This is a genomic window from Sporosarcina ureae (assembly GCF_029267015.1).
In the GTDB taxonomy this organism is placed as follows: Bacteria; Bacillota; Bacilli; order Bacillales_A; family Planococcaceae; genus Sporosarcina; species Sporosarcina ureae_D.
The window spans coordinates 1-95,210 of record NZ_JARIEA010000086.1 but is presented as its reverse complement, the minus strand read 5'-3'; the positions used below and the strand labels follow the sequence as shown (position 1 = coordinate 95,210).

Sequence of the window (95,210 nt, the reverse complement as noted above, 5' to 3'; positions counted from 1 at the left end):
TGAGTGGTTCGGGATGGAAGCTCCAGTTGGGGGACGCTTTCCCATGGGCCCGCGGTGAGCCAACCAAGTCGCTGTGCTCCTTTTTGGTTGTCTCACCTGATCGGGCTGATCCATCGGGAGTCGCCCCCAACTTCCGCTTCCATCCTACGTTGATAGTGCGAGTACCGGGATCACTTTCTGTAGAAAGTGTGTGAATTATTGTTTTGTCTTCACTTATTAAGATTCAAGTATTGAAGTTCAAAATCTATTACAACACTTACTTTAATGCGCAACAAAAAGTATTATCCACTCATATTGCAAGGGATTGGAGCGGCAGGCGGCGACTCTTGGAGGATCAGGACGACAGGTGAGACGACTAAGAGAGCGTAGCGAACAGTCGGCTCACCGCGTCCCCTCCAGAACGCGTCCGCCTAGAGCGCAAATCCCCCTACCCTCCCCCATCGCCAGCCTATCAATAGCACCTTTCCCTACCAATTCCCAACGTAAAAAAGCTGTCCTAAGAAGTCAGTAAAGCCCTGACATCTTGGACAGCACGTGCAACCCTTATTATTCCGAAAGCTCTTCCCCGACGATCTTCACTTCCATCTCCAGATCAATCCCGAAATTCTTCTTCACTTCCGCTTTCACCATCTCAATCGTCCGAATATAATCCGACGCCGTAGCGTCTTTCTTATTCACGATGAATCCCGCATGCTTAGTAGACACTTCCGCTCCACCAAACCCTTTACCTTGCAATCCACTATCCTGGATCAACTTCCCAGCGAAGTAGCCCGGTGGTCGTTTGAACACACTACCCGCTGAAGGATATTCGAGAGGTTGTTTCGACTCACGCTGGAACGTTAAGTCCGCCACCACAGAATCGATATCTTTTTGCTCACCTTGAGCGAGTACGAACTCTGCTGATAAAACATAATAACCTTCTGTAGTAATGATACTTTTGCGATACCCTAGTTCCAACTCGTCTTTTGAAAGCACAAAAATCTTTCCTGTGCTGTCCATTACGGTTGCTTGAAGAATAATGTCTTTGATTTCTCCACCGTATGCACCTGCGTTCATTGCCATGGCACCACCGATTGACCCCGGTATTCCACACGCAAACTCTAGACCCGTTAAGCAGGCTTTTGCCGCTTCCCTAGAGGCTTCAATAATGTCAGCACCAGCTTCCGCTATCATTCTATTACCTTCAATATTTATATGATTGAAGTTCGCCATATACATGACAATTCCTCGTACACCGCCGTCACGAACGACCATATTCGAACCGTTCCCTAGCAATAAAATCGGTATATTGTGATCGTAAGCATAGCTAACAACCGCTTGCACTTCTTCTATTGTGCCAGGCGCGGCAACGACATCCGCTTTACCGCCTAGGCGTGTTTTCGTATATTTGTTTAGTGGTTCATCAAGTAACAACCAACCGCTTTGTATTTTCTTTTGAAGTTCTTCAAACCATCGATGTTTTGACACCTACATCAAGTCCTTTCAGTATACGTGTCTCCAATTTTACGGAAACAATCTTATCCATCTATTAGTATGCTTGCAATCGGCCTTTTTGACAAGGTATTTCATTTTGACTTTCAAAGTTATTTCAATTACAGTTTAGCTAACTAAATATCCATAAGGAGGAGTGAAAGTGAATAGATGGAAAGTAGATCGCATAGCGTCCACTGTCGGCTTTTCAGTTCCACATATGATGGTATCCACTGTAACGGGAACGTTTGAAGAGTTTTCAGGTGAATTACAAGGGAATATAGCGGATCTAACAAAGAGCAAGATTAATTTTCAAGTAATTGTCCCTTCAATCCAGACGAAGAATAGAGACCGTGATCTACATTTATGCTCGAAAGACTTTTTTGATGCACAAATCTTTCCACAAATGACTTTCACTTCTCGTTCCATTTACAACGACACAGACGGCAAGTATCAAATGTCCGGTGACCTCACTGTTAAAAACACGACGAAGCGGGCAGTATTCTATATCACTCCCAAAGAAGTCACCATATTCGGCGCTACTTATCTTGTCGAGGGTGAAATCAAAAGAAAAGACTTCGGTTTAATGTGGAATCGCGCAATCGAAGCTGGTGGTGTCATGGTCGGCGATGTAATTGATATTCAAATGACGATTGTAGTTTCTAAAGATGAAGAAAATATAAAACAGCAGCAACCCGAATAGGTCACTGCTTTAAAAGCTTGAAGACAACTCGAGAACTTTTCTGAGTATATCTTCAAGCTTTTCTTTCATTATAGTGTGGACTCACTACCTTGGGATAAGGTGCTAGTTAATCGTAAATGAAATACATCCTCCACGAATGTAAACTATACCCTTTTAGATTATCTACTTTTCAAGAAAGTTAGATATCACAAGAATCGTCGTCACATTGACCGCCATGATCCGCGCCTAGTACTTGTAACGTTGGTTTCGTAATTCCTTCTTCTTCGGCAATCTTTTCTAACGCTTCGACAAATGCTTCTGTGGGCTGTGCGCCGCTTATAGCATACTTCCTATTAATAACAAAGAACGGTACGCCTTTAACTCCAACTTCCTGCGCTTCTTCAATATCGCGTTTCACTTCGTTAGAGAAGTCATTACTATGAAGCATCGCCTTGGTTTTCTCTACATCCAATCCAGCCTCTGTGGCGATCGCTACGAGTACTGGCTCCGTATCGATGCTCTCCCCTTCTACGAAGTAGCTATGCATTAGCCGCTCTGTTACTTCCTTCTCGAGTCCGTGCTTTTCTGCGAATTTCGCAAGGCGATGTGCATCGAATGTATTGGATGTTTTCATTTTATCCACTTGATAATGAAGATCCACTGTTTTTGCTTGCTCTTCTATATTCTTCATCATGTTTTCTGCTTCTTGTTTACTGACATTAAATTTAACGGCTAATCCATCCACTATCGATTGGCCAGAATCGATAGGTGTACTTGGATCCAATTGATATGCCTTGAATATAACCTCCGCTTTTTCGTCAAGTCCCGACTGTTTTAAGGCATACTCCAAACGTCTTTTACCAATATAACAAAATGGACAAACATAATCCGACCATACTTCAATTTTCATTTTTTGCCCCACCTTTCTATCTTCTATTTTAGATTCAAGTAAAGTTGGCAACAATGTTAATGCTTACGTTATGTAAATTTAAAGAATGAGGTGTCTAAATGAATGAATCATTATGGCTTGCTACTGCTTATCCGAATTCTAGTTATCCAACAGTAGAAGATGATTTAACATGTGAAGTGTTGATCATCGGAGGTGGTTTAAGTGGAATAGCGAATGCTTACTTTTTAGCTAAACAAGGAAAAGACGTGGTGTTGCTAGAGAAGAACAACTTGCTGCACGGCGCAACAGGAAACTCTACAGGCAAATTAACCGCCCAACACGATTTGGTGTATGCGGATATGATTGAACAATTTGATGTGGATAGTGCTAAACGATATTTCAATGTGAATGAACAAGCTCTTGATTTCGCACGCTCCATTTCTGAAGCAGACCAATTGCAAGCTGCCCATTCAGCACTTTATTCTCAATCGGCTGAGGGCACAGAACGATTACTTGCGGAAAAAAAAGCTTACGAAGCGATTGGAATTCCATTTGTTCTTGCAGGAAATGCATCCTACTTGCCATTCGAAACTGCTCACACATTACTAGTCGAAGACGAAGCGCAAATACATCCCGTTCGTTTCGGTCAACAACTAGCGGAACTTGCTGTGAAAGAAGGAGCACGAATATTTGAACATGCACAAGTCGCTGCTTTGGATACCGATCGTCATTTCGTCAAGCTCTCTTCATCTAAAATAGTCGGTTACCGTCAGCTCGTCATCTGCTCTCATTACCCTATTGAAGCTCTAGAAGGCATGCAAATTCTCAAACTGGACGTGGAGCGATCCTATATCGCTGCAGCAAAAACCGAAACGCCATTTGACCATCAATATATAGCAGTGGACGAGCCGAAACGCTCCATACGAACCGCTACGATTGATGATCAATCGTATTTGTTGCTATGTGCGCAATCGCATCCTGCCGGTTCAGAAAAAGAAACGCAATTACATTATGATAGCTTGACCGAGGATATAAAAACGACTTTGGGACATCCTGATATTGTCTACAAATGGTCGGCACAGGATCCATCTACCCCCGATTTAATACCTTATGCAGGAGCCATTTCAACGTCTTCTCCAGACGTTTATATTAGTACGGGCTATCGGAAATGGGGACTATCCAACTCTTTGGCCTGTGCAGAAATCATTTCGGATGCAATTGTCGGACGATCGAATGCCGCAAGTGAATTGTTTTCTCCAGGCAGAAGCGATTTTGGTTCATTGTTCAATCGTGGCTTATTATTAGGCGGCCGTACTGTAAAAGAATTTGCTGGTGGACATATCGCCCGAACCGACTCTCCGATCTGTACGCATATGGGTTGCCGCACCCGATGGAATAAAGGAGATCAAACATGGGACTGTCCTTGTCACGGTTCACGGTTCCGTGCAGATGGAACCGTCTTGGAAGGGCCTGCCACCCAACCATTAGATTTAGGATAAAAAAACTGTCACAGAAATCGAGTTACCGATTCTCTGTGACAGTCTACTGATTATGAAAGTGCTTCAGTCAATACAGGAACAATTTGTTTCTTGCGTGAAACGATTCCTCTTAATAATGCAGAATTATTGTTGAAATCTACATTAAACGCAGACCCTGCACGTTCCGCTTCTTTTCCAAGCGCAATGATAACCGAGTCACTATTAATGATGTCAGTCACAACAAACAGGAATAAATCCAATCCCTTTTGTTCGATCACTTCATTTAATACAACTTCTAGTTCATCTTGACGTCCAAGGATATCTTGCAAGTCCACTGCGTTTACTTGTGCGATTTCCATTTTCACATCGCCGAAAACAAATTCTTTTGCATCTAAGTTAGCCAAATCTCTTACTGGCACTGAACTCAAGTCCGCCCCTGCTTTTAACATGTCTAAACCATATACAGCCGCATCTACTTCTGCAATAGCGGCAAGTTCTTCAGCTGCTGCCTGATCTTGAGCTGTAAACGTTGGTGATTTGAACAGCAATGAATCCGACACAATAGCGGAAAGCATTAAACCAGCAATATTTTTCGGTATTTCAACGCCATGTTCTTTGAATAATTTATTCAAAATCGTTGCTGTACAGCCTACTGGTTCGGCACGGTAATAGAGCGGATCATTTGTCTGGAAATTCGCAATGCGGTGATGATCGATCACTTCCAACACTTGTACATCATCCAAGTCATCCACACTTTGCTGCTTTTCATTGTGGTCGACTAAGATGACTTGGGATGTTTCAGTTGCCGCTTTTTCAATTAGACGTGGGGCTTCAAAACCGAAAGTCTCAAGAGCGTACGCTGTTTCTTTCGTGATATTCCCTAGACGTACAGCTTCTGCATCCACACCAATTTGTTGTTTGAGATATGCATACGTAATCGCAGATGCGATAGAATCCGTATCCGGGTTTTTATGTCCAATAACCAAAACTTTTGACATTTTTTAATTCCTCCTATTTCACTATGTTTACTAACTATATTCTATCACACTAATTCTGATTGACTAGTGGGAAATAGTAAAGATTGTATTTCGTCTTTATTATGAAGGAAGTCTGCAATCGTGTAGCGATCGAGTACGGCAAAATAAGCTTGGAGTGCTTCATATAATACACCCCTTAGCCGGCAGGCCTGGGACAATACGCACATGTTTTTATTTGGATCAAAACATTCGACTAAATGAAAGTCGTCTTCTGTTTTACGAACCAATTCTCCTACATTGATACTAATCGGTTCTACACTGAGACGGATTCCGCCACCACGACCGCGAATAGTTTCGATCAATTCCAGCTTCCCTAATTCATGGACTATTTTGGTGAGGTGATTTTTCGAGATCTGATAAGCATCCGATATTTCTTGAACAGTGGATAATTCACCCGGTTTCTTAGTAGCTAAAAAAATCAGAACACGCAGCGAATAATCTGTATACATTGTCAAACGCATAATATCACCACTTTCTGCTCTTCCTTCATTATAGCATTTCCGATTGAAAAATCATCGATTTACGCTGAAGGTTATAAGTGGAAGCATGGTTACTTTTTGAATAGAATGTGACAACCTTCACACTTTCTTTTTAAACATGTATTTAATATATAGCTTTTAAAACGTAAATGATTTATGATAGAGATATCAAATACGGAGAGGTTGTGCTTTATCAATGTTAGATCAAAAAACTATCGACGTTATCAAATCCACAGTACCAGTACTAGAGGAACACGGAACAGCTATTACTACAGTGTTTTACAAAAATATGTTTGTAGCTCATCCAGAATTACTAGATATATTCAACCACGCTAATCAGTCTCAAGGACGTCAGCAGACTGCTCTTGCAAACACAGTATACGCAGCAGCGCAACATATCGATAACCTAGAAGCAATTCTACCGGTTGTTGTACAAATCGCTCACAAGCACGTATCACTTGGAATCTTGCCAGAACATTATCCAATTGTCGGAGAGTATCTATTAAAAGCCATTAAAGAAGTACTTGGCGATGCAGCGACTCCTGAAATTATGGATGCATGGGAAGCCGCTTACGGTGTAATCGCTGGCGCATTCATCGGTGTAGAAAAAGATATGTACGAGAATACAGAAAAAGCTGACGGCGGATGGGCATTATTTAAAGACTTCGAAATCGTCGACAAAGTAGAAGAAAGTGATGTCATTACTTCATTTTACTTAAAGCCTGTTGATGGCAAAAAATTACCATACTATTTACCAGGACAATACATTACAATCCGCATGGAAATCCCAGGCGCGAAAAATATTGTTAATCGTCAATATAGTTTGTCTCAAAAATCAAACGATGAGACATTCCGTATCTCGGTTAAACGCGAAGATACATTATCACCAAACGGCGTAGTATCTTGCTACTTGCATGATCATGCAAGCGTTGGCGACATTGTTGAAGTCAGTGCACCAGCAGGTGATTTCTTCTTGGATCCAACAGGTACAGCTCCAGTTACATTAATCAGCGGTGGTGTAGGTATTACACCTATGAAAGCTATGTATTCAACGATTGCAGACTTGTCTCCTGAACGTGAAGTGGCATTCTTGCATTCTGCACGTACACGCAGCCAACAAGCATTTGCGAATAAACTAGAGCAATTAAATGCAAAATTGCCAAACTCTACGTACAAAGCTCTTTATTCAGAAGAGGGGGACGGCATGTTCACTCGTGAGTTCCTTGAAGAAAACGTCATTGCGGGCAGTGATGTTTACGTATGTGGACCTACTGGCTTCATGGAGTTCGTTCTTCAGCAGCTTCACGCAATGGGTGTACCAGAAGAGAAAATTCACTTCGAGTTCTTCGGTCCAGCTGTAGCACTTCAATTACAATCAGTATAAGCGCAAAACACCCTCGTGAATCAATTCACGAGGGTGTTTTTATATTTTATTTGGCATACGGAACGAAGCCGTGATGAGTGCTGCTACTAAAAACAAACCTAAATAGCCAACGACCGGATATAGCGTACTGACCAATTTAGTAAATCCAAAAAAGCTAAGTACATAGCCAACTACTAGGGATAATGCTACAAACACTTTAAACTTTAGCGTGCCGCTTTTGATGAATCGAGCACCAAATGCATAGAACATACTAACTGCTGTATTGAAGATCATGCCGTACAAAATACACGCCATGAAAACAGCAAAGATCGGTGAAATATTATTAATAACCGCAAGCATCGGCAATTCTGCCCCTGCTACGTTTTCTATTTGCGAGAAGATCGCCAAGTGACTTAACAGAATTAAAATACCCAATCCTAAGCCACCTGCAAATCCTCCCCACGCTGCTGTTTTTTCATTTTTCTCCGCACTTCCCATGACAATCGCCATCGGTGCTCCTAGCGCAATATTAAACGATACATAATTAATTGCAGATATAAACCAGTTAGGCAATGTCGTCGGCAAGGCTTTTGCAATAGGGTCAAGAACAGCGAACGTTGTATCCATCGTGACGATACTATAAACAGATACAGCGACTACTGCAATAATTAAAAGCGGTGTGACACTACCGATTATTGCAACTACCTTATCTACGTTTAATAATACCGTCAAGAACACTAATACTATCATTAGTAAACTACCTACATACGTCGGCAAGCCGAATTGCTGGTGTAAATTGGCGCCAGCACCTGCAAGCATCACCACTCCGACGCCAAATAGCGTGAAGATAATAATGCCATCCACGATGACGCCTAAATAACGTCCGCTGATTTTGTAGATTGCGTCTTTATGCGATGGTGTCTGCATTCTACTTCCAAGGCGTGTTAATGTCATTCCTAAATACGCGAACAGTGCCGTACAAATTACTGCGCCAATCATGCCTAAATAGCCGAAGCTCGTAAAATACGTCATGATTTCATTGCCAGAAGCAAATCCTGCTCCTACAACAATTCCAATAAAAGCACTGCCCATTTTTAATAATTTCTTCATGATTTCCCCTATTCTTCTCTGTAGCTAGATACATGTAAAATGTTCGTTAGCCTATTTTCTATATTTCGAGACGAACGGATTGTCTTTTTCGTAAAAACGCCAAGGATAATGTACAGCTTCTCCTGTATTCCCAATCCCTACTCGTGGCCCAGCTTCTATCTCACTTTGAGGTAAGCCCTCTGCGATATAGAGAGGCTTCTGCGTCCAATGATGCCCATAGTATGACATCGTCACTCCAAGCGCTTTGGAAAGCTTGCCTGGCCCATTTGTAAGATCCGTCACTTTCTTAATGTGTATGCCGCGCCTTGCCTGCATATGACTTACTCCCTCTATCGGCTCACCTGCACGTAATAAGACCGCATGAGGTGTGCCTTCTTTTGCGCTCACGACATTCATCAGTACATGGGTATGCATCTGATATGTATAGACGGATCCCGGCTCACCGAACATGACTTCCGTACGTTTCGTTCTACGGTTACCGTAACTATGCGCAGCACGGTCTTCGGCCCCATGATACGCTTCTGTTTCCACAATCCTGACTACTGATAGTCCTTCGGGTTGTTCATGGACAATATATTGGCCGACTAAATTGCGAGCAAGCTCTAATACGGGAGCATCAAAGAACGATGAATCTATCGGTTCATACATACTATCTTCTCCTTTCACTTCCTATGCCAAGCCTTGTCCTGTTGCAAATTCACGATAGAGATCATGTGTGTGTAATAGTTCTGTATGATTTCCTCTACCGGTGATCTGGCCATTCTCTAAAAACAATATTTGATCTGCATGCAGCACCGTTGCTAACCGATGCGCAATAAGGAGAGTTGTCCTACCGTACATTAAGTGACGTAACGCTTCTTGAACATGCGTTTCCGAACCACTATCTAAATTGGATGTAGCTTCATCCAATAATAAAATCTTAGGATTATGCAGTAACGCACGTGCAATCGCAATTCGCTGGCGCTGCCCCCCAGAGAGCTTCATGCCACGCTCCCCTACCATGGTATCGAATTGATCAGGCATATCTTTTATGAAAGTATAAGCATTGGCTGCTTTTGCAGCTTCAATAACTTGTTCGACAGGTGGTCTTTCTTCAAGACCATATGCAATATTATCGAGAATGGTTCCGCTGAGTAACGGGCTTTCTTGTGAGACGTAGCCTATGCGTTTTCGCCAATCGGATAAAGGAATAGTATCGATCGAATTTTCTCCAACTCGTATTTCCCCAGATGTAGGTTGATAAAATCTTTCTACCAGTGAAAAGATCGTCGTCTTCCCGCCACCACTTGGTCCGACAAATGCCGTTACAGTGCCTGGCTCAGCATTGAATGAAATTCCGTTCACTACGTTCTTTCCCTCTTCATATGAAAAATGAACATTTGAAAACGTAATGGCTTCTTCTGTTTTCGTTATACTGTCACCTTCTGCAGACTCTGAATCCATTCGCAAAATCCCTTGAATTCGCTCCGTTGCACCTACTGCTTTTTGGAATGAAGTGAAAAACTGGGCCATTTGTGCAAATGGTACGATAATCTGAAATAACAAGAATATAATCGCGACGAGCGTTCCAGCCGATAATGCGCCTTTTGCGACTTGGGCTCCGCCATATCCAAGAATCACTACTAGGATACCCATCATAGTCAACATCATAATAGGCGAAATTACTGCTTGGATTTTTGCTTCTTTCAGCCCATATCGAAACAAAGACTGAATGGCAATTTTTCCTTTTTCACCTTCAGCAGGTTCTGCGCGATACGCTTTTACTAAACGTATATCTCCAAGCACACGTCCGAGATGGCCGGAAAACTTCGCCATTTCAGCTTGTGTCGCTTTTGCAACTTTATGCATTAACCGCCCAAGCGGATACAGAATAGCCATACTGATTGGTATACTGACTAACATAATAACTGTCATTTTCCAGTCTAGTACCAATAGAATAACGATCGCTCCGATAATGGAGATCATACCCGAGATAAACGATACTAGATGCTCTGAGACAAGGGATTTTAATACAGTGGTATCTTGTGTGATACGACTCATTGTTTCTCCCGTTTCATTTTGATCAAAGTACGGTACAGGCAACCGGAGCACTTTTTGCCATAATTGATTACGCAAGTCCGCAACTACCGTCTCACCTATATAGGCAAGCATATAGTAGGAAAATCCTCCGGCGATTGCTTGCACTACAAATAAGACGAGTAAGAAGATACCCGTTTTCCAATTTAGTAATTCACTTGTGAAAGAGTCCACTAAATCTTTAGTAATTAACGGAACAGCCAGTCCTGCAGCCGTTTCAACTAGAGACAGTATCAAAGCGAAAACCGTCACGGCTATTGGCCAATGTAACATTTTAACTAAACTCATAAAGTTTTTAATGGATCCTTTTGGTTTTGCTTGAGCACGCATGATGCACCCTCTTTTCTACCTTATTCAAATGGATGTTGCGTAAGCCCTTGAAGATACTCACCGATACGCTGCCAATCGGCTTCAAGTTCGGGTCTAAGAGATGGGCGATAAAATACGGAGGCTGGATGGAATGTCGGTAATATCGTGTAGGACTCCTCCGTTAAACTATATTGTTTATCTTCTAATGTCGCCAAATATTGAACAGGTTGCGTAAGAACTTGTCCATGCAAGGCTGTGACCTTCGCATGTTTTCCAAGCATTCGCTGCAAACCGATATTACCAAGTGTCACAATGAGCTTAGGCTGAAGGTTCTCTACTTCAAAATCAAGTACAAGCGCATGGGCCAATTGCTCTTTTTGTGTCGGTGGACGATTATATTTACGTTCCGTTAACGTCCCATCCCGTTCTTTCTTCGTCCCCCATTTATATGGTCTGCTTCGAAATGAGCTAGTCATATAAACGTCTTCACGTGTTAAACCAATGGATGAAAGTGACTTCATCAGCTCATCGCCTGCACGTCCAACGAACGGAACACCGTGTATTGCTTCCTGTTCTCCTGGCGCCTCTCCGATCAATAAGAGTGTAGGTGATTTCGGACCTTCTCCACGGACAAAGCCTTCTACCGGAAATCCTTCGCTACGTTCTAAAGCTATACGCACCATTTCATCTGGTATGCGAAACATCGTATCCACTCCTTTATGTAATTATAAAGGTTTCTGTGTGGAATCAAAAATGTTAACCATTGAAAAAACCGCTCCCATTTATGTTAAATGGAAACGGCTTACTTTATACTATGTCAATTCGGTTTGTTTCGTTTCTGTTCCAAGGAATATCACAGCTAGCACTCCTACCATAATGGCTGCACAGAAAATGCCAAAGATGATTCCGAACCCATAGCCTGCTGCTAACAACGAGCCGACAAGAAGCGGTCCGAAAATGCCTCCTACGCGTCCAATAGCCGCAGCGACTCCAGACCCCGTAGCTCGAATGGCTGTAGGGTATTGTTCCGGAGAATAAGCATAGAGTGCTCCCCACGCACCTAAGTTGAAGAAGGATAGAAAAGCACCAGCTAGCATCAATGTAGTCAATGTCTCCGCATTGCCGAAAGCAAGCGCACTGATTGCCGTTCCAAATAAATACGTAGCCAGAACAAACTTACGTCCCATACGCTCGATTAGCCATGCGGCACTGAAATAACCAGGAAGCTGTGCCAATGTCATGAGTAGTACATAGCCAAAGCTTTTGATCAGACTAAAACCTTTGATCACCATGACACTCGGTAACCATAGGAACATACCGTAATATGAGAAGACAACAGCAAACCAAACGATCCACAACATAATCGTTCGTTTCCTGAATGCCGGAGCAAGTAATTGTTTAAGTTTATGACCTGTCGTTTCTGTCGTTTTACCTTCTTCTTCAAACTTTTTGGAATCCGGTAAATTTCGGCGTAGATAAATTGCATAAAAAGCAGGCAAAGCCGTGATGATCAATGCGACACGCCAACCGAATGCAGGGATTACAAAATATGCGATCAACGCAGCAATAAGCCAACCAGCTGCCCAAAAACTTTCCAACAGAACGACTACTCGTCCACGCTCTTTCGCCGAAACACTCTCTGACACAAGCGTCGATGCGACTGGAAGTTCCCCGCCTAATCCTGCTCCGACTAAGAAACGTAATGCCAAGAACGCCCATAGAGTCGTCGTCAGCGCGGATAAGCCACTCGCTACGGAAAACAACACCAGCGTCAGCATGAATACATGTTTTCGTCCAATCCGATCGGCTAATAAACCGAAGCCAAATGCCCCGATGGCCATACCGATTGAGTTCACACTGCCAATCCATCCCATCTCCGTTGACGTTAAATTCCATTCTACAGCGAGCGCAGCAATGATGAAGGATAAAATTCCAACATCCATCGCATCGAACATCCACCCTGTACCGGCGATGCCTAATAATTTATTTCTTGAAATCTCTTTCTTCTTCACCTGTCTTCTACCTTTCCATTATGTAATCTTTGGGTGTCTTTACATGTGTCATTATAGCATTTCATCTTTGTATTTGACTAGTTTTTTCGAGAAGCCGATTGGGGAGATTGGGGCTATGAGCATTTATGTGGGCTTATACAGCGGTTGCGAAGGCCAATAGAGCACTCGCAGCGTCGCTATGAGCGCTTACGAAGCCTAATAGAGCAGTCACGAGGTCCGATAGAGCGTTCAAGCCAGTTCATTGAGCATGCTACATCTATTTGCAACACAAAAATGAAAAAACCCGAAAGACTAAGTCTCCCGGGATTTCCTTCATTCTTATAGTCCAGCTTCTACTTCTTTGATCATTTCTTTGATTGATTGAAGTCCGCCACCAGATAGGTACCAGTATTCACCATTCAAATAAACCATTTTGTCGTTCTTGAATGCGTTTGTTTTCTTCACTAGATCATTTTCAACAGAGTCTTTTGCTGTTGCACCGTTACCAATTGCTGCGTCACGGTCAATCACAAAGAGAATATCTGGGTTTGTTTCTAAGATATATTCAAATGTAATATTTTGTCCATGTGTAGAAACTTCAATTTTCTCATCAGCCGGTTCAAAACCGAATACGTCGTGAACTAGTCCGAAACGTGAGCTTGGACCGTATGCACTTACTTTTCCTTCAGTCGCCAAGACGATCAACGCTTTGCTGTCTACGCCTTCAGTTTTAGACTTGATTTCTTCAATACTTGCGTCTACGTCTGCTAATTCAGTGTTCATTTCATCTTCTTTGTCGAAGATTTCAGCAATTTTGCCCATGTTTTCTTTGAATGATTCCATGTAGTTAGATGTGTCAACACCCATATAGATAGTTGGTGCGATTTCAGACAACTGATCGTACAAGTCTGTTTGACGACCAGAGATGAAAATTACATCTGGCTTCATTGCATTAATTGCTTCAAAGTCAGGCTCTTTCAAACTACCAAGGTTTTCATACTTTTCATCTTCATACTTAGATAGGTATCCAGGTACGTTTGATTGTGGAAGACCTGCTACTTCAACTCCAAGCTCATCTAATGTATCCAAAGTTCCAAAGTCGAATACTACCACTTTTTCAGGGTTTTTCTCAAGTGTTGTTTCGCCAAGTTCATGCTCAATTGTTACTTCCGTGCTTTCTTCAGCCGGCTTATCTTCTGGTGTTGCGTTGTCTGCAGGTTTTTCTTCTTCTTTGGCACCGCCACAAGCAGCTAGTGCAAGCATTAAGATTAGTGCAAATAGAGAGAGTGTAAGTTTTTTCATGTTAAATGTAGTCCTCACTTTTCGATTTAATTTTACGAGTTAAAGTAGACGCAAATACGGCAATTCTTCATTTGTTGAATCGGAATATCCATATCGTAGATCTCACGTAATGATTCTGATGTAATAATATCGTTGGTTAAACCGTCCTTGACGACTTTACCATTCTTTAATGCAACGATACGGTCTGAATAGACGGACGCAAAGTTGATGTCATGCAAGACGATGACTACTGTTTTCCCTAAATCATCAACGAGCTGACGCAAGATTTTCATAATCTGTACAGAATGTTTCATATCCAAGTTATTTAGTGGCTCATCCAATAAAATATAATCCGTATCTTGTGCAATTGTCATTGCAATGAAAGCTCGTTGACGCTGTCCACCGGATAATTCATCCAAATAAGCTTCTTGCATGTCAATCAAGCCCATATATTCAAGTGCCTGATCGACCATCCGCTCATCTTCATCTTGCAAACGGCCCTTACAGTGCGGGAAACGACCGAATGCGACGAGTTCACGGATTGTCAACTTAACATTCATGAAGTTGGATTGCTTTAATATCGCAACGCGCTTAGCAAAGTCATTGGATTTCATTTCTTTTACCTTATGTTTATCAAGCAATACTTCGCCCGTGTCAGCATCCATTAATCGACTTACCATTGAAAGAAGAGTAGATTTACCAGCCCCGTTTGGTCCAATGAATGATGTAATTTTCCCACGATGTATATTTACACTGACCTTTTCGACGACTGCTTTTTTGCCATAAAATTTCGTTAGCTCACGAACTTGAATCATGAGGATCGACTCTCCTTTAATAATAAGTAAATAAAGTACATGCCACCGACAAAGTTAATGATTACACTCAGTGTGGTCGAGAAAGAGAAGATGCGCTCGACGATCCACTGACCACCGACTAATGCAATGATACTCATCAATGCAGCACCCGCGATTAAGGTCGAATGCTTAAATGTTTTGAAGAATTGATACGACAAGTTGGCGACGATTAATCCGAAGAATGTAATCGGTCCTACGAGTGCTGTGGATACCGCGATTAACACGGCCGACAGTATCAGCATTAGTTTGACGACTTTCTGATACGGCACACCGAGGTTTATCGCGGTATCGCGACCCAATGATAAGACATCAAGTTCATTAATATAGCGCCAACCGATAATCAACGTTATAACCAGTATGGCAAATGCCCACCAGACGAGATCCCCGTTAATATTGTTAAAACTCGCAAACATCTTATCTTGCACGCGCAAGAATTCATTCGGGTCAATCATCACTTGCAGGAATGTAGAAATACTTCCAAAGAATGTACCGACTATAATACCGACCAACAACAAGAAGTAGATTGGACGGTTTCCTCTGCCGAATAAAAAGTGATAGAGCAGCAAAGCGAACAATACCATCGCTCCAACCGATAGCATGAAGTTGAATTGCTGATTAATCAGTACGAATGACGTTGATCCAAAAAAGAATATTAGAACGGTTTGCAGAAGGATATACAATGAATCCAATCCCATAATACTCGGTGTCAGGATACGGTTATGCGTAATCGTCTGAAAAATAACGGTGGAATATGCCACTGCGACGCCTGTCAAAACCATCGCGACTACTTTAATTGCTCTTCTAGGAAGCGCGTAGTCATAGCTGCCGTTCAAGTCATGGAATAAATATAATCCACAAAACACCAATGAAAATGCTAGTAAAATTAGTAACTTCGTTCTGTTACGCATAAGCTTTCCCCCTAAACAACAAGAACAGGAAGATTGCACTTCCAATGACACCGACCATTAAACTGATCGAGATCTCATACGGGAATATAATAACCCTGCCCAGAATGTCACAGATAAGAAGGAAAACCGCGCCTAGTAATGCGGTATGTGGCAACGTCTTTTGTAGATGATCTCCTTTAAAGATGGAGACGATGTTCGGGATGATTAATCCTAAGAACGGAATCAGTCCTACTGTCAATACTACAGTTGTCGTAATCAATGCAACTAGAACTAAGCCAATATTGACTATACTCTTGTAAGCCAGTCCTAAGTTCTTGGCAAAATCTTCCCCCATTCCCGCCACTGTAAATCGATTCGCATATAAATATGTAATGATTAACACAGGAACACTGATGTATAAAAGCTCATAACGACCTTTCATGATCATGGAAAAGTCTCCTTGAAGCCAAGCAGACATATTCTGAATCACGTTAGCCTTAAATGCAAAGAATGTGGTAATGGAAGATAAGATGTTACCGAACATCAATCCAACAAGCGGAATGAATATCGCATCTTTAAATTTAATACGGTCCAGAATTTGCATGAACAAGAATGTACCAAGTAAGGCGAATGTGAATGAGACCGCCATTTTTTCTAGTAATGTTGCGTTAGTAAATATCAACATGGATACTAATATTCCAAGCTTGGTCGCGTCTAATGTGCCTGCCGTAGTTGGGGAAACGAATTTATTTCGGCTGAGTTGTTGCATGATCAAACCGGCGATACTCATTCCGGCACCTGCAAGCAATATCGCGACTAATCGTGGAACTCGGCTAATTAAGAAAATCTCTGTTTCTTCTGAGCGCCAGTCTAATAAGTCCGCTGGGGTAATTCGGCTTGCGCCAACAAACAGCGAAACGAATGATAGAAGTATAACCGCTGTAATTAAGTAACGTTTCTTCATGAAGAACCTCGATATCGAATATTTGAGCTTTTATCACTTAAATGAAAATGATTATCATTCGCTCATGATCAACATTAACGTGTTTAGCATATGATGTCAACCGCCAACTGAAAATCATTATCATTACTTTTTATAGAATCCAAACAATGAGTCTTCAACACTATATTTTGTTTCATGCATTGCTTTAAGCAGTAAAAAATCGTTTTCCGTATAATACGGAAAACGATTTTTTTACTGCTGATTCATCATGTCACTCATATCTACTGCACTATCAAGTATTTCCTTAGGTACTTTGATTTCTTCAATTTCATTGATTTTTGTCATAGTCCCTTTAATATTCTGTGTGATTTTAGCCTGTTCCCCTTGCTGTTCAAATACCATGATCATATCCATATCGAAGTCTTTTGTGAAGAATGTCTTTTTATCGAGTGTGATTTTCATATCAACTTTTTCCACTTTCATATCTGATTCTTCCAATAAGGATTCCTCTGCTCCTGCTGGCATGTTTTGTTTCATCATATCATTCATAAGCGATGTGAATTTTTCACCGGAGCCTTTCAATGTTAATACATATTCATCATTCGTCTGTTCAAATGTAAAATCATCTGCATATTCTTCATACATAGAGAAATCGACAGGTGATTCTTGAGCACCCGCAATTTGTCCCATGATTTGTTCGTACATATCATCTTCGAACTTCATCCAACTCCCCGATTGAGGGTCTTTCATGAAGAAACCGTCTTCTGTAATGAACTGTTCTACAGCTACTTCTTCACCCGCTAATTGCGTATTGACCGTTTGATGCATAGCCAACGGTTCTAAGATCATGTCCATACTAAGTGTTGAGTCAACATCATGCGTACCTTCTCCCATTTGAATCTTCTGCTTAATTTCCATGTCGGAATGCAGACTATGTTGAGTTTCTGAAGCGGCATTTGCCTTTTCAATTACTTCACCAGCTGTTAGTTCGCTTTTTACAACTACTTCTTCTTTTTCACCTGTCATTGGATCTTCTTTCGGCTCAGCAGTTTGACCACAAGCACTCAATACAAACGCTAGCGTTCCTGCTGTTAGAATCGTTGTCCATTTTTTCATAGAATTTATCGCTCCTTTGATATGCTGTTCTTAAGTAGTTGTACGGTTGATTAAAGAAAAGGGTTCATAGTTCAACCAATTTTTACCGATTTGTATCCTTTCTCCCAAATGGACCATGTTAAATTCTTGGGCCATATAAACGAGTATTCTAAGTATTTCATCACATTTTTCATCGCAAGGTTTAGATTTTTGGCAATCGGGCAAACTAGAAGCATCCCACCCCCTTTCTCTTCTTATAAAGATAAAAGGTTTTAGCTGCACGCATTGCGCGTGCAGCTCTTTTTTGCCTTTCTTCAATTACATTTACTTCAGAACGAATTCTTTCAGTCGTTCACATTCACTTTGTGGCATCTCTACTGTCATAACAGTTCCTTCTTCTTCGTATGCAGTATCTTTAATCGAGGCATTTTCATTAAGATGTGCGACGATTTCGCCACGATCATATGGAATCATTAGCTTGCATGTGACATATTGACGGAATAAATTTTGCTGAATCAATGTCAACAATTCAGGGATGCCTTTATTTTCGCCTGCAGACATCCAAATACTTTGATCTTTTATGCGTGGATAGGAAATTTCCGCCAAGTCCGATTTATTATAGATATTGATGGTAGGAATACTTTTCACGCCTATATCTTCTAAGGTTTCATTGGTTACATCCATCATATGGCCATGTTCTTCATCGGAAACATCCACGACATGCAATAATAAGTCTGCATTCTTAGCTTCTTCTAGCGTCGAACGGAACGCTTGGACGAGATGGTGTGGGAGTTTGGAAACGAATCCTACTGTATCCGTCAAAATGAATTCCTTTTTATCAGAGAGCTTGATCTTTCTAACTGCGGTTTCAAGCGTTGCGAACAACATATCCCTTTCACTAACTTCTTTGGATTCATCGACATCCGTATATTGCAATAAGCGATTCATCAACGTCGATTTCCCTGCATTTGTATAACCCACGATAGATACGACAGGTATGCCACTTCTTACTCGTTGTTTTCGTTGCGTTTCACGTTGGTCACTTACATGCTCAAGTTCCCGTCGAAGTTTAGCAATCTGATCTTCAATCTTCCGGCGATCGAGCTCAAGCTTTGTTTCACCGGCCCCTTTATTCTGCAAGCCACCTCCCGTACCGCCACCTTGTCTACTGAGTGATGCACGAAGTCCAACAAGTCGGGGCAAGGTATATTGTAGTTGTGCCAATTCAACTTGCATTTGTGCTTCTCGATTACGTGCGCGTCTCGCAAAAATATCCAATATAAGCATCGTACGGTCGATGATTTTACATTCTAGTTCTCTTTCGAGATTTCGCAACTGGGAAGGAGATAATTCATCATTGAATATGAGTAAATTCGCTTCTGCTTCTTCATAAGTGTCACGGATTTCATCAATCTTTCCTTTTCCAATATAAGTGGATGGATTTTTTCGTTCCAGATTTTGTGACACTTCGCCTACGACTTCTACTTCTATTGCTTCAGCTAAGTTCTTCAACTCTTCCATTGCATATTCAAAATGCAAGTCCTTTTGTTCGTGCACGCCGACAATTACGGCTTTTTCTATTAACACATCCATGCTAGCATCCCTCCGACGTCTTTACATATAGTTTACCCTTCGTTCTGTTGCCTAATCGTTCGATAAGAAACGAATACCCGCCAAGCGTTGTACCGTGTCTTGTTTTTCTACAAAGCGCAATAAAACATCTCCGAATTGAATGTCATGTGTATCTCCAACTTTCTTTGACAATAACACTGCCCACTCCGCTGTCTCGCGCAATGGATCTTCTACATGGAAAATACATTCTGAAATTCTCTGTTGAGTATGAGTCGCTGTACGTGCACCTGTTTTTTCAAGGCGGGTCTGTCGTTGTGTTTCTGATTCTTTCCATTCAATAAAGAATGGGTAGGGTAATTCATTTGATACACTTTGTTCTATAAAGAGCATCTTCCAATGAAGCACTGTTCCCTCTTCTGTTTTTCGAGAAGCATGAAGAATCTTAGTTGTTGTGAAACCTTTGTTGTCTAGTTCCTTCTTCCATTGTTCCATATCTTCAACTGAGAAGCATACAGTCGCCCAGCCGTCTCCTTGTTGCTGATCATGAAAGTATTGTGCAATAAGTGGTTGGTCGGCTGCTGCTACTTGCGCTTTTTCCGCATCTTCTACTGTAAGCCATTCAATATATACATTTTCGGTATACAATAATGCATTGGCGGTTCCCCAGTTCTCATGCTGTCCGCCCACTATTGCCTGATTGCCTTTTTCATGTTGTTCTATGACTACGTTTTTAACGTCATCACGAGTAAAATAGACAATATGGTCAAGTTTCATACTGAACATACCCTCCTTGGTAGATGATTTCCTTCTATCTTAACAAACCTTTCGCCCCAACCGGGATTGTCTGACTTTTACATAACTAAAGTTTTTATTAGAACGTGGAAATTTCATACTAGGAATCACCATATAAGACAGTCAAATTAAGCTTCAGTGTTTCCCGAAAGATCAGAATGGTGTAGGATAAAAGAAGAGTTTCAGGAAGTTTTGACCTGATAAAAACGAATGCGGAGGGATTGTATGGTAATCGATTTATTAAAGTCTCACTCATCAGTTCGACGTTACAAAGATGAACCGATCTCAAGAGAAACAGTAATGGAACTAATTAAGGCAGGTCAGCACGCGGCAAGTTCTCACTTTGTGCAAGCTTGTACCGTCATGTATGTAACCGACACTGAAAAGCGTGGTCAACTAGCGGAGCTTTCTAAGAACCGCCGCCAATTCTATACAGCAGGTGCCGTATTGGTCTTTTGCATGGACTATAACCGATTGTCTCACGCAGCTCGCTTACATGGTCAGGAGATTGACTATACCGTAGCAGAGAATGTATTGGTAGGCGCAATTGACGTGGGTCTATTCTCGCAAAACGTCGTCATCGCAGCTGAATCAAAAGGATATGGTATTTGCTATATCGGCGGTGTGCGTAACGCTATGGAAGAAATTTCGGAAGTACTGGAACTACCTAAAGGTGTTGTACCGTTATTTGGCTTGTCGATTGGTGTTCCAAACGAATCCAATGGTGTCAAACCACGGTTGCCTGTAGAAGCGGTCTTACATGAAAATACGTATAATGAGGAAAAATACAACGATCTATTACCAGCATATGATGAAATCATGAAAGAATACTATGCTACCCGTGACTCCAATCAACGTGAAACTACATGGACAAAGGAAATGGCAGACTTCCTTGAAGCACCGAGAAGAGCCGAACTGCAAGCATTCTTGCAAAAGCAAGGATTCCTATTGAACTGAACCCAGACAGGAGTGTCAAACAATGTCAGTAGATGACGTGCTGGAATTACTCCAGCGACGCATGACAGATGGAACATTCATCCGCGCGACCATTAGTCGACCACGAATGAAATCCAATGATGTAAAGAGAATTAAGTTAAAACCACTTGAATTAAAAGGTGCATTTTATATTCAATTTGAATATCAACATGAACGTGTTCTAAAACACGAAAATATAGCACTTGAAGATGTGGCAAAGCCGCTTCAAGATGCGTTGGAAAACTTCAAACAGTTTCATATTGATCTATCCGATGAAACGATGCAGATTCAGATTTCTAAAAAAATGAAAGTATCCATCAAACGCATTTTCCTAAACACGGAAAAGACCGTTGATTATGCACATAATCGGACAAAGAATTATGCTTTACATGAAGGAACTCCATACCCATTCCTTATCCGCCTTGGTGTCCAAACGCCAGAAGGTAAAGTCAAAAATCAAAAACACGATAAGTTTCGTCAAATCAATCGTTTTGTTGAACTGATTGACGATACCCTATCGCATTTACCAAAGGACCGCCCTATTCGTATCTTAGACTTCGGATCAGGTAAATCTTATTTGACGTTCGCATTGTATCACTACTTGCGAATTGAAAAAGGACTTGATATTCAGGTCACGGGATTGGACTTAAAAAAAGAAGTCATTGAAGAGTGTCAGGAAATTGCACGTGATCTGCACTATGATCAGCTCGAATTCTTAGTAGGCGACATCAATGAATACGATGGGGATACGGCAGTCGACATGGTCGTGACACTCCACGCATGTGATGTAGCAACTGATATGGCATTGGCAAAAGCCGTTAACTGGGGCGCTTCGGTTATTCTATCCGTTCCTTGTTGTCAACATGAGCTATTTTCACAAGTCCAAGCTCCTGCACTGGATGTCATGTTGCAACACGGTCTAGTGAAAGAACGTTTTGCTGCACTTGCAACTGATTCGATTCGTGCCGAACTGTTAACTTTAGTCGGTTATGAAGCCCAGCTTGTTGAATTCATCGATATGGAACATACACCAAAAAACATATTGATTCGCGCCTATCGAAACGACAAGCAACCGAGTTCTGAGCAAATCACACGCTATAAGTCGTTTAGAAATATGCTACAGGCAAAGCCATTTCTTGAGAAAGAATTAAAACCACTGCTCGGATTTCTACCTTCAGAAATCTAAGAAAAAAAGGATCGCCACAACGTCTCACTGACGATGTAGCGACCCTTTTTATATTCTTATAGCTGTGGTAAATGCTCGATAATAGTGTCGACAGCCTTCTCGATATAGTGCGGTTCTGTACCAAGATTCAAACGGATAAATCCTTTGGAGTTTTCTCCGAACCACTCTCCGTAATCGATCGCCAATCTACATGTATCTTGGACGAATTCTTTCACACCATCCGGCTCGATATATGCGCGCAAATCAATCCATAGTAAGTACGTACCTTCAAGTGGAGTAATTACTAATTTAGGCGCATGTGCAGTAAATTGTTCCACTGCATAGCGTGCATTCGCCTGGACAACTTCGCGCAAACCTTCTAGCCAGTCTGCGCCATGATTATATGCTGCCTCTGCAGCGGTCATGCCAAGCATATTTACTTCAGTCTGATTTACGGATTTCACGAACGTATCGAATTGCTTCAATAACACTTCGTTTTCAATAATAATCTGGGATGTCAATAAACCTGCCAAGTTGAATGTTTTCGACGCAGCCGTAACAGTTATGACACGTTCAGAGAATTTACCGTCTGCGACAATGGCAGATGGTATATGTTTATGATCGTCAAACGTCATATCATGATGGATTTCATCCGATACAACTAGCACGTCATGCTTATCACAAATAGACAACAGTTGTTCCGCTTCCTCAGCCGTCCATACACGGCCAACAGGATTATGCGGTGTACAATGAATGAATAACTTCACTTCATGATCTACTATTTGCTTTTCAAAGTCTTCAAAGTCGATCGTATAGACACCATTTGAATTGACAAGTTCGCTACTGATCAGAGTACGACCAGTATCTTTCACTGCGTTCGCAAACGGGTAATAAACTGGCGACAGGATGATCACGGCATCTTCAGGTTTTGTAAATGCATTGACGAACCAGTATAACGCAGTAACGACACCAGTGGAGAAGCGCATCCATTCCTGCTTCACTTCATATCCGTGTTGCTCGCGCTCCCACTTAATAAATGCGTCATAATAAGAATCCGGCGCATATGTATAGCCAAATACTCCAAAGTCGACTTTTTCTTTCATCGCATCTATTACTTCTTCTGGTGCTTTAAATTCCATATCCGCTACCCATGCTGCAAGTAAATCCGCATCACCGAAACGTTCCTCAAGCTTGTCCCATTTCAAGGAGTTCGTACCTTTTCGATCAATTGCATAGCGTTGCAAAAATTCTTCTTTATTCATGTAGAAACCTCCGCTGTTTTCAATTTTCAAGCAGTCATTCTATTCAGATTGTATCATATGTAATCAATCGCTTCCCACGTTGTTGTTAAGATTTTATTTAGGGTATACTATATTATCGAACTGAAATGCAGCTGGAGGTAATGAAGGTGAGAAAATGGAATACCGCACTTGTTTTAACAGCACTACTACTCTTTTTTTCCATTCAGTCTGTCAGCGCACAAACGACAGATGTAAAATATATAGATGTTCCCAACCACCATTGGGCGAAAAATGAGATTATGCAACTAGATGAGATGAAAGTGATCACCGGGAATTTCGACATGCAATTCCATCCCGAAACGCCACTAACTAAGGGACAAGTCGCTGTTTCATTATCCAAAATATTCGGTTCAGAACTACTAGACAAGTCTTATGGTTTTTCAGACATTACGTGGGGTTCTGATAAAGGACGCTTTGCATTAACCGCTGTAAAGAATGGATGGATTCAACCTAGTAGTCCAGGCTATTTTGGATTTGATGAACCCGTGACGAAAACCGAGCTATGGGATGCATTAAACACTGCTTTTAAGCTGGAGAAAGACATAGGGAAAGTATTGTCTATTACTTGGCCCTCAAGTTCAGATCGAGCCACTTTGCACAATATTCCTGTATACACATTTCCTCAAATAGAGGAATTTCTTCATTACGGCGACTCGATTGTTTCGAGAGCGTATTTTTCAAAAGCATTGCACGGAATCCTAGTGGAAACAAACCGCATTAAGCAATCGAAGCACTACACACTTTCCGCTCCGGTAGAATCCGATACCTATACTACGAGCGTACCCGAAACCTATTTAGGTAATGTACCGTTTAGTACGCACCCTCTTTATTTGCGCTCTGAGGAGGCATTTGAATATAAAGACTTTACACAAACTAACTATGGTTTCTCGCGTGACAGCACGTATACGTACGCTGTTGGAAATGAAGGTGCAGAAATAAAATTAACCGTCCGTGAACTGCCTAATAAAGATGTATTTGTATTTTCGGAACTAAGCAATCCTACTGATACATCTATTACAGTAGAAGTACTTCAAAAAGAACTCGATATCGCACGTTTTGATTTATTCCGCTATGATCGCTACCCACTCATGCGGGAAAACACGGATTTAGCTGATGCAGATATGACAACGTATCCAACAGGCGTATTACGCTTCATTAAGACAGACGGCACGGTAGAAGAACGAATGATTGGGCAAGCGTATCAATCCAAACAACTATCACTTCTTTATGATAATGGAGAACAAAGTGTCTCACGTGAACTTCTGGACGAGAAAGAAAACTTTTCCTATGCGTTGGCTGGTAAAACACTGTTATCTTCTTATACACTTCAAGCCAATACAGGGGAAATTGCTGATCATTGGTATGTAGACTCTGATGAACAATTGTTTAATTCAAAAGATGATATATTCAAGTGGATGAGAGAAACTAGCCAGAACCACAAGAAGCGTAATAAATGGTACACGACAGATGGATCGTATAATAAGCTGGCGGACTCTACAGAACCGATGCCTGTTTCAGGGCAAAACTACGGTCGTACATTATTAATGCTGAAAGAAGACCGTGCACTGACCCTTTACCATGAAAATAAAGGACGGTACTTTGAAAATCTAGTGTATAACGCTTTCGTCAACTTGAAGAACTTTAAACAAGATAAAGATTATTGGGAAACAGAAGTAACAAGTACGTATTTGAAAAACTTATATGATATTCATGCACCGTTCATCGATACACGTTTCAATGAACAAATCGCGTTATTCTATTATAAAATTGGCGGAGAGTTCGGAATACCTTCTGCGAATGAACCGTTGCGTGATTATGCGGACCTGCTAGTTTCTCAACAACAAAAAGGGAATATTAATCGTGTAGCTAGTGATGCGTTTTACATTGCGGATTACTTCCCGATTAATCAGAATGTCACGACACACACATCCATGAACCATGCTCTAGGCGGAATGAATATCCTGCTCATGTCCTATCAAGAGTTCGGTGATTGGCGATATCTTCAAACCGCGCGTAATATACAGCGTGCAATTACTTATCAAAAGGATAAATGGATTCGAGATAATGGTGACATCTGGTACAAGATTTCCCCTGAATCTAGTTTTGAAGGTGATGATTATAAACATCTGACCTTAGAAGATTTGATTGAATCGTATCAACTTTGGCAGCGAATTGATCCTAGTCAATTGCCAACATTGAAGCAACTAATCATTTCTAAGGCTACCTTCTTATCGAATGAAAAACTTGGCTACACGACAAAGATTAAAAAAGGCTTGAAGAAAATTGGATTATACGAATACCTTCCTGAAGGCGACGAAGTGACCGACGCGTTATAAATGCAGTAAATCCTACACTTTGAACGAATGAACTTACTGCGTTACACTACGAGTACAGTAAAGTTCAACTTAGGAAGGAGATTCACATGACACAATCATTTAACGCTCTCGTAGTAGACAAGCACGAAGAAGATTTTTCAGTACAGGTTAAACAACTCACATTAAACGAACTACCTGAAGGTGATGTATTGATTCGCGTTCACTATTCGGGCATCAACTACAAAGACAGTTTAGCATCTATTCCAAATGGCAATATCGTACAGAGTTACCCAATGATACCCGGTATCGACTTAGCTGGGGTAGTGGAATCTTCAACAGATGATCGATTTAAACCGGGTGATGAAGTCATCGCAACTAGTTATGAAATTGGCGTTTCGCACTTTGGCGGATACAGTGAATATGCTAGCGTGAAGTCAGAGTGGATAGTTCCACTTCCGGAAGGTCTTTCATTAAAAGAGGCTATGATTATTGGAACAGCAGGCTTCACAGCTGCATTATCCGTTCAACGTTTAGAGGAAAATCATTTATCTTCTGAAAAAGGTAAGGTGCTAGTAACTGGAGCAACAGGCGGTGTTGGAAGTTTTGCGATTTCATTTTTATCGAAGCTCGGTTATGAAGTCGAAGCAAGTACAGGTAAAACTGAAGAGCATGCTTATTTGAAGTCTATTGGGGCAACTTCGATCGTTTCCCGCGAAGAGGTGTATGACGGAAAGATCCGAGCTCTTGGTAAACAAAAGTGGGCAGCAGCCGTCGATCCGGTTGGCGGAGAACCACTCGCTTCCTTGTTAAGCCAAATCGATTACGGTGGATCAGTGGCAGTAAGCGGATTAACCGCTGGAACAAAAATTCCGACGGCCGTCTTCCCATTTATCCTACGCGGAGTTAATTTGCTCGGTATTGATTCAGTCTATTGCCCGATGGAAACTCGCAAGAAAGTTTGGGACCGACTTGCAAATGACTTGAAGCTTTCTAATTTAGAGCAACTCGTTCAACAGGAAATCACTTTACATGAACTGTCCGATGCTCTTCCAACATTATTGAAAGGTCAAGCACGTGGCAGAACGATTGTGAAACTAGCTTAATACTATAAAAGCCATCCCCGCAATGCGAGGATGGCTTTTATAGTATTATTCTTCTTTTAGTAACTCCAACGTATCATCATATTCTTTTTGAATAACCGGATCATGTTTATACGTTATTTTACTTACGAGAACCGTAACAAGTAGACAAAGTGCAAACCCAGGAACAATTTCATACAATGCGTCGTGAAGGAAATCTATACTTCCCCAAACTCCTACTGTTATAGCACCAATAATCATACCGAATAATGCCCCTTTAGCCGTGAGCTTTCTCCAGTATAATGATAAGAGAATGATCGGGCCAAACGCTCCTCCAAAACCTGCCCATGCAAACGAAACAAGTTTTAGAACAGATTCTTTATTTGGCCAAGCAAGGACCATTGCAATAATCGCCACTACTAGTACTGCCATACGCCCTAAAAACACATAGCGACTCTCAGAAGCATCAGTTTTGATCACAGCTTTATACAAGTCTTCAATCAAAGCCGATGAAGTCACAATCAACTGTGAAGAGATCGTACTCATAATAGCCGCCAATACAGCTGCCAGCATGATGCCTGCGATGAGCGGATGGAATATGATCTGTCCGAGAACGATAAAGACTGTTTCAGGATCTGCCAATTCCACACTATTTTGCTGGAAGTATGCTATACCAATTAGTGCAGTCGCGATCGCACCGATCAAACTCAGCAACATCCAACCAATACCGATCCTTCTCGCACTCTTCGTCTCTTTCACTGATGTGATCGCCATGAAACGTACGATGATATGCGGCTGTCCAAAATAACCAAGACCCCATGCGACTGAGGAAATTATTGTGACAACACTGACGCCTGACACAATGTTAAACAGTGCCGGGTCGACTTCGCGTATACTTGCTGCTGTTTCAGAGAAACCACCTGTAACAAAGATTCCGAACGTTGGTACTAAAATCAGTGCCAAAAACATAATTAGACCTTGTACAAAATCTGTATAACTAACTGCTAAAAATCCACCGAACAATGTATAAGCCAGAACTACGACCGATACGATGATGAGACCTGTATGGTAGTCCAATCCAAACGAACTCTGGAAGAACTTCCCTCCCGCCACCATTCCCGAAGATACGTAGAATGTGAAGAATACCAAAATAATAATTCCTGAAGCCACTCTCAATAAACGGGATGTATCTTTCAATCTGTTATCTAAGAAACTCGGGATGGTGATGGAGTTATTCGATACTTGCGTATAAGCACGTAAACGTGGTGCAACAAATAACCAGTTCAGATAAGCGCCTACTGTCAAGCCTATTGCGATCCATGCTTCACCGAGTCCACTTAAATAGATAGCACCAGGCAAGCCCATCAATAGCCAACCCGACATATCAGAAGCACCTGCACTTAACGCGGTGACTGCTGGTCCAAGAGAACGCCCGCCTAGCATATAATCAGTTAGATTCGAGGTTCGCTTGAATGCATACCAACCGATTAGCAGCATAGCTACCATGTAGACAATAATAGAAATAAGTTGATACATTTGCTCAGTCATCTAATCAACTCCCCCCTTTCAATCAATATACCTATATTACCTTATGGATAGTACAATTTGCACCTTTATTTAATGATTCGTAGAATAGAACTACTTTTATCGACAGTATTTCCCGGGAAATCACACCCTTTGACATAGGAAATTCTAGTGATATTTTTGCATACCATGAAGTTATATTGAAACCTATTTTCACATCATAACGTATATATAAATTGAAGGAGGAGATTGGATGTTACACACGACAACGAATGTTTTACAGGGCAGAACGATTGAAACATATCATGGAATTGTATCCGGTGAAACCATTATGGGAGCCAATATCGTTCGGGATATTTTTGCATCTGTCACCGATATTGTAGGCGGCCGTAGTGCTGCATATGAAAGTAAGCTAACAGAAGCACGTCAAACCGCAATCGACGAAATGTCTCAGAAAGCGAGTGCTATGGGGGCAAACGCAGTAATTGGAGTAGACTTGGATTTCGAGATGGTCCGAGAAGGTATGATGATGTGTATCGCAACCGGTACAGCTGTTACGTATCGTGAGGGAGAGTAAAACAGCAGAAAACCTCATCTTTTCATAAGATGAGGTTTTCTTGTCTACATGAAGACTAATTATCACTTTTGATTTACTTTCTCTTGTTTGTACATTTTATAAGATGATTTACAAAGAAGTGTTTCTCTAACATCGCAAACCTGTAGTATTATGCTATCAATCGCTTAAGGTTCCATTTCGATTACTTTTTCAATTTCATTGAGGAATGACATTTGGTGTCCTGGAAAACCGTTCATCTTCCAATCTTCAATAGTGTGATTGCCAGTATAGATTGGATTCGAATAGACGCCTTCCAATGTAGCAGAACGCAATAAGCGGAAGAATAACGCTGAGTCTACACCTTCCATACTCACCCTATTGCTTTGGAAAGAAGCCAAAATACGATCCATTTGCTTCTCTTCCAATTCAACGAAACGTTTGCCGAATAAACTACTAGCTTCTTCCTCTAATTTCGCAATCCCCTGCCTAAATATTTCCGCACATGTTAGAGCGGTCTGATAGCCTTCCTTCGGTTCACCAGGATAGAAAGCCCCTTGCATATGCTCTTCTGTATTACTGCCATAGGTACCGGCTAATTGATTGTCAATGAAGAATGGTACGCCTAATTCAATCGCGCCAGAACCGATTTCGTCTTTAGAAAAGATTCGTTCAACCGCTGCGGTTAGTGTTTCGAACTCCTCTGGATTAGTGAAGAACATTCTACTGCGAGTATTCACTTCTGACTCAACATTTTTAAACTTGTCCTCTTTTATAACATTCTTGGATTTCTTGCTCTTATATCCAACTAGCCCGCCAATAAGACCTCCACCTAGCAGAGCCCCTGTAGCAATCCCAGTAGTTTTCAAAAAGCCGCGTTTAGTTATACTTGATTTCTTTCGTGTTTCGATAATTCATCCTCCTCCGATTTTTTCTTAGACAATGAGTTTTATTGTTTGTCCATATTCCATTCTATGAACGTTAAATAGTAAATAGAATGGAAAATAAAAAAACACATAGCATGATTGCTGTGTGTTCGATAATACTTATATATTCTGCACGAACTTATTAACCCAATATCTCTGCTACACGCCCAACTTGCCCATCTTCAAGCCGCACTTTAATACCATGGGGATGGAAACTTGAGTTTGTCAGTAAATCTTTAACAACGCCTTCTGTTTTTACCCCACTACGTTGATCCTTCTTCAAAATAACCGCAACGCGTAAACCTGGTTTAACATCTGATCGATTCTGTCCATTCATATACTTATCGCTCCTCTTTTTATTTAAGTGTACCATATTAATGACCTTCCCTTCTTCAAGTACTTCGGATGAAGGAAGATGTCATGCATGTTACAATAAAGACTATCAAACTAGGAGGGGTTTTTATGCGATTAACAGTATACCTAGCTGGGGAGATTCACACATCTTGGCGAGAAGAAGTCAAACAACAAGCAAAAGATCTTCAATTACCTGTCGACTTTGTCGGACCTATGGAAGATCATGACCGTTCGGACAACATCGGAGAAGAAATTCTAGGGGAACAGCCCGATAAAATCTTCAAAGATGTCGCTGCTTCTAGCCTCAATAACTTACGGACTGAAATATTACTGAAGAAATCAGATGTTGTCATCGCACTATTTGGCGAACAGTATAAGCAGTGGAACACCGCTATGGACGCAAGTGCAGCAGTATCTTTCGGGAAACCACTCATCCTAATTCGCCAGGAAAATCATCATCACCCATTAAAAGAACTATCCCGCAAAGCACACGTTACAGTGGAGTCGGTAGACCAAGCAGTCTTAGCACTGAAATATATTTTCGAATAAACTATATACGGAGGACAAGCCTATGAAATTTTAGCGCTTGTTCTCTGTTTTTTATTTGAAACTTCTTATTCTAAACTGAAAGTTCTATCAGCAAGTAGTGGAAAAAAATGATAGAATGGGAGTATGTGAGTAGGTAGGAAGGGGTAATCGGATGGCGCCAAAAAAAGGTATTCGCCAACAATATATACAAGTGTTTATTATTTCAATTGTCATTGCCGTCATAGGAATGACTAGCATGTACTTCTATGCTAGTAGCTCTTGGGATGATATGGAAGTCGAACAGCAAGACTCATACAAGAAGACACAATTAGTAGAAAATATATCAGACTCAGTCCAGGATCTCTTTTTCCGAATCCGTGGTTACTATGCATTTCAAATAGAAGAAGAACTAAACTTCGCTTACAAAGCAATTGAAGATATTCATTCCTATTCCCGTGAATTCAAATCGCTTCGTCTAAATGCAGAAGAACAGAAAATCATTAGTGAAATTGACAACTTCTTGATGGAATACGAGAGCGTAACACTTCCAACCGCTATTCAATTCGTTCAAGAAGACGATTATGATGGCTTACGAGAATTGGCAAAGAGTGGTGCGAACCTTTCCGTTAATAGTTTTATTACATACGCCAATAAATACGAAGACTCTTCAAAAGAAAAGCTTACACGATCATATGATCGAATAACACAACAAACTAAGATATTCTTTTTACTTATCACAATATTTGGCTTTATATTTTTACTCATTCCCATCTACATGGTGTGGAACGTTATCAACCGTGTAGTAAAGCCTGTTGAAGAAATCACACGTGCAGCAGATCAGTATGAAACAGAAGGTACCGTACTGTTTCAGCCTATACAAGCAGATAATGAAATTGGTGCACTTTCACAATCCATTCATAAAATGATGGAACGCATTCAAATGAATGAACAAGAACTACTCTCTCAAAATGAGGAGTTAATCACACAACAAGATGAATTGTTTCATCGTCAAACAAAGATGGAATTCGCCTTATCGGAAGCTAGATTTTCCCGTTTTCGTTTAGAACGTTACAATGGCTTGAATCATCTTTTGTCATTCTCGTTAGATAAACAAGAAGTATGTGATCAAACTTCTAATTATCTAAATCAAATTTATCAATCTGACTTAAGTTTTCTATGGTTCCCTAAAAGTGGAATTCATGCGCTAAAGGGAATTTCAGAAAAGCATTTTAATGAAATTAAACAAGAACGTCTTGAATATATGAAAGTCCGTCTTGAAACAGAGCCCTATTTCATTATTAAACGAGAAGCTGATTATGAAAAAGGTGTTGCTGACAACATCACATATGTCTATGATTTCGTGACAGGCATTTACAACATCTCTAACGAACTCAGCGTAGTCTCCATCATTTCGCGTATCGGTAAGCCATTTACAGAAGATGATCAAGACGATTTATACGGTTTACTTAAACGAATAGCAATTGGAGTAGACCGGATTGAGCAATACGAGCTCATAAGTCATGAACGTCAATTGAATCAAAGTATATTGGATAATATAAATGAAGGTATTCGTTTCGTTTCAAATACAAGTGAAAATGATAAGTACAATGCGGCATTGTTTCAGTTACTTGGCATGGAACCTGAAACAGAAAATGAACAGTGGTCACGTGAAAAATGGACAGAGTATTTCTTGGATCGTATCAATAATCCTATTGAATACAAAGCATTTCTTGAAAATGCACTCAAACCCGAAACGATTGAATCTATTACTAACAAATATATACTCTCATTACCTTCTGAAAGGTCATGTGTCATGGAAGTATATAGTGTTCCAATCATTATTCAAGAAGAAAAAGTCGGGACTATCTTCGTACACCGTGATATAACACATGAACATGAAGTCAATCAAATGAAGACCGAACTAGTGTCGACTGTCAGTCACGAATTACGAACACCATTATCCAGTATTCTAGGATTCTCTGAGCTTTTGCTGAATAAGGACATGGATGACACTCGAAAAAAACGTTATCTTGAAACCATACACAGCGAAGCAAACAGACTGACTTCACTCATAAATGATTTTTTAGATATTCAGCGAATGGAATCAGGTCGTCAATCCTATACTCTCGAAGATGTATCCATCAGCGAAGTAGCTGAAAGTGCTGTGTCTAATTTACTCATTCAATCACCTCTTCATGCTATAAACGTGCAGGATTTAACGTACTCTTCTATAGTGCGAGCTGATTATGATCGAATCCTTCAAGTATTCATGAATTTAATTGGCAATGCTATTAAATTTTCCCCTGATGGTGGAAAAGTAAATATCACTCTTTTAAATCAACAGGATACAGTGGTAGTTTCCATATCGGATGAAGGTATTGGAATTCCTTCAAATAAAACTGAGCATCTATTTGAGAAATTCTATAGATTCGATAATAGCTACAGTAGAAAAATAGGCGGTACAGGGCTTGGACTATCTATTTGTAAGGAGATTGTACAAGACCATAATGGACAAATTTGGGTAGACTCCGAGGAAAATGTAGGAACGACTATTTTCTTCTCACTTCCTTTAAAACAGCTATTACCTAAAGAACACATAGATACTGATAAACCTTTGGTCGTAATTGTGGAGGATGATGTAAATATCTCATTATTGCTAGGAGAAGAGCTGGCTAGTAATGGATTTTCAGTAATTCATCATTCCAAAGTAAGCAAAGCTCTTATATGTATAGAAAAAATGCAACCCGTAGCAGTTGTTGTTGATTTAATGTTAGACAAAGGTGAAAATGGCTGGGATTTAATTAAGCAAATGAAAGCGCACGCTAGAACTAAATCGATACCTATCGTCATTTCCTCTTCGATGGAAAAAGAGCCTTTACTGATGGAGAAATTCCATGTCAGCGAGTATTTGACAAAACCTTATCCACTTAGCGAGTTGTCCACTATTATCATACAAACTATAGATCAACCAGACGGAAGAATTTTGTACCCTGAGAACAACTAAAAAGAACGTCCTTTCCAATTTGGAAGGACGTTCTTTTTTGTATACATATGTAGTGAAATTAAAATAGCGATTTAACCAATTCAATCAGTTCATGCGGGCTAAACGGTTTGGGCATGAAGTAAGAGGCCCCTTTCGCTAAAGCGGCATCCTGATCTGCTTGTTGCGCTTTCGCAGTGAGCATAATAACAGGGGTTTCCAGTTTCAGCGGTTGTAGACGCTCCAATAGTTCCAAACCTGTCATACGTGGCATCATATAATCTAAAAGTATGACATCGTACTGATTGCTTTGAATCTTTTCAAAGGCTTCTTCTCCGTTTTCTGCTTCTTCTACTTGAAATCCTTCAAATTCTAAAGTATCCGTAAGTAGCATACGTAAAATTTCTTCATCATCTACAATTAACACATTTTTTCCTACATATGTCAAAGTGGGCACCTCCTTCTATTCTCTTTTGTCAAATAAACGATTAGCTAGCTTATCAATTCGTCCAAGCACTTCTTTCGGTTGGAAAGGCTTAATAATATAATCATCCGCACCAAGCCAAAGAGCTGCCTTAATATCATTTGCACTTTTTCTGGCAGTCATCATAGACACGGTGACATTTGTTTTGGCGTGATCACTCTTTAAGCGACTCAATACTTCCAATCCGTCCATTTTCGGCATAACCCCATCCAGTAGTACGATAAAGTAGGCATCCTGACTGTACCAGTCATCCTCTAAAAACGAAGGGCCGTCAGCATACGTCTTAACTGTAATATCGATCTCAGAGGATTTTAACTCTAGCAAAGTTTGTTGGAGAATTTGTCTGATGAACGAATCATCATCTACAATAATGACAATCAGCTTTCTTTTTACTACTCGTTTTCTCTGATCGTAGATGACAGTTTGGTTTCTCCCTGAACGTTTAGCTTCATACAGTGCTTGGTCAGAAGCAGATATCAGATTTGCAGTACTCCCTTCATACGTTGCACTACCTGCTGAGAAGGTTACTTGGAAGGTTTCGTCATCTGAAGTAAATATAGTTTCATTAAATTTATCTCGAATTCGTTCAACAGCATGTACTGTGTCTTCCGCTTTAATGTTATCAAACAACAAAGCGAACTCTTCACCGCCATAGCGAAATACATAATCGCCTTCACGTTTTTCATTTTTAATGATTTCTCCAAACTTTCGTAGTACTTCGTCCCCTGCTGGATGCCCATACAAATCATTTACTTGTTTAAAGTGATCTAAGTCCACTATGACAAGCGAGAAAATTGCTTCCGATTGATCTGCCTTTTTAGCCAACGTATTAATAGTTTCGTCGAAGTAGCGGCGATTACCTACATCTGTCAAACTGTCTGTAATCATACTACTGCTGATCGCATGTTGACGCATTTGCCGGTTGAACAAATAAGGGAAAAAGACGTCCATGTCAAATGGCTTAGATATCAAGTCCATAGCCCCCCGACGATAGGTCTCGATCAGAATTTCTTTCGTTGCTCCTTCACTAGATATAGCTAGCGTTGTATTTCTTTGTCGCGCTGTTTCTGCAATTTGATCCAGTACTTCAAAGCCCGTCATGTCAGGCAATTTTGCATCTATAATTACAATACTTGGCCTCATGGAGTAAAATTGTTCAATTCCACGCTTCCCGTTTAATGAAATTATTACTTGAGCCCCCAGCTTCTCAAGCAACTCTTTTAAATAGGAAACAAATTCTAAGTCGTCATCAATAATTAAAATAAAAGTTTCTTGATCTAGACGGTTGACGTAGCGATCGGGTAATTGAAATTCTTCTTTTTTCACAGCAACGGTATCATCGAAATATGCACGGATACGATTCTTCAGATTCTCCAATGAAGAAACAGGAATTTTCTGATCGTTGGAAGACGTCAGAATTTCTAATTGTGATGCACAAAAGAGAGACAACTGTTGCAAACCGATTGTCCCGGAAGTTCCCTTCAATTTATGAAGAAAATAATATAGCTCTCTCTCTGTTAAACTACCTCGAACTTTCCATTCTTCAAAGATATTCTCAGTACGTTCTGCAAGCATATTCTGATATTTCTTTTGACTCACTCTTTTCCCCTCCGTTCAGCGGAAGCATTCCCATTTAGCCTCTACCTCTAATTCTCTCGTATTCATCTTTATACAAAAGAAAGCTGGTAATATAGGAAGTACTACTACCAGCTTAAACGCATATTTACTCTAGACCCATTTCTTCTTTCACTACTTGTGAAATTCGGTCTGCATAAGTCGCACATTGTTCTTCTGTTTCTGATTCAACCATTACACGAACAAGAGGTTCTGTACCGGATGGGCGTACAAGTACTCTGCCCTGTCCATTCATCTCTTTTTCCACTTCGTTAATAACTCCAACAATACGCATATTATCCATAACAGCATATTTATCATTAACACGAATATTGATTAGTTTCTGTGGATACACAGTCATTTCAGATGCCAATTCAGATAATTTTTTACCTGTTTGTTGCATAATATTAACTAATTGCAATGCCGTCAGTAAACCATCACCCGTTGTATTATAATCCATGAAAATAATATGACCGGATTGTTCTCCCCCAAGATTATAAGAATTCTTGCGCATTTCTTCTACAACATATCGATCCCCGACAGCTGTTTGGACACTCTTCATACCGAATTCTTCTAAAGCTTTATAAAAGCCTAGATTACTCATTACTGTAGAGACAATTGTGTCTCCTTTTAATCTACCTTTGCTATGTAAATATCGGGCAACGATGAACATAATCTGATCACCATCGACTATATTTCCTTTTTCATCAACTGCAATGAGACGATCTCCATCGCCATCAAATGCCAGTCCGATATCTGCATTCTTTTCAACTACAAGTGACGCAAGCGTTTCAGGGTGTGTAGATCCAACTCCATCATTGATATTCAAGCCGTTTGGAGAAGCACCCATTGTAGTCAAATCTGCATCCAAATCCGCAAATACATGTGTCGCCAAAACTGAGGTCGCACCGTGCGCGCAATCCAATGCAACATGGATATTCTCAAAATCTTCATCCACGATTTGTTTCAGATATTGAATATATTTTTGACCGCCTTCAAAGTATTCCGTAATGGTCCCAACATTTCCTCCAACCGGACGAGGCAATGTATCTTCTTCTGCGTTTAATAGTTGTTCAAATTCCTCTTCTTGTGCATCTGTTAATTTAAAGCCACTTTCTCCGAAGAACTTAATTCCATTATCTTCAACAGGGTTGTGTGATGCTGAAATCATGACCCCTGCTTGTGCATTCATAACGCGTGTTAAGTAAGCAACACCTGGTGTACTGATGACGCCAAGTTTCATGACCTCCACACCAACAGATAATAGACCTGCTATTAAGGCATTCTCAAGCATTAAGCCAGAAATCCGTGTATCTCTACCTACTAATACTTCTGCTTTTTCTTCTACTTCTTTAGTGAATAAATATCCACCAATTCTGCCTAATTTGAATGCTAGCTCGGGTGTTAGCTCTTTGTTAGCTACACCTCTGACGCCGTCTGTTCCAAAATACTGTGTCATGTTCTATTCTTCCTTTCGATCTTATCTTAGTAGATCACGTTTGGTAAGATTTTATGATTCTTTACTATCGTCCGTCTTTTTTGATACATCCGAAGCTTCACCTGATACCTTGACCTGGACTTTTAATTTAGCAGGTACTATTCGAGTAATTCCCTCAGGTTTTTTTACGTCTGTTTCCACTTTTCCAGTTTTATTTATTTTCGTTAAATCCAACTCTACTGGAATTTCTTTAATGGCGTCGACTACACTCTTCGGACCGTATATACGAATTAATTTATTTTCTGGGACTGCACTTTCAATAGTTACTTCTTCTGGCGGCTGTCCTATATGCTGCAGTTTCAATGGAACTTCACGGCTGTACTCCTGAATATCCACTTTGACAGTGACTTCTTCCGGTTCCAATGAAACCGATAATTTATTCAAGTCTCGATCCAATACACGAACGCGAGATTTTTGTTCAAATGACTTATCCAAACTACCGTCACTTGTAATAGAAACTTTTACGAAATTAATTGCGTTCACAATACTTTTCGCCCCTGTTACATTAATCGTGGAAGGCTGGACATCCATACTTTTCACTTCATAACCTTCAGCTAATAATCTAGTGTTCATTTCTGGATCCACACGGAATGATTGAGTTACCTTTTCTTCAATATTGATACTAACCGTTGCAGGGTCGAGTCGAACATCCAGTTTATCGGATAAGTTTTCTGCTTGTATACGAACGTTATGTTCACCTAGCGTTAAATTCTGCAAATCCAACTTCAATGAGAAATCTTTTAATAACTTCGTAGTCTGTACAATTTGAGCAGGTCCTTCAATTGTCATATTGACCATATCAGGAACGCCAGTTACAACTAAGTTCTCGGTATCATAGTATACTTCTACGGGCACATCTTGTATAAGATCGAATACATCACCCATAGTATTTCGGCTGGATTGATCTTCAGCTTTTACTGATAAAAACAGCATAATTGCCAAAAACAGTGCGGTCAATCGCAGAAACCAGGGGCTGTCCATGAATTTATCCATTTTTTCTCTTCCCCCACTTCCATAGAGAAGTATCTGTTTGTCCTGTAGTGTTACCGAACCATGAAATACGTAATATTTTTTCGAATTCTTCTATATCTAGCTTGCGGTTGATTTCTCCATCTGCCGCCACACTAATTGCACCCGTTTCTTCTGAAACAATAATGGTTACCGAATCAGTTACTTCACTAATTCCAAGCGCTGCACGATGCCGTGTGCCGAGTTCTTTTGAAATAAACGGACTTTCTGATAAGGGTAAATAACAACCTGCAGCTGCAATACGGTTTTTCGTCACAATAACAGCTCCGTCATGCAGTGGCGTGTTTGGAATGAAAATATTAATAAGAAGTTCTGATGTAATATGTGAGTTCATAGGGATGCCTGTTTCAATGTATTCACTAAGACCTGTTTCCTTTTCAATTGTGATTAACGCACCAATACGCCGCTTAGCCATATAGCTAACGGATTTGACGAATGCTTCAATCAGACGGTCACGTTCTTCTTCTTCTTGCATTGCAGTCCGCGCAAAGAGTCTGCCTCGTCCTAATTGTTCCAGCGCTCTACGTAATTCGGGCTGGAATATGATGATTGCAGCCAAGAAACCGAAGCGAAGCACTTCTTCCATCATCCATTGAAGAGTTTTCAAACCAAGCCATTCTGTGATGTAACGGCCAATCAAAATCACAAAAATACCTTTCAGTAATTGGACGGCTTTTGTCCCTTTAATAATAGTAATTAATTTATAGAGTACGAACCAAACAAGAAGCACATCCACAATATTTTTCAGTATTCCTAATGGTTCTAATGTTGTTACTTGCTCCAAACCCGGCATGTGCTTCCCCTACCTTTAAAAAAGTTCTTATTTATCTAGTATAGCATAATTCCCAACTAACATGCCCAACTAAAAGGTGCTGTATAAACGAATGAAAATAAAAAAAGATGATGCGTAAGCCTGGTAGCCGCATCACCTTTTTAACTACTTCTTATTCTTTTTCGAGCTTTTGTTCTTTGGTGGCAGGGATAATATCTTTTGCGACAGATTTCATCTTATACCATAGCCAATCGAATATTTCATTGATCTCTTCACTTGATCCTGTAATGACGGCAGTGGACGCCATATACTTCGAACCGCGTATCACGGTGACATTGCCGTCAACTTCCCCTTCAATTCGAAGGTTTCCATTCTTTACGACAAGATCTCCGACAACCGTCTCACCCTCTGGCACAACTACAGTCTCCCCTTCAACCACTATATTAGGTTGTTTAGTGAATGAAAACTGTTGTTCATTTTCAAAGCTCGAGAAGAATGATGCGCTCATCAACAATAAAAACAACGCAGCCGCCACCATAAAGGGATGCTGACGGAACCACTTCTTCGGACCTTTCTTGATGGCCTGTCTGGGTAATCGCGCAGTCACGCTACTGACAAATCCAGCAGGCGCTTCCACTACATCGATATTTGTAAATAAGGTAACGGTTTGCTGTAAGTCTTCAAAGATATCTCTGCACTCTTCACAAGACTTTAAATGTTCGTTCAAAATCTGCTCTTCTTCATTGGTGATTTCACCATCTAAAAACGCATGCATATAATGGACAACATGTTTAGGACATTTTTCCATGAATCCAACCTCCTACATACTCCCCATTTGTTGTCGAAGTGCTTCACGTCCACGATGTACTCGTGTTTTCACTGTACCAAGTGGCATCTCTAAAATGTCAGCAATCTCCTGCAACTGTAGGTCTTCCATATATCTCAAAATAATTATCGTACGGTATTTATCGGGCAGCCTGTTTACTTCATATTGAACACGATCTTTCATTTCCATCTTCTCTACTTCTTCTTCAGGTAGCTGATGATCCGTTGCGATTTGCGAATACATATCTAAGCCTTCTGTTCCTGGCACCGTAGCATCTAAATAATAATCGGGTTTTTTCTTACGAATACGATCAATACATAGATTAGTCGCAATACGATACAGCCAAGTAGAAAACTTCCGCTTTTGATCATACGTTTCCAAATTTACATAGGCACGCACAAAAGCCTCTTGTGCAATATCTTCCGCTTCCGCTGCATTATTCAACATCCGATAGCACACTTGATACAGTCGGTGTTGAAAATGAATAACAATCTCTTCAAAAGCTTCCTGATTACCGTTTAATACTTCTTTTACTCGTTTATTAATCAATTCGTCCAATAGGCTTCACCTTCCGCTCTTATGCGGCTGTCCCTTTATATACGTTAGATACTTCATTTGGTTTCATTTTTTCTTCATTTATTTTGTCCATCCCTACTTTATCATTATTCACACTGAGAGTGATAGTCATTTCCACAAAGAAAAAAGTGATCAAAACCTATAGGCTTCAATCACTTCAACAAATTATAGTAGTTTTTCACCGAATAAAGATCCCATGAGTCCAACTGCCACATCGGCGGTCTTATTGTACTCATCTAGCACAGGGTTTACTTCAACGAATTCTGCGGATGTGATAACATTTGCATCTTCTAGCAATTCCATTGCTAAATGACTTTCACGATATGTGATTCCACCAGGCACTGGCGTTCCAACTCCGGGAGTATACAATGGATCCAAACCGTCCAAATCTAACGACAAATGAACGCCATCTACTTCTCTTGAAGCAAAATACTCCAATGTTTGCTGAATTACCGCTGACATGCCATAACGGTCAATTTCATGCATGGTGAATACTTTTACGCCTTTTTCTTGAATCAACTGTCTTTCACCTGGGTCAACTGACCGCGCACCGATAATTACTACATTCTCAGGATTTATTTTCGCCCCGTCACTATGTACATTTACTAGTTGCTCATGTCCTAATCCCATGCTGACAGCAAGCGGCATACCGTGTATATTGCCTGACGGAGAAGTGTCACTCGTATTCATATCGGCATGTGCATCATACCAAATAATCCCGAGGTTTTTATAGTGTTCGGCTAATCCTGCGAGTGTACCGATAGCGATACTATGATCGCCACCAAGTACTAGTGGGAATTTGTTATTTTTCACAATCTCGGAAACTTTTGCAGCGAGTTCTTCTGTTGCTGCAGTCACTTCTGACAAGTTCTTCAATCCATCCTCATTACGTGTTAAGTCATGTACTGGTGAAACAGAAATATTCCCTTGATCCGTAACGTCGTGACCTAGTGCTTGAAGACGCTCAACAGCTCCTGCATATCGGATGGCGCTTGGTCCCATATCTACTCCTCGTCGGCTTTGGCCAAGATCGACGGGTACTCCAATTAAAGAAATATCTAGTTTTCGCATAGTGTTCCTCCCACATGTTACTGTTTATTTTGAAATACTGAATGACGTTCTCTAATCTGTAGTGCATCTTCTAATGACATCGGGCGGCCATAATAATAGCCTTGTCCTTCACGGCATCCTAAATTATAGAGTGTTTTTGCCTGCTCAGGTAATTCAATTCCTTCTGCTACCACATTCAATCCCGCTGTATCAGCAAGTGTCACAATTGCTTTGACAATAGCCTGACTATTTTCATTCTCTAAAATATCGCGTACAAACGCCATATCAATTTTCAGTGTATCAGCTGGAAGTTCTTTAATATAACTAAATGTACTATACCCTGTACCGAAATCATCGATCGCAATAGTAATACCTTCACTTCGTAGCCTCTGAATGGAATCCTTCATCCCTTCCGTATCCATAAACGAGCTTTCTGTCAATTCCAACTCGAGCATTTCAGGTGGCACATGATATTCCTTAATAATATTCAAGACAGAGTCTACAAAACCCTCTTCTTTCATTTGGACAGTTGAGACATTTACAGCAAATCGGCACGTTTCACCAGCTGCTGCTTCAATCTGCGCGCGCTTGCACACTTCTCGTAAAATCCATTCTCCTAGCGGTACAATAATTTTCGTTTCTTCAGCTAATGGAATGAACTTCATAGGGGGGATAATGCCCAGATCTGGATGATTCCAACGTACAAGTGCTTCAACACCCGCTAACTTACCCGTATCCAGTAATACTTTTGGTTGGTATTCCAGATAAAAGTGTTGTTGTTGGACACTTTTACGTAATTCATTTTCAAGTAATATTCGCTCTAACGACATCTTTGAAGTACCCGGCTCATACATCTCACTATCGCCGCCACCTCGCAACTTGACTTTGCCCAATGCCAACGTGGCTTTAGTAATCAAATCGGAAGGTTGATTTGCATGTTCAGGATACATAGAAATACCGCCACTAATAGACAATGTGTAACTTTGCTTGCCTACTTGAATCGGTTGCTCCAAAAAGATGCGAATATCTTCCGCATGATTATAGAACTCCTCTTCATCCTTCAGTCCTGTAATAATGAATGCAAACTCGTCTCCTGCAATACGAGCCAACAAACTTTCAGGTCCCGTTTTCTTTTTTAATCGCTCTCCAACCATCGCCAATAAATAGTCTCCTGCTTCATGCCCAAGTAAATCATTTGCATAACGGAGTCGATCAATATTTATATGGACAAGCGCAAATACTTGTTTGCGGGTGCGCGCTCTCTCAAATGCCAGAGCCATCTGTTCTCTAAATGAATTTCGATTCATTAAAGAAGTCAGCTGATCGTTATAGACCAAATACTTAATTTTCTCTTCTGACTTCACACGTTCTGTGACATCTCGCATGACGACTAGTAGCTTATCTTCATATTCGAGTGTTTCATTTACTTCATCAATTTTCGCTTCCATAATATGCAAACCATTTTTACTATCTAAAAATGAGAACTCTAAGTTCATTGTTTGACGTTGATACCCTACAAACTGTGAAATCTTCTTTTCTACCTTTTGGCGATTCTTCTTATAGATGTAAGAAAAAAACGAATGAGAATATAGCTCGTTCTCTGTATGTCCAAGAAGCTTTTGGAAAGATGGAGATGCATAATAAAACTTGCCCTGCCGATCAATTATCGCAATGTAATCAGATGCATTAGCTGTAATAATTTCATAAAGCTCCGCACTTTTTTGTATTTGCAGTTCCATCTGCTTTCTCGCTGTAATATCATAGCGAATTGCAATATATTGATAAGGTTTACCTTGATCATTTAAAAACGGGACAATTGTGGTATCGACCCAATAAGTAGATCCATCTTTTGCACGGTTACATATATCACCGCGCCAGGTTTTGCCCGAGCCAATCGAAGACCACATGTCTTTAAAAAAAGCTGCGTCATGGTGGCCTGAATTTACTATATTCTGATTTGAGCCAATTAATTCTCCACTCGAATATTTCGAGAGTTTTTTAAAGTGTTCATTGGCATATTGAATCGTCCCGCGTGAGTCAGTTATTGCAACTATAGCTGCTTGTTCTAATGTAAACGCTATATCACTAAGCGTTTTTCGTAATTCTTTTTCACTATTCGACTCCACAAACTTCTTCATATTTTTTAAAGATTCTTCCATATCTATATCACAATCCCTATATTCAGTCATATTAATGGTAAAAACAAGAGAAACTACCTATACGTGTTATAGATTATTATACATGATTATTTGAATTGTTCTATATGAACTACTATTTTTCTACACAAAAAAACCCTTTATTATTTTATTAATAACAAGGATTCGACATATGTATTATGAAATTGTACGTATGTTAGGTAAATGGCTGGGGTAGCTGGATTCGAACCAACGAGTGACGGAGTCAAAGTCCGTTGCCTTACCGCTTGGCTATACCCCAACGTATAGATGGTTATATTTTGTTTTAAAAAAATGGTGGTGGGGGACGGATTCGAACCGCCGAACCCGGAGGGAGCGGATTTACAGTCCGCCGCGTTTAGCCACTTCGCTACCCCACCTTGTTAAAATTGCGATAAGCTTCGCATTGCTGCGTCAGGCTTCACTCGCTTAGTCAGTCACGTACCTGAGTACGCTCCTTCCTTCTCTCACTTGCTTCCTTGCACTACTCGCTTCTCCCAATTTTAACAGGATTATACGATAAGCTTCGCATTGCTACTTTACTATAAAAGTTAATTGGTGACCCCTACGGGATTCGAACCCGTGATACCGCCGTGAAAGGGCGGTGTCTTAACCGCTTGACCAAGGGGCCATGAAAGTGTTCATGGAGCTTCCAGCCGGACTCGAACCGGCGACTTCTTCCTTACCATGGAAGCACTCTACCTGCTGAGCTATGGAAGCATAAAAAAATGGCTCCGCAGGTAAGACTCGAACTTACGACCGATCGGTTAACAGCCGATTGCTCTACCACTGAGCTACTGCGGAATAATAATAAACATATTATGTTTGACGACAAAAATCATTATAGCATGCTTGCTAACTGTTTGCAACAAGTACTTTTAATCCCTCAAGCATTTTTAATTATAATAGGCTTAGTCATAGACGTCAAGAGGTTTTCATACAATAGTTTAGACTTCACATAATTAAGGAGATTGGCATGATAAAAAAACTTCTCTTCTCTTTCGTTTTGATTGCAGTGTTCTTAGCGTTTATCCCTCAATTGGCCAAGCCTACTTCTACTCTGAAGACGGTTTTCCGATTAACAGAACAACCGGCAGTGATAGTAAAAGGTACACAAGGTTCTGCGTTGACGATTAATATTTCTTTCGGTGAAAAAGAAGTAGAGGAGCTTCTTAAACATTTATCGCAACCGTATCCCCTTCTTTTTATCGATAGTGACTGGGCTTCACGCTTTCCCCACCTTACTGAACAAATTAACCAGCGCTCGTTACCTATCGCTTTACTCGGTACCGAAGGTCAGCACTATGAAAGCGATCCAAATCTTTTGAGTAAGCAACTGCAAACATTTGAAGAACTGTTCAACACACGTCCACTTTGGTTTCGTACGACAGATGAGGAATTCCCTTTAGCTCTATTGCAGCAGTTGAGCAAAGCAGAAATCAATGCACTCGGATCTACTGTACAATGGTCTGGTGGTACATTACCAAAAGCTTCTCAAGGTGAAATCATTACCGTTTCATATGACCGTCATGAGCAAGTGGCCTCTGCTGATATTCAGCGTTTAATGGCTAGTCGTACTTTTCAATCCGTAGAGGATCTCTTATTTCGATCCACTGTTAAAACGAAAAAAATCCCACAATAAAAACTGACAGGAGAAAAGTCTCCTGTCAGTTTTTTAGGATTTAACTGGTTTTTTCTTTGTCTTTTTTCTTTCATTTCTGCGTTTGTCCAACTTCTCTTTATCAATATCGGATTGTCTGTTGTATTTGGGCAATATTAATAATTGATATGCATTTACTGCGAGCAGTGGGAATAAAAGAATGGTTACCCATTCATCTTTATTACCGGAAGTAACCATAAGCGCTGGCAACCATTCAAGCGTCGTAATGACAATCATGAAAAATAACGCGGAAATCAACGCATGTTTTTTCGTCCATTGCGCTTTAAAGTACGCTGTCACTACTGATACACCAATCAAAGTAATAAGTAAGAAAATGTACAGAACCGTCCGACTTGTATCTGCTTTCGTTAATTGGAAACGGAAAAACACTAAATCAAACAGCACAACGACTATAATCAGCATTTGCACCCAGTTCCACAAAGTTAACGTACGGAACATATTGACGCCAAACTGATGAACGGTCAAATAGGCGAAGAAGCCCATCTGCGCAACTACACTCATCGTAAAGCCTAAAAAGATCATCCATAAAAAAGCACCAAGAAATTGCCATATCTCGCCTGCTTGTAAATATCCATAGAAAAAGTCCCAACGTACTATTAGACCAACAACCGCTGTAATTGCTCCACCAATTGCCATTGCGCGCAAGAAAAATTTAACCCAATTTCGTATTGTCACAGTACTGTTCCCCTTTTTATCATGTCCATCCTAGTGTATCAACGATCGACAAAAAAATCTATTTCATTGAACGAATCATGCATATTCCTTCTTATATTGTGAACAATAAATGAAAATACAAGTGGAAGGTTGAGTGGAATGAAAAAATTTGCAGGCATTTTTCTATTCCTTCTATTCCTTGCGGGTTGCAGCGGAGGAAGTCAGGCGTCACCAAGCTATGACGAGATGAAGAAGATGATGACAGATGCAATCCAGACGGAAGATGGAAAAAAAGCACTCCGGAAAATAATGACCGATCCTGAGTTCAGGGAGTTACTCGTACTCGAACAACCAGAAGTGAAGCAAAGTATTGAGAATGTCTTACTTTCTAAAGAGGGAGAGCGTTTTTGGACGACAGCTTTTGAAGATCCTAAGTTTACTGAAACCGTGGCTAAAAGCATGAAAAAGCAACAAGCCGATATTATGAAAGATTTGATGGCAGATGCTTCATTCCAAAAAGAAATGGAGAAGTTTTTCGGACAGCCAGACATGATGAAACAGATGGAGAAGATCGTTAATTCAGCGACACTTAAGAAAGAAATGGAGAAGGCTGTGGAAGATACAATTAATAGCCCGCTTATGCAAGCAAAGTGGCAAGAACTAATTATGAAAGCAGGTAAAGGGGCTGCTGAGGACAGTGGAAAAGATACGGGGAAAGATAAAAAAACAGACGAAGAAGGAAAATAACCTTTTTCGTCTGTCATTTATTACTTTTTAGTTTTTTTGATTACTGTATCAGCAACTTCTAAGTAGATCTTTCCAATCGGATGATCTTCTGCATAAACTGAAGGTGCGAATTCCGTTTCGTTCCAGTCAGGCTGACCAAGAGGGATTTGTCCTAATAGTTCCGTACGAAGCTCCTCAGAAAGACGGACACCTCCACCTTGACCGAAGACATACTCTTTCTCTCCTGTTGCTTTAGATGCGAACCAAGACATGTTTTCAACTACACCAAGCAGCTCGTGTTCAGTTTGTAACGCCATCGCTCCTGCACGCGCTGCTACAAATGCTGCAGTTGGGTGTGGAGTCGTAACGACGATTTCTTTAGAAGCTGGAATCATTTGGTGAATATCAAGTGCTACGTCACCTGTTCCTGGTGGCAAGTCGAGCAATAAGTAATCCAGCTCGCCCCATTCCACATCACGGAAGAATTGATCCAACACTTTTCCAAGCATAGGTCCACGCCAAACAACGGGTGCATTGTCTTCAACAAAGAAGCCCATTGAAATGACTTTTACGCCAAAACGTTCTACCGGCATGATGCGATCTTCACGTACTTCAGGCATAGCCGTAATACCCATCATATCTGGTACACTAAAGCCATAAATATCTGCATCGATCAATCCGACCTTTTTGCCGCGTCTTGCTAAAGCCACTGCCAAGTTCACAGAGACCGTAGATTTTCCGACGCCGCCTTTACCAGATGCAATCGAAATAAACTCAATGTTAGATAAAGGTGATAAGATATCCTGCGTTTCCGCTTCCGTCACCGTACCACGGAATTGCTCCAATACTTCTTTAGGCAATTCTTCAAAACGAATACCTACCGAGTCAGCTCCTGCTTCTTTCAATACTTCAACCACTTTTGATTGTAGCGTCAATTGCTCTCCGGTATTCACTTTCGCAATCGCGACTTTAACACTGACGTGTTCTTTCTCTGGTTTTATGGTTACATCCACAATCCCATTTGTTTCTGCCAATGTTTTATGTAAAAACGGATCTTTCAATGCGCCAATCAGTTCACGAACTTGTTGTTCATTAATCACATTCGACACTCCTAACTGAATTCATTCACTCCTTTTCAGTATATCATATTCACTATTCACTCAAACGTCATATGCTTCACTGTTCATCAGCAAGTTGATATTTCACGATTCCATCTACAATCGCAGCCGCCACTTTTTTCTGGTAAGATTTACTCGACAATAATTTCCTTTCCTCTGGATTGGACAGGAAACCTGTTTCAACCAACACAGCCGGCACTGGTACTTTTTTTAATAGGTAGACTCCCGTGATTTTCATAGCTTCCCGCTCGGTATTTTTCAATTGATCGCGCAATTCGTTTTGGATGGATGTCGCCAGTTGCTTACCTTCAGGATGGCCACCTGGATGATAGAATACTTGCGCCCCTCTCCAGCGTTCTTCTGGGATCGCGTTAACGTGAACGCTGATGAACATATCGGGCTTCGAATCGACCGCCATGCTTTCACGCAGTTTCAAGTCTGCGAACTTTCTGCTTCTCAACGAAGTAAACTTTTCCGATGGCGCATGTTCTGCTACTGCATCGCCACTTTTCTCCCTAGTCATTTCTACAGTTGCACCTTTTTTCTTTAAGAGTTTACTTACTTCATGGGAGATGTTTAACGTAATATCTTTTTCAATGAGTTCGCCTGCCGAAGCACCTCCGTCTTCCCCACCATGTCCAGGGTCAATGAGGATACTTACCCCACCAAGCTCTGAGGGCAGAAAGAAGCCACGATCAGATGCTTTGACACCGTATAACACTCCACCTAATGAGAAAATTATGAGCAACCCTGCTACAAGCCACTTTTTCATACAGACACCGCCTTTTTCTTTCACTATACGCTTGGACTTTTGAGGTTATGTCTACACGGTAGCGGATTAATGAATTAGAGGACGGGATGCATCGTTACACTGCGTTCCAACTTCTATCCCTTTTAATAAAAAAAGCTGTAGTAAGAAGTTTTCACTTCTTACTACAGCTTTGGTTTAGCTTATTACTTTGTTTCGCCTTCCCATGCAAGCATGCCGCCTACCATGTTCGTTACGTCAAAACCTTCGTCAGCCATAAGCTCTTGAGCTCGGCCACTTCTGCCACCTGAACGGCATACGAGGATGTAGGGTGTTTCTGCATTCAAGTCGTGCATCTCTACAGGTAGATTACCGAGGGCGATGTGTTCTGCGCCTGGAATCATGCCTTCTGCTACTTCGTCATCTTCGCGCACATCGATGATATTCAGTTTTTTACCGCTTTCCAATTGCTCTTGTACTTCTTTTGCAGTCAATTCTTTTAAAGTCATGGGTCATATCCTCCAAAATGTTTAATGTATCTTTATTCTATCTTGCTAGGTTGAGCATTGTCTAATTAAACGAACTAATTAGAGTTGCTGTAATTCTTTCATGGTATGCCCACGATTTTCCCATAATCTAGTGGTGTCAGCTACTTCGACAATCGCAGGAATATAACGCTCAGACTTTTTGATAGGCAGTTCTAGACCAGCTATAAATAAGGATAGTTCCATCATGAAATCGCCGCCACTTACTTGCAGATTATATACTAGTTCAGAAACTTCTTCTTCGACATCCAATTGATCACCGAAGTCTTCTTTCAACATATTCTTTACTAGTAACTGCTCCGGTGTTTCTTGAAAATACTCTTCGTCGATGTAACATAGCAGTTCTTCTTTTCCTGGTACATAATATGGCTTTTCAGCTGCACTTCGTTTTAAGTTTTCCTTTTCATCTTCTTCGCTTGTCGCTTCAGCTACAAATTCGTTTGAATGAATATAGACGAAACTCTCTTCAAGTTTTTGTTTTATTTGCGTAGATTGCAAAATACCTTCCACTTCATCCAATGAAATACTTTCTTCATTTTGATCATTGTAGATTTCAATAACTTTTTCAATAGGCACAATTCCGTATAGATTTGTACACGCTACGATATACTTCATTACCAATTCTTCATTCATTATATACACCTCTCCCTGATCCAGATAAATTCCCTATGTACTCTTTCTGTATTGTATCAAAACTATTGTCAATTGTTCAAAACGAAAACTATTTTGATCATTCGTAAGGACGTCATAATATACTATATCAACTAGAAAATTCAGGAGGCATGGTATGGGTGCTATAAATGGTAATGAGTATGTACGTAGAATGAATGCCCAGAACGCGGAAATTTGGATCGATGGGCAACAATTGCAAGGACCTATCTCTGAACATCCGGCTTTTAAAGGGCTTATAGAAACTAAGGCTTCTTTATATGATTTACAACTGTCTCCTTCACGTAGATCTTTTATGACATATGATTCGCCAGTCACAAATGAGCGAATTGGAATTTCTTACTTACAACCTAAAACCAAAACCGATTTGCAAAATCGCAGAATCATGACAGAAGAATGGGCAAGACTTTCTTGCGGCTTGCTTGGTAGAAGTCCCGATTACCTCAATACGGTAATCATGAGCTTTGCCTCATCTTCCCTTCACTTGCTCGGCAAGGAAAACTGCTTTCCAGAACATATTCAAGCGCTGTATGAACGAGCGCGAGAAGAGGACCTATCTTTTACTCACACCTTCATTACACCACAGGTCAATCGATCTCAGAGTGCTTTTAATATGTCAGATGAACCCATCTCAGCAAGGATTATTGATAAGACGTCTGAAGGACTCATCATTAAAGGAGCTAAGCTACTTGCAACACAGGGTGGCGTGACGGATGAAGTACTGGTATTCAGCACACCTTCTTTTCTTGGAGATCCTGATGAAGCTTTCGCCTTTTCCATTCCTTCCGGTACAAAAGGTTTGCGTTTTCTTTGCAGGGAATCATTTGTCGGTGGGGATTCTACATTTAATTACCCACTAAGTTCGCGTTTTGAAGAGATGGATTCTGTAGTCATTTTCGATAATGTTCTGGTCCCATGGGAGCGTGTTTTCTTTCATCACAACGCCGAAGTAGCTTCAGAATTCTTTTCAAAGAGTTCATTCCATCCGTTTGCCACGCATCAAGTCATTACGAGACAGATCGTCAAAACGGAGTTCATGCTGAATTTGGCAGAGCAGCTCGTCCAAACCATTAATATAGCAGAATATCTCCACATTCAAGAAAAGCTATCTGAAATAATTATTGGGCTCGAAACGATGAAAGCATTGCGAGATAAATCGGAAGCCGATGCAACACTCGATCAATGGGGATATATGTGTCCAAGTGCAATAGCGCTTCAAGTAGCAAGCAATATTTTCCCGAAAGTCTATCCGCGTTTCAGTGAGATCATTCAGCTAATCGGAGCAAGTGGGATGATTGCGTTACCTACCGATAAGGATTTCCATTCGGCTATTCAGCCTGATCTCGAAAAGTATCTTCAAGGAGCTACAAAAACTGCGGTAGAACGTGTACAACTGTTTCGTCTAGCTTGGGATTTGACGATGAGTTCGTTCGGCACACGACAAACACAATACGAACGGTATTTCTTTGGTGATCCCGTTCGCTTATCAGGTCATCTATATCGATCCTATCCGAAAGATGCGGGGCAGGAAATGATACGTCGTTTACTTTCAGATTAAATGAAAAGTCAATAATTTGCCGAAATTATTCCGGCTTATCTCATTTTCTCCATGCTACACTCTGTATATGGAGTTGATGATTATGGTACTATCTGTAAATCGAATTGAGCTTTTTCAAGAAGCAACGCGGTTTATTCATAGTTGTTATGAAGAACTAGGTTTTCCTCAAGAAGAACAAATTAGACGCGTGAAGGAAATTGAAGAGGATATTATCCAAACAGGAACATACACTCATACAAAATCTGAACTGATACATGGCGCGAAAATGGCTTGGCGAAACAGTAATCACTGTATCGGACGCTTGTTGTGGGAAACTCTCGAAGTATTTGATGAACGTGATATTACTACTGCTGAAGATGCATTTGAAAAATTAAAACATCATGTGGAATACGCAACGAATGATGGAGATATTCGTTCGACGATTACAGTCTTCGCTCCACGAGCACAGGACAAAGACCCTCTAAGGATTTGGAATCATCAATTGATTCGTTATGCTGGATATGAGGATGGTTCTACAATCATTGGTGACTCAGCATCTATTGAGATGACAAAGTTATGTGAACGACTTGGTTGGCAAGGAACCAAAACACATTTTGATGTATTACCTCTTGTCATTCAAGAGTATGGGAAATTCCCACGGCTTTTCGAATTGCCGAAGACGTTAGTTAAGGAAGTACCTATCAGTCATCCTGAGATTAAAGGCATTTCAGAATTGAACACCAAATGGTACGCCGTTCCGATCATTTCTAATATGCGGCTGGATATCGGTGGAATAGAATATCCTATGGCACCATTTAACGGCTGGTACATGGGTACAGAAATTGGTGCACGTAATCTTGCAGATGCAGATCGTTATAATCTATTGCCGTCTATCGCCAAATTAATGGGACTTAACACGAAATCCAATCGTTCTCTTTGGATAGATAAAGCACTTGTAGAATTGAATATAGCAGTTCTACATTCCTATCAGCAGGAAGGTGTTACACTTGTAGATCACCATACAGCGGCTAAACAATTCAAATCGTTTGAAAAGAAAGAGCAGAGTATCGGAAGAAAAGTGACCGGTAACTGGGTATGGCTCATACCGCCGCTGTCACCAGCCGCCACGCATATCTATCACAAGCGATATGCCAACGATATCTTGACCCCGAATTTCTTTTATCAGAAAGATCCTGAATAAATCAACGCCCCTACGCCAGATTATATGGTATAGGGGCATTGATTTATTTAACAGGCATTTCTTGAAAGTCAATGCGAATAAATTTACCTGTTTCAGCTGAATAGGTGACCGTCACGATCACACCGAATTCCCGTTCGTCCTCTTTTAACCAAAGTTGAAACTTCTCCACACTTGTAACTTTCTTTGAGTCAGTAGCGATATGCAAATAATCCTTGATATCTGCCTGGGGATATCTGAGCATCGTTTGCTTAATAGCAAGCCTTGACCATTTCGCATATGCCGGCACTTCTACTTTACTTAGTGTAGCAATTGGCGCATCCCTAGTGCCCGACCCACTTGTCAATAAAACTCCAAGTGCCAAACCTATTTTTACAAAAATGGCGCACACCTCCTTCGAGAATAGCATGCGCTGTTTACAACCTTTCGATTCTAAATAAAAAACATCCAACCGAAATAGTTGGACGTTTTTTGTAGATTAATTTGTCATCGATTGCTCTTTTTTTACACCGGGCCACATTTGTTTCGTATAAGCCATGTCCCAGAACATATACTCATAACGAGTCGTATTAAGGAAGATCTCCTCTAGTCTCGCTAATTCTGATTCTGGCTTGCCTTCTGCAGTTTCGTTCATTAGTTCTAAGCACCAAGTAGCCAACTCGCCAAAGTCTTCCGATGAATACATGCGAACCCAGTCACCGTACAATGGATGATCTAACGCACCTGGCAACTCAGCAAGCTCTTTGCCGATCTCCCAGTAGCTCCATGCACACGGCAATAATGCAGCGACGACTTCCGCCAAAGAACCGTTTTGACTAACGTGCAGCATATAGTGAGTATACGCAAGGACAATTGGAGATGGCTCGGCATTCTCAAGCTCTTCTTCAGTAATACCAAAGCGGGCTGCATATTGACGATGAAGATCCATTTCCGTGTTTAGTGTACCGTTAAGTAACGCAGCAAATTTCCCCATCATCTCGACATCAGTAGCCTTCATCGTGCCTACGGCAAATACTTTTGCATAGTCAATTAAATACAAATAATCTTGCACCATATAAAATCGAAACTTCTCCTGATCCAACGTGCCATTTCCAATCTCTTGGACAAATGGATGACTATGATTCTGTCTCCAGATCGGTAATGTCTTCTCTAATAATCGCTCAGTGAACTTCATGTATATTCTCCCCTTTTTCGTAGTAAATGAAAAAACCACTTCTTGACCAGAAGTGGCGGAGAGACGTCATTGAGCCCAAAAAGAAGCTACGTAACATCTACACCACTTCCTTACGCCGGTATGAACCGGATCAAGTTAAAGGGTTAAAGCAATATGCTTCTCTCAGCTCAACAGAGCACCCCTAGTGGTAACGACTATTTCATTTGTATATCCATTGTAGGCATATCTTGTCAGAAAGGTCAAACAAATTGAGATTGCACTCTATCTCACGTACAAAACAGCCGCGCAGTTTCATTTCTTATTCTAGATGCTCTTTTAGCTTTTTCTGAACATCTTCTTCAATTTTCTTCACGCGCTCGTCTTTTAGTTTACGTCTTGGTTTAGGATGAAACCATTCGATTTCACCATTTATAAATGTCCCTTTAAACTCCTCGCCTTGAATCTTCAATTTAAATAACTGAAGTGGGCGGGTTTGATTTCTGCTAAGGGAACGTTCTATTTCTATATCATCGGCTTCATTTCTAATCCCTTGCTCAGACAACAGTTCTAACACTTTGTCCTCTATCGCAATAACTTCTTCTTCGCCGACATCTTGCTTAGGATGTGGATGAAGCCACTGGATTTCACCTTCATGATAGTCACCTTTATACTTACGTCCTTCTATTATGAGCTTAAACTGAATTCGCTCGTACGGTCTGTCTTCAAAAACTTTTTCCACTTCAAAGTCATCAACCATAAGAAACACCTCCAACATAGTATGAAGTCTCTTTTTACAGAATAGGCTATCTTACTTCATCCATCACTACTAATTCAAGTGATCTAGCCTGAAGTTTAATCTCTCCATCATTTCTGCTCACTTACATTTTTCTCTACTCATTACAAATGATATTCGAATATATCTCAGGAAGTAGTGATTGTCAAATCAACTAACGTTCTTACCTTTTATGTGTATTTAGGAAGTAATGTCAGGTTTCAACTCTATACTTTACAGTGCATACATATAATGATACCCCAAATTCCATATTTCAATCCTTTGAAATATGGAATTTAGTACTTTCACTATTTAATAAACTTCATCGCAACAACTATAAAAACAGTGTTACTTCAATCGATAAAAAACCCGACAACTCTTTTTGAATTGTCGGGTAGGTTCTAGTACTTCCGTAAAAAACTTGGTTTCGTTTGATACCATTCGTCGTTAATTATATGGTGACAGACTGAAATAATTCGCTCTATAACCTGCGTATAGTTTGCTACTATACGAATGGTAAAGCCAGGAACAGCAAGCTTGGATAATCCAAATGCAAACTCCCCATCCTCTTGTTGAATCGCCTCATACAATCGATCCAATAGAGCATCGCTCGTTTTTTCACCAACGACAATTAACGAACCTAAATGAGTGTATCCTTCCATAAAGCCTAACGCATTCATATCTTGCGATGCCGGATGGAGTTTAATATGGTCAAAAGCAACAAGCTGATCATCCATATAAATCTCCGTTTTCAGCCGAAGCATGTCGTAACTGAATTTTTCACCATCCGGCGACCAGCCGGGAGTCAATATATCGGAATACAGTAAGGTTGCCCCTTTTTCCATGTATATACTATTTTTCTGATAACAACTGGCATCTTTGTATGCAATCAGTGCATCCGGTAAGTACTCTAGATAACTATCTTTTTTCATACTGAAAATCGTCTCTTGGTACACTGGCTTGGTAGGCGTTCTGTATACTTTCGTCGACGACTGAGTCGTTAACGTCAGCATCGCTCCTTCACCAAGCGTAACTTTCATTTGATACCGATCTCCATCTAAATAGCCACCGCCAGGATTCAATAAATAATAGCATGGATAACTGTTCTTATTGAAATAGACCGGACGCATCACTTTAAATGCGCCTTGGAAGTAGACAGTTTTCGCCACGGAGCGGCCTAGCCGCTTTTCCATGACGAGGTCAAGAACGCCTGTCCATTCAGACATCTTGTCCTAGTCCTTTTAATAGAGCATGTCTCCTGACCCACTCTACCACTTCATCTAATCCTTGATCGTCTTTTAAATTGGTGAAAAAGAAAGGTTTTTCCCCTCTAAATACTTTCGTGTCAGACTCCATTACCTCAAGTCTTGCACCGACATACGGAGCTAAATCTGTTTTATTAATAATAAATAAGTCAGATTTAATCATTCCTTGTCCACCTTTACGCGGAATTTTTTCACCTTGCGCCACGTCAATTATATAAATGGAAAAGTCAACGAGTTCCGGACTGAATGTAGCTGCTAGGTTATCGCCGCCACTTTCTACAAAAATCAGTTCGAGGTCAGGATGTTTTTCCTGCAATTCATTAATTGCCGCGAAGTTCATCGATGCATCTTCACGAATAGCCGTATGTGGACAACCTCCTGTTTCCACTCCGACAATGCGATCTTCGGGAAGTATGCCATTCGCAACTAAAAACTTGGCATCTTCTTTCGTATATATATCATTAGTAATAACCGCCATACTTACTTCGCCCTCTAAAGCGCGTGTAATCTTTTCGACCAGCATAGTTTTTCCTGCTCCAACTGGTCCGCCAACACCTATTTTAATTGGTCTCATTCTAAGCACATCCTTAATATCAATTTCATTGCGTTCATTACGAACTAAAAATACGTATGCCAACACGTTCGTGCTGCATTTGAGAAAGCTCAAGTCCAGGCGATACGATACCAAACTCTTCTTGATCTAACTCCATTATTTTATCTGTTGTTTGCTGAAGTTGTTGTTGAAACGTGTATATAATCTTCTGTCCAGCAGTTTGTCCAAGCGGGATAGCCCGCACGGCATTTTGCACAAGACTAACAACCGTCGAGTATAAATAATATAGAATCGTTGTATTCTTTTCGACTTGAAGGTGATGTCCTATCATCGTAAATACAATAGCCGGATGGCCAAAAGCTTGCTTGTCCTGAATTTTTTGCGCGTAGATAGATAAAATCGGTATATTGTAAATGGATTTTGCAATGTCTAACATCCGATCTCCCATGCGCTGAGTACCATCACGTGATTCGCGGGCGAGATTCTGCACAGTCAATATGCGATCCAATTCCCAAATCTTATCAAGATCTTCCATATCCAGTGCATCATAAACAAGTCTTACAGCCAAGCCGTCCGCATAAGCAAGTTGTTCATGCACATAGACATGTAGCCATTCGGAAAACGTATTGGCGTCTGTGACCTTGTCCTTCTGAATATATGTCTCCAGTCCGAATGATTGGCTAAAAGAGCCGATCGGGAAACTGGAATCGCATAGCTGTAGCAAGGATAGTGCATGATTAGTCATGACTATGTCCGATATGACGGAAAGCCTTGGCAACTTTTCGTTCTTCTCGCTTAAATGGAATACCCATTTCTTTCAACAAGTCCTCAACTAAATAATCATATTGCACGAGCATATCTTCATCCTCAAACTGCGCAGGCAAATGTCGATTGCCTAGCTGATGAGCAATCGTCCCCATTTCAAGCATCGTACGTGGGCTAATAATAATTAAATCATCAGAAAGCACATCAATCAGAATGATATTCTTATCATCCATAAACAGAATATCTCCCGCTTCTAAATCACGTGGATTTTTTAATCGAATGCCCATTTCACGTCCATGATCAGTTTCCACTCGTTGAATTCTTTTCATTAAGTGCGCACTTTCTAAGTACACTTTCTCTTTATGACGGCTTTCATACTCACTTGGATCTAAATCCCTGATATTCATTAAGACTTCTTCTACAATCATTTTCTTCACCTCAGAATAAGAAATAGCGTTGTCCCATTGGCACTACGTCAATCGGATCGCATGTAATCAGTTTTCCATCAATTTTCACTTCATACGTTTGTGGATCTACATCAATATGTGGTGTCGCTGTATTTAACTTCATATCTTTTTTCGTCAGATTGCGTATATTACGGACAGGCAGCACTACTTTATCAAGTCCTAGCTTCTCTTTTATTCCTTGATCATAAGCGATTTGCGAAACAAATGTTATGGAACTTTGAGACAATGCCTTACCGAGCGTTGCATACATCGGACGATAAATCATTGGCTGCGGTGTCGGAATCGTTGCATTGGCATCACCCATTAAGCTATAGACTGCCATACCACTTTTCAAAATCATTTCTGGTTTAACCCCAAAGAATTTTGGATCCCATAATACGAGGTCGGCCATTTTCCCAACTTCAATTGAGCCAATATACTCCGATATACCATGCGCAATGGCAGGATTAATCGTATATTTAGCGACATAGCGCTTTACTCGATTATTATCCGAATGTTCACTATCGCCTTCCATAACTCCAAGCTGTTTTTTCATTTTGTGGGCTACTTGCCATGTACGAAGTGCAACTTCACCGATACGTCCCATTGCCTGAGAATCGGAGCTTGTCATACTAAAGACGCCTAAGTCTTGTAAGACATCTTCTGCTGCAATTGTTTCGTTGCGAATGCGCGAATCTGCAAATGCGATATCTTCAGGAACGGAAGGGTTTAAGTTATGAGCAACCATTACCATATCCAAATGTTCGTCAATTGTGTTAATCGTATACGGCAATGTCGGATTCGTAGAAGCCGGCAACACATTCATCATACCAGCAGATTTAATCAAATCTGGAGCGTGTCCGCCACCTGCACCTTCTGTATGGTACATATGGATACCTCGACCATCAATCGCCTTGATCGTATCTTCAAAAAATCCGGATTCATTTAATGTATCTGCGTGAAGAGCAACTTGCACATCATATTCATCCGCAATTCTTAATGCATGGTCGAGAACGGACGGTGTCGCACCCCAATCTTCATGGACTTTCAAACCAATTGCACCTGCAATTATTTGTTCTGCTAAAGGAGCTCCTGCTGCTGCATGCCCTTTACCTGTTAAACCGATATTGATCGGTTGTCCATCCAAAGCTTTCAGCATAGAATGAAGATGCCAAGCACCCGGTGTGGCTGTCGTAGCCCGAGAACCATCTCCTGGCCCAGCTCCACCGCCGATCAGCGTAGTTGTCCCTGCAGTGAGCGCAACGTCTACTTGTGCTGGGTTAATGAAATGCACGTGCGTATCAATTGCACCCGCAGTAATGATCTTACCTTCTCCCGAAATAACTTCAGTGGAAGTTCCAATAATAATGTCTACTTTGTCTTGTACAAGTGGGTTACCTGCTTTACCGATACCTGAAATTTTACCGTCTCGAATTGCTAGATCCGCTTTATATATCCCTGTGTAATCTAGCACAACCACATTTGTTATGACTGTATCCGGTACGCGTTCATCTTCTTCGCGCGTAATGTATGGATGTTGCCCCATTCCATCACGAATAACTTTACCGCCACCGAACACAACCTCTTCTCCATATTTCGTATAATCTTTTTCAATTTGGATGAACAAGTCTGTATCTGCTAGTCGGACAGAGTCTCCGGTTGTCGGTCCATACATTTGAGCATATTGCTCCCTATCCATTTTAAAACTCATTTTGCATTCCCGCCTTCCAATGCTCCGTCTACTTTATTATGGAATCCATAAACTTCTCTTTCTCCAGCATAGTCAATTAACTGCACTTCTTTTTCATCGCCCGGTTCAAAACGAACCGCAGCGCCTGCAGGTATATTGAGACGTTTACCGTATGTCACTTCCCGATCAAACTTCAACGCATTATTCACTTCGTAAAAATGGTAATGGGAACCGATTTGAATAGGTCTGTCGCCATGATTAATAACTTGTACATGTATACTTTCAGCACCTTCATTACAAATGATCGGTTCTTCTTTTAAAATATATTCGCCTGGTATCATCGTTACGTCCCCTTTCTTATTTATACATCATTTATCTGATTGGATTGTGCACTGTGACTAACTTTGTCCCATCAGGGAACGTGGCTTCTACTTGAATATCATCAATCATTTCCGGAATACCATCCATTACATCTTCACGAGATAAAATCGTCGCGCCATAAGCCATGAGTTCTGCAACTGTTTTTCCGTCCCTGGCGCCTTCCAATACCTCATATGTAATAAGAGCCATAGCTTCTGGGTGATTCAATTTTAGTCCCCGATCCTTTCGTCTTCTGGCAAGATCTGCCGCAACAACGATCATTAACTTATCAATTTCACGCGGTAGTAATCGCATTGTTCAACCTCCTAAAATAATATAATATACTGCAGCAATACTCTTTTCTTCACACGAATTAAATATAGTGAATATTCTATAAATTACTCAAATCGGTCTACTATAATCTTTTAATCGATTTTCAGATTTTTATTTTTCCATATCATTCGATTGAACTACAACACCTATAAATATATAAGTTCAACTTGTCACAGTTTACCCAAATGCTAGTTAGCATAAACGTTGACCGTGTAACACTTCACAGATAAAAAGCTATTATAAGCGACCGGATTTTTTCTGTTAAGTTGTCATTAATTTTGAACCCTATGATAAGGTAACGAGATTATTATTAAATGGTCTAATCGCAGTTGATTTGTTAAGGACTCATAACATCAGGGGTTGATCCGTGAGCTTCTCAAATAGCTAAAACAACTGGAAATGAAGGGTGGTCTATTTTCTTGTGTGAAATGTTTGGAAAGTAATTTGGAGTTACTGCTACTAATTTATTGTACAGTTTCTCAGTGAAGATTCAAGTGTTTCCGCTTACATAAGCGGCTGACAAGATATCTGCATATGAACACAATTCATGCTAAACATAAAAAAAGCCCTTCTCATAAAATAATGAGAAGAACTTTTGAAAATACAAATTAACGTTTTGAGAACTGAGGTGCACGACGAGCGCCGCGAAGACCTGGTTTCTTACGTTCCTTCATACGTGGATCACGTGTTAGGAATCCTGCTGATTTAAGTGCTGCACGGAAATCAGGATCTACAGTAAGCAATGCACGAGCAACGCCGTGACGGATTGCGCCTGCTTGACCAGTGTAACCTCCACCGTTAACGTTAACATGGATATCGTAGCTTCCAAGTGTTTCCGTTGTAACTAGTGGTTGTTTAATGATTTCACGAAGTGTTTCGAATGGTACGTAGTCCTCTACGTCACGATTATTGACGACAATTTTGCCTTCGCCAGGAATTAGACGTACACGAGCTACTGAGCTTTTACGACGGCCAGTGCCGATATATTGTACTTGTGCCAAGTGGGTTTCCTCCTCTTAATTAACCGCGAAGCTCATAAGCTTCTGGTTTTTGTGCTGCATGCTGATGTTCTGGACCAGCAAATACGTGTAATTTCTTGATTGTTTGACGACCTAGAGGACCGTTTGGAAGCATTCCTTTAATCGCAAGTTCAAGCATTTTTACAGGGTAGTTAGTACGCATTTCAAGAGCAGTACGTGACTTGATGCTACCTGTGTAACCAGAGTGACGGTAGTACATTTTATCTTTTAACTTATTACCAGTCAATTGGATTTTTTCAGCGTTGATGATGATCACGTGATCACCTGTATCAACATGTGGTGTAAACGTTGGTTTATGTTTACCGCGTAAAAGAGTTGCAACTTCTGAAGCAAGACGACCAAGCGTTTGTCCTTCAGCGTCGACAACTAGCCATTTACGTTCGACTTCGTGACCTTTAGCCATGAATGTTGTGCGCATATTGTGTATCCTCCTAAAATATCAAATCTGTTCCCTTGTTTTCTCTATCCCTAAACACAAATAAACTTCCGGGGCTTGTTTGTGGGGTTATTGAAATACCATTTATCATGTTATCCTTTATTGTCCATAAAGTCAAGCGTTTTTATGAATACGCCAGGATTAGTTGCCATGAGCTTAATAGGTGACCTCTAGTAAGTACAAACCGTGTGCTGCCGCTGTCTTCCCTGCCCTTTGACGATCTTTCGCCTCGAGAATTTTCTGGACATCTTCCGGCTCGTCCCAACCGATGCCTACCGCCAGCAAAGCGCCAGCAATTGTTCTCACCATATTGTATAGAAACCCATCACCTTCCACTTCAAGAATCAGCTCATCCTGTTGCCGTTCGATTGTCAGCTTTCGGATTGTGCGAACTTTATTCGAAGTAGCGGTCTTCGCCGAACAGAAACTGGTGAAGTCATGTGTACCGATTAAATAAGCAGCTCCTGCATTCATTCGTTCCACGTCTGGATTCCATCTACCTAAATGAACAGCGAAGTTGCGTTCAAACGGACTTTGCAATTCCCCATACGACCATTTGTAGCGATACGTCTTTCCTTTTGCACCATACCGTGCGTGGAAGTCTTCAGATGTCTGTTCAACAGCCGTAATACGTACATCTTTAGGCAACAGCACATTCAAAGCCATTAGCCAGCGATCGCCTAAATCAAGTGGCGTATCGAAATGGATGACCTGACCTAATGCATGCACGCCGGCATCGGTGCGTCCACTCGCTACAGCGTGTGAAGTTGGATTCTTATGCAATTTAACAAGTGCCTTATCGATCTCAGCTTGAACTGTCCGCATGCCTGGTTGGGATTGATAGCCAGCAAAATTCGTTCCATCATACGCAACAGTTGCTTTCATTCGTTTCAAATTATTCACTTCCTTACCCACAGCAATACACCTACCAAGAATACAAAAGTGATCAAGACAGCTGTATCTCTCATTTGCCAGGATAGCTGCCGGAATCTCGTACGCCCTTCCCCGCCACGGTAGCCGCGTACTTCCATTGCCACTGCTAAATCTTCTGCGCGTTTAAAGGCACTGACAAATAACGGCACGAGTAACGGAATGACGGCCTGTACTCGTTCTTTAATGGAACCGCTGCTTAAATCTGATCCTCTTGCAAGCTGGGCTTTTAAAATCTTATCCGTTTCATCCATAAGAGTTGGGATGAATCGGAGCGAAATGGACATCATCAACGCAAGTTCATGTACCGGTAACTTCAACTTTTTAAAAGGATTGAGCAATGTTTCCAATCCATCTGTGATCGAAATCGGTGAAGTAGTTAATGTTAATACTGTCGTGATCAACACAAGTACTAGGAATCGGATAGATATAAAAATACCCATTCGCAGTCCTTCTTCATAAATCTTGATAAACTTCCATTCAAATATGATGGGCCCTTCACGCGTAAAGAAGATATGTAAGAGGAGAGTGAAAACAATCAAAAAGATGACCGGTTTTAATCCATTGACCAAAAAGTAGGGTCTAATTCTTGCGAGCGCGATGACAAATGCTGTAAAGGCTAGCAATATTGCATAAGACACTACATTGTTGGCCAAGAACACCGCTACTACAAATAAAAAGACAAAAAGTAACTTCGAACGCGGATCCATTCGATGCACAATAGACGTCCCTGGAATAAAACGACCAATAATCATTTTCTCTAACATGGCCGTTCCTCTTTTCTTGCAATGACTTTCGCTAGTTCATGTGCCAATATGTCTTCCGTAAGTGCGATTTGGTCAAAACGTTGTCCACTCATCTTTTCCATCTCACGTTGAAAACGTATCGAACGCGGGACACTGAGTCGAAATGAATGAAGTTTCTCTTCTTGACTGAATATCTCTTCAGGTGTTCCTTCCATAACCGACGTTCCCTCATGCATCACAAGAATTCGATCACTGTATCGTGCGGCATCTTCCATACTATGAGTAACGAGAATGGTCGTCAGGTTTTCGGTCTCATGCAGGTGATAAAACAGCTCCATGATTTCTTTACGCCCTTTAGGATCAAGTCCCGCTGTCGGCTCGTCAAGGACTAGGACAGACGGTTTGAATGCTAGGACACCCGCAATCGCCACACGCCGCATTTGGCCGCCTGACAGCTCAAAAGGAGACTTCTGAAGCACATCATCCGGCAAACCTAAAAGTTTAACGAGTTCATGCGCGCGAGCTCTCGCTACCTCTTTCGGCACACCAAAGTTTATAGGACCGAACATAATGTCTTTCTCAACTGTTTCTTCAAATAACTGATGTTCAGGGAACTGAAACACAATTCCTACTTGATGCCGAACTTCTTTCATTTGTTTACCTTTTGTTTGAGCTGTAATTTCAGTATTGCCTATCATGACCGTTCCTTCAGATGGCTTTAATAATCCATTCAAATGAAGCAATAATGTAGATTTACCAGAGCCTGTATGACCAATGATCGACGTATATGAGCCTGAAGGGATTGTAGCTGTCACATCCTGCAACGCTCGTTTCTCAAACGGTGAATCTTTAGCATATAAGTAACCTACTTGCTGAAGTGAAATGTCCACAATTCATTCACCAACTCTTCTTCTGTCATATGATTACCTTGCAATTCTACACCAGCCGTTCTCAAAAGCTCTGAAACACGAAGAGCGAACGGTAAGTCAAGGCCGACCTTTTCAAGCTCAGTTCCTTGTTGAAAAATCTCTTGAGGTGTACCGATCATTAAGACTTGTCCTTCATTCATGACCAAGATTCGATCTGCCAATAAAACTTCTTCCAAGTCGTGGGTAATCGACAACACAGTCAAGCCTATTTCAGAACGTAGCTTCTTAACAATTTCAATTACTTCCTCCCGTCCATGGGGATCCAACATAGAAGTAGCTTCATCTAAAATGAGCAGCTCAGGTTGCAAAGCCAATGCACCTGCAATGGCCACACGTTGTTTCTGACCCCCTGAGAGGTGGTGGGGTTCATGATTGATGTAATCCGTCATCTTCACTTGCTCCAGGGCCTCGTGGACTCGTTTAACCATCACGTCATACGGCACGCCATTGTTCTCCAGCGCAAACGCCACATCATCCTGTACCGTTGAGCCGACGAATTGGTTATCTGGATTTTGAAAGACGATCCCCATGCGCGAACGGGTTTCCCAAAGATTGTTTTCAGAAAGTCGTTCTAAAAAGAGATTCACATCACCTGAAGAAGGAAACATCAAGCCGATCAACAGCTTCGCCAGCGTGGACTTGCCAGAACCATTATGTCCTACAACTGCCAACCATTCTCCTTCATACAAAGTGAAAGACACATCCTGTAATGCTTTACTTGGGGTATGCGAAGAATCCTCTTCTTCCATATCGTAAGTAAACTCTACGTGATGCATCGACGCAATTTCCTTCATTCAGGCTCCTCCTCTTACATGTTGTTTTGAATAAGTATATCGTATGTATGGAACTATTCTTATGTATAAAAAAAAAGCGCGTACCTCATCTAAGGAATGCGCCTTTGAAAACGAAAATGCCGGTTGCTCATGCCGACATCTCAGATGAGGTACGTAGAGCTAGACCAGTCGATTGCTCGCGGATCATAACACTCAGCTTTTATGTCGTATAAATCTCGTATTTGTAATAAGAGGGTGTGCTGTGCGTGACAGACACACCCTCGAAGTGTTGGAATTACACCAATTCGATAATAACTACTGGTGCGCCATCGCCACGGCGAGGTCCCATTTTCATTATACGTGTATAACCGCCTTGGCGATCTGCATAACGTGGTCCAATTGTATCGAAAAGTTTTTGAAGTGCAAACACTGTTGCTTCTTCGCCCTCTTCGTTTTCAACAACCACTGTTTCACGACGAATGTATTCAGCCGCTTGACGACGTGCATGAAGATCTCCACGTTTTCCAAGAGTGATCATCTTTTCAACTACTTTACGCAATTCTTTCGCACGCGTTTCAGTTGTCTGGATGCGCTCATGAATGATTAGATCAGTCGTTAGGTCGCGAAGCATTGCTTTACGTTGTGAACTTGTGCGTCCAAGTTTTCTGTATCCCATTTGAAGTTACCCTCCTTCAATATATGTCAGTTATTCTTCAGAGCGTAACTCAAGGTTTAGCTCATCCAATTTAGCCTTCACTTCTTCAAGTGATTTACGGCCTAAGTTTCGCACTTTCATCATTTCGTCTTCAGACTTGTTAGCAAGTTCTAAAACCGTATTGATGCCTGCACGCTTCAAGCAGTTATAAGATCGGACAGAAAGGTCAAGTTCTTCAATTGTCATTTCCAGAACCTTCTCTTTTTGGTCTTCTTCTTTTTCTACCATGATTTCTGCAGTCTGTGCTTCGTCAGTCATACCAACGAATATATTCAAATGCTCTGTAAGAATTTTAGCTCCAAGTGATACTGCCTCTTTAGGACCAATGCTTCCATCTGTCCATACATCGAGTGTCAACTTATCAAAGTTTGTACTTTGTCCGACGCGAGTGTTTTCTACTTGGAAGTTAACGCGTGATACAGGAGTGTAAATCGAGTCAATTGGAATCACACCAATTGCTAGATCCTCACGTTTGTTTTGATCGGAAGGAACATATCCGCGTCCACGTACAGCATACATACGCATACGTAAATGTCCATTTTTACCGAGAGTAGCAATCGGGAGATCTGGATTTAATACTTCAACATCACTATCATGTGTGATGTCTGCAGCCGTCACGACGCCTTCACCTTTCACATCGATCTCAATAACTTTCTCATCATCTGAGTAAATTTTGAGAGCTAGCTTCTTCACATTCAAAATAACTGTAGATACGTCTTCGACGACACCTTCAATTGTAGAGAATTCATGAAGCACACCATCGATTTGAATAGATGTCACAGCAGCTCCTGGTAATGAAGACAAGAGAATGCGGCGCAAGGAATTCCCTAAGGTATTTCCGTATCCACGCTCTAGTGGCTCGATAATAAACTTACCGAACTGTGAATCTTCACCGATCGTTACTGTTTCAATCTTTGGTTTCTCAATCTCGATCATTTAATTACCCTCCTCAAAACGTCTCTATATTGGTTTAACCTTATTGAATTCACTGATAATAGATATCCTATTTCAACAGTATTAACAAAAAATGTCTTTCTTAATCCAATAGATTCAAACCGATTATACGCGACGACGTTTTGGCGGGCGACAACCATTGTGCGGAACCGGAGTTACGTCTCTGATTGCAGTAACTTCAAGACCAGCAGCTTGTAGTGAACGGATAGCCGCTTCACGACCAGCACCAGGGCCTTTAACTGTTACTTCCAATGATTTCAAACCATGTTCCATTGCTGTTTTTGCTGCAGTTTCAGCAGCCATTTGTGCAGCAAATGGAGTGGACTTACGGGAACCTCTAAAGCCAAGTGCACCAGCGCTAGACCATGAAAGTGCATTACCGTGGCTATCCGTGATAGTTACGATAGTGTTATTGAACGTTGAACGGATATGTGCAATACCAGTCTCAATATTCTTTTTTACACGACGTTTACGAGTTTGTTGTTTACGTGCCATGTTGGAAAGAACCCTCCTTTACCTATTATTTTTTCTTGTTAGCCATTGTGCGTTTAGGACCTTTACGCGTACGTGCATTGTTTTTCGTGTTTTGTCCACGAACAGGCAATCCACGACGGTGACGGATTCCACGGTTACTACCGATTTCCATCAAACGCTTGATATTTAGAGAAGTTTCACGACGAAGATCTCCTTCTACTTTCAAGCCGTCAATTTGTTCACGAATCTTATCAAGTTCAGCGTCAGTTAAATCACGAACGCGAGTTTCTTGAGAAATGTCAGCTGCATTCAAAATTGATTGTGCAGTTGTTTTACCAATACCGAATATATATGTCAATGAAATGACAACGCGCTTATCGCGCGGAACGTCTACACCAGCAATACGTGCCATATAAGTTGTGCACCTCCTTGTGTTTTAGCCTTGTCTTTGTTTGTGCTTTGGATTTTCACAGATTACCATTACTCGGCCGCGTCTACGAATAACTTTACATTTTTCGCAGATCGGTTTTACAGATGGTCTTACTTTCATCCTACCCAACCTCCTTCAATATTTCGGGAGTGCAAAAGTTTATTTGAAACGGTATGTGATACGACCACGTGTTAAATCGTAAGGTGAAAGTTCCAATGTCACCTTGTCGCCTGGCAGAATACGAATAAAGTGCATACGAATTTTACCTGACACGTGTGCAAGCACAGTATGTCCGTTTTCTAACTCCACTTTAAACATCGCATTCGGCAACGTTTCAAGAACAGTTCCTTCTACCTCAATTACGTCGTCCTTCGCCATCAATCCTGTCTCCCTTCTATATCCAATAAAGGCTTTCACCATCGAGCGGCATCAGTCGCCTTCATAAGGCTTCCTTCAACATATGTCCAGTTAGCATGAGTGATGTTCGAAAGACGTCTGCCACATTTCGCTGTTTCGCATAATTTGCGAATGAGATCCTTTATTGTTCTCGTAGCAGTGCCAATTACATATTATACTGCCAATGACAATATAATGCATGCAGGGACTACTGAGCAATCAATGAAATGCTCTCATTTATCTTATAACAGGAACTTAACGCTTTTGCAGTTCGTTTTCATCCATTACTTTCCGAACAATGATGAAGATGTGCCCGAAAAGGATTGATTACTTTTGATCTTGTTGCAAAACTGCATCCAAGTCCTTGAATACAAGATTAATGTCTTGTTGACCATTAATTTTAGTCAATACACCTTTTTCGCCATAAAAGTCGAGTAAAGGAGCTGTCTGATTCATATTTACTTCCAGACGATTCATGACAGTGTCCGGATTATCGTCCGCGCGCTGGTAAAGTTCGCCACCATCTTTATCACATACGTCTTCTACCTTTGGTGGGTTGAAGATCAAATGATACGATGTGCCACACACTTTACAAATACGACGGCCAGATAATCTTGCAACTAATTCATCCGTATCGACTTCGATGTCCAATACGTACTCAATGCTTTTTCCTAGATCCTTAAGTAAAGCATCAAGTGCTTCAGCTTGAGGAACTGTTCTAGGGAAACCATCAAGTAAGAATCCTTTGTCACAATCCGGTTTGCTTAGTCGCTCACGTACGATACCAATAGTAACCTCATCAGGAACTAGTGCTCCTTGATCCATGAACGATTTTGCCTTAACTCCAAGTTCCGTGCCATCTTTGATGGCAGCACGGAACATATCGCCTGTAGAAATATGAGGGATTCCGTACTTCTCGACAATTTTGTCTGCTTGAGTACCTTTACCAGCACCAGGCAGACCCATTAATACGATATTCATACGTCCTTGCCCTCCGTTTGTTTACAATAGGTCAGGCTATTGCTTTTTATTTCATAAAGCCTCTGTAATGTCTCTTCACTAATTGTGATTCCAATTGCTTCATTGATTCGAGGGCAACCCCTACTACGATGAGCAAGCTCGTTCCGCCGATTTGAGCGGATTGAGGTAGATTCGCCAAGTTTATGAAGAAGATCGGCATAACCGCTACGACAGCTAGGAAAATCGAGCCGACGAACGTTAGTCTATACAGAGTACTTGTTAAGTACTTTTGAGTGTTTGCCCCTGGACGAATTCCCGGAATATATGCACCTTGTTTTTTTAGGTTGTCTGCCATATTCTCTGGATTCACTTGAATGAATGCATAGAAATACGTAAACGCGATAATTAGTGTTACATACAAAATCATACCGATCGGATTCGTATAATCGAAGATCCGAATAATAGTTTTGGTTACACTGTTCTCACCGAAAAACGGAGCGATTTGTTGTGGCGTGATGAAGAATGCCACCGCAAAGATAACTGGAATAACACCTGCAGCATTCAATTTCAAAGGTAAATGTGTTTGTTGACTTGCAACAGACTGATTACGTCCTGACACACGTTTCGCATATTGGATCGGAATTTTACGTAATGCTTCTTGGAAGTAAATAACTCCGACTACAATGGCTACGATTACGATCAATAGTAATACCATCGTTGCAATTCTAATAAATAGTGCATCTCCAGCGTCTTGAATTTGCGTTACATACAACTGATTAACAGCATTCGGAATGCCGGCAACAATCCCTGCAAAGATAATGATGGAAATACCATTCCCAACACCTTTTGCAGTAATTTGTTCACCAAGCCATAGAAGGAAAGCTGTACCGGCAGTCAATACAATCGCAATTGTGATATAAGTAGATATGCTATTGTCTTGAATCAGTGTGCCACCAAACGTTTGGTTGAAACCAAATGACATGGCAAGCGCCTGAATGAAGGCAAGAACAATCGTGAAATATCTTGTGAATTGTGCAAGTTTACGTCTTCCAACGTCCCCTTGTTTTGACCACTCAGTAAACTTTGGAACAACATCCATCTGCAAGAGCTGCACAATGATGGAAGCCGTAATGTACGGCATAATCCCCATTGCAAAGATCGAGAAGTTAGATAGTGCCCCTCCACCAAATGTGTTCAAGAATCCAATAAACTGGTTATCTGATTGTTGTAAAGCAGTTGCATCAACGTTTGGAACCGGAACAAATGTCCCTAGTCTAAACACGATGAGCACTAGGAGGGTGAAAATTATTTTAGACCGGATCTCCTTCACACGCATGAAATTAGAGATTGTCTGAAACATTATACCACCTCTGTTTGCCCGCCCGCTTTTTCAATTGCTTCTTTTGCAGAAGCGGAGAATTTGTTAGCACGTACTGTAATCTTTTTATCAAGTGTTCCGTTACCCAGAATTTTGATACCAGATTTAGCGTTACTTACAACTCCAGTTTCAATTAGCAGTTCCGGCGTTACTTCCGTGCCTTCTTCGAAACGATTTAATGTGTCAAGGTTAACGATGGCATAATCTTTACGATTGATGTTCGTAAACCCGCGCTTAGGAAGTCGTTGGAAAAGAGGAATTTGTCCACCTTCGAAACCAAGACGTACACCGCCGCCTGAACGAGAGTTTTGACCGTCATGACCTCTACCGGAAGTCTTACCAGTTCCAGATCCAATCCCACGACCAACACGTTTGCGGTTTCTGCGAGATCCCTCAGCTGGTTTTAGCTCATGTAATTTCATCTTATCGGCACCTCCTTATTGTAAAATAGTACTTAAATTTCTTTAACGTTTACCAAGTGGCTAACCTTTGTGATCATTCCACGGATAGCATCGTTGTTTTGATGCTCAACTGTTTGATTTAACTTTCGAAGGCCTAATGCTTCAATTGTTTTACGCTGTGTTGGTTTAGAACCAATAACACTTTTCGTAAGGGTGACTTCAAGTTTGTTCGTCATCGTATTTCCCCCCTTAACCTAACAGTTCTTCTACGGATTTACCACGCAATTTAGCAATATCTTCTGCGCGTTTCAAATTCTGCAACCCTTCGATTGTTGCACGTACCATGTTGATCGGTGTGCTTGATCCAAGAGATTTTGAAAGAATATCCGTGATGCCTGCGAGTTCAAGTACCGCACGGACAGGTCCACCTGCGATAACACCAGTACCCGGAGCAGCTGGTTTGATCAGGATTTGTCCTGCACCAAAGTGTCCGATTACTTCATGTGGAGTTGTACCTTTGACCATTGGCACTACAATCAAGTTTTTCTTCGCATCTTCAATTGCTTTACGGATTGCATCTGGAACTTCTTGTGCTTTACCAGTACCAAAACCGACACGACCGTTTTTATCTCCGACTACGACAAGTGCAGTAAAGCGGAAACGACGTCCACCTTTTACAACTTTCGCAACGCGGTTGATCGTTACTACGCGTTCTTCGAACTCACTTTTGTTCTGATCATTACGACGCATGAAATATGTCCCTCCCTCTTAATTAAAATTCCAGACCATTTTCGCGTGCAGCGTCAGCTAATGCTTTTACACGGCCGTGGAAAAGATATCCGCCGCGGTCGAAAACAACCGCTTTGACGTCTTTTTCAACAGCTTTCTTTGCAATAAGCTCGCCGACTTTAGCTGCTGATTCAGTGTTACCTGTAGATCCAGCCTCAACTTCTTTATCTCTTGTAGAAGCGCTAACGATTGTTAAACCATTCAAGTCATCAATCAATTGTGCATAGATATGCTTGTTTGAACGATAAACGTTTAGACGTGGACGCTCTGCAGTTCCGCTGATTTTCGTACGCACACGTGCGTGACGCTTTTTACGGACAGCGTTTTTATCTTGTTTTGTGATCATCGGAGTCACTCCTTCCAAATACCTCAAGCGGTATTATTTACCTGTTTTACCTTCTTTACGACGAACGATTTCGCCTTCATAACGAATACCTTTACCTTTATACGGCTCTGGTGGACGTACTTGACGGATGTTAGAAGCAAGAGCACCTACGTGTTCTTTGTTGTATCCGCGAACGATGATTTTTGTATTCGCTGGAACTTCAACTTCTACACCTTCTTCTGGTGTGAATTCAACTGGGTGTGAGAAACCTACGTTCAATACAAGTTTCTTCCCTTGCATAGAAGCACGGTATCCAACCCCAACCAAATCAAGCTTACGTTCAAATCCTTCAGATACTCCCACAACCATGTTATTAAGTACAGAGCGTGTAGTACCGTGGATTGAACGGTGATCTTTAGAATCAGAAGGGCGTGTCAATGTGATGACCTTGCCTTCCATGTTGATCGTAATATCTTTATCTAATTGTCTCGAAAGCTCACCTTTCGGACCTTTAACAGTTGCGAAGTTGTCATCTGAAATTGTTACAGTAACGTTTTCAGGAACTTCGATCTGACGATTACCAATACGGGACATTCTATTGCACCTCCATTCAATTGTAGCTAATTACCAAACGTAAGCGACTACTTCTCCGCCGACTTGTTTAGCGCGGGCTTCTTTGTCTGTTAATACACCATTTGATGTAGAAACTAGTGCAACACCTAAGCCGTTAAGTACTTTAGGAACTTCATTTGATTTCGCATATACACGAAGTCCTGGTTTAGAAATACGTTTCAAGCCATTGATAACGCGTTCGTTATCCTGACCGTATTTTAGGAAAATGCGGATGATGCCTTGTTTGTTATCTTCCACGTATTCCACATCACGAACGAAACCTTCTCGTTTTAAGATCTCGGCGATTTCTTTCTTTACGTTTGAAGCAGGTACCTCAAGCTTCTCGTGGCGAACCATGTTCGCATTACGGATGCGTGTAAGCATATCTGCAATCGGATCACTCATTGTCATTTGAATTAACCTCCTTCCCTAATTAGGGGTTTACCAGCTGGCTTTTTTAACGCCAGGAAGTTGTCCCTTGTATGCAAGTTCGCGGAAACAAATACGGCAAAGTTTAAATTTGCGATATACTGAATGTGGACGACCACAACGTTCGCAGCGTGTATATTCTTGTACTTTGTACTTTGGCGTACGTTTCTGTTTAGCGATCATAGATTTCTTAGCCACGTTTTCGCCTCCCTATTATTTTACTTTTGGAACGGCATGCCACACTGTGCAAGCAACTCACGTGCTTCTTCATCAGTGTTAGCTGTCGTCACGATGACGATATCCATCCCACGTACTTTTGATACTTTATCGAAGTCAATTTCAGGGAAAATAAGTTGCTCTTTCACTCCAAGAGTGTAGTTACCGCGACCGTCAAACGCTTTTTTAGAAACGCCACGGAAGTCACGTACACGTGGTAATGAGATTGTAACTAATTTATCGAGGAACTCATACATGCGCTCACCGCGAAGCGTTACTTTTGCTCCGATCGGCATTCCTTCACGTAAACGGAATCCTGCGATAGATTTTTTCGCTTTAGTAATGACTGGTTTTTGACCTGAAATAGTTGCAAGATCCTCAACAGCTGCATCAAGTGCTTTTGTATTTTGGACAGCATCACCAACACCCATGTTGATAACGATTTTATCTACTTTAGGAACCTGCATAACAGATGTATATTCAAACTTGCTCATTAGAGCAGGTGTGATTTCTTTAGAAAACTTCTCTTTCAAACGACTCATCAGTCGGACCTCCTTTCATGCAATACTTACTTATCCAATGATTCACCGGATTTTTTTGCAATACGTACTTTTTTACCGTCTTCCACTTTGTAACCTACACGAGTCGGCTCGCCTGTTTTAGGATCGATTACCATCACGTTTGAGACGTGGATTGTAGACTCTTGGCTTACAATTCCGCCCTGTGGGTTTTCTTGGTTTGGCTTTGTGTGTTTTTTGACGATATTAATACCTTCAACTAGCACACGGTCTTTTTTCGGATAAGCAGTTAGGATCACACCTGTTTTACCTTTATCTTTACCAGAGATCACCATTACTTTGTCGCCTTTTTTAACGTGCATTTATCGCACCTCCTTGACTGGCTCTGTCATTAGAATTAAAGAACTTCTGGAGCAAGTGAAATGATTTTCATGAAGTTATTGTCGCGTAGTTCGCGAGCAACTGGTCCGAAAATACGTGTTCCACGTGGCCCTTTATCATCACGGATAATAACGCAAGCATTCTCATCGAATGTAATGTATGAACCGTCTTTACGACGAACTCCACTTTTCGTGCGAACGATGACCGCTTTAACAACGTCACCCTTCTTAACAACGCCACCTGGTGTTGCTTTCTTAACTGTAACAACAACTACATCACCGATGTTAGCTACTTTACGACCTGATCCGCCTAGTACTTTAATTGTTAGTACTTCACGTGCACCAGAGTTGTCAGCAACTTTCATTCTACTTTCCTGTTGAATCATCGAGGTTACCTCCTTCCAAAATCTGAGTTAAAAACCTATTAGATGATGATCGCTTTTTCAACGACTTCTAGAAGACGGAAACGCTTAGTTGCTGATAATGGACGAGTTTCCATAATACGAACAACATCGCCGATTTTAGCTTCGTTTAGCTCATCATGAACTTTAAGTTTCTTAGAGTACTTTACACGCTTACCGTATAAAGTGTGTTTTTTGTATGTCTCTACCATTACCGTAACAGTTTTATCCATTTTGTCGGAAACTACACGGCCTGTGTATGTTTTGCGCTGATTACGTTCAGTCATGGCTGCAACCTCCTTCATCAGTTATTTGCACTGATTTCTCTTTGTCGTATTACAGTTTTCATGCGCGCAATCGATTTGCGTACTTCACGGATGCGTGCAGTGTTTTCTAATTGACCTGTCGCTAACTGGAAACGAAGGTTGAAAAGCTCTTCTTTAAGTGATTTCACTTTTTGCTCGATCTCTGCAGTTGTTAAGTCACGAATTTCATTAGCTTTCATTAGACTCACCACCAATTTCTTGTCGTTTTACAAACTTGCTTGTAACAGGAAGTTTGTGCGATGCGAGTCTAAGTGCCTCACGAGCAACCTCTTCTGAAACACCTGCAATTTCGAACATTACTCTACCAGGTTTCACAACTGCAACCCAGCCTTCTACAGCACCTTTACCGGAACCCATCCGGACTTCAAGAGGCTTTTTAGTATATGGTTTGTGTGGGAAAATATTGATCCACACTTTACCGCCACGCTTCATATAACGAGTCATAGCAATACGAGAAGATTCAATCTGACGGTTAGTGATCCAACCTGATTCTAGAGCTTGAAGACCAAACTCACCAAACTGGACAGTAGCGCCACCTTTAGTTTCACCACGCATTTTACCACGGAATACACGACGATGTTTAACACGTTTAGGCATTAACATATTATTTGCCTCCTTCCCCAGAGTTCTTCTTAACTTTTACTGGAAGGACTTCACCACGATAAATCCATACCTTTACGCCAAGCTTACCATAAGTAGTATCAGCTTCAGCATGTGCATAATCTATGTCTGCACGTAATGTATGAAGAGGGACAGTTCCTTCACTATAGTGTTCTGCACGAGCGATGTCAGCACCGCCGAGACGACCAGACACTTGTGTTTTAATTCCTTTTGCGCCAGAGCGAATTGTACGTTGGATCGCTTGTTTCTGAGCACGACGGAATGATACACGACTTTCTAATTGACGAGCAATTGATTCAGCTACTAATTTAGCATCTAAATCAGCACGTTTGATTTCTACGATGTTGATGTGTGCACGCTTGCCTGTGATTTCGTTAAGTTGCTTACGAAGAGTTTCTACTTCGGAACCACCTTTACCGATAACCATACCTGGCTTTGCAGTGTGGATTGTAATGTTAACACGCTTAGCAGCACGTTCAATTTCAACTTTTGAAACTGATGCTTCGATAAGACGCTTTTCGATGTATTCACGGATCTTTAAGTCTTCATGTAGTAAGGACGCATAATCTTTTTCCGCGTACCATTTTGAGTCCCAGTCACGGATGACGCCTACACGTAGTCCATTAGGATGTACTTTTTGGCCCACTGATTACCCCTCCTTCTTTTCAGATACCACTAATGTGATATGGCTTGTACGTTTGTTGATCGCACTTGCACGACCTTGTGCACGTGGACGGAAACGTTTCATTGTTGGTCCTTCGTCTACGAATACTTCACTGACGATTAAGTTCTCAGTATCCATTTCGTAGTTATGTTCAGCGTTTGCAATTGCTGATTTCAATAGTTTTTCCACGACTGGAGATGCCGCTTTAGGCGTAAGTCGTAGAATAGCCATAGCTTCACCTATATTCTTGCCGCGAATAAGATCAACGACCAAACGAACTTTGCGAGAAGCAATACGGACTGTGCGTACAGATGCTTTAGCTTGTTGCATCAGAATAACCTCCTCTCAAATTAGCGTTTTGTTTTCTTATCGTCGGCACCATGGCCTCTGTATGTGCGCGTAGGTACGAATTCACCTAGTTTGTGACCTACCATATCTTCTGTTACATAAACAGGAACGTGTTTGCGTCCATCATATACTGCGATTGTCAATCCGATGAATGTCGGGAAGATTGTTGAACGGCGTGACCATGTTTTAATAACCTGTTTCTTTTCTGAATCTTTTTGTGCGTCAACCTTTTTTAGTAAATGGTCGTCTGCAAAAGGTCCTTTTTTCAAGCTGCGGCCCATTCTGGAACCTCCTTCCGAGTATGTACTACGGTCCATCTACTGAACCGCAGTGCAATAACATTATTTTTTACGACGGCGAACGATAAGTTTATCTGATTTATTGTTCTTCGTGCGTGTCTTGAATCCAAGAGTTGGTTTACCCCAAGGAGTAACAGGACTTGGACGACCGATTGGCGTACGTCCTTCACCACCACCGTGTGGGTGATCGTTAGGGTTCATTACAGATCCACGAACAGTTGGACGTTTGCCTAACCAACGTGAACGACCTGCTTTACCAATGTTAATTAGTTCGTGTTGTTCGTTACCAACTTGACCAATTGTAGCACGGCAAGTAGAAAGGATCATACGAACTTCTCCTGATTGTAGACGTATGATGACATATTTGCCTTCACGTCCTAGTAGTTGAGCTGAAGTTCCTGCTGAACGAACTAATTGTCCGCCTTTGCCTGGCTTCATTTCAATGTTGTGAATCGTAGAACCCATAGGGATATTCTCTAATGGTAGAGCGTTTCCTACGCGGATATCCGCATCAGGTCCTGAAACGATTGTGGAACCTACTGTCAATCCTTTAGGAGCAAGGATGTATCTTTTTTCTCCATCTGCATAATTGATCAATGCGATGTTTGCAGAACGGTTTGGATCGTATTCGATCGTAGCAACGCGTCCTGGAATGCCATCTTTCCGACGTTGGAAATCGATGACACGGTATTGGCGCTTATGTCCTCCACCTTGGTGACGAACTGTCATTCTACCTTGGTTGTTACGTCCGCCTTTACGCTTGATTGGTTCAAGCAATGATTTTTCTGGTTTGTTTACTGTGATTTCAGCAAAGTCAGAAGAAGTCATGTTACGACGTCCGTTGGAGGTAGCTTTGTACTTCTTAATCGCCATTTTGTGTTCCCTCCTTCATTTATTATGAGTTAATTACATTTCAAAAAGTTCGATATCTTTGGAATCAGTAGTTAGTGTAACAATTGCCTTACGACGCTTGTTTGTATAACCAGCATGTTTCCCCATACGCTTGAACTTACCTTTGTAGTTCATAACGTTAACTTTTTCTACTTTAACACCGAAGATTTCTTCGATAGCTTGTTTCACGTGAGTTTTGCTCGCGCGAGTATCGACTTCGAATGTATATTTTCTTAAGTCTTCCATTTGTTCAGAAGAACGCTCGGTAATGACCGGACGTTTCAGAATATCACGTGCTTCCATTAACCAAGCACCTCCTCGACTTTTTCTATTGCTGCTTTTGTCATAACAAGCTGATCATGTCCGACTAAGTCTAAAACATTGATGCCGCTTGCTGTAACAACGCTGATTCCTTGAAGGTTTTGAGCAGACAATGCTACTGTTTCTTCTTGGTCAGCTGTAACGAATAATGCCTTCTTCGTGATTGAAAGGTCTTCAAGCACTTTTACAAAGCTTTTCGTTTTTGGTGCATCAAATGCTAAGTTGTCTAGAACGATTAGTTCTTGAGCTGCTACTTTCGTTGAAAGAGCGGATAGAAGAGCTAAACGACGTACTTTCTTAGGCATTTTATAGCTGTAACTACGTGGTGATGGACCGAATACGATACCGCCTCCGCGCCATTGTGGTGATCTGATTGAACCTTGACGAGCACGACCTGTACCCTTTTGACGCCATGGTTTACGACCGCCGCCTGCTACTTCCGCGCGAGTTTTAACCTTGTGGTTACCCTGGCGTAAAGAAGCTTGTTGTTGAACAATTGCTTCAAATAATACTGCTTGGTTTGGCTCGATTCCGAAGATCGCATCGTTTAATTCGATGTCACCAACAGCAGAGCCTGTTTGACTTACTACAGATACTTTAGGCATTCCTGTTTCCTCCTTTCTGTTTTACTCAGTTCCCTTTGATTGCGCTTCTCACTTGTACAAGTGATTTACGTGCTCCAGGAACGTTACCTTTTACTAGGATCAAGTTGCGCTCTAGATCAACTCGTACGATTTCAACGTTTTGGATCGTGATGGTTTTGCCACCCATACGTCCAGGTAATTTTTTGCCTTTGAATACGCGTTGTGCATCAACAGCTCCAAGTGAACCTGGTGCGCGATGGAAACGTGATCCGTGAGACATAGGTCCGCGTGAGTATCCGTGACGCTTGATAACCCCTTGGAAACCTTTACCTTTTGATTTTGCTGTAATGTCTACTACTTCGCCTTCTGCGAATGTATCGACTTTGACTTCCTGACCAACTTCGTATGCACTAACGTCAGCTCCGCGAACTTCGCGAATGAAGCGCTTAGGTGCAGTGTTAGCTTTTGCAACGTGGCCTTGTTCTGGCTTGTTTGAAAGCTTTTCACGTTTATCATCAAATCCTAGTTGGATTGACTCGTAGCCGTCTGTCTCGATTGTCTTCTTTTGAAGTACAACGTTTGGAGTAGCTTCAATCACTGTTACTGGGATTAGATCGCCGTTTTCAGCAAATACTTGCGTCATTCCGACTTTTCTTCCTAAGATTCCTTTGGTCATTAGTCACACCTCCTGTAATATTGTTTAATTTATGTTTTATAGTTTAATTTCGATGTCGACGCCTGATGGTAAATCAAGCTTCATTAGTGCATCCACCGTTTGTGGTGTTGGATTCACAATATCGATTAAACGTTTGTGCGTACGCATTTCAAATTGCTCACGTGAATCTTTGTATACGTGAACAGCACGCAATACCGTGTAAACTGATCTTTCAGTTGGCAACGGAATTGGACCTGAAACACTAGCTCCAGAACGTTTAGCCGTTTCAACAATCTTCTCAGCTGACTGATCGATCATTCTGTGATCGTAAGCTTTCAATCTAATACGAATCTTTTGTTTTGCCATTATTTTCCCTCCCTTTTCGCCTATTCTCTAGACAATTCTCCACGAAAATTTTCCTTACACGCGCCATGGCAAAGCGGCCGGGTGTATCGGTAACCTCTCGCTTCATCGCAGTCAAAGACCAACATTCAACATTATACATAATATAAAAGGATTGTGCAACCCTTTTGAAGAAATTACTTTAACTTTTAATCCGTTTACTATACTAACAGCTTTTTATATGATTTGCACGTGATTCGAAGTCGACTTTAAGATTTTATTTCACTCTTATTTACTGAGTTCTTAAAAATACTTTCCAATACACAATGCAAATATTTAAAAACAAAAAATCCCGCCTCAAGGGCGGGATCAAAACAAATTATTTTGTAATTGTTGCTACAACGCCAGCTCCAACTGTACGTCCACCTTCACGGATTGAGAATTTAGTACCTTCTTCAATCGCGATAGGAGAAATAAGTTCAACTGTCATTTCAACGTTATCTCCAGGCATAACCATTTCTACGCCTTCAGGAAGTTGAATGATACCAGTTACGTCAGTTGTACGGAAGTAGAACTGAGGACGGTAGTTTGAGAAGAATGGAGTGTGACGTCCACCCTCTTCTTTTGATAGAACATATACTTCAGATTTGAACTGTGTGTGTGGAGTGATTGTTCCTGGCTTAGCAAGAACTTGTCCACGTTCGATATCTTCACGAGCTACACCACGAAGAAGAGCACCGATGTTGTCGCCAGCTTCTGCATAGTCAAGAAGTTTACGGAACATCTCTACACCAGTTACAGTAGTAGCTTTTGGTTCTTCAGTAAGACCGATGATGTCAACAACATCTCCGACTTTAACTACTCCACGCTCAACGCGTCCAGTTGCTACTGTACCACGACCTGTGATTGAGAATACGTCCTCAACAGGCATCATGAATGGCTTGTCAGTATCACGAGTTGGTGTTGGGATATAGTCATCAACTGCTTGCATAAGTTCAAGGATTTTTTCTTCCCACTCTGGCTCTCCTTCAAGAGCTTTAAGAGCAGATCCTTTGATTACTGGAATATCGTCGCCAGGGAAATCGTAATCAGAAAGAAGTTCACGGATTTCCATTTCAACTAATTCAAGAAGTTCTTCGTCATCTACCATGTCACACTTGTTCATGAAGACAACTAGGTAAGGAACACCTACTTGACGTGAAAGAAGGATGTGCTCACGTGTTTGTGGCATTGGGCCATCAGCAGCAGATACTACTAGGATTCCGCCGTCCATTTGTGCAGCACCAGTGATCATGTTTTTAACATAGTCAGCGTGACCTGGGCAGTCAACGTGTGCATAGTGACGCTTGTCAGTTTCGTACTCAACGTGTGAAGTACTGATCGTGATTCCACGCTCTTTTTCTTCAGGTGCGTTATCAACGTCAGCGTATGACTTTGCTTCTCCACCTTGTGCTTTAGAAAGAACTGTTGCGATTGCAGCAGTCAAAGTTGTTTTACCATGGTCAACGTGACCAATTGTTCCTACGTTTGCGTGCTCCTTGGAGCGGTCGAATTTTTCTTTACCCATTTTAGAGGTCCTCCCTTAATTTAAAAAAGTTAGTTTTTTATAATTTTTATAATATGGAAGCCGAAAGCGTCCTCTCGACTATCCATATCTTACAAGTATTGTTTATAGGAAACAAGGATGAACTTTATTATTCACCTTTGTTTTTCTTAATTACTTCTTCTGCAATAGACTTTGGAAGCTCTTCGTAGTGATCAAACACCATCGAGAATACTCCGCGTCCTTGCGTGTTTGAACGTAGTGATGTTGCATATCCGAACATTTCAGCAAGTGGAACCATTGCACGAACTACTTGTGCATTACCACGAGCTTCCATACCTTCAACACGGCCACGGCGTGATGTAATATCACCCATGATATCGCCCATGTATTCTTCCGGAATGATAACTTCTACTCTCATTGTTGGTTCAAGGATTACAGGCTTACATTTTGATGCAGCATTTTTCAAAGCCATTGACGCAGCGATCTTAAATGCCATTTCGTTGGAGTCAACGTCATGGTAAGATCCGTCAAACAGGCGTGCTTTGACATCGATTAGAGGATATCCAGCTAAAATACCGTTATCTAATGAATCACGAACTCCCGCTTCAACTGCTGGGATGTATTCACGAGGAACAGAACCACCAACAACGTTGTTTACGAATTCGAATCCTTTACCTTCTTCGTTCGGACCAAATTCGATCCATACGTGACCGAATTGTCCACGTCCACCTGATTGGCGTACGAATTTACCTTCGACTTCAGCTGACTCACGGAATGTTTCGCGGTAAGAAACTTGTGGTGCACCCACGTTTGCTTCCACTTTAAATTCACGACGTAGACGGTCGACGATAATATCCAAGTGAAGTTCACCCATACCTGCAATGATTACTTCTCCTGTTTCTTGATCTGTATGCGCACGGAATGTTGGATCTTCTTCTTGTAACTTACCAAGAGCTTGGCCCATTTTATCCTGGTCCGCTTTTGTTTTAGGTTCGATTGCTACAGAGATAACCGGCTCAGGGAATACCATTGATTCAAGAATGATCAATTGCTTCTCATCACATAGTGTATCTCCAGTAGTTGTATCTTTCAAACCAACAGCAGCAGCGATTTCACCCGCGTGTACTTCAGAAATCTCTTCACGGCTGTTTGCGTGCATTTGTAGAATACGTCCTACGCGCTCGCGCTTGCCTTTTGTAGAGTTTGTTACATAAGAACCTGCTTGAAGGACACCTGAATAAATACGGAAGAATGTAAGTTTACCTACATAAGGGTCGGTCATAACTTTAAATGCCAACGCAGAGAATGGTGCTTCATCAGTTGATTCACGCACTTCTTCTTCTTCTGTTTCAGGGTTGAAGCCCATCATTGGTGGTACATCAAGTGGTGATGGTAAGTAGTCTACTACCGCATCTAGTACTAGTTGTACACCTTTGTTTTTGAAAGCAGTACCACAAACAACAGGGTAGAATTCAACTGCCAACGTAGCTTTACGAATAGCCGTTGTGATTTCTTCTGTTGTAAGTTCTTCACCGCCGAGATACTTTTCCATAAGATCTTCATCGAAATCTACAATAGCTTCAATTAGGCTCTCACGGTATTTTTTAGCTAGTTCAAGATGTTCAGCAGGAATTTCTTCCACTGTTACATCTGTTCCTAGATCATTGGGATACATAGTTGCCTTCATTTCGATTAAGTCAATAATTCCTGAGAAGTTATCTTCCGCACCGATTGGCAATTGAATAGGGTGTGCATTCGCTTGTAGGCGGTCACGTAGTGTTCCGACTGAATAAAGGAAGTCAGCACCTGTCTTATCCATTTTGTTTACGAAAACGAGACGTGGAACTTTATAGTTTGTCGCCTGGCGCCAAACTGTCTCTGTTTGTGGTTCAACACCTGATTGTGCATCAAGTACCGCTACAGCTCCATCCAATACGCGAAGTGAACGTTCAACTTCAACTGTGAAGTCTACGTGTCCAGGTGTATCGATGATGTTTACGCGATGACCTTTCCATGCTGCAGTTGTAGCAGCTGAAGTAATCGTGATTCCACGTTCTTGTTCTTGCTCCATCCAGTCCATTTGTGATGCACCTTCGTGCGTTTCACCAATTTTGTGGATTTTACCTGTGTAAAAAAGGATCCGCTCTGTTGTCGTTGTCTTACCAGCGTCAATGTGAGCCATGATACCAATGTTACGAGTATTCTCTAGTGAGAACTCTCTAGCCATTTTGTAATCTCCTTCCGTTTCGGATTACTACTGTTGTTTATCCGACCTTACCAGCGATAGTGAGCGAATGCTCTGTTGGCTTCAGCCATTTTATGCATTTCTTCACGGCGTTTAACAGAAGCACCTGTGTTGTTTGATGCATCAAGAATTTCGTTCGCTAGGCGTTCTTCCATTGTCTTTTCTCCACGTGTACGTGAATAGTTTACAAGGTAACGAAGACCTAAAGTTGAACGACGCTCAGGGCGCACTTCAACCGGCACTTGATAGTTAGCTCCACCAACACGACGAGCACGAACTTCAAGAACTGGCATTACGTTGTTTAAAGCTGCTTCGAATACTTCGATTGGCTCTTGTCCAGAACGTTCTTTAACAATTTCGAACGCTCCATAAAGAATCTTTTGAGAAGTACCTTTTTTACCGTCTACCATCATTTTGTTGATAAGGCGGCTTACAAGCTTGGAATTATAAATCGGATCAGGTAGTACATCACGTTTTGTTACAGGACCTTTACGAGGCATAATTAGTTCCTCCTTTCAATATCGTTAGTTTTGTATTACTTCTTAACTTTAGGCTTTTTAGCTCCATACATCGAACGGCTTTGCATACGGCCAGTAACTCCAGCTGTATCAAGTGCCCCACGTACGATATGGTAACGAACACCCGGTAAGTCTTTTACGCGTCCTCCGCGGATTAGTACCACACTGTGTTCTTGCAAGTTGTGGCCTTCACCTGGAATATATGCGTTTACTTCCAATGTATTAGTTAAACGAACACGAGCGTATTTACGAAGCGCCGAGTTCGGTTTCTTAGGAGTCATAGTACCAACACGTGTACAAACACCTCTTTTTTGTGGTGAGTTCACGTTTGTCATTGACTTTTTAAAGCTGTTATAGCTTTTTCCTAGAGCCGGTGACTTAGAATTCTCCGTCTTCGACTTACGAGGTTTACGGACTAATTGATTAATTGTAGGCATTAGGTTGTTCCTCCTTCCAAGCTTTTTATAATACCACACACCCAGGTGGTTCATTTTTAAGTAAAAACAAAGTTTTTGTGCGTGCACACACAAAAACGGGTGACAGTAACACCAGAGATCTCTGCTTACTGTTATTTTATAATGATGAATTGCTTTACGTCTTGCACTAATTTGAAAGAATATATATTCCTTCCAACAAGTTAACGATCAACAACTATCAACCTTTTGTATATTATCATCTCTAGAACATCTTGTCAACAAATTTAAGAAAATAAACGGGAACGATGTCCCGTTTATTTTTATTCAGCTGTAATTGTTTCTTCTGCTTCATCGTGTTGCATTTTAATCTGGCGGTATCTCTGCATTCCAGTACCTGCAGGGACCAATTTCCCGATAATAACGTTTTCTTTCAGACCTAGCAACTCATCTGTTTTACCTTTGATGGCTGCATCAGTAAGAACTCTTGTTGTCTCCTGGAATGAAGCGGCCGACAAGAAGGACTCTGTCTCAAGTGAAGCTTTTGTAATACCAAGAATTACCGGACGTGAAGTAGCTGGAACTTTTCCTGCTAACAACACTTTTGCATTAGCTTCGGAGAATTGGTGAATATCAAGTAACGAACCTGGAAGAAGATCAGTATCTCCCGCTTCAATTACGCGAACTTTACGAAGCATTTGGCGAACCATTACTTCAACGTGCTTATCTCCAATTTCTACACCTTGCATACGGTAAACTTTTTGAACTTCTTTCAACAGATACTCTTGTACTGTCGAAACGTCTTTTACTACGATTAATTGTTTAGGATCAATAGAACCTTCAGTAATAGTTTGTCCACGCTCAACTACATCTCCAACTTCTACGCTCAAACGCGCGTTGTACAATGTAGGATATTTACGTGTTTCCACTTCACCTTCAATAGTGATCTCTTTCAAACCTTCACGGACTTCATCAATTTCAATAACAGTACCTGCTATTTCAGAAATAACCGCGACACCTTTTGGATTACGAGATTCGAAAATCTCTTGGATACGTGGAAGACCTTGTGTAATATCGTCTCCAGCTACTCCACCTGTATGGAATGTACGCATCGTTAACTGTGTTCCTGGTTCTCCGATAGATTGAGCCGCAATGATTCCCACTGCTTCCCCTACTTCTACCGTTTCTCCAGTAGCTAAGTTGATGCCATAACATTTTTTACATACACCATGTTTTGTATTACACGTAAACGCCGAACGAATCGTTACTTCTTCGATTCCCGCTTGAATTACTGTATTTGCTATATCTGCAGTAATCAATCCGTTTTTCGCAAGAATAACTTCACCCGTTTCCGGATGTTTGATGGTCTTCTTCGTGTGACGACCTTCAATACGCTCGAACAATGTTTCAATCATTTCATTTCCTTCAGTTAACGCAGTGATTGCCAGACCACGGTCTGTTCCGCAATCTTCTTCACGAACGATAACATCTTGCGCTACGTCTACTAGACGACGTGTCAGGTAACCTGAATCGGCAGTCTTCAGTGCTGTATCGGCAAGACCTTTACGCGCACCGTGTGTAGAGATAAAGTATTCAAGTACTGTTAGACCTTCACGGAATGAAGATTTGATCGGAAGTTCGATAATCCGTCCAGCCGGGTTGGCCATCAGTCCACGCATACCAGCAAGCTGTGTAAAGTTTGATGCGTTACCACGGGCTCCAGAGTCACTCATCATGAAGATTGGGTTTTCGATATCTAACGAATCCATCAGCTTATTCTGAATAACATCTTTCGCATGGCTCCAATAAGAGATAACACGGTCATATCGTTCTTCTTCAGTAATTAAACCGCGTCGGAACTGTTGAGTAACTTTGTCTACTTTTTCTTGTGCCTCATGAAGGATTTCAGCTTTATTCGGCAAAACTACGATATCAGAAATACCGATTGTGATTCCTGCACGAGTAGAATATTTAAATCCTAGGTTCTTCATTCTATCCAACATTCTAGATGTTTCTGTAATGTGGAAGCGACGGAAGATCTCCGCGATGATTTCCCCAAGAATCGCTTTTTTGAATGGCGTGATCAATTCTGCTTGTTGCAAGTGTTCCTTAACATTCACTGTGCCGTCGATAAAGTACTTGTCAGGTGTTTCCACTTGTAAGTTTTGATTCGTCGGTTCGTTAATGTACGGGAATGTTTCAGGTAAAATCTCGTTAAAAATAATTTTACCTACTGTTGTTAACAACAGCTGACTGTTTTGCTTGTCCGTAAACGTTGGATTTTTAATACTTCCAGCTTGAACTGCAATACGAGAATGCAAGTGAACGTGTCCTGTTTGGTACGCGATTAACGCTTCATTCGGGTCACTAAACACTGAGCCTTCTCCAGTTGCGTTTTTACGCTCGACTGTTAAGTAGTAGTTTCCAAGAACCATATCCTGTGAAGGAGTTACAACTGGTTTTCCGTCTTTCGGGTTCAAAATGTTTTGGGCAGCTAACATCAGTAAGCGCGCTTCAGCTTGTGCTTCAGCAGATAAAGGTACGTGAACGGCCATTTGGTCACCATCGAAGTCAGCGTTATACGCCGTACAAACAAGTGGATGCAATGTAATAGCGCGTCCTTCTACCAACATCGGTTCGAATGCCTGGATTCCCAGACGGTGAAGTGTTGGTGCTCGGTTAAGAAGTACCGGATGTTCTTTAATGACGTCTTCTAAAACATCCCATACTTCGGAATGAAGACGTTCAATCTTCCGTTTCGCACTCTTAATATTATGTGCCAAGTTACGTTCTACTAATTCTTTCATAACGAACGGCTTAAATAGCTCAATCGCCATTTCCTTAGGTAGACCACATTGATACATTTTCAAGCTAGGACCTACTACGATAACTGAACGACCAGAGTAGTCTACACGTTTACCAAGTAAGTTCTGACGGAAACGTCCTTGCTTCCCTTTCAACATATGAGAAAGAGATTTCAACGGGCGGTTACCTGGACCTGTTACAGGTCTTCCGCGACGGCCGTTGTCTACAAGTGCATCTACTGCTTCTTGAAGCATACGTTTTTCGTTCTGAACGATAATACCAGGTGCCCCTAGATCCAATAGTCGCTTTAGACGATTGTTCCGGTTAATAACCCTGCGATACAGATCATTCAAGTCAGAAGTTGCAAAACGTCCACCGTCAAGCTGTACCATAGGACGCAATTCAGGAGGGATAACAGGAAGCACTTCCAATACCATCCACTCCGGACGATTTCCAGAGTTACGGAATGATTCCACAACTTCCAGGCGTCGGATTGCGCGTGTACGACGTTGACCTTGTACTGTTTTTAATTCTTCCTTCAATGAATCCGTTTCTTTATCCAAATCTATCGCACGGAGTAGTTGCTCGATTGCTTCCGCTCCCATTGCCGCCTGGAATTTAGAACCATACTTCTCACGGTATAGACGGTATTCTTTCTCTGAAAGCAATTGCTTACGCTCAAGCGGTGTATCAGCTGGTTCGACTACTACGTAAGACGCGAAGTAGATAATCTCTTCCAACGCACGAGGTGTCATGTCTAGGATCAAGCCCATACGGCTAGGAATTCCTTTGAAATACCAAATATGTGTGACAGGTGCTGCAAGCTCAATGTGACCCATACGTTCACGACGGACTTTTTGACGCGTTACTTCTACGCCACAACGATCACAAACGACGCCTTTATAGCGAACCCGCTTGTATTTTCCACAGTGACATTCCCAGTCTTTCGTTGGTCCGAAGATTCTTTCACAGAATAATCCGTCCTTCTCTGGCTTTAATGTACGGTAGTTGATAGTTTCAGGTTTTTTTACTTCTCCATATGACCAAGAACGAATCTTGTCCGGTGAAGCAAGGCCAATTTTCATATACTCAAAATTATTAACATCGATCAAGGAGCCAACCTCCCTTTAGTCTAATCGCCATAATGGCTTATCAGGCAATTTAACTTGTAGTAGTGCATTCACGTAAGTTGTTCTTCTTACTGAATAGAATAGAAGAGGGTGCTCGAAGCCCTCTTCTATTTGGTTGTGTTTGTTTTATTTATATTTCAGATCGCTTTCCGCTTTTAGTTTAGGCGATTGGCTGATCTTCTTTCATCAAGTTCAATGCGTCAGTTGGTTGCATGTCTTCTTCGTCGTCAAGATCACGAAGCTCAATTTCCTCAAAGTCTTCCGTCAACATTTTTACGTCTAACCCTAAACTCTGAAGTTCTTTGATTAGTACTTTAAATGATTCTGGTACTCCTGGTTGAGGTACGCTATCACCTTTAACAATCGCTTCGTATGTTTTCACACGGCCTACGACGTCATCGGATTTGACTGTTAAGATTTCTTGCAATGTATAAGCGGCACCATATGCTTCTAGTGCCCATACTTCCATTTCCCCGAAACGCTGTCCACCGAACTGGGCTTTACCGCCAAGTGGTTGCTGCGTAACAAGTGAGTACGGTCCAGTTGAGCGTGCGTGTAACTTGTCATCTACCATGTGGGCTAGTTTGATCAAGTACATAACACCAACTGATACGCGGTTATCAAACGGTTCACCTGAACGACCATCGTATAGCATGGTTTTACCGTCACGGTTCATACCTGCTTCTTCCATTGTAGTCCAAACATCTTCCTCGTTTGCACCATCAAATACAGGAGAAGCTGTGTGAATACCTAAACTACGTGCTGCCATACCAAGGTGCATCTCAAGAACCTGTCCAATATTCATACGTGACGGAACACCAAGTGGGTTCAACATGACATCGATCGGCGTACCATCAGGAAGAAACGGCATTTCTGACTCGGGTAAAATACGTGAAATAACACCCTTGTTACCATGACGTCCTGCCATTTTATCTCCAACAGAGATTTTACGCTTCTGTACAATATACACGCGAACTAACTGGTTAACTCCAGGAGACAGCTCGTCGCCGTCTTCACGGTTAAAGACTTTAACATCTAATACGATTCCGCCTGCTCCGTGAGGTACACGTAATGAAGTATCACGCACTTCACGTGCCTTCTCTCCAAAGATTGCGTGTAGAAGACGTTCTTCCGCAGTCAATTCCGTAACTCCCTTAGGTGTTACTTTACCGACTAAGATATCGCCATCGCGAACTTCTGCACCAATACGGATAATTCCTCTATCGTCCAAGTTGCGCAATGCATCTTCTCCGACGTTTGGAATATCACGCGTGATTTCTTCCGGTCCAAGCTTCGTATCACGTGCTTCTGATTCATATTCTTCAATATGAACAGATGTGAATACATCATCTTTTACTAGACGCTCACTCATGATGATCGCATCCTCGTAGTTATAACCATCCCACGTCATGAAGGCAGTTAGAACGTTACGTCCAAGCGCAAGTTCACCTTGTTCCATTGATGGGCCATCCGCAAGAATATCAAGCGGTTTTACACGGTCGCCGACTTTTACAATCGGACGTTGGTTATAACAAGTTCCCTGGTTCGAACGGATGAACTTAGATAAACGACAAACGACAAGATCACCCTTGACTTCTTTACCGCCCACTTCTTCAATACGACGAATACGAATTTCCTTTGCTTCTACATGCTCGATGATACCATGATATTTAGAAACAACTGCCGCACCCGAATCGCGTGCAGAAATATGCTCCATACCTGTACCAACAAACGGCGCTTCAGGATTTAATAAAGGAACTGCTTGACGTTGCATGTTCGCACCCATCAATGCACGGTTGGAGTCATCATTTTCTAAGAACGGAATACATGCAGTAGCTGCAGATACAACTTGCTTAGGTGAAACGTCCATGTAGTCCATTTGCTCGCGGCGGAATACAGTGTTATCCCCTTGGAAACGACCTACGACACCTTCATTAGTAAATGAACCGTCTTCTTCAAGTAGTGCATTTGCTTGCGCTACTACATAGTTATCTTCAATATCTGCTGTCAGATAATCGATTTGAGATGTAACGCGACCTGTTTCAGGATCTACTTTACGATAAGGAGTTTCAATAAAGCCGAATCGATTCACTTTCGCGAATGTAGATAATGAGTTGATCAGTCCAATATTCGGACCCTCCGGCGTTTCAATCGGACACATACGACCATAGTGAGAGTAGTGAACGTCACGAACTTCCATTCCTGCTCGCTCACGTGTCAAACCACCAGGTCCCAGTGCAGAAAGACGACGCTTATGCGTCAATTCAGCCAATGGATTTGTTTGGTCCATGAACTGAGATAGCTGAGAGCTACCGAAAAACTCTTTAATAGATGCAATAACCGGACGGATATTGATCAGTTGTTGAGGTACGATAGATTGAGTGTCATTGATGGACATTCTTTCTTTAACCACACGCTCCATACGAGAAAGACCGATACGGAATTGGTTTTGAAGTAATTCACCAACAGAACGCAAACGACGGTTACCAAGATGGTCAATATCATCCGTATTTCCTACACCATGTAACAAGTTAAAGAAATAACTGATAGACGCTACAATATCCGCTGGAGTAATATTTTTAATAGACTCGTCTACTTCAGCATTGGAAATGACATTGATGACTTGTTTTTCTTCACTTTTAGGCGCGTAGATCTTCAGTGTTTGGATAACCATTGGTTCTTCCAAAACAGATCCTACATGTTCAATCGACTCAGTATTTATACCTTGAGATAAGAATGGTAGTAATTTATCTAATGTACGACGGTCGATTAGCTGATCTTTTTCCACTAATATTTCTCCAGTTTCCGGATCAACGAGTGTTTCAGCAGCTGTTTGGTTGAACAAACGATTTTGCAAGTGAAGCTTTTTATTCATTTTATAACGACCGACATTCGCTAAATCATAGCGTTTTGGATCGAAGAAGCGTGAATACAAAAGACTTCTTGCGCTATCGAGTGTCGGTGGCTCACCCGGGCGAAGTCGCTCATAGATTTCAAGCATTGCTTTTTCCGAGGTTTCAGTGTTATCTTTCTCTAATGAATTCCGTAAATATTCATTATCACCGATTAGGTCGATAATTTCTTGGTCAGTAGAGAAGCCTAGTGCACGCAATAAAACAGTGATTGGCAATTTACGAGTGCGGTCGATACGGACATGCACAACGTCTTTTGCATCTGTTTCATATTCAAGCCACGCTCCACGGTTCGGAATAACAGTAGCGCCAAATCCACGCTTACCGTTTTTATCCGTCTTATCATTATAGTAAACACTTGGTGAACGAACGAGCTGAGAAACGATAACACGCTCCGCTCCATTAATAATGAATGTTCCGTTTTCTGTCATGAGTGGGAAATCTCCCATGAAAACGTCCTGTTCCTTCACGTCGCCTGTTTCTTGGTTATGAAGACGTACTTTTACACGAAGTGGTGCCGCATATGTCACATCGCGTTCTTTTGATTCGTCTACTGGATATTTCGGTTCACCCAGTTTGTAATCAATAAATTCCAAGGACAAGTTACCTGTGAAATCCTGGATAGGAGAAATATCCCGGAACATTTCACGTAACCCTTCTTCCAAGAACCACTCATAAGACGCCGTTTGAATTTCAATCAAATTCGGCAGATCGAGTACTTCTTTGATTCGCGCGAAACTTCTACGCTGACGATGTTGACCATACTGAACTAAATGACCTGTCAACTCATTCACCCCTCATTAAGACAATATTAGTTTTTGCAAAATCAGAAATTCCGCTGTGACTTCGAAAAAACAAAAAGAAAACGAGTTCCGACGAGAGCTCATTTTCGATTTCACAATCTTTATCCAAACATCAATATACCTTTTCCTCTACTACATCACACAAAAGGGCATACAGCTGCAATATAAATATTTATGCATTTAATAATGCTACTACAAGATATTCATCCTGTCAATCTTTTTTGATACCAAAATAAAGTAGCCCTTTTTCTTGGCAACCGTTTCTACATTACCAAACAAGTTCTTCAAGTAATCCATCGTAGACGGAGCCCCTTGTTTCTTTTGAATGACAACCCATAATTCTCCGCCCGTAGCTAACTTTTCATAAGCTCCATCATAGAAAGAAAAGACTGTTTGCTTCCCCGCTCTAATAGGTGGATTGGTTATAATTGCAGCGAAGTCATTTGATACAACTCGATCAACGCCACTACTTTCATAAACTTTTATATTTGAGATTTGATTCTGTTGAGCGTTTGTTTTTGAAAGAGCTAATGCCCGTTCATTCACATCCACCATATGGATCAGTCTCTCAGGAAAATCCGATGCGATAGACAACGCAATTGGTCCATAACCGCAACCTATTTCCAACAAGTCTCCCCCAATGGATGGTTCTTTAAACGTTTCAGCCAGTAATTTTGACCCTTCATCTATACTCCCTTTGCTAAATACACCAGCATCCGTTGTAAATGAAAAGACTTTGTTACGAATCTCGGCTTTCCACTGCTTGGGCGCACTTGAAACTTGGGGATTTTTCGAGTAATAATGGTCTCCCATACATACACCTCCTGCGTAGAGTTATACTATCTGTATATGAAGAAAAAAGCCCGTCAAATAGACGGGCTTTTCTCAGGGAAGTAGAAATTACTTAACTTCTACAGATGCGCCAACTTCTTCAAGTTTAGCTTTCATTTCTTCTGCTTCTTCTTTAGTTGCTGCTTCTTTAACTGCTTTAGGAGCTTCGTCTACAAGAGCTTTAGCTTCTTTCAAGCCAAGACCAGTGATTTCACGAACAGCTTTGATAACTTTGATCTTCTGATCTCCAGCTGATGCAAGGATTACGTCGAATTCAGTTTGCTCTTCAGCTGCTTCTGCAACTGCTCCAGCTGCTGCAACTGGTGCTGCTGCTGTTACGCCGAATTCTTCTTCGATTGCTTTAACAAGGTCGTTTAGTTCAAGAACTGTCATTTCTTTGATTGCGTCTAAAATTTGTGCGTTAGTCATTTTAAGTTCCTCCTGGAAAGTTGTATTTAACCGGCTAGTTTGTTCCGGTCATAGTCAAAATGCGAAATTAAGCACCTTGCTCTTCTTTTTGTTCTGCAACTGCTTTTGTAGCAAGTGCAAAGTTTCGTACTGGCGCTTGAAGAACGCTGAGTAGCATAGACAATAGACCATCGCGAGAAGGTAGAGTAGCCAATGCTTTCACATCTTCAGCAGTTGCGACGTTTCCTTCGATCACACCTGCTTTAATTTCAAGCTTTTCATTCTTTTTAGCGAAATCATTTAAGATTTTAGCTGGCGCTACTACGTCTTCTGTAGAGAAAGCGATAGCGTTTGGACCTGTAAGGTTTTCGTTCAAGCCTTCTAGTCCTGCAACTACTGTCGCACGACGCACCATAGAGTTTTTATAAACTTTGAACTCGATGCCCGCTTCACGTAATTGTTTACGCAATTCTGTAACTTGCGCAACCGTAAGACCACGGTAATCGACAACTACTACAGATGCTGCTGATTGCAATTTCTCAGCAACTTCTGATACGACTGCTTGTTTAGCTTCTAAAATTTTGCTCATGTTGACACCTCCTGGTAATTAGGGTCACTTATACCGATATAAAAAGCCCTCAACGTCTAAGACATGAGGGCAGAAAAGTCGTCATCTTTTAAAAAGAGCGTCTTGTCCTCGGCAGGAGCATTAAGTGGCAAGCCACACCTGCTGTCTTCGGTACAAATGGTTATCATCATAACAAGCGTAATCTTAGCAGATCACTTTGTGCTTGTCAATTATTTTTTAACAGTAACGCTTGACGGATCTACTTTAACAGCAGGACCCATAGTTGTCGTAACGTTTACTGATTTCATGAATGTTCCTTTTGATGAAGCTGGTTTAGCTTTTTGAATAGTTTCAAAGATCGTCAAGAAGTTTTCTTCCAACTTCTCGTTATCGAAAGATGCTTTTCCGATTGGCGCATGGATAATTCCAGCTTTGTCCGCACGGTATTCAACTTTACCTGCTTTGATTTCTTCAATAGCTTTCGTTACATCAAATGTTACTGTACCAGTTTTCGGGTTCGGCATAAGACCTTTTGGTCCAAGTACGCGACCAATCTTACCAACTTCGCCCATCATGTCAGGTGTAGCAACGATTACGTCGAAATCGAACCAACCTTGTTGAATTTTAGCAATAAGTTCTGCATCGCCTACATAGTCTGCGCCTGCAGCTTCTGCTTCTTTAACTTTTTCACCTTTAGCGAATACTAATACGCGTTGTGTTTTACCAGTACCGTTTGGAAGTACAACTGCCCCACGGATTTGCTGATCGTTTTTACGAGTATCAATACCAAGACGGAAAGCTACTTCAACAGTTGCATCAAAATTAGTAGTACTTGTATTTTTAGCAAGTTCAATTGCTTCTTTCGCAGTGTATGTAGCAGTACGATCTACAAGCTTCGCTGCATCTACGAATTTTTTACCTCTTTTAGCCATCAGAATTTCCTCCTCATTTGTGGTTTTAACGGATTAAACCTCCCACTTAATGAAGGCTGCGAATCACAATCGACCGCAGCCTTCACCTTCAAACCATTACTTTATCGTGAAGAACTACTATCAGTCTTCGATTTTGAATCCCATACTGCGAGCAGTACCTTCGACCATTGCCATCGCCGCTTCAACTGACGCCGCGTTTAAGTCTGGCATCTTTTGTTCTGCGATTTCTCTAACTTTATCACGCTTAACTGTAGCAACTTTGTTTTTATTAGGCTCACCTGAACCCTTTTGAACGTTTGCTGCAACCTTTAGCAATACTGCTGCTGGCGGAGTTTTTGTGATGAATGTAAATGAACGGTCCTCGAATACTGAGATTTCTACTGGAATAATTAGACCAGCTTGATCTGCTGTACGAGCGTTAAATTCTTTACAGAATCCCATGATGTTAACACCTGCTTGACCTAATGCCGGCCCTACTGGTGGTGCTGGATTTGCTTTACCAGCTGGAATTTGCAATTTCACTACTTTAGTAACTTTTTTAGCCACGAGACACACCTCCTTAAGTCCGTGAT

The 95,210-nt window shown here is 41.3% G+C and carries 105 protein-coding genes, 5 tRNA genes, 1 riboswitch and 1 other annotated feature; of the genes, 14 read left to right on the top strand and 96 right to left on the bottom strand.

Translation table 11 applies throughout. The features are described 5' to 3' along the window. Window positions 1–546 precede the first annotated feature (546 nt). Window positions 547–1,467, bottom strand: coding sequence for a UDP-N-acetylmuramate dehydrogenase (murB, locus tag Q7P97_RS15540; RefSeq protein ID WP_303970525.1), 921 nt, complete (start codon window positions 1,465–1,467; stop codon window positions 547–549). Window positions 1,468–1,633: 166 nt separating this feature from the next. Between murB and Q7P97_RS15535 the strand changes: the two genes are divergently transcribed. Then, entirely contained in the window at window positions 1,634–2,173 is a 540-nt protein-coding gene (locus tag Q7P97_RS15535) for a YceI family protein (RefSeq protein WP_303970523.1), read from the top strand. Between the two features lie 178 nt (window positions 2,174–2,351). Here Q7P97_RS15535 and Q7P97_RS15530 read toward each other — a convergent pair whose 3' ends face one another. Continuing rightward, complete coding sequence (locus Q7P97_RS15530) at window positions 2,352–3,062, bottom strand: DsbA family oxidoreductase (RefSeq protein ID WP_303970522.1); 711 nt, start codon at window positions 3,060–3,062, stop codon at window positions 2,352–2,354. 98 nt (window positions 3,063–3,160) lie between these two features. Here Q7P97_RS15530 and Q7P97_RS15525 point away from each other — a divergent pair, with 98 nt between their 5' ends. Beyond that, on the top strand, window positions 3,161–4,540 hold the full coding sequence (locus Q7P97_RS15525) for an FAD-dependent oxidoreductase (protein WP_303970520.1): 1,380 nt from the start codon (window positions 3,161–3,163) through the stop codon (window positions 4,538–4,540). Window positions 4,541–4,590: 50 nt separating this feature from the next. Here Q7P97_RS15525 and Q7P97_RS15520 read toward each other — a convergent pair whose 3' ends face one another. Both Q7P97_RS15520 and Q7P97_RS15515 read right to left on the bottom strand, forming a co-directional pair. Further along, a complete protein-coding gene (locus tag Q7P97_RS15520; protein ID WP_303970518.1) occupies window positions 4,591–5,517 on the bottom strand; it encodes a manganese-dependent inorganic pyrophosphatase in 927 nt (308 codons plus the stop codon). 44 nt (window positions 5,518–5,561) lie between these two features. Then, entirely contained in the window at window positions 5,562–6,017 is a 456-nt protein-coding gene (locus tag Q7P97_RS15515) for an RrF2 family transcriptional regulator (RefSeq protein WP_303970516.1), read from the bottom strand. Between the two features lie 190 nt (window positions 6,018–6,207). Here Q7P97_RS15515 and hmpA point away from each other — a divergent pair, with 190 nt between their 5' ends. Continuing rightward, on the top strand, window positions 6,208–7,419 hold the full coding sequence (gene hmpA / locus Q7P97_RS15510) for an NO-inducible flavohemoprotein (protein WP_369684302.1): 1,212 nt from the start codon (window positions 6,208–6,210) through the stop codon (window positions 7,417–7,419). 39 nt (window positions 7,420–7,458) lie between these two features. Here the strand turns inward: hmpA and Q7P97_RS15505 are convergent, their stop codons facing one another. The 13 genes from Q7P97_RS15505 to Q7P97_RS15445 form a co-directional block, all read right to left on the bottom strand. Then, entirely contained in the window at window positions 7,459–8,508 is a 1,050-nt protein-coding gene (locus tag Q7P97_RS15505) for a YkvI family membrane protein (RefSeq protein WP_303970511.1), read from the bottom strand. A gap of 51 nt (window positions 8,509–8,559) precedes the next feature. Further along, window positions 8,560–9,156 (bottom strand): DNA-3-methyladenine glycosylase, encoded by a 597-nt coding sequence (locus Q7P97_RS15500; RefSeq protein WP_303970508.1) that lies wholly within the window; start codon window positions 9,154–9,156, stop codon window positions 8,560–8,562. Between the two features lie 21 nt (window positions 9,157–9,177). Continuing rightward, window positions 9,178–10,914: an ABC transporter ATP-binding protein gene (locus tag Q7P97_RS15495; protein WP_303970506.1), complete on the bottom strand. Its 1,737-nt coding sequence runs from the start codon at window positions 10,912–10,914 to the stop codon at window positions 9,178–9,180. Between the two features lie 20 nt (window positions 10,915–10,934). Further along, a complete protein-coding gene (locus tag Q7P97_RS15490) occupies window positions 10,935–11,597 on the bottom strand; it encodes a uracil-DNA glycosylase (protein WP_303970503.1) in 663 nt (220 codons plus the stop codon). A gap of 108 nt (window positions 11,598–11,705) precedes the next feature. Then, entirely contained in the window at window positions 11,706–12,848 is a 1,143-nt protein-coding gene (locus Q7P97_RS15485; RefSeq protein ID WP_199173036.1) for an MFS transporter, read from the bottom strand. Between the two features lie 375 nt (window positions 12,849–13,223). Next, window positions 13,224–14,186, bottom strand: coding sequence for a siderophore ABC transporter substrate-binding protein (locus Q7P97_RS15480; RefSeq protein ID WP_303970500.1), 963 nt, complete (start codon window positions 14,184–14,186; stop codon window positions 13,224–13,226). Window positions 14,187–14,218: 32 nt separating this feature from the next. Continuing rightward, complete coding sequence (locus tag Q7P97_RS15475; RefSeq protein ID WP_303970497.1) at window positions 14,219–14,980, bottom strand: iron ABC transporter ATP-binding protein; 762 nt, start codon at window positions 14,978–14,980, stop codon at window positions 14,219–14,221. Continuing rightward, window positions 14,977–15,927: an iron chelate uptake ABC transporter family permease subunit gene (locus tag Q7P97_RS15470; RefSeq protein ID WP_303970495.1), complete on the bottom strand. Its 951-nt coding sequence runs from the start codon at window positions 15,925–15,927 to the stop codon at window positions 14,977–14,979. The genes Q7P97_RS15475 and Q7P97_RS15470 overlap by 4 nt, the downstream gene beginning before the upstream one ends. Continuing rightward, window positions 15,920–16,870 carry an ABC transporter permease gene (locus tag Q7P97_RS15465; RefSeq protein WP_303970493.1) on the bottom strand — a complete coding sequence of 317 codons (951 nt, stop codon included), beginning with the start codon at window positions 16,868–16,870 and terminating at the stop codon, window positions 15,920–15,922. The genes Q7P97_RS15470 and Q7P97_RS15465 overlap by 8 nt, the downstream gene beginning before the upstream one ends. Window positions 16,871–17,101: 231 nt before the next feature. Further along, window positions 17,102–17,965 (bottom strand): DUF6612 family protein, encoded by an 864-nt coding sequence (locus Q7P97_RS15460; protein WP_303970490.1) that lies wholly within the window; start codon window positions 17,963–17,965, stop codon window positions 17,102–17,104. Window positions 17,966–17,995: 30 nt separating this feature from the next. Further along, the gene (locus Q7P97_RS15455) at window positions 17,996–18,262 is read right to left on the bottom strand and encodes a hypothetical protein (RefSeq protein WP_303970487.1); all 267 of its coding nucleotides are present in this window, start codon (window positions 18,260–18,262) and stop codon (window positions 17,996–17,998) included. Window positions 18,263–18,268: 6 nt separating this feature from the next. Then, entirely contained in the window at window positions 18,269–19,537 is a 1,269-nt protein-coding gene (gene hflX / locus Q7P97_RS15450) for a GTPase HflX (RefSeq protein ID WP_303970484.1), read from the bottom strand. Window positions 19,538–19,588: 51 nt separating this feature from the next. After that, complete coding sequence (locus Q7P97_RS15445; protein WP_303970481.1) at window positions 19,589–20,290, bottom strand: VOC family protein; 702 nt, start codon at window positions 20,288–20,290, stop codon at window positions 19,589–19,591. Between the two features lie 243 nt (window positions 20,291–20,533). Between Q7P97_RS15445 and nfsA the strand changes: the two genes are divergently transcribed. After that, window positions 20,534–21,265 carry an oxygen-insensitive NADPH nitroreductase gene (gene nfsA, locus Q7P97_RS15440; RefSeq protein WP_099624819.1) on the top strand — a complete coding sequence of 244 codons (732 nt, stop codon included), beginning with the start codon at window positions 20,534–20,536 and terminating at the stop codon, window positions 21,263–21,265. 22 nt (window positions 21,266–21,287) lie between these two features. Next, the gene (locus Q7P97_RS15435) at window positions 21,288–22,469 is read left to right on the top strand and encodes a class I SAM-dependent methyltransferase (RefSeq protein WP_303970476.1); all 1,182 of its coding nucleotides are present in this window, start codon (window positions 21,288–21,290) and stop codon (window positions 22,467–22,469) included. A 56-nt stretch (window positions 22,470–22,525) separates the two neighbouring features. Here the strand turns inward: Q7P97_RS15435 and Q7P97_RS15430 are convergent, their stop codons facing one another. After that, window positions 22,526–23,710, bottom strand: coding sequence for a MalY/PatB family protein (locus Q7P97_RS15430; RefSeq protein WP_303970473.1), 1,185 nt, complete (start codon window positions 23,708–23,710; stop codon window positions 22,526–22,528). A gap of 146 nt (window positions 23,711–23,856) precedes the next feature. Between Q7P97_RS15430 and Q7P97_RS15425 the strand changes: the two genes are divergently transcribed. Together Q7P97_RS15425 and Q7P97_RS15420 are read left to right on the top strand one after the other, a co-directional pair. Further along, complete coding sequence (locus Q7P97_RS15425) at window positions 23,857–26,085, top strand: S-layer homology domain-containing protein (RefSeq protein WP_303970470.1); 2,229 nt, start codon at window positions 23,857–23,859, stop codon at window positions 26,083–26,085. Window positions 26,086–26,171: 86 nt separating this feature from the next. Beyond that, on the top strand, window positions 26,172–27,167 hold the full coding sequence (locus Q7P97_RS15420; protein WP_303970468.1) for an NADPH:quinone oxidoreductase family protein: 996 nt from the start codon (window positions 26,172–26,174) through the stop codon (window positions 27,165–27,167). 45 nt (window positions 27,168–27,212) lie between these two features. Here the strand turns inward: Q7P97_RS15420 and putP are convergent, their stop codons facing one another. Further along, window positions 27,213–28,691 (bottom strand): sodium/proline symporter PutP, encoded by a 1,479-nt coding sequence (gene putP / locus Q7P97_RS15415; RefSeq protein WP_303970466.1) that lies wholly within the window; start codon window positions 28,689–28,691, stop codon window positions 27,213–27,215. 229 nt (window positions 28,692–28,920) lie between these two features. On the opposite strand from putP, the gene Q7P97_RS15410 reads away from it, so the two are divergent. Further along, a complete protein-coding gene (locus Q7P97_RS15410; protein ID WP_303970464.1) occupies window positions 28,921–29,244 on the top strand; it encodes a YbjQ family protein in 324 nt (107 codons plus the stop codon). Between the two features lie 164 nt (window positions 29,245–29,408). Here Q7P97_RS15410 and Q7P97_RS15405 read toward each other — a convergent pair whose 3' ends face one another. Then, window positions 29,409–30,089, bottom strand: a complete 681-nt coding sequence (locus tag Q7P97_RS15405) for a gluconate 2-dehydrogenase subunit 3 family protein (protein ID WP_303970462.1) — start codon at window positions 30,087–30,089, stop codon at window positions 29,409–29,411. Between the two features lie 199 nt (window positions 30,090–30,288). Further along, entirely contained in the window at window positions 30,289–30,483 is a 195-nt protein-coding gene (locus Q7P97_RS15400) for a YwbE family protein (protein WP_099633838.1), read from the bottom strand. Between the two features lie 125 nt (window positions 30,484–30,608). Between Q7P97_RS15400 and Q7P97_RS15395 the strand changes: the two genes are divergently transcribed. Beyond that, entirely contained in the window at window positions 30,609–31,049 is a 441-nt protein-coding gene (locus Q7P97_RS15395; RefSeq protein ID WP_303970458.1) for a YtoQ family protein, read from the top strand. 151 nt (window positions 31,050–31,200) lie between these two features. Then, window positions 31,201–34,032 (top strand): ATP-binding protein, encoded by a 2,832-nt coding sequence (locus Q7P97_RS15390; RefSeq protein WP_303970457.1) that lies wholly within the window; start codon window positions 31,201–31,203, stop codon window positions 34,030–34,032. A 58-nt stretch (window positions 34,033–34,090) separates the two neighbouring features. Here Q7P97_RS15390 and Q7P97_RS15385 read toward each other — a convergent pair whose 3' ends face one another. The 14 genes from Q7P97_RS15385 to Q7P97_RS15320 all read right to left on the bottom strand — a co-directional run bounded on the left by Q7P97_RS15385 (window position 34,091) and on the right by Q7P97_RS15320 (window position 44,835). Then, a complete protein-coding gene (locus tag Q7P97_RS15385) occupies window positions 34,091–34,456 on the bottom strand; it encodes a response regulator transcription factor (RefSeq protein WP_303970455.1) in 366 nt (121 codons plus the stop codon). Between the two features lie 15 nt (window positions 34,457–34,471). Beyond that, window positions 34,472–36,091, bottom strand: coding sequence for a diguanylate cyclase (locus Q7P97_RS15380; protein ID WP_303970452.1), 1,620 nt, complete (start codon window positions 36,089–36,091; stop codon window positions 34,472–34,474). 124 nt (window positions 36,092–36,215) lie between these two features. Further along, entirely contained in the window at window positions 36,216–37,565 is a 1,350-nt protein-coding gene (glmM, locus tag Q7P97_RS15375) for a phosphoglucosamine mutase (RefSeq protein ID WP_303970450.1), read from the bottom strand. A 51-nt stretch (window positions 37,566–37,616) separates the two neighbouring features. After that, the gene (locus tag Q7P97_RS15370) at window positions 37,617–38,597 is read right to left on the bottom strand and encodes a CdaR family protein (RefSeq protein ID WP_303970448.1); all 981 of its coding nucleotides are present in this window, start codon (window positions 38,595–38,597) and stop codon (window positions 37,617–37,619) included. Further along, window positions 38,590–39,426 carry a diadenylate cyclase CdaA gene (gene cdaA, locus Q7P97_RS15365; protein ID WP_303970446.1) on the bottom strand — a complete coding sequence of 279 codons (837 nt, stop codon included), beginning with the start codon at window positions 39,424–39,426 and terminating at the stop codon, window positions 38,590–38,592. Before cdaA ends, Q7P97_RS15370 begins: the two co-directional genes overlap by 8 nt. A 151-nt stretch (window positions 39,427–39,577) precedes the next feature. Continuing rightward, on the bottom strand, window positions 39,578–40,213 hold the full coding sequence (locus Q7P97_RS15360) for an anti-sigma factor family protein (protein ID WP_303970444.1): 636 nt from the start codon (window positions 40,211–40,213) through the stop codon (window positions 39,578–39,580). 12 nt (window positions 40,214–40,225) lie between these two features. Beyond that, window positions 40,226–40,789 (bottom strand): RNA polymerase sigma factor SigW, encoded by a 564-nt coding sequence (sigW, locus tag Q7P97_RS15355; RefSeq protein WP_085427423.1) that lies wholly within the window; start codon window positions 40,787–40,789, stop codon window positions 40,226–40,228. Window positions 40,790–40,972: 183 nt separating this feature from the next. Further along, entirely contained in the window at window positions 40,973–41,878 is a 906-nt protein-coding gene (rocF, locus tag Q7P97_RS15350; protein ID WP_303970441.1) for an arginase, read from the bottom strand. A 17-nt stretch (window positions 41,879–41,895) separates the two neighbouring features. Next, the gene (locus Q7P97_RS15345; protein ID WP_303970438.1) at window positions 41,896–44,016 is read right to left on the bottom strand and encodes a sensor domain-containing protein; all 2,121 of its coding nucleotides are present in this window, start codon (window positions 44,014–44,016) and stop codon (window positions 41,896–41,898) included. A gap of 202 nt (window positions 44,017–44,218) precedes the next feature. Then, window positions 44,219–44,293: transfer RNA gene (locus Q7P97_RS15340), tRNA-Gln, on the bottom strand. A gap of 33 nt (window positions 44,294–44,326) precedes the next feature. Then, window positions 44,327–44,411 (bottom strand) — tRNA-Tyr (locus Q7P97_RS15335). Window positions 44,412–44,587: 176 nt separating this feature from the next. Next, window positions 44,588–44,662: transfer RNA gene (locus tag Q7P97_RS15330), tRNA-Glu, on the bottom strand. A 13-nt stretch (window positions 44,663–44,675) separates the two neighbouring features. Continuing rightward, window positions 44,676–44,751: transfer RNA gene (locus Q7P97_RS15325), tRNA-Thr, on the bottom strand. A 9-nt stretch (window positions 44,752–44,760) separates the two neighbouring features. Then, a tRNA-Asn gene (locus Q7P97_RS15320) sits at window positions 44,761–44,835 on the bottom strand. Window positions 44,836–45,007: 172 nt separating this feature from the next. Between Q7P97_RS15320 and Q7P97_RS15315 the strand changes: the two genes are divergently transcribed. Further along, the gene (locus Q7P97_RS15315; RefSeq protein WP_303970436.1) at window positions 45,008–45,673 is read left to right on the top strand and encodes a polysaccharide deacetylase family protein; all 666 of its coding nucleotides are present in this window, start codon (window positions 45,008–45,010) and stop codon (window positions 45,671–45,673) included. Between the two features lie 33 nt (window positions 45,674–45,706). On the opposite strand, the gene Q7P97_RS15310 is transcribed toward Q7P97_RS15315, so the two are convergent. After that, window positions 45,707–46,387 carry a KinB-signaling pathway activation protein gene (locus Q7P97_RS15310; protein WP_303970435.1) on the bottom strand — a complete coding sequence of 227 codons (681 nt, stop codon included), beginning with the start codon at window positions 46,385–46,387 and terminating at the stop codon, window positions 45,707–45,709. Window positions 46,388–46,525: 138 nt separating this feature from the next. Here Q7P97_RS15310 and gerD point away from each other — a divergent pair, with 138 nt between their 5' ends. Beyond that, complete coding sequence (gene gerD / locus Q7P97_RS15305; protein WP_303970434.1) at window positions 46,526–47,113, top strand: spore germination lipoprotein GerD; 588 nt, start codon at window positions 46,526–46,528, stop codon at window positions 47,111–47,113. A gap of 20 nt (window positions 47,114–47,133) precedes the next feature. Here the strand turns inward: gerD and salA are convergent, their stop codons facing one another. The 4 genes from salA to Q7P97_RS15285 form a co-directional block, all read right to left on the bottom strand. Further along, entirely contained in the window at window positions 47,134–48,192 is a 1,059-nt protein-coding gene (salA, locus tag Q7P97_RS15300) for an iron-sulfur carrier protein/transcriptional regulator SalA (RefSeq protein WP_303970432.1), read from the bottom strand. 76 nt (window positions 48,193–48,268) lie between these two features. Further along, the gene (locus Q7P97_RS15295) at window positions 48,269–48,982 is read right to left on the bottom strand and encodes an N-acetylmuramoyl-L-alanine amidase (RefSeq protein ID WP_303970431.1); all 714 of its coding nucleotides are present in this window, start codon (window positions 48,980–48,982) and stop codon (window positions 48,269–48,271) included. 182 nt (window positions 48,983–49,164) lie between these two features. After that, on the bottom strand, window positions 49,165–49,467 hold the full coding sequence (locus Q7P97_RS15290) for a rhodanese-like domain-containing protein (RefSeq protein ID WP_303970429.1): 303 nt from the start codon (window positions 49,465–49,467) through the stop codon (window positions 49,165–49,167). A 78-nt stretch (window positions 49,468–49,545) separates the two neighbouring features. Then, the gene (locus Q7P97_RS15285; RefSeq protein WP_303970427.1) at window positions 49,546–50,136 is read right to left on the bottom strand and encodes a hypothetical protein; all 591 of its coding nucleotides are present in this window, start codon (window positions 50,134–50,136) and stop codon (window positions 49,546–49,548) included. A gap of 154 nt (window positions 50,137–50,290) precedes the next feature. Between Q7P97_RS15285 and hpaB the strand changes: the two genes are divergently transcribed. Together hpaB and Q7P97_RS15275 are read left to right on the top strand one after the other, a co-directional pair. Beyond that, a complete protein-coding gene (gene hpaB, locus Q7P97_RS15280) occupies window positions 50,291–51,730 on the top strand; it encodes a 4-hydroxyphenylacetate 3-monooxygenase, oxygenase component (RefSeq protein ID WP_303970426.1) in 1,440 nt (479 codons plus the stop codon). 82 nt (window positions 51,731–51,812) lie between these two features. Next, on the top strand, window positions 51,813–52,910 hold the full coding sequence (locus Q7P97_RS15275) for a nitric oxide synthase oxygenase (RefSeq protein WP_303970424.1): 1,098 nt from the start codon (window positions 51,813–51,815) through the stop codon (window positions 52,908–52,910). Window positions 52,911–52,953: 43 nt separating this feature from the next. Here the strand turns inward: Q7P97_RS15275 and Q7P97_RS15270 are convergent, their stop codons facing one another. The 56 genes from Q7P97_RS15270 to rplK all read right to left on the bottom strand — a co-directional run bounded on the left by Q7P97_RS15270 (window position 52,954) and on the right by rplK (window position 95,184). Continuing rightward, on the bottom strand, window positions 52,954–53,316 hold the full coding sequence (locus Q7P97_RS15270) for a DUF3889 domain-containing protein (protein ID WP_303970421.1): 363 nt from the start codon (window positions 53,314–53,316) through the stop codon (window positions 52,954–52,956). A 69-nt stretch (window positions 53,317–53,385) separates the two neighbouring features. Next, complete coding sequence (gene tenA / locus Q7P97_RS15265; protein WP_303970419.1) at window positions 53,386–54,081, bottom strand: thiaminase II; 696 nt, start codon at window positions 54,079–54,081, stop codon at window positions 53,386–53,388. Between the two features lie 90 nt (window positions 54,082–54,171). Beyond that, window positions 54,172–54,274: riboswitch (TPP riboswitch) on the bottom strand. 105 nt (window positions 54,275–54,379) lie between these two features. After that, on the bottom strand, window positions 54,380–54,817 hold the full coding sequence (locus Q7P97_RS15260; RefSeq protein WP_303970417.1) for a HicA family toxin-antitoxin system: 438 nt from the start codon (window positions 54,815–54,817) through the stop codon (window positions 54,380–54,382). 416 nt (window positions 54,818–55,233) lie between these two features. Further along, window positions 55,234–56,058: an urease accessory protein UreD gene (locus tag Q7P97_RS15255; protein WP_303970416.1), complete on the bottom strand. Its 825-nt coding sequence runs from the start codon at window positions 56,056–56,058 to the stop codon at window positions 55,234–55,236. Then, window positions 56,051–56,671: an urease accessory protein UreG gene (gene ureG, locus Q7P97_RS15250; protein WP_303970413.1), complete on the bottom strand. Its 621-nt coding sequence runs from the start codon at window positions 56,669–56,671 to the stop codon at window positions 56,051–56,053. Before ureG ends, Q7P97_RS15255 begins: the two co-directional genes overlap by 8 nt. Window positions 56,672–56,708: 37 nt before the next feature. After that, window positions 56,709–57,395 carry an urease accessory protein UreF gene (locus Q7P97_RS15245; protein WP_303970411.1) on the bottom strand — a complete coding sequence of 229 codons (687 nt, stop codon included), beginning with the start codon at window positions 57,393–57,395 and terminating at the stop codon, window positions 56,709–56,711. Further along, on the bottom strand, window positions 57,388–57,843 hold the full coding sequence (ureE, locus tag Q7P97_RS15240) for an urease accessory protein UreE (RefSeq protein WP_303970409.1): 456 nt from the start codon (window positions 57,841–57,843) through the stop codon (window positions 57,388–57,390). The genes Q7P97_RS15245 and ureE overlap by 8 nt, the downstream gene beginning before the upstream one ends. 10 nt (window positions 57,844–57,853) lie before the next feature. Next, window positions 57,854–59,572 (bottom strand): urease subunit alpha, encoded by a 1,719-nt coding sequence (gene ureC, locus Q7P97_RS15235; protein ID WP_303970407.1) that lies wholly within the window; start codon window positions 59,570–59,572, stop codon window positions 57,854–57,856. Continuing rightward, window positions 59,569–59,892, bottom strand: a complete 324-nt coding sequence (locus tag Q7P97_RS15230) for an urease subunit beta (protein WP_303970405.1) — start codon at window positions 59,890–59,892, stop codon at window positions 59,569–59,571. The genes ureC and Q7P97_RS15230 overlap by 4 nt, the downstream gene beginning before the upstream one ends. A gap of 31 nt (window positions 59,893–59,923) precedes the next feature. Next, window positions 59,924–60,226: an urease subunit gamma gene (locus Q7P97_RS15225; RefSeq protein WP_085427443.1), complete on the bottom strand. Its 303-nt coding sequence runs from the start codon at window positions 60,224–60,226 to the stop codon at window positions 59,924–59,926. A gap of 626 nt (window positions 60,227–60,852) precedes the next feature. Further along, complete coding sequence (gene rpsI, locus Q7P97_RS15220; protein WP_085131997.1) at window positions 60,853–61,245, bottom strand: 30S ribosomal protein S9; 393 nt, start codon at window positions 61,243–61,245, stop codon at window positions 60,853–60,855. A gap of 19 nt (window positions 61,246–61,264) precedes the next feature. Next, a complete protein-coding gene (gene rplM, locus Q7P97_RS15215) occupies window positions 61,265–61,702 on the bottom strand; it encodes a 50S ribosomal protein L13 (RefSeq protein WP_303970400.1) in 438 nt (145 codons plus the stop codon). A gap of 174 nt (window positions 61,703–61,876) precedes the next feature. After that, complete coding sequence (gene truA / locus Q7P97_RS15210) at window positions 61,877–62,605, bottom strand: tRNA pseudouridine(38-40) synthase TruA (protein WP_483315748.1); 729 nt, start codon at window positions 62,603–62,605, stop codon at window positions 61,877–61,879. 14 nt (window positions 62,606–62,619) lie between these two features. Further along, window positions 62,620–63,417: an energy-coupling factor transporter transmembrane component T family protein gene (locus tag Q7P97_RS15205; protein WP_303970396.1), complete on the bottom strand. Its 798-nt coding sequence runs from the start codon at window positions 63,415–63,417 to the stop codon at window positions 62,620–62,622. Then, a complete protein-coding gene (locus tag Q7P97_RS15200) occupies window positions 63,411–64,286 on the bottom strand; it encodes an energy-coupling factor ABC transporter ATP-binding protein (protein WP_303970394.1) in 876 nt (291 codons plus the stop codon). Before Q7P97_RS15200 ends, Q7P97_RS15205 begins: the two co-directional genes overlap by 7 nt. After that, window positions 64,262–65,119 carry an energy-coupling factor ABC transporter ATP-binding protein gene (locus Q7P97_RS15195; RefSeq protein WP_303970391.1) on the bottom strand — a complete coding sequence of 286 codons (858 nt, stop codon included), beginning with the start codon at window positions 65,117–65,119 and terminating at the stop codon, window positions 64,262–64,264. Before Q7P97_RS15195 ends, Q7P97_RS15200 begins: the two co-directional genes overlap by 25 nt. A 274-nt stretch (window positions 65,120–65,393) precedes the next feature. Then, window positions 65,394–65,774: a 50S ribosomal protein L17 gene (gene rplQ / locus Q7P97_RS15190; protein ID WP_085427448.1), complete on the bottom strand. Its 381-nt coding sequence runs from the start codon at window positions 65,772–65,774 to the stop codon at window positions 65,394–65,396. Between the two features lie 30 nt (window positions 65,775–65,804). Next, entirely contained in the window at window positions 65,805–66,749 is a 945-nt protein-coding gene (locus Q7P97_RS15185) for a DNA-directed RNA polymerase subunit alpha (protein ID WP_009499030.1), read from the bottom strand. Window positions 66,750–66,872: 123 nt separating this feature from the next. Next, window positions 66,873–67,262, bottom strand: a complete 390-nt coding sequence (gene rpsK / locus Q7P97_RS15180) for a 30S ribosomal protein S11 (protein WP_009499031.1) — start codon at window positions 67,260–67,262, stop codon at window positions 66,873–66,875. 25 nt (window positions 67,263–67,287) lie between these two features. Next, window positions 67,288–67,653, bottom strand: a complete 366-nt coding sequence (gene rpsM, locus Q7P97_RS15175) for a 30S ribosomal protein S13 (RefSeq protein ID WP_085427449.1) — start codon at window positions 67,651–67,653, stop codon at window positions 67,288–67,290. Window positions 67,654–67,677: 24 nt separating this feature from the next. Continuing rightward, the gene (gene rpmJ, locus Q7P97_RS15170) at window positions 67,678–67,791 is read right to left on the bottom strand and encodes a 50S ribosomal protein L36 (RefSeq protein WP_076758849.1); all 114 of its coding nucleotides are present in this window, start codon (window positions 67,789–67,791) and stop codon (window positions 67,678–67,680) included. Window positions 67,792–67,830: 39 nt separating this feature from the next. After that, on the bottom strand, window positions 67,831–68,049 hold the full coding sequence (gene infA / locus Q7P97_RS15165; RefSeq protein WP_029053257.1) for a translation initiation factor IF-1: 219 nt from the start codon (window positions 68,047–68,049) through the stop codon (window positions 67,831–67,833). A gap of 345 nt (window positions 68,050–68,394) precedes the next feature. After that, window positions 68,395–69,048, bottom strand: a complete 654-nt coding sequence (locus Q7P97_RS15160) for an adenylate kinase (RefSeq protein ID WP_099692958.1) — start codon at window positions 69,046–69,048, stop codon at window positions 68,395–68,397. A 46-nt stretch (window positions 69,049–69,094) separates the two neighbouring features. After that, window positions 69,095–70,387, bottom strand: coding sequence for a preprotein translocase subunit SecY (gene secY, locus Q7P97_RS15155; protein ID WP_099630544.1), 1,293 nt, complete (start codon window positions 70,385–70,387; stop codon window positions 69,095–69,097). Next, window positions 70,387–70,827, bottom strand: a complete 441-nt coding sequence (rplO, locus tag Q7P97_RS15150) for a 50S ribosomal protein L15 (RefSeq protein ID WP_085427452.1) — start codon at window positions 70,825–70,827, stop codon at window positions 70,387–70,389. The genes secY and rplO overlap by 1 nt, the downstream gene beginning before the upstream one ends. Window positions 70,828–70,859: 32 nt before the next feature. Next, on the bottom strand, window positions 70,860–71,042 hold the full coding sequence (rpmD, locus tag Q7P97_RS15145; protein WP_085427453.1) for a 50S ribosomal protein L30: 183 nt from the start codon (window positions 71,040–71,042) through the stop codon (window positions 70,860–70,862). A 13-nt stretch (window positions 71,043–71,055) separates the two neighbouring features. Then, window positions 71,056–71,556: a 30S ribosomal protein S5 gene (gene rpsE, locus Q7P97_RS15140; protein ID WP_085427454.1), complete on the bottom strand. Its 501-nt coding sequence runs from the start codon at window positions 71,554–71,556 to the stop codon at window positions 71,056–71,058. Between the two features lie 22 nt (window positions 71,557–71,578). Then, window positions 71,579–71,941: a 50S ribosomal protein L18 gene (gene rplR, locus Q7P97_RS15135; RefSeq protein WP_085427455.1), complete on the bottom strand. Its 363-nt coding sequence runs from the start codon at window positions 71,939–71,941 to the stop codon at window positions 71,579–71,581. A gap of 33 nt (window positions 71,942–71,974) precedes the next feature. Continuing rightward, window positions 71,975–72,514, bottom strand: coding sequence for a 50S ribosomal protein L6 (gene rplF / locus Q7P97_RS15130; protein ID WP_303970369.1), 540 nt, complete (start codon window positions 72,512–72,514; stop codon window positions 71,975–71,977). A gap of 30 nt (window positions 72,515–72,544) precedes the next feature. Then, window positions 72,545–72,943, bottom strand: coding sequence for a 30S ribosomal protein S8 (gene rpsH, locus Q7P97_RS15125; RefSeq protein ID WP_029053265.1), 399 nt, complete (start codon window positions 72,941–72,943; stop codon window positions 72,545–72,547). 30 nt (window positions 72,944–72,973) lie between these two features. Then, entirely contained in the window at window positions 72,974–73,159 is a 186-nt protein-coding gene (locus Q7P97_RS15120) for a type Z 30S ribosomal protein S14 (protein WP_008298870.1), read from the bottom strand. A 20-nt stretch (window positions 73,160–73,179) separates the two neighbouring features. After that, the gene (gene rplE / locus Q7P97_RS15115) at window positions 73,180–73,719 is read right to left on the bottom strand and encodes a 50S ribosomal protein L5 (protein WP_085132008.1); all 540 of its coding nucleotides are present in this window, start codon (window positions 73,717–73,719) and stop codon (window positions 73,180–73,182) included. Window positions 73,720–73,745: 26 nt separating this feature from the next. Then, a complete protein-coding gene (rplX, locus tag Q7P97_RS15110) occupies window positions 73,746–74,057 on the bottom strand; it encodes a 50S ribosomal protein L24 (protein ID WP_085427457.1) in 312 nt (103 codons plus the stop codon). A 35-nt stretch (window positions 74,058–74,092) separates the two neighbouring features. Then, a complete protein-coding gene (rplN, locus tag Q7P97_RS15105) occupies window positions 74,093–74,461 on the bottom strand; it encodes a 50S ribosomal protein L14 (RefSeq protein WP_081243203.1) in 369 nt (122 codons plus the stop codon). A 38-nt stretch (window positions 74,462–74,499) separates the two neighbouring features. Next, window positions 74,500–74,763: a 30S ribosomal protein S17 gene (rpsQ, locus tag Q7P97_RS15100; protein WP_099692961.1), complete on the bottom strand. Its 264-nt coding sequence runs from the start codon at window positions 74,761–74,763 to the stop codon at window positions 74,500–74,502. A 17-nt stretch (window positions 74,764–74,780) separates the two neighbouring features. Continuing rightward, complete coding sequence (gene rpmC / locus Q7P97_RS15095) at window positions 74,781–74,981, bottom strand: 50S ribosomal protein L29 (protein WP_025783856.1); 201 nt, start codon at window positions 74,979–74,981, stop codon at window positions 74,781–74,783. After that, complete coding sequence (gene rplP, locus Q7P97_RS15090; protein WP_085427459.1) at window positions 74,971–75,405, bottom strand: 50S ribosomal protein L16; 435 nt, start codon at window positions 75,403–75,405, stop codon at window positions 74,971–74,973. Before rplP ends, rpmC begins: the two co-directional genes overlap by 11 nt. Window position 75,406: 1 nt before the next feature. Continuing rightward, window positions 75,407–76,069, bottom strand: a complete 663-nt coding sequence (gene rpsC / locus Q7P97_RS15085; RefSeq protein WP_085427460.1) for a 30S ribosomal protein S3 — start codon at window positions 76,067–76,069, stop codon at window positions 75,407–75,409. A 3-nt stretch (window positions 76,070–76,072) separates the two neighbouring features. Next, window positions 76,073–76,417: a 50S ribosomal protein L22 gene (gene rplV / locus Q7P97_RS15080; RefSeq protein WP_037561627.1), complete on the bottom strand. Its 345-nt coding sequence runs from the start codon at window positions 76,415–76,417 to the stop codon at window positions 76,073–76,075. Between the two features lie 20 nt (window positions 76,418–76,437). Beyond that, entirely contained in the window at window positions 76,438–76,716 is a 279-nt protein-coding gene (gene rpsS, locus Q7P97_RS15075; protein ID WP_085132011.1) for a 30S ribosomal protein S19, read from the bottom strand. Window positions 76,717–76,776: 60 nt separating this feature from the next. After that, window positions 76,777–77,607 carry a 50S ribosomal protein L2 gene (gene rplB, locus Q7P97_RS15070; RefSeq protein WP_085427461.1) on the bottom strand — a complete coding sequence of 277 codons (831 nt, stop codon included), beginning with the start codon at window positions 77,605–77,607 and terminating at the stop codon, window positions 76,777–76,779. A 33-nt stretch (window positions 77,608–77,640) separates the two neighbouring features. Then, window positions 77,641–77,928 (bottom strand): 50S ribosomal protein L23, encoded by a 288-nt coding sequence (rplW, locus tag Q7P97_RS15065; RefSeq protein ID WP_085132013.1) that lies wholly within the window; start codon window positions 77,926–77,928, stop codon window positions 77,641–77,643. Further along, on the bottom strand, window positions 77,928–78,551 hold the full coding sequence (gene rplD, locus Q7P97_RS15060; protein WP_085427463.1) for a 50S ribosomal protein L4: 624 nt from the start codon (window positions 78,549–78,551) through the stop codon (window positions 77,928–77,930). The genes rplW and rplD overlap by 1 nt, the downstream gene beginning before the upstream one ends. Window positions 78,552–78,576: 25 nt before the next feature. Continuing rightward, entirely contained in the window at window positions 78,577–79,206 is a 630-nt protein-coding gene (gene rplC / locus Q7P97_RS15055) for a 50S ribosomal protein L3 (protein WP_085427464.1), read from the bottom strand. A 36-nt stretch (window positions 79,207–79,242) separates the two neighbouring features. Beyond that, window positions 79,243–79,551, bottom strand: coding sequence for a 30S ribosomal protein S10 (rpsJ, locus tag Q7P97_RS15050; protein WP_085427465.1), 309 nt, complete (start codon window positions 79,549–79,551; stop codon window positions 79,243–79,245). A gap of 355 nt (window positions 79,552–79,906) precedes the next feature. Next, window positions 79,907–81,094: an elongation factor Tu gene (gene tuf / locus Q7P97_RS15045; protein WP_099692963.1), complete on the bottom strand. Its 1,188-nt coding sequence runs from the start codon at window positions 81,092–81,094 to the stop codon at window positions 79,907–79,909. Window positions 81,095–81,221: 127 nt separating this feature from the next. After that, on the bottom strand, window positions 81,222–83,300 hold the full coding sequence (gene fusA / locus Q7P97_RS15040) for an elongation factor G (protein ID WP_303970347.1): 2,079 nt from the start codon (window positions 83,298–83,300) through the stop codon (window positions 81,222–81,224). 47 nt (window positions 83,301–83,347) lie between these two features. Beyond that, window positions 83,348–83,818 carry a 30S ribosomal protein S7 gene (gene rpsG / locus Q7P97_RS15035; RefSeq protein WP_029053281.1) on the bottom strand — a complete coding sequence of 157 codons (471 nt, stop codon included), beginning with the start codon at window positions 83,816–83,818 and terminating at the stop codon, window positions 83,348–83,350. Window positions 83,819–83,853: 35 nt separating this feature from the next. Next, the gene (gene rpsL, locus Q7P97_RS15030; RefSeq protein WP_085132019.1) at window positions 83,854–84,273 is read right to left on the bottom strand and encodes a 30S ribosomal protein S12; all 420 of its coding nucleotides are present in this window, start codon (window positions 84,271–84,273) and stop codon (window positions 83,854–83,856) included. Window positions 84,274–84,572: 299 nt separating this feature from the next. Beyond that, complete coding sequence (gene rpoC, locus Q7P97_RS15025) at window positions 84,573–88,166, bottom strand: DNA-directed RNA polymerase subunit beta' (protein ID WP_099692964.1); 3,594 nt, start codon at window positions 88,164–88,166, stop codon at window positions 84,573–84,575. A gap of 178 nt (window positions 88,167–88,344) precedes the next feature. Continuing rightward, entirely contained in the window at window positions 88,345–91,890 is a 3,546-nt protein-coding gene (gene rpoB / locus Q7P97_RS15020) for a DNA-directed RNA polymerase subunit beta (RefSeq protein ID WP_303970339.1), read from the bottom strand. A 201-nt stretch (window positions 91,891–92,091) separates the two neighbouring features. Then, entirely contained in the window at window positions 92,092–92,712 is a 621-nt protein-coding gene (locus Q7P97_RS15015; protein ID WP_303970336.1) for a class I SAM-dependent methyltransferase, read from the bottom strand. A gap of 87 nt (window positions 92,713–92,799) precedes the next feature. Continuing rightward, window positions 92,800–93,159 (bottom strand): 50S ribosomal protein L7/L12, encoded by a 360-nt coding sequence (gene rplL / locus Q7P97_RS15010; RefSeq protein WP_085427471.1) that lies wholly within the window; start codon window positions 93,157–93,159, stop codon window positions 92,800–92,802. 67 nt (window positions 93,160–93,226) lie between these two features. Further along, window positions 93,227–93,727: a 50S ribosomal protein L10 gene (rplJ, locus tag Q7P97_RS15005; protein WP_303970332.1), complete on the bottom strand. Its 501-nt coding sequence runs from the start codon at window positions 93,725–93,727 to the stop codon at window positions 93,227–93,229. Window positions 93,728–93,757: 30 nt separating this feature from the next. Then, window positions 93,758–93,896, bottom strand: a sequence feature (ribosomal protein L10 leader region). Window positions 93,897–93,936: 40 nt separating this feature from the next. Then, window positions 93,937–94,638, bottom strand: a complete 702-nt coding sequence (rplA, locus tag Q7P97_RS15000; RefSeq protein WP_099692966.1) for a 50S ribosomal protein L1 — start codon at window positions 94,636–94,638, stop codon at window positions 93,937–93,939. A 120-nt stretch (window positions 94,639–94,758) separates the two neighbouring features. After that, window positions 94,759–95,184, bottom strand: coding sequence for a 50S ribosomal protein L11 (gene rplK / locus Q7P97_RS14995; protein WP_029053289.1), 426 nt, complete (start codon window positions 95,182–95,184; stop codon window positions 94,759–94,761). Window positions 95,185–95,210: the final 26 nt, after the last annotated feature.

What these genes read in the sequence shown, in the direction of transcription:
- Q7P97_RS15530 (WP_303970522.1), bottom strand. Translation starts at nt 3,062, where the DNA reads ATGAAAATTGAAGTATGGTCGGATTATGTTTGTCCATTTTGTTATATT.
- Q7P97_RS15525 (WP_303970520.1), top strand. Translation starts at nt 3,161, where the DNA reads ATGAATGAATCATTATGGCTTGCTACTGCTTATCCGAATTCTAGTTAT.
- Q7P97_RS15520 (WP_303970518.1), bottom strand. Translation starts at nt 5,517, where the DNA reads ATGTCAAAAGTTTTGGTTATTGGACATAAAAACCCGGATACGGATTCT.
- Q7P97_RS15515 (WP_303970516.1), bottom strand. Translation starts at nt 6,017, where the DNA reads ATGCGTTTGACAATGTATACAGATTATTCGCTGCGTGTTCTGATTTTT.
- Q7P97_RS15505 (WP_303970511.1), bottom strand. Translation starts at nt 8,508, where the DNA reads ATGAAGAAATTATTAAAAATGGGCAGTGCTTTTATTGGAATTGTTGTA.
- Q7P97_RS15500 (WP_303970508.1), bottom strand. Translation starts at nt 9,156, where the DNA reads ATGTATGAACCGATAGATTCATCGTTCTTTGATGCTCCCGTATTAGAG.
- Q7P97_RS15495 (WP_303970506.1), bottom strand. Translation starts at nt 10,914, where the DNA reads ATGCGTGCTCAAGCAAAACCAAAAGGATCCATTAAAAACTTTATGAGT.
- Q7P97_RS15490 (WP_303970503.1), bottom strand. Translation starts at nt 11,597, where the DNA reads ATGTTTCGCATACCAGATGAAATGGTGCGTATAGCTTTAGAACGTAGC.
- Q7P97_RS15485 (WP_199173036.1), bottom strand. Translation starts at nt 12,848, where the DNA reads ATGTTCGATGCGATGGATGTTGGAATTTTATCCTTCATCATTGCTGCG.
- Q7P97_RS15480 (WP_303970500.1), bottom strand. Translation starts at nt 14,186, where the DNA reads ATGAAAAAACTTACACTCTCTCTATTTGCACTAATCTTAATGCTTGCA.
- Q7P97_RS15475 (WP_303970497.1), bottom strand. Translation starts at nt 14,980, where the DNA reads ATGATTCAAGTTCGTGAGCTAACGAAATTTTATGGCAAAAAAGCAGTC.
- Q7P97_RS15470 (WP_303970495.1), bottom strand. Translation starts at nt 15,927, where the DNA reads ATGCGTAACAGAACGAAGTTACTAATTTTACTAGCATTTTCATTGGTG.
- Q7P97_RS15465 (WP_303970493.1), bottom strand. Translation starts at nt 16,870, where the DNA reads ATGAAGAAACGTTACTTAATTACAGCGGTTATACTTCTATCATTCGTT.
- Q7P97_RS15460 (WP_303970490.1), bottom strand. Translation starts at nt 17,965, where the DNA reads ATGAAAAAATGGACAACGATTCTAACAGCAGGAACGCTAGCGTTTGTA.
- hflX (WP_303970484.1), bottom strand. Translation starts at nt 19,537, where the DNA reads ATGGATGTGTTAATAGAAAAAGCCGTAATTGTCGGCGTGCACGAACAA.
- Q7P97_RS15445 (WP_303970481.1), bottom strand. Translation starts at nt 20,290, where the DNA reads ATGAAACTTGACCATATTGTCTATTTTACTCGTGATGACGTTAAAAAC.
- nfsA (WP_099624819.1), top strand. Translation starts at nt 20,534, where the DNA reads ATGGTAATCGATTTATTAAAGTCTCACTCATCAGTTCGACGTTACAAA.
- Q7P97_RS15435 (WP_303970476.1), top strand. Translation starts at nt 21,288, where the DNA reads ATGTCAGTAGATGACGTGCTGGAATTACTCCAGCGACGCATGACAGAT.
- Q7P97_RS15430 (WP_303970473.1), bottom strand. Translation starts at nt 23,710, where the DNA reads ATGAATAAAGAAGAATTTTTGCAACGCTATGCAATTGATCGAAAAGGT.
- Q7P97_RS15420 (WP_303970468.1), top strand. Translation starts at nt 26,172, where the DNA reads ATGACACAATCATTTAACGCTCTCGTAGTAGACAAGCACGAAGAAGAT.
- putP (WP_303970466.1), bottom strand. Translation starts at nt 28,691, where the DNA reads ATGACTGAGCAAATGTATCAACTTATTTCTATTATTGTCTACATGGTA.
- Q7P97_RS15410 (WP_303970464.1), top strand. Translation starts at nt 28,921, where the DNA reads ATGTTACACACGACAACGAATGTTTTACAGGGCAGAACGATTGAAACA.
- Q7P97_RS15400 (WP_099633838.1), bottom strand. Translation starts at nt 30,483, where the DNA reads ATGAATGGACAGAATCGATCAGATGTTAAACCAGGTTTACGCGTTGCG.
- Q7P97_RS15395 (WP_303970458.1), top strand. Translation starts at nt 30,609, where the DNA reads ATGCGATTAACAGTATACCTAGCTGGGGAGATTCACACATCTTGGCGA.
- Q7P97_RS15390 (WP_303970457.1), top strand. Translation starts at nt 31,201, where the DNA reads ATGGCGCCAAAAAAAGGTATTCGCCAACAATATATACAAGTGTTTATT.
- glmM (WP_303970450.1), bottom strand. Translation starts at nt 37,565, where the DNA reads ATGACACAGTATTTTGGAACAGACGGCGTCAGAGGTGTAGCTAACAAA.
- Q7P97_RS15370 (WP_303970448.1), bottom strand. Translation starts at nt 38,597, where the DNA reads ATGGATAAATTCATGGACAGCCCCTGGTTTCTGCGATTGACCGCACTG.
- cdaA (WP_303970446.1), bottom strand. Translation starts at nt 39,426, where the DNA reads ATGCCGGGTTTGGAGCAAGTAACAACATTAGAACCATTAGGAATACTG.
- Q7P97_RS15360 (WP_303970444.1), bottom strand. Translation starts at nt 40,213, where the DNA reads ATGGAAAAATGTCCTAAACATGTTGTCCATTATATGCATGCGTTTTTA.
- rocF (WP_303970441.1), bottom strand. Translation starts at nt 41,878, where the DNA reads ATGCGAAAACTAGATATTTCTTTAATTGGAGTACCCGTCGATCTTGGC.
- Q7P97_RS15345 (WP_303970438.1), bottom strand. Translation starts at nt 44,016, where the DNA reads ATGGAAGAATCTTTAAAAAATATGAAGAAGTTTGTGGAGTCGAATAGT.
- Q7P97_RS15315 (WP_303970436.1), top strand. Translation starts at nt 45,008, where the DNA reads ATGATAAAAAAACTTCTCTTCTCTTTCGTTTTGATTGCAGTGTTCTTA.
- gerD (WP_303970434.1), top strand. Translation starts at nt 46,526, where the DNA reads ATGAAAAAATTTGCAGGCATTTTTCTATTCCTTCTATTCCTTGCGGGT.
- Q7P97_RS15295 (WP_303970431.1), bottom strand. Translation starts at nt 48,982, where the DNA reads ATGAAAAAGTGGCTTGTAGCAGGGTTGCTCATAATTTTCTCATTAGGT.
- Q7P97_RS15290 (WP_303970429.1), bottom strand. Translation starts at nt 49,467, where the DNA reads ATGACTTTAAAAGAATTGACTGCAAAAGAAGTACAAGAGCAATTGGAA.
- Q7P97_RS15285 (WP_303970427.1), bottom strand. Translation starts at nt 50,136, where the DNA reads ATGAATGAAGAATTGGTAATGAAGTATATCGTAGCGTGTACAAATCTA.
- hpaB (WP_303970426.1), top strand. Translation starts at nt 50,291, where the DNA reads ATGGGTGCTATAAATGGTAATGAGTATGTACGTAGAATGAATGCCCAG.
- Q7P97_RS15275 (WP_303970424.1), top strand. Translation starts at nt 51,813, where the DNA reads ATGGTACTATCTGTAAATCGAATTGAGCTTTTTCAAGAAGCAACGCGG.
- Q7P97_RS15270 (WP_303970421.1), bottom strand. Translation starts at nt 53,316, where the DNA reads ATGCTATTCTCGAAGGAGGTGTGCGCCATTTTTGTAAAAATAGGTTTG.
- tenA (WP_303970419.1), bottom strand. Translation starts at nt 54,081, where the DNA reads ATGAAGTTCACTGAGCGATTATTAGAGAAGACATTACCGATCTGGAGA.
- Q7P97_RS15260 (WP_303970417.1), bottom strand. Translation starts at nt 54,817, where the DNA reads ATGGTTGATGACTTTGAAGTGGAAAAAGTTTTTGAAGACAGACCGTAC.
- Q7P97_RS15255 (WP_303970416.1), bottom strand. Translation starts at nt 56,058, where the DNA reads ATGTCTGAATGGACAGGCGTTCTTGACCTCGTCATGGAAAAGCGGCTA.
- ureG (WP_303970413.1), bottom strand. Translation starts at nt 56,671, where the DNA reads ATGAGACCAATTAAAATAGGTGTTGGCGGACCAGTTGGAGCAGGAAAA.
- Q7P97_RS15245 (WP_303970411.1), bottom strand. Translation starts at nt 57,395, where the DNA reads ATGACTAATCATGCACTATCCTTGCTACAGCTATGCGATTCCAGTTTC.
- ureE (WP_303970409.1), bottom strand. Translation starts at nt 57,843, where the DNA reads ATGATTGTAGAAGAAGTCTTAATGAATATCAGGGATTTAGATCCAAGT.
- ureC (WP_303970407.1), bottom strand. Translation starts at nt 59,572, where the DNA reads ATGAGTTTTAAAATGGATAGGGAGCAATATGCTCAAATGTATGGACCG.
- Q7P97_RS15230 (WP_303970405.1), bottom strand. Translation starts at nt 59,892, where the DNA reads ATGATACCAGGCGAATATATTTTAAAAGAAGAACCGATCATTTGTAAT.
- Q7P97_RS15225 (WP_085427443.1), bottom strand. Translation starts at nt 60,226, where the DNA reads ATGCGATTACTACCGCGTGAAATTGATAAGTTAATGATCGTTGTTGCG.
- rplM (WP_303970400.1), bottom strand. Translation starts at nt 61,702, where the DNA reads ATGCGCACAACATTCATGGCTAAAGGTCACGAAGTCGAACGTAAATGG.
- truA (WP_483315748.1), bottom strand. Translation starts at nt 62,605, where the DNA reads ATGAAAGCAACTGTTGCGTATGATGGAACGAATTTTGCTGGCTATCAA.
- Q7P97_RS15205 (WP_303970396.1), bottom strand. Translation starts at nt 63,417, where the DNA reads ATGTTAGAGAAAATGATTATTGGTCGTTTTATTCCAGGGACGTCTATT.
- Q7P97_RS15195 (WP_303970391.1), bottom strand. Translation starts at nt 65,119, where the DNA reads ATGAAGGAAATTGCGTCGATGCATCACGTAGAGTTTACTTACGATATG.
- rplQ (WP_085427448.1), bottom strand. Translation starts at nt 65,774, where the DNA reads ATGGGATACAGAAAACTTGGACGCACAAGTTCACAACGTAAAGCAATG.
- Q7P97_RS15185 (WP_009499030.1), bottom strand. Translation starts at nt 66,749, where the DNA reads ATGATCGAGATTGAGAAACCAAAGATTGAAACAGTAACGATCGGTGAA.
- rpsK (WP_009499031.1), bottom strand. Translation starts at nt 67,262, where the DNA reads ATGGCACGTAAACAACAAACTCGTAAACGTCGTGTAAAAAAGAATATT.
- rpsM (WP_085427449.1), bottom strand. Translation starts at nt 67,653, where the DNA reads ATGGCACGTATTGCTGGTGTAGACGTTCCGCGCGATAAGCGCGTTGTC.
- rpmJ (WP_076758849.1), bottom strand. Translation starts at nt 67,791, where the DNA reads ATGAAAGTAAGACCATCTGTAAAACCGATCTGCGAAAAATGTAAAGTT.
- infA (WP_029053257.1), bottom strand. Translation starts at nt 68,049, where the DNA reads ATGGCGAAGGACGACGTAATTGAGGTAGAAGGAACTGTTCTTGAAACG.
- Q7P97_RS15160 (WP_099692958.1), bottom strand. Translation starts at nt 69,048, where the DNA reads ATGAATATCGTATTAATGGGTCTGCCTGGTGCTGGTAAAGGTACTCAA.
- secY (WP_099630544.1), bottom strand. Translation starts at nt 70,387, where the DNA reads ATGTTTCAGACAATCTCTAATTTCATGCGTGTGAAGGAGATCCGGTCT.
- rplO (WP_085427452.1), bottom strand. Translation starts at nt 70,827, where the DNA reads ATGAAATTACATGAGCTAAAACCAGCTGAGGGATCTCGCAGAAACCGC.
- rpmD (WP_085427453.1), bottom strand. Translation starts at nt 71,042, where the DNA reads ATGACGAACAAACTTGAAGTCACCCTTACGAAAAGTGTTATTGGTTCT.
- rpsE (WP_085427454.1), bottom strand. Translation starts at nt 71,556, where the DNA reads ATGCGTCGTAATGATCAGAACAAAAGTGAGTTCGAAGAACGCGTAGTA.
- rplR (WP_085427455.1), bottom strand. Translation starts at nt 71,941, where the DNA reads ATGATCACAAAACAAGATAAAAACGCTGTCCGTAAAAAGCGTCACGCA.
- rplF (WP_303970369.1), bottom strand. Translation starts at nt 72,514, where the DNA reads ATGTCCCGTATTGGTAATCGTCAGATCGAAGTTCCTGAAAACGTTACT.
- rpsH (WP_029053265.1), bottom strand. Translation starts at nt 72,943, where the DNA reads ATGACAATGAGTGATCCGATTGCAGATATGCTTACACGCATCCGTAAT.
- rplE (WP_085132008.1), bottom strand. Translation starts at nt 73,719, where the DNA reads ATGAGTCGTTTGAAAGAGAAGTTTTCTAAAGAAATCACACCTGCTCTA.
- rplX (WP_085427457.1), bottom strand. Translation starts at nt 74,057, where the DNA reads ATGCACGTTAAAAAAGGCGACAAAGTAATGGTGATCTCTGGTAAAGAT.
- rplN (WP_081243203.1), bottom strand. Translation starts at nt 74,461, where the DNA reads ATGATTCAACAGGAAAGTAGAATGAAAGTTGCTGACAACTCTGGTGCA.
- rpsQ (WP_099692961.1), bottom strand. Translation starts at nt 74,763, where the DNA reads ATGACTGAACGTAATCAGCGCAAAACATACACAGGCCGTGTAGTTTCC.
- rpmC (WP_025783856.1), bottom strand. Translation starts at nt 74,981, where the DNA reads ATGAAAGCTAATGAAATTCGTGACTTAACAACTGCAGAGATCGAGCAA.
- rplP (WP_085427459.1), bottom strand. Translation starts at nt 75,405, where the DNA reads ATGTTAATGCCTAAACGTGTTAAACATCGTCGTGTATTCCGTGGTAAA.
- rplV (WP_037561627.1), bottom strand. Translation starts at nt 76,417, where the DNA reads ATGCAACAAGCTAAAGCATCTGTACGCACAGTCCGTATTGCTTCTCGC.
- rpsS (WP_085132011.1), bottom strand. Translation starts at nt 76,716, where the DNA reads ATGGGCCGCAGCTTGAAAAAAGGACCTTTTGCAGACGACCATTTACTA.
- rplB (WP_085427461.1), bottom strand. Translation starts at nt 77,607, where the DNA reads ATGGCGATTAAGAAGTACAAAGCTACCTCCAACGGACGTCGTAACATG.
- rplW (WP_085132013.1), bottom strand. Translation starts at nt 77,928, where the DNA reads ATGGAAGCACGTGATATTCTGAAACGTCCGGTCATTACCGAGCGTTCT.
- rplD (WP_085427463.1), bottom strand. Translation starts at nt 78,551, where the DNA reads ATGCCTAAAGTATCTGTAGTAAGTCAAACAGGCTCTGCTGTTGGTGAC.
- rplC (WP_085427464.1), bottom strand. Translation starts at nt 79,206, where the DNA reads ATGACCAAAGGAATCTTAGGAAGAAAAGTCGGAATGACGCAAGTATTT.
- rpsJ (WP_085427465.1), bottom strand. Translation starts at nt 79,551, where the DNA reads ATGGCAAAACAAAAGATTCGTATTAGATTGAAAGCTTACGATCACAGA.
- tuf (WP_099692963.1), bottom strand. Translation starts at nt 81,094, where the DNA reads ATGGGTAAAGAAAAATTCGACCGCTCCAAGGAGCACGCAAACGTAGGA.
- fusA (WP_303970347.1), bottom strand. Translation starts at nt 83,300, where the DNA reads ATGGCTAGAGAGTTCTCACTAGAGAATACTCGTAACATTGGTATCATG.
- rpsG (WP_029053281.1), bottom strand. Translation starts at nt 83,818, where the DNA reads ATGCCTCGTAAAGGTCCTGTAACAAAACGTGATGTACTACCTGATCCG.
- rpsL (WP_085132019.1), bottom strand. Translation starts at nt 84,273, where the DNA reads ATGCCTACAATTAATCAATTAGTCCGTAAACCTCGTAAGTCGAAGACG.
- Q7P97_RS15015 (WP_303970336.1), bottom strand. Translation starts at nt 92,712, where the DNA reads ATGGGAGACCATTATTACTCGAAAAATCCCCAAGTTTCAAGTGCGCCC.
- rplL (WP_085427471.1), bottom strand. Translation starts at nt 93,159, where the DNA reads ATGACTAACGCACAAATTTTAGACGCAATCAAAGAAATGACAGTTCTT.
- rplJ (WP_303970332.1), bottom strand. Translation starts at nt 93,727, where the DNA reads ATGAGCAAAATTTTAGAAGCTAAACAAGCAGTCGTATCAGAAGTTGCT.
- rplA (WP_099692966.1), bottom strand. Translation starts at nt 94,638, where the DNA reads ATGGCTAAAAGAGGTAAAAAATTCGTAGATGCAGCGAAGCTTGTAGAT.